The organism is Streptomyces sp. NPDC053665, assembly GCF_055585285.1.
The window spans coordinates 521,437-635,282 of the sequence record NZ_JBVJKK010000004.1; the positions used below are offsets into that span (position 1 = coordinate 521,437).

Annotated in this window: 95 protein-coding genes and 5 pseudogenes (1 of these 100 running past the window's edge); 51 read left to right on the forward strand and 49 right to left on the reverse strand. The window is 70.8% G+C overall.

Annotated features, from left to right (window positions below):
• Nucleotides 1-243 precede the first annotated feature (243 nt).
• Nucleotides 244-822, reverse strand: coding sequence for a hypothetical protein (locus tag ACZ6ZN_RS19340; RefSeq protein ID WP_451878863.1), 579 nt, complete (start codon nt 820-822; stop codon nt 244-246).
• Between the two features lie 372 nt (nt 823-1,194).
• Here ACZ6ZN_RS19340 and ACZ6ZN_RS19345 point away from each other — a divergent pair, with 372 nt between their 5' ends.
• Nucleotides 1,195-2,118, forward strand: a complete 924-nt coding sequence (locus ACZ6ZN_RS19345) for an NADP-dependent oxidoreductase (RefSeq protein ID WP_451878862.1) — start codon at nt 1,195-1,197, stop codon at nt 2,116-2,118.
• A 295-nt stretch (nt 2,119-2,413) separates the two neighbouring features.
• On the opposite strand, the gene ACZ6ZN_RS19350 is transcribed toward ACZ6ZN_RS19345, so the two are convergent.
• A complete protein-coding gene (locus ACZ6ZN_RS19350) occupies nt 2,414-3,346 on the reverse strand; it encodes a ribosome-inactivating family protein (protein WP_451878861.1) in 933 nt (310 codons plus the stop codon).
• 283 nt (nt 3,347-3,629) lie between these two features.
• Between ACZ6ZN_RS19350 and ACZ6ZN_RS19355 the strand changes: the two genes are divergently transcribed.
• Together ACZ6ZN_RS19355 and ACZ6ZN_RS19360 are read left to right on the forward strand one after the other, a co-directional pair.
• Nucleotides 3,630-6,101, forward strand: coding sequence for a helix-turn-helix domain-containing protein (locus ACZ6ZN_RS19355; RefSeq protein WP_469647754.1), 2,472 nt, complete (start codon nt 3,630-3,632; stop codon nt 6,099-6,101).
• A 481-nt stretch (nt 6,102-6,582) separates the two neighbouring features.
• A complete protein-coding gene (locus ACZ6ZN_RS19360) occupies nt 6,583-7,281 on the forward strand; it encodes a DUF4232 domain-containing protein (protein ID WP_469647757.1) in 699 nt (232 codons plus the stop codon).
• Between the two features lie 202 nt (nt 7,282-7,483).
• Here ACZ6ZN_RS19360 and ACZ6ZN_RS19365 read toward each other — a convergent pair whose 3' ends face one another.
• The 3 genes and pseudogenes from ACZ6ZN_RS19365 to ACZ6ZN_RS19375 form a co-directional block, all read right to left on the reverse strand.
• The gene (locus ACZ6ZN_RS19365) at nt 7,484-8,338 is read right to left on the reverse strand and encodes a glycoside hydrolase family 16 protein (RefSeq protein WP_469647758.1); all 855 of its coding nucleotides are present in this window, start codon (nt 8,336-8,338) and stop codon (nt 7,484-7,486) included.
• A 184-nt stretch (nt 8,339-8,522) separates the two neighbouring features.
• Nucleotides 8,523-8,984 carry a hypothetical protein gene (locus ACZ6ZN_RS19370; RefSeq protein ID WP_469647760.1) on the reverse strand — a complete coding sequence of 154 codons (462 nt, stop codon included), beginning with the start codon at nt 8,982-8,984 and terminating at the stop codon, nt 8,523-8,525.
• 393 nt (nt 8,985-9,377) lie between these two features.
• A pseudogene (locus tag ACZ6ZN_RS19375) lies at nt 9,378-10,777 on the reverse strand (MFS transporter).
• A 105-nt stretch (nt 10,778-10,882) separates the two neighbouring features.
• Here ACZ6ZN_RS19375 and ACZ6ZN_RS19380 point away from each other — a divergent pair.
• From ACZ6ZN_RS19380 to ACZ6ZN_RS19405, 6 genes are all read left to right on the forward strand, one after another.
• Nucleotides 10,883-11,491: a TetR/AcrR family transcriptional regulator gene (locus ACZ6ZN_RS19380; RefSeq protein WP_469647762.1), complete on the forward strand. Its 609-nt coding sequence runs from the start codon at nt 10,883-10,885 to the stop codon at nt 11,489-11,491.
• A gap of 77 nt (nt 11,492-11,568) precedes the next feature.
• Nucleotides 11,569-11,973, forward strand: coding sequence for a DUF6153 family protein (locus tag ACZ6ZN_RS19385; protein WP_469647764.1), 405 nt, complete (start codon nt 11,569-11,571; stop codon nt 11,971-11,973).
• Between the two features lie 114 nt (nt 11,974-12,087).
• Nucleotides 12,088-12,726: a DUF305 domain-containing protein gene (locus ACZ6ZN_RS19390; protein WP_451878853.1), complete on the forward strand. Its 639-nt coding sequence runs from the start codon at nt 12,088-12,090 to the stop codon at nt 12,724-12,726.
• Nucleotides 12,727-12,951: 225 nt separating this feature from the next.
• Nucleotides 12,952-13,491, forward strand: a complete 540-nt coding sequence (locus tag ACZ6ZN_RS19395) for a DUF4396 domain-containing protein (RefSeq protein WP_451878852.1) — start codon at nt 12,952-12,954, stop codon at nt 13,489-13,491.
• Nucleotides 13,492-13,731: 240 nt separating this feature from the next.
• The gene (locus ACZ6ZN_RS19400) at nt 13,732-14,778 is read left to right on the forward strand and encodes a glucose 1-dehydrogenase (protein ID WP_451878851.1); all 1,047 of its coding nucleotides are present in this window, start codon (nt 13,732-13,734) and stop codon (nt 14,776-14,778) included.
• 35 nt (nt 14,779-14,813) lie between these two features.
• Entirely contained in the window at nt 14,814-15,323 is a 510-nt protein-coding gene (locus ACZ6ZN_RS19405) for a gluconokinase (RefSeq protein ID WP_451878850.1), read from the forward strand.
• A gap of 199 nt (nt 15,324-15,522) precedes the next feature.
• Here ACZ6ZN_RS19405 and ACZ6ZN_RS19410 read toward each other — a convergent pair whose 3' ends face one another.
• The 3 genes from ACZ6ZN_RS19410 to ACZ6ZN_RS19420 form a co-directional block, all read right to left on the reverse strand.
• Complete coding sequence (locus ACZ6ZN_RS19410) at nt 15,523-17,247, reverse strand: acyl-CoA dehydrogenase family protein (protein WP_469647768.1); 1,725 nt, start codon at nt 17,245-17,247, stop codon at nt 15,523-15,525.
• A gap of 76 nt (nt 17,248-17,323) precedes the next feature.
• Nucleotides 17,324-17,881 (reverse strand): PadR family transcriptional regulator, encoded by a 558-nt coding sequence (locus ACZ6ZN_RS19415; protein WP_469647772.1) that lies wholly within the window; start codon nt 17,879-17,881, stop codon nt 17,324-17,326.
• A gap of 290 nt (nt 17,882-18,171) precedes the next feature.
• Nucleotides 18,172-18,873 (reverse strand): FadR/GntR family transcriptional regulator, encoded by a 702-nt coding sequence (locus ACZ6ZN_RS19420; RefSeq protein ID WP_469647775.1) that lies wholly within the window; start codon nt 18,871-18,873, stop codon nt 18,172-18,174.
• 236 nt (nt 18,874-19,109) lie between these two features.
• On the opposite strand from ACZ6ZN_RS19420, the gene ACZ6ZN_RS19425 reads away from it, so the two are divergent.
• From ACZ6ZN_RS19425 to ACZ6ZN_RS19440, 4 genes are read left to right on the forward strand one after another with little or no spacing between them, the layout of a single operon-like run.
• Nucleotides 19,110-20,351: an aminotransferase class V-fold PLP-dependent enzyme gene (locus tag ACZ6ZN_RS19425; RefSeq protein ID WP_469647777.1), complete on the forward strand. Its 1,242-nt coding sequence runs from the start codon at nt 19,110-19,112 to the stop codon at nt 20,349-20,351.
• On the forward strand, nt 20,348-21,649 hold the full coding sequence (locus ACZ6ZN_RS19430; protein ID WP_469647778.1) for an ABC transporter substrate-binding protein: 1,302 nt from the start codon (nt 20,348-20,350) through the stop codon (nt 21,647-21,649). Before ACZ6ZN_RS19425 ends, ACZ6ZN_RS19430 begins: the two co-directional genes overlap by 4 nt.
• A 2-nt stretch (nt 21,650-21,651) precedes the next feature.
• The gene (locus ACZ6ZN_RS19435; RefSeq protein ID WP_469647781.1) at nt 21,652-22,632 is read left to right on the forward strand and encodes a carbohydrate ABC transporter permease; all 981 of its coding nucleotides are present in this window, start codon (nt 21,652-21,654) and stop codon (nt 22,630-22,632) included.
• Nucleotides 22,629-23,465 (forward strand): carbohydrate ABC transporter permease, encoded by an 837-nt coding sequence (locus tag ACZ6ZN_RS19440; protein ID WP_469647784.1) that lies wholly within the window; start codon nt 22,629-22,631, stop codon nt 23,463-23,465. Before ACZ6ZN_RS19435 ends, ACZ6ZN_RS19440 begins: the two co-directional genes overlap by 4 nt.
• Nucleotides 23,466-23,483: 18 nt before the next feature.
• On the opposite strand, the gene ACZ6ZN_RS19445 is transcribed toward ACZ6ZN_RS19440, so the two are convergent.
• From ACZ6ZN_RS19445 to ACZ6ZN_RS19465, 5 genes are all read right to left on the reverse strand, one after another.
• Complete coding sequence (locus ACZ6ZN_RS19445; RefSeq protein ID WP_451878842.1) at nt 23,484-24,011, reverse strand: SMI1/KNR4 family protein; 528 nt, start codon at nt 24,009-24,011, stop codon at nt 23,484-23,486.
• A 326-nt stretch (nt 24,012-24,337) separates the two neighbouring features.
• Nucleotides 24,338-25,582, reverse strand: coding sequence for a hypothetical protein (locus ACZ6ZN_RS19450; protein WP_451878841.1), 1,245 nt, complete (start codon nt 25,580-25,582; stop codon nt 24,338-24,340).
• Nucleotides 25,583-25,898: 316 nt separating this feature from the next.
• Nucleotides 25,899-26,312, reverse strand: a complete 414-nt coding sequence (locus ACZ6ZN_RS19455) for a VOC family protein (protein WP_469647789.1) — start codon at nt 26,310-26,312, stop codon at nt 25,899-25,901.
• Nucleotides 26,309-26,893 (reverse strand): dihydrofolate reductase family protein, encoded by a 585-nt coding sequence (locus ACZ6ZN_RS19460; protein WP_469647792.1) that lies wholly within the window; start codon nt 26,891-26,893, stop codon nt 26,309-26,311. The genes ACZ6ZN_RS19455 and ACZ6ZN_RS19460 overlap by 4 nt, the downstream gene beginning before the upstream one ends.
• Before the next feature lie 693 nt (nt 26,894-27,586).
• Entirely contained in the window at nt 27,587-27,982 is a 396-nt protein-coding gene (locus tag ACZ6ZN_RS19465) for a DUF302 domain-containing protein (protein ID WP_469647794.1), read from the reverse strand.
• Between the two features lie 179 nt (nt 27,983-28,161).
• Between ACZ6ZN_RS19465 and ACZ6ZN_RS19470 the strand changes: the two genes are divergently transcribed.
• The 4 genes from ACZ6ZN_RS19470 (at nt 28,162) to ACZ6ZN_RS19485 (ending at nt 31,375) form a co-directional block, all read left to right on the forward strand.
• A complete protein-coding gene (locus tag ACZ6ZN_RS19470) occupies nt 28,162-29,526 on the forward strand; it encodes an MBL fold metallo-hydrolase (RefSeq protein ID WP_469647797.1) in 1,365 nt (454 codons plus the stop codon).
• 31 nt (nt 29,527-29,557) lie between these two features.
• A complete protein-coding gene (locus tag ACZ6ZN_RS19475; RefSeq protein ID WP_469647799.1) occupies nt 29,558-29,923 on the forward strand; it encodes a rhodanese-like domain-containing protein in 366 nt (121 codons plus the stop codon).
• Nucleotides 29,920-30,663 (forward strand): sulfite exporter TauE/SafE family protein, encoded by a 744-nt coding sequence (locus tag ACZ6ZN_RS19480; RefSeq protein ID WP_469647800.1) that lies wholly within the window; start codon nt 29,920-29,922, stop codon nt 30,661-30,663. Before ACZ6ZN_RS19475 ends, ACZ6ZN_RS19480 begins: the two co-directional genes overlap by 4 nt.
• Nucleotides 30,664-30,799: 136 nt before the next feature.
• The gene (locus ACZ6ZN_RS19485) at nt 30,800-31,375 is read left to right on the forward strand and encodes a rhodanese-like domain-containing protein (protein ID WP_451878834.1); all 576 of its coding nucleotides are present in this window, start codon (nt 30,800-30,802) and stop codon (nt 31,373-31,375) included.
• A gap of 104 nt (nt 31,376-31,479) precedes the next feature.
• Here ACZ6ZN_RS19485 and ACZ6ZN_RS19490 read toward each other — a convergent pair whose 3' ends face one another.
• The gene (locus ACZ6ZN_RS19490; protein WP_451878833.1) at nt 31,480-31,761 is read right to left on the reverse strand and encodes a metal-sensitive transcriptional regulator; all 282 of its coding nucleotides are present in this window, start codon (nt 31,759-31,761) and stop codon (nt 31,480-31,482) included.
• A gap of 1,053 nt (nt 31,762-32,814) precedes the next feature.
• On the opposite strand from ACZ6ZN_RS19490, the gene ACZ6ZN_RS19495 reads away from it, so the two are divergent.
• Together ACZ6ZN_RS19495 and ACZ6ZN_RS19500 are read left to right on the forward strand one after the other, a co-directional pair.
• A complete protein-coding gene (locus tag ACZ6ZN_RS19495) occupies nt 32,815-33,732 on the forward strand; it encodes a universal stress protein (RefSeq protein WP_451878832.1) in 918 nt (305 codons plus the stop codon).
• Between the two features lie 135 nt (nt 33,733-33,867).
• The gene (locus ACZ6ZN_RS19500) at nt 33,868-36,252 is read left to right on the forward strand and encodes a phosphoketolase family protein (RefSeq protein ID WP_469647805.1); all 2,385 of its coding nucleotides are present in this window, start codon (nt 33,868-33,870) and stop codon (nt 36,250-36,252) included.
• A 528-nt stretch (nt 36,253-36,780) separates the two neighbouring features.
• Here ACZ6ZN_RS19500 and adhE read toward each other — a convergent pair.
• On the reverse strand, nt 36,781-39,423 hold the full coding sequence (gene adhE, locus ACZ6ZN_RS19505; protein ID WP_469647808.1) for a bifunctional acetaldehyde-CoA/alcohol dehydrogenase: 2,643 nt from the start codon (nt 39,421-39,423) through the stop codon (nt 36,781-36,783).
• 637 nt (nt 39,424-40,060) lie between these two features.
• Between adhE and pflB the strand changes: the two genes are divergently transcribed.
• From pflB to ACZ6ZN_RS19555, 10 genes are all read left to right on the forward strand, one after another.
• Nucleotides 40,061-42,319, forward strand: a complete 2,259-nt coding sequence (gene pflB, locus ACZ6ZN_RS19510; protein WP_469647811.1) for a formate C-acetyltransferase — start codon at nt 40,061-40,063, stop codon at nt 42,317-42,319.
• Complete coding sequence (pflA, locus tag ACZ6ZN_RS19515; protein ID WP_469647814.1) at nt 42,316-43,077, forward strand: pyruvate formate-lyase-activating protein; 762 nt, start codon at nt 42,316-42,318, stop codon at nt 43,075-43,077. Before pflB ends, pflA begins: the two co-directional genes overlap by 4 nt.
• A gap of 92 nt (nt 43,078-43,169) precedes the next feature.
• A complete protein-coding gene (locus ACZ6ZN_RS19520; RefSeq protein ID WP_451878411.1) occupies nt 43,170-43,868 on the forward strand; it encodes a response regulator in 699 nt (232 codons plus the stop codon).
• A gap of 170 nt (nt 43,869-44,038) precedes the next feature.
• Entirely contained in the window at nt 44,039-45,796 is a 1,758-nt protein-coding gene (locus ACZ6ZN_RS19525; protein WP_469647816.1) for a sensor histidine kinase, read from the forward strand.
• Between the two features lie 565 nt (nt 45,797-46,361).
• Nucleotides 46,362-46,994, forward strand: coding sequence for a hypothetical protein (locus ACZ6ZN_RS19530; RefSeq protein ID WP_451878413.1), 633 nt, complete (start codon nt 46,362-46,364; stop codon nt 46,992-46,994).
• Between the two features lie 149 nt (nt 46,995-47,143).
• On the forward strand, nt 47,144-48,049 hold the full coding sequence (locus ACZ6ZN_RS19535; RefSeq protein WP_469647820.1) for a universal stress protein: 906 nt from the start codon (nt 47,144-47,146) through the stop codon (nt 48,047-48,049).
• A 36-nt stretch (nt 48,050-48,085) separates the two neighbouring features.
• Nucleotides 48,086-49,108: an alcohol dehydrogenase AdhP gene (gene adhP / locus ACZ6ZN_RS19540; protein ID WP_469647823.1), complete on the forward strand. Its 1,023-nt coding sequence runs from the start codon at nt 48,086-48,088 to the stop codon at nt 49,106-49,108.
• Nucleotides 49,109-49,115: 7 nt separating this feature from the next.
• Nucleotides 49,116-49,979: a universal stress protein gene (locus ACZ6ZN_RS19545; RefSeq protein ID WP_469647825.1), complete on the forward strand. Its 864-nt coding sequence runs from the start codon at nt 49,116-49,118 to the stop codon at nt 49,977-49,979.
• 155 nt (nt 49,980-50,134) lie between these two features.
• Nucleotides 50,135-50,575 carry a pyridoxamine 5'-phosphate oxidase family protein gene (locus ACZ6ZN_RS19550; RefSeq protein ID WP_469647828.1) on the forward strand — a complete coding sequence of 147 codons (441 nt, stop codon included), beginning with the start codon at nt 50,135-50,137 and terminating at the stop codon, nt 50,573-50,575.
• A gap of 35 nt (nt 50,576-50,610) precedes the next feature.
• On the forward strand, nt 50,611-51,510 hold the full coding sequence (locus ACZ6ZN_RS19555; protein WP_469647831.1) for a universal stress protein: 900 nt from the start codon (nt 50,611-50,613) through the stop codon (nt 51,508-51,510).
• Nucleotides 51,511-52,005: 495 nt separating this feature from the next.
• Here ACZ6ZN_RS19555 and ACZ6ZN_RS19560 read toward each other — a convergent pair whose 3' ends face one another.
• The 6 genes and pseudogenes from ACZ6ZN_RS19560 to ACZ6ZN_RS19585 all read right to left on the reverse strand — a co-directional run bounded on the left by ACZ6ZN_RS19560 (nt 52,006) and on the right by ACZ6ZN_RS19585 (nt 57,128).
• Complete coding sequence (locus tag ACZ6ZN_RS19560) at nt 52,006-53,241, reverse strand: PP2C family protein-serine/threonine phosphatase (protein ID WP_469647833.1); 1,236 nt, start codon at nt 53,239-53,241, stop codon at nt 52,006-52,008.
• A gap of 7 nt (nt 53,242-53,248) precedes the next feature.
• Nucleotides 53,249-54,196, reverse strand: a complete 948-nt coding sequence (locus ACZ6ZN_RS19565; RefSeq protein ID WP_469647836.1) for a universal stress protein — start codon at nt 54,194-54,196, stop codon at nt 53,249-53,251.
• A gap of 34 nt (nt 54,197-54,230) precedes the next feature.
• A complete protein-coding gene (locus ACZ6ZN_RS19570; protein WP_469647839.1) occupies nt 54,231-55,070 on the reverse strand; it encodes a universal stress protein in 840 nt (279 codons plus the stop codon).
• A gap of 29 nt (nt 55,071-55,099) precedes the next feature.
• On the reverse strand, nt 55,100-55,684 hold the full coding sequence (locus tag ACZ6ZN_RS19575; RefSeq protein ID WP_451878421.1) for an Rv1733c family protein: 585 nt from the start codon (nt 55,682-55,684) through the stop codon (nt 55,100-55,102).
• Between the two features lie 6 nt (nt 55,685-55,690).
• A pseudogene (locus tag ACZ6ZN_RS19580) lies at nt 55,691-56,278 on the reverse strand (zinc-binding dehydrogenase); the annotation flags it as partial.
• A gap of 175 nt (nt 56,279-56,453) precedes the next feature.
• The gene (locus tag ACZ6ZN_RS19585) at nt 56,454-57,128 is read right to left on the reverse strand and encodes a CBS domain-containing protein (protein ID WP_469647841.1); all 675 of its coding nucleotides are present in this window, start codon (nt 57,126-57,128) and stop codon (nt 56,454-56,456) included.
• Between the two features lie 233 nt (nt 57,129-57,361).
• Between ACZ6ZN_RS19585 and ACZ6ZN_RS19590 the strand changes: the two genes are divergently transcribed.
• Both ACZ6ZN_RS19590 and ACZ6ZN_RS19595 read left to right on the forward strand, forming a co-directional pair.
• Nucleotides 57,362-58,234, forward strand: coding sequence for a pyridoxamine 5'-phosphate oxidase family protein (locus ACZ6ZN_RS19590; RefSeq protein ID WP_469647843.1), 873 nt, complete (start codon nt 57,362-57,364; stop codon nt 58,232-58,234).
• Between the two features lie 118 nt (nt 58,235-58,352).
• Nucleotides 58,353-59,000 carry an OsmC family protein gene (locus ACZ6ZN_RS19595; RefSeq protein WP_469647845.1) on the forward strand — a complete coding sequence of 216 codons (648 nt, stop codon included), beginning with the start codon at nt 58,353-58,355 and terminating at the stop codon, nt 58,998-59,000.
• An 836-nt stretch (nt 59,001-59,836) separates the two neighbouring features.
• On the opposite strand, the gene ACZ6ZN_RS19600 is transcribed toward ACZ6ZN_RS19595, so the two are convergent.
• Nucleotides 59,837-60,289, reverse strand: coding sequence for a universal stress protein (locus ACZ6ZN_RS19600; RefSeq protein ID WP_469647848.1), 453 nt, complete (start codon nt 60,287-60,289; stop codon nt 59,837-59,839).
• Between the two features lie 220 nt (nt 60,290-60,509).
• Here ACZ6ZN_RS19600 and ACZ6ZN_RS19605 point away from each other — a divergent pair.
• Together ACZ6ZN_RS19605 and ACZ6ZN_RS19610 are read left to right on the forward strand one after the other, a co-directional pair.
• Nucleotides 60,510-61,228, forward strand: a pseudogene (locus ACZ6ZN_RS19605) (CBS domain-containing protein).
• Nucleotides 61,229-61,358: 130 nt separating this feature from the next.
• Entirely contained in the window at nt 61,359-61,667 is a 309-nt protein-coding gene (locus tag ACZ6ZN_RS19610; RefSeq protein WP_469647850.1) for an Hsp20/alpha crystallin family protein, read from the forward strand.
• A 98-nt stretch (nt 61,668-61,765) separates the two neighbouring features.
• Here the strand turns inward: ACZ6ZN_RS19610 and hypE are convergent, their stop codons facing one another.
• From hypE to ACZ6ZN_RS19650, 8 genes are read right to left on the reverse strand one after another with little or no spacing between them, the layout of a single operon-like run.
• Nucleotides 61,766-62,800, reverse strand: a complete 1,035-nt coding sequence (gene hypE / locus ACZ6ZN_RS19615; RefSeq protein ID WP_469647853.1) for a hydrogenase expression/formation protein HypE — start codon at nt 62,798-62,800, stop codon at nt 61,766-61,768.
• A complete protein-coding gene (gene hypD, locus ACZ6ZN_RS19620) occupies nt 62,800-63,900 on the reverse strand; it encodes a hydrogenase formation protein HypD (RefSeq protein ID WP_469647856.1) in 1,101 nt (366 codons plus the stop codon). The genes hypE and hypD overlap by 1 nt, the downstream gene beginning before the upstream one ends.
• Nucleotides 63,897-64,562, reverse strand: coding sequence for a CBS domain-containing protein (locus ACZ6ZN_RS19625; protein ID WP_451878429.1), 666 nt, complete (start codon nt 64,560-64,562; stop codon nt 63,897-63,899). Before ACZ6ZN_RS19625 ends, hypD begins: the two co-directional genes overlap by 4 nt.
• A gap of 18 nt (nt 64,563-64,580) precedes the next feature.
• Entirely contained in the window at nt 64,581-65,912 is a 1,332-nt protein-coding gene (locus ACZ6ZN_RS19630; RefSeq protein ID WP_469647858.1) for a Ni/Fe hydrogenase subunit alpha, read from the reverse strand.
• Complete coding sequence (locus ACZ6ZN_RS19635) at nt 65,909-66,667, reverse strand: NADH-quinone oxidoreductase subunit B family protein (protein ID WP_469647860.1); 759 nt, start codon at nt 66,665-66,667, stop codon at nt 65,909-65,911. The genes ACZ6ZN_RS19630 and ACZ6ZN_RS19635 overlap by 4 nt, the downstream gene beginning before the upstream one ends.
• A 1-nt stretch (nt 66,668) precedes the next feature.
• Complete coding sequence (locus ACZ6ZN_RS19640) at nt 66,669-67,487, reverse strand: FAD/NAD(P)-binding protein (protein ID WP_469647864.1); 819 nt, start codon at nt 67,485-67,487, stop codon at nt 66,669-66,671.
• Complete coding sequence (locus tag ACZ6ZN_RS19645; RefSeq protein WP_469647866.1) at nt 67,484-67,942, reverse strand: Crp/Fnr family transcriptional regulator; 459 nt, start codon at nt 67,940-67,942, stop codon at nt 67,484-67,486. Before ACZ6ZN_RS19645 ends, ACZ6ZN_RS19640 begins: the two co-directional genes overlap by 4 nt.
• A complete protein-coding gene (locus ACZ6ZN_RS19650; RefSeq protein ID WP_469647868.1) occupies nt 67,939-69,102 on the reverse strand; it encodes a 4Fe-4S dicluster domain-containing protein in 1,164 nt (387 codons plus the stop codon). The genes ACZ6ZN_RS19645 and ACZ6ZN_RS19650 overlap by 4 nt, the downstream gene beginning before the upstream one ends.
• A 637-nt stretch (nt 69,103-69,739) precedes the next feature.
• Between ACZ6ZN_RS19650 and ACZ6ZN_RS19655 the strand changes: the two genes are divergently transcribed.
• Both ACZ6ZN_RS19655 and ACZ6ZN_RS19660 read left to right on the forward strand, forming a co-directional pair.
• Nucleotides 69,740-70,612 (forward strand): universal stress protein, encoded by an 873-nt coding sequence (locus ACZ6ZN_RS19655; protein ID WP_469647871.1) that lies wholly within the window; start codon nt 69,740-69,742, stop codon nt 70,610-70,612.
• Between the two features lie 171 nt (nt 70,613-70,783).
• Complete coding sequence (locus ACZ6ZN_RS19660; protein ID WP_469647874.1) at nt 70,784-73,159, forward strand: glycoside hydrolase family 65 protein; 2,376 nt, start codon at nt 70,784-70,786, stop codon at nt 73,157-73,159.
• 46 nt (nt 73,160-73,205) lie between these two features.
• On the opposite strand, the gene ACZ6ZN_RS19665 is transcribed toward ACZ6ZN_RS19660, so the two are convergent.
• On the reverse strand, nt 73,206-75,536 hold the full coding sequence (locus ACZ6ZN_RS19665; RefSeq protein ID WP_469647877.1) for a heavy metal translocating P-type ATPase: 2,331 nt from the start codon (nt 75,534-75,536) through the stop codon (nt 73,206-73,208).
• 234 nt (nt 75,537-75,770) lie between these two features.
• Between ACZ6ZN_RS19665 and ACZ6ZN_RS19670 the strand changes: the two genes are divergently transcribed.
• From ACZ6ZN_RS19670 to ACZ6ZN_RS19680, 3 genes are all read left to right on the forward strand, one after another.
• Nucleotides 75,771-76,841 carry a zinc-dependent alcohol dehydrogenase family protein gene (locus tag ACZ6ZN_RS19670; RefSeq protein WP_451878437.1) on the forward strand — a complete coding sequence of 357 codons (1,071 nt, stop codon included), beginning with the start codon at nt 75,771-75,773 and terminating at the stop codon, nt 76,839-76,841.
• A gap of 152 nt (nt 76,842-76,993) precedes the next feature.
• Nucleotides 76,994-78,715: a sensor histidine kinase gene (locus tag ACZ6ZN_RS19675; RefSeq protein WP_469647880.1), complete on the forward strand. Its 1,722-nt coding sequence runs from the start codon at nt 76,994-76,996 to the stop codon at nt 78,713-78,715.
• A 190-nt stretch (nt 78,716-78,905) separates the two neighbouring features.
• The gene (locus tag ACZ6ZN_RS19680) at nt 78,906-79,811 is read left to right on the forward strand and encodes a universal stress protein (protein WP_451878439.1); all 906 of its coding nucleotides are present in this window, start codon (nt 78,906-78,908) and stop codon (nt 79,809-79,811) included.
• A 54-nt stretch (nt 79,812-79,865) separates the two neighbouring features.
• On the opposite strand, the gene ppk2 is transcribed toward ACZ6ZN_RS19680, so the two are convergent.
• From ppk2 to ACZ6ZN_RS19715, 7 genes are all read right to left on the reverse strand, one after another.
• A complete protein-coding gene (gene ppk2 / locus ACZ6ZN_RS19685) occupies nt 79,866-80,669 on the reverse strand; it encodes a polyphosphate kinase 2 (protein ID WP_451878440.1) in 804 nt (267 codons plus the stop codon).
• Nucleotides 80,670-80,759: 90 nt separating this feature from the next.
• Nucleotides 80,760-81,263, reverse strand: coding sequence for a flavodoxin domain-containing protein (locus ACZ6ZN_RS19690; RefSeq protein ID WP_451878441.1), 504 nt, complete (start codon nt 81,261-81,263; stop codon nt 80,760-80,762).
• 15 nt (nt 81,264-81,278) lie between these two features.
• Nucleotides 81,279-82,010: a CBS domain-containing protein gene (locus ACZ6ZN_RS19695; protein WP_451878442.1), complete on the reverse strand. Its 732-nt coding sequence runs from the start codon at nt 82,008-82,010 to the stop codon at nt 81,279-81,281.
• Nucleotides 82,011-82,051: 41 nt separating this feature from the next.
• Complete coding sequence (locus ACZ6ZN_RS19700; protein WP_469647885.1) at nt 82,052-84,748, reverse strand: bifunctional acetate--CoA ligase family protein/GNAT family N-acetyltransferase; 2,697 nt, start codon at nt 84,746-84,748, stop codon at nt 82,052-82,054.
• A gap of 127 nt (nt 84,749-84,875) precedes the next feature.
• Nucleotides 84,876-85,133: a HypC/HybG/HupF family hydrogenase formation chaperone gene (locus ACZ6ZN_RS19705; RefSeq protein WP_451878444.1), complete on the reverse strand. Its 258-nt coding sequence runs from the start codon at nt 85,131-85,133 to the stop codon at nt 84,876-84,878.
• Nucleotides 85,134-85,138: 5 nt separating this feature from the next.
• Nucleotides 85,139-87,412: a carbamoyltransferase HypF gene (gene hypF / locus ACZ6ZN_RS19710; protein WP_469647888.1), complete on the reverse strand. Its 2,274-nt coding sequence runs from the start codon at nt 87,410-87,412 to the stop codon at nt 85,139-85,141.
• Nucleotides 87,409-87,912, reverse strand: coding sequence for a hydrogenase maturation protease (locus tag ACZ6ZN_RS19715; protein WP_451878446.1), 504 nt, complete (start codon nt 87,910-87,912; stop codon nt 87,409-87,411). The genes hypF and ACZ6ZN_RS19715 overlap by 4 nt, the downstream gene beginning before the upstream one ends.
• Nucleotides 87,913-88,217: 305 nt before the next feature.
• Between ACZ6ZN_RS19715 and ppdK the strand changes: the two genes are divergently transcribed.
• Nucleotides 88,218-90,905: a pyruvate, phosphate dikinase gene (ppdK, locus tag ACZ6ZN_RS19720; protein WP_469647892.1), complete on the forward strand. Its 2,688-nt coding sequence runs from the start codon at nt 88,218-88,220 to the stop codon at nt 90,903-90,905.
• A 126-nt stretch (nt 90,906-91,031) separates the two neighbouring features.
• Nucleotides 91,032-92,084 (forward strand): class I fructose-bisphosphate aldolase, encoded by a 1,053-nt coding sequence (locus tag ACZ6ZN_RS19725; protein WP_469647894.1) that lies wholly within the window; start codon nt 91,032-91,034, stop codon nt 92,082-92,084.
• 30 nt (nt 92,085-92,114) lie between these two features.
• Here ACZ6ZN_RS19725 and ACZ6ZN_RS19730 read toward each other — a convergent pair whose 3' ends face one another.
• The gene (locus ACZ6ZN_RS19730) at nt 92,115-92,993 is read right to left on the reverse strand and encodes a universal stress protein (protein WP_451878449.1); all 879 of its coding nucleotides are present in this window, start codon (nt 92,991-92,993) and stop codon (nt 92,115-92,117) included.
• 332 nt (nt 92,994-93,325) lie between these two features.
• Here ACZ6ZN_RS19730 and ACZ6ZN_RS19735 point away from each other — a divergent pair, with 332 nt between their 5' ends.
• Nucleotides 93,326-93,514 (forward strand): hypothetical protein, encoded by a 189-nt coding sequence (locus tag ACZ6ZN_RS19735; protein ID WP_469647897.1) that lies wholly within the window; start codon nt 93,326-93,328, stop codon nt 93,512-93,514.
• Between the two features lie 47 nt (nt 93,515-93,561).
• On the opposite strand, the gene ACZ6ZN_RS19740 is transcribed toward ACZ6ZN_RS19735, so the two are convergent.
• The 3 genes from ACZ6ZN_RS19740 to ACZ6ZN_RS19750 all read right to left on the reverse strand — a co-directional run bounded on the left by ACZ6ZN_RS19740 (nt 93,562) and on the right by ACZ6ZN_RS19750 (nt 96,066).
• Nucleotides 93,562-93,849, reverse strand: a complete 288-nt coding sequence (locus tag ACZ6ZN_RS19740) for an ATP-binding protein (RefSeq protein WP_469647900.1) — start codon at nt 93,847-93,849, stop codon at nt 93,562-93,564.
• A 361-nt stretch (nt 93,850-94,210) separates the two neighbouring features.
• Nucleotides 94,211-94,849 (reverse strand): response regulator, encoded by a 639-nt coding sequence (locus tag ACZ6ZN_RS19745; RefSeq protein ID WP_469647902.1) that lies wholly within the window; start codon nt 94,847-94,849, stop codon nt 94,211-94,213.
• The gene (locus ACZ6ZN_RS19750) at nt 94,846-96,066 is read right to left on the reverse strand and encodes a sensor histidine kinase (protein WP_469647904.1); all 1,221 of its coding nucleotides are present in this window, start codon (nt 96,064-96,066) and stop codon (nt 94,846-94,848) included. Before ACZ6ZN_RS19750 ends, ACZ6ZN_RS19745 begins: the two co-directional genes overlap by 4 nt.
• A gap of 172 nt (nt 96,067-96,238) precedes the next feature.
• Here ACZ6ZN_RS19750 and ACZ6ZN_RS19755 point away from each other — a divergent pair, with 172 nt between their 5' ends.
• The 6 genes and pseudogenes from ACZ6ZN_RS19755 to mscL all read left to right on the forward strand — a co-directional run bounded on the left by ACZ6ZN_RS19755 (nt 96,239) and on the right by mscL (nt 103,971).
• Nucleotides 96,239-97,327 carry an ABC transporter permease gene (locus ACZ6ZN_RS19755; RefSeq protein WP_451878457.1) on the forward strand — a complete coding sequence of 363 codons (1,089 nt, stop codon included), beginning with the start codon at nt 96,239-96,241 and terminating at the stop codon, nt 97,325-97,327.
• Nucleotides 97,324-98,010 carry an ABC transporter ATP-binding protein gene (locus tag ACZ6ZN_RS19760; protein WP_451878458.1) on the forward strand — a complete coding sequence of 229 codons (687 nt, stop codon included), beginning with the start codon at nt 97,324-97,326 and terminating at the stop codon, nt 98,008-98,010. The genes ACZ6ZN_RS19755 and ACZ6ZN_RS19760 overlap by 4 nt, the downstream gene beginning before the upstream one ends.
• Nucleotides 98,011-98,510: 500 nt before the next feature.
• A pseudogene (locus tag ACZ6ZN_RS19765) lies at nt 98,511-100,736 on the forward strand (PAS domain S-box protein); the annotation flags it as partial.
• 816 nt (nt 100,737-101,552) lie between these two features.
• The gene (gene ypfJ / locus ACZ6ZN_RS19770) at nt 101,553-102,440 is read left to right on the forward strand and encodes a KPN_02809 family neutral zinc metallopeptidase (RefSeq protein WP_451878460.1); all 888 of its coding nucleotides are present in this window, start codon (nt 101,553-101,555) and stop codon (nt 102,438-102,440) included.
• Between the two features lie 373 nt (nt 102,441-102,813).
• Nucleotides 102,814-103,329: a hypothetical protein gene (locus ACZ6ZN_RS19775; RefSeq protein WP_451878461.1), complete on the forward strand. Its 516-nt coding sequence runs from the start codon at nt 102,814-102,816 to the stop codon at nt 103,327-103,329.
• A gap of 198 nt (nt 103,330-103,527) precedes the next feature.
• Nucleotides 103,528-103,971, forward strand: coding sequence for a large conductance mechanosensitive channel protein MscL (gene mscL, locus ACZ6ZN_RS19780; protein ID WP_398111532.1), 444 nt, complete (start codon nt 103,528-103,530; stop codon nt 103,969-103,971).
• 65 nt (nt 103,972-104,036) lie between these two features.
• Here the strand turns inward: mscL and ACZ6ZN_RS19785 are convergent.
• Nucleotides 104,037-104,246 (reverse strand): annotated as a pseudogene (locus ACZ6ZN_RS19785) (4-hydroxybenzoate 3-monooxygenase); the annotation flags it as partial.
• 130 nt (nt 104,247-104,376) lie between these two features.
• On the opposite strand from ACZ6ZN_RS19785, the gene ACZ6ZN_RS19790 reads away from it, so the two are divergent.
• Entirely contained in the window at nt 104,377-104,982 is a 606-nt protein-coding gene (locus ACZ6ZN_RS19790) for a hypothetical protein (protein ID WP_451878462.1), read from the forward strand.
• A 390-nt stretch (nt 104,983-105,372) separates the two neighbouring features.
• Here ACZ6ZN_RS19790 and ACZ6ZN_RS19795 read toward each other — a convergent pair whose 3' ends face one another.
• Nucleotides 105,373-105,726 carry a hypothetical protein gene (locus ACZ6ZN_RS19795; RefSeq protein WP_451878463.1) on the reverse strand — a complete coding sequence of 118 codons (354 nt, stop codon included), beginning with the start codon at nt 105,724-105,726 and terminating at the stop codon, nt 105,373-105,375.
• A gap of 307 nt (nt 105,727-106,033) precedes the next feature.
• Between ACZ6ZN_RS19795 and ACZ6ZN_RS19800 the strand changes: the two genes are divergently transcribed.
• On the forward strand, nt 106,034-107,020 hold the full coding sequence (locus ACZ6ZN_RS19800; RefSeq protein WP_469647910.1) for an AraC family transcriptional regulator: 987 nt from the start codon (nt 106,034-106,036) through the stop codon (nt 107,018-107,020).
• A 136-nt stretch (nt 107,021-107,156) separates the two neighbouring features.
• Here the strand turns inward: ACZ6ZN_RS19800 and ACZ6ZN_RS19805 are convergent, their stop codons facing one another.
• Together ACZ6ZN_RS19805 and ACZ6ZN_RS19810 are read right to left on the reverse strand one after the other, a co-directional pair.
• Entirely contained in the window at nt 107,157-107,612 is a 456-nt protein-coding gene (locus ACZ6ZN_RS19805) for a hypothetical protein (RefSeq protein WP_451878465.1), read from the reverse strand.
• Nucleotides 107,613-108,229: 617 nt separating this feature from the next.
• On the reverse strand, nt 108,230-108,664 hold the full coding sequence (locus ACZ6ZN_RS19810; protein ID WP_311685925.1) for an Rrf2 family transcriptional regulator: 435 nt from the start codon (nt 108,662-108,664) through the stop codon (nt 108,230-108,232).
• A 126-nt stretch (nt 108,665-108,790) separates the two neighbouring features.
• Here ACZ6ZN_RS19810 and ACZ6ZN_RS19815 point away from each other — a divergent pair, with 126 nt between their 5' ends.
• The gene (locus ACZ6ZN_RS19815) at nt 108,791-109,540 is read left to right on the forward strand and encodes an SDR family NAD(P)-dependent oxidoreductase (protein WP_469647913.1); all 750 of its coding nucleotides are present in this window, start codon (nt 108,791-108,793) and stop codon (nt 109,538-109,540) included.
• A gap of 195 nt (nt 109,541-109,735) precedes the next feature.
• Here ACZ6ZN_RS19815 and ACZ6ZN_RS19820 read toward each other — a convergent pair whose 3' ends face one another.
• Nucleotides 109,736-109,966, reverse strand: a complete 231-nt coding sequence (locus ACZ6ZN_RS19820) for a transposase (protein ID WP_469647916.1) — start codon at nt 109,964-109,966, stop codon at nt 109,736-109,738.
• A 207-nt stretch (nt 109,967-110,173) separates the two neighbouring features.
• Nucleotides 110,174-110,908, reverse strand: a complete 735-nt coding sequence (locus tag ACZ6ZN_RS19825) for a dienelactone hydrolase family protein (protein ID WP_469647919.1) — start codon at nt 110,906-110,908, stop codon at nt 110,174-110,176.
• Between the two features lie 647 nt (nt 110,909-111,555).
• Here ACZ6ZN_RS19825 and ACZ6ZN_RS19830 point away from each other — a divergent pair.
• Nucleotides 111,556-112,263 (forward strand): CBM20 domain-containing protein, encoded by a 708-nt coding sequence (locus ACZ6ZN_RS19830; protein ID WP_469647920.1) that lies wholly within the window; start codon nt 111,556-111,558, stop codon nt 112,261-112,263.
• A 167-nt stretch (nt 112,264-112,430) separates the two neighbouring features.
• Here ACZ6ZN_RS19830 and ACZ6ZN_RS19835 read toward each other — a convergent pair whose 3' ends face one another.
• Nucleotides 112,431-113,846 carry the 3' portion of an APC family permease gene (locus tag ACZ6ZN_RS19835; protein WP_469647923.1) on the reverse strand. Its footprint extends 567 nt past the window's final position, so only the last 1,416 of its 1,983 coding nucleotides appear in the window; its start codon lies beyond the right edge, outside the window; the stop codon is at nt 112,431-112,433.

Sequence of the window (113,846 nt, forward strand, 5' to 3'; positions counted from 1 at the left end):
CCGTGTCGCCATCGACGCGATCCGGGCCGGCCGCCCCTACAGCGAGCTGGGGTGGCAGCGTTGAGCGGCTTGGCGGCGGTCGGCGCAGCCCAGCTCGCCCAGGTGCGCGGCACGCAATCCGCCTGCTATAGGCGTCTCGGGCCCACTTGCCCGGGTGTGTGCAGCAGTGCCACCGGGTTCAGGGAGCGACGCGACGCGGCGGTGCCGACCAGAGACGGACGGTCGGCCGCCGTCGTGGCCGAGTCAGGAGTAGGTCATCGGGCAGCCGTTGCGCAGGGAGTACTGCGCGGCGCGCAGGTAGAGGGCCACGTAGAAGGCCGCGTCCCGGTCCTCGGCCCACGTTCCCGGCCGCACCCGTGCGGTCCGCTCCGCCCCGCCCTCAAGGAACCACATGGTCAGCGCGAGGTTCCCACCCGCCGGTATCGCGTCCACGGGCAGTCTCACGGCGTCGGCCAGCCGTTCGGCCAGGGCGAGGACCCGAGGGGCCCCGGCGACCGTAGTCTCCTCGCCGGAGTAGGCGGTGCCGACGGGGAGCACGATCTCCTCCTCCAGCGCGAGGGGCACCAGCATGTTCCAGTCGAGGAGGGCCGACGACTCCGCATCCGTCAGCAGTGTCCTGCACAGTGCCACGAAGCCGTCCATGGACGGGCTGACCTTCTCCTCGAACCAGCCCGGAGCCTCCCGTGCAGCCTGCCGCAGCTCGTAAGGGGGCAGGCCGCGCCGCTCCAGTTCGGTGTTCAGCGCGGCGGCGGCGTCCCCGTACCCGTCCTCCCCGGGCTGCGACCAGTCCTGCGCGACGACACTCACCAGATAGACACCCATGGTCGCAACGTACCGGCCGCCACCGACAACGCCCCGGCCCCGCGTGGCAGTCGGGGGGAAACGCGGGCTCAGGACGGGGCGGGCCTCGCCAGCAGGACGCCCGGGCCCTGTTCGTCGGCCGGCCCTCCTGCCGAGGCGGGGAGCCGTCCCTGGTCGGGGTATCTGATGGCGACCCGGATTGCACTCCCGGCGTGCTGATCAGGGCCGAGAGCCGGCACGGGGTGGAGCTGTCCACAGCCCCGAAGCCGTTGGCCCGGTCGGCCTGGCGTTGTGATTCGCGTCTCAGCCGATTGCCCCTCACGTCAACGTCAGAGGTGAGGATGGTGATCACGCCCGGAAGCGCCGGGTCGGTCATATGAGGGGCGGCGGAAGATGGGGCAGGCGTGGGGTTTCGACAGGCATGGCGGACCCGAGGTGCAGGAGTTCTTCGACCGTCCCGATCCGGTCCCCGGTCGCGGCGAGGTGCTGATCCGCGTCGACGTGGCCGGCGTGAATCCCCTTGACCACCTGCTGCGTTCGGGTCTGGTCGACGGGTTGGACGGCGGGCGTCCGTTCCCCCGCGTGCTGGGCATGGAGGCAGCCGGAACCGTTCTCGCCCGGGGCGAGGACGTCAGCGGGCTCGAGGTGGGTGATGCGGTGTTCGGCTTCGCACTGACCGGTGGTGGCACCTACACCGAGACGACGGTGCTGTCCGCGGCGAACACCGCGCGCAGACCCGAGGGTCTGTCCGCGACCGTGGCGGCGACGCTGCCGGTGGCTGGGACGACAGCGGTGGACGTGCTCGATCAGCTCAGCCTCCCGGCCGGTGCCACGGTCCTGGTCAACGGGGTCGGGGGCGGAGTCGGCCTCGCCGTCGCCCGGCTGGCCACCGGGCGCGGGCTGCGTGTGCTCGGCACCGGGAGTACGGCCAAGCGCGAGCACGCCGAGGCCGTCGGGGTGCGGTTCATCGACTACACCGCCGAGGACGTCGCCGCGGCGGCACGCGAACTGGTTCCGGACGGCTTCGACGGGATCATCGACCTGGTCGGAGGCGCCTCGCTGCGGACGGTCGCTCCGCTGGCCCGGGATCCGCGCAATGTCATCGCCGTGGGTGACATGTCCGTGCCCGATCTCGGTGGGCGTTTCGTCGAGCGTCGCGTCGACCGCGAGAACCTGGAGCGATCGGCCCGGCTGGCCCTCCACGGACTCCTTGCCCCCGTCATCACAGCGGTCCATCCGCTCTCCGACGCCCCGGCCGCCCTCGCCGCCGTCGAGCACGGTCACGCCTCGGGCAAGGTTGTCATCAAGGTGGCTTGAAAAGTGCCCGGCCGCTGACGGCTGTCGATCGTCGCTCGCCGTCCGCCTCACCGCCGGGGGGGGGGAGGGCGGATGAGCACGGGCCGCTAGGAGCCCCGGTGCCCCGGTACAGGACGCCGTGGGCGCGAACCGATGGTTCACGACCAAGGTGTCCCCGATACCTGGAATGGGGGAAGGAGCCGCCTCGACTTGTGTCGTCGAGGCGGCTCCTTCCCCCCTGCTTCGGCACCCCTGTACACCAAGCGGGGTCACACCTGTCATCGGCGCTCTCAACCGAACGCCGGCGAAGGGTTCGTCAGAACTGGGAGCCCAGCGCGACCGCAAGGCCGAGGGCCGGCACTCGCCGGCCGTTCCCGAGCTCGATGTCGGTGCTGTTGCGGTACACCCGGTCGTCGATCGTGATGGGCGCAGCGGCACGGTTTCGGAGGTTGGCCGACAGCATCGCGGAGAGCCTGCGCCAGCTCAGTTCGAGCTCAGCGCCGAAACGACCGAGGGTGTCCTGCCGGCCGTTTTCGTCGTGGTCGTAGCCGACCCGGATCGTGTTGCCGATGCGGTTCTGAATCCACCGGAAGCGAGCGGCCTCGGAAACCGCCGCGACCACCGAGGTGAGTGCCCGACCGGCTGCCGTTGCCGGCGGAGTGTTCTGCCCCGGAGCGCGGGCGGGCATGTTGGCCAGATGGTCGATGTCGCCGCGAAGCCCCGTGAAGGGGTCGTTCATCCGCCACTCCTCCCTTGAGAAGCTGTTGTAGTTCTCCCGGAACGGGAGCGACTGGAAGTGGCCCTGCTCCAGGCGGTTCCTGGGAAACACGGCGTTGTAGGCGGTGCGGACCGGAGCCGAGTCCAGCCCGTAGAACATGTAGCGCCCCTGAGGGGTGAAGTAACCCACCACGTACAGGTTGCTCGCCTCGAGGATCAGGGAGAGGCGGTGGCTGTTGGCCTCCGTGTGGTCGATCAGCGCGATCTCGACGTAGGAGCCCGTCTGCCGGGTGGTGGCACTGTGCGGGAAGTTGGCCTGCACCGCGTGGCTGACGGTACGGCGCAGGCTCTCGAGCATGGAGTCGTAGGCCTGGCCGGCCGAGAAGCTGCTGGTGCCCCGCCGCAGATGGGTGATGTCCCAGTCGATGCGGGTCCAAGGCCGTTCGGGGTCGGCATGGGCCTTCGGGGACAACCCTTGTGTCAGGCCGACAGCGGCCAGCAACGCCAGGGTGAGAATCAGGATGCGGCTCATGAGCCTACGAGCGGACAGAGAAAGCCTCATGCGGAAGGTACTCCTTCGGGTGACCAGCGATGAGTCGTGCGACAGAGCTCTCTCGCGAGTGCGAGGACTCCGTGCACAGGACGACGGACCGGGGCCGGGCGGCTGGCCCCCCGGTCCCCAAGCACCTTCAGCCAACCGGAGGGCAGCGGGGCGGCCCAGGCAGTATCACCGGCAGAAGTAACGCCTTGTCATAATTGCGCCGGACGGTTCCGGCGTTGTGCCGGACCACACGGACCAGGGGGACGTTCCGAGGATGAGCACCGGTACACCGGCCACCGGCGGGTTCGGCGAGCGCCTGCACGGTCTACGGAGGAGAGCCGGGCTCAGTCAGGAGGACCTGGCACACGCGTCGGGAGTGAGCGTCAGGGCCCTGTCGGACCTGGAACGCGGCCGCGCGCGGGGACCACAGCGCCGAACCGTCGAGGCCCTGGCCGCCGCGCTGAAACTCGACGCCACCGATGCCCGGGAGCTGGAACGGGCCGCGAGCCTGGGCCGCCCCCGCCCCCGTACTCGCCCCACCACCCCGTCCGCACCCCGGCAAGCCGCCGAAGACACCCCGGGGCAGACCGCCGGGGCGACTACGCAGCCGGCTTCCGGGGGCACGACAGGTCAGGCCGCCAGCACGAATACGGGCCCGATCACGGCACCCGTCGCGCCGAACACCCTCGCACTGCCCCGTGATCTGCGCGACTTCACCGCCCGCGGCCCGGCCCTGGCGCGGCTGCTGAAGCTGGCGGAAGACCTCGACCCGGCCCATCCGCCAGTCGCGGTCATCTGCGGACAGCCCGGACTGGGCAAGACCACCTTCGCCGTCCACGCCGCCCACTCCCTGGCCCCCCATTTCCCCGAAGGGCAGTTCGCCGTCGACCTGCGCGGCATGGACACCACGCCGACACACCCGCGCGACGCCCTCGCCCGGCTGCTGCGGGCACTGGGGGTGGCCGAAGGGACCATACCCACCGGCATGGAGGACCGCTGCGGTCTGCTGCGGTCCGTGCTGCGCGACCGGCGGGTGCTGCTGCTGCTCGACAACGCCGCCGACGAGGAGCAGGTACGCCCGCTGCTGCCCGCCCAGGGCCCTTCGCTCACCCTGGTCACCAGCCGGCACGCTCTGGCCGCTCTGGAAGCGGCCCACCGCACCGAACTGGCCCTGTTGCGCCGCGAGGAAGCGGTCGAGTTGCTCACCCGCATCATCGGCCCCGAGCGCGTACAGCGGGAAAGCCAGGCCGCCCGCGACCTCGCGGACCTGTGTGGGAACCTTCCCCTGGCGGTCCGTATCGCGGGACAGCGCCTGGCCTCCCGGCCCGGCGAGAGCATCGCCAAACTCGTCACCCAACTCGCCGCGCACGAACGCCGCCTGGACACCCTGCGCGCCGGTTCCCTCCAGGTGAGGACCGCCTTCGACCTGTCCTACCGGCAGCTGAGCCCGGCCACCCGAACCGTCTTTCGCCGTGCCACTCTCGCCGCAGGGCCCGATTTCAGCCCCGAGACCCTGGCCCTGTTGGCCGACCTGACGCCGCGCCAGGCCGCCCGCTGCGCACAGGACCTGACCGATGCCGGGCTGTTGCAGCCCCACCCCACGGCCGACCGCTACCGTTTCCACGATCTGCTCGCCCTGTTCGCCGGCGAAAAGGTGATTGAAGAGGACGATCCGGCTCAGGTCGCCGCCGCCCGGGAACGGACCGACAAGTGGACTTTGCGCCGGGCCACCACCGCCGCGCTGCTCTTCGATGCCGAACACCGTCAGCACGCCGACGACGCTGATCCCGACCCCGCCACTGCGCCCGCCAACCGTGAAGAGGCCCACACCTGGTTGGAAGCGGAGCGGGCTCAGTGGCTCGCGGCCCTGGTCCGGGCCCAGGCAGACGGCCGACACCAAGAGGTCGTCCAGGCAGCGGAGGCCATGCACTGGTTCTCCGATCGCACCCTGCACTGGGAGCTGTGGGCGGACGTCTTCCGGCGATCCGTCGACTCCGCCCGCGCGCTGGGCAGCAAGCGGGACGAGGCCGTCCACCTCAACTACCTGGCCTGGGCCTACAACGTCTGCCTCTATGACCACGACTCGGCGCTGGCCACGGCCGAAGCCGCCCTGGACGTGGCGCGCGAGATCGACGACCGGCTTCAGGCCGGCTGGGCGCTGAACTACGCGGCCGAAGCGCTCCACCGGCTCCATCGGGTCGAGGAGTCCATCACCCGACTCCGCGAAGCGGCCGACCAACTGGGCCGGCACAACGACGTACGAAGTCGCCTAGCCGAGCTGTCCACCCTCAACAATCTGGGCCGTTATCTGCGCCAGGCCGGCCGCGCCGAGGAGGCCCTGACCATCCACCGGCGCAGCGAGGCCATGTGCAGCGCCGGCGTACCCGGCAAATCCCCCGACCTCATCGGCCTGTACCTCGCGTCGGCCCGGCAGCACATCGGCAACGACCTCGCAGCGCTGAACCGCTGGGCCGAGGCCGAGGCCCCGCTGCGTTTCGCGGTGGCCCGCTTCGACAAAGGGCGGATGCCCGCCTGGTGCGAATCAGCCCGCCTCGACCTCGGCCGTGTCCTCCGCCGGATCGACCGTTACCAGGAAGCCCGGGAGACCCTGGCGGCTGCCCACGAGGCCCTCACCGAGTTGGATCACCCCCGGCAAGTCGAAGCCGCGGCCGAACTGGCTGAACTGCGGGAGCCGGGAGAACACGCCGAAGACACGAGGCGGGCGAGGCCCGCGCGAGGTAGGTGAGTCCGTACTCCCGCTACGGTCGGTGACGGCCCGGCGCGCCGAGGTGATCCGGTGACTTCGTTGTTGTCGGCCGGCGCCCGCACACTCACCCCGGCCTCGTGGCACAGCGCCTCCGGCTCAGTCCGGCGCTCACCCGTACGACCCGCAACCGCTGCCCGAAGTGTCTGCCCGGACGCATGCCGTGGTGCACCGCGGATGGTGATGATCGTGCGGCCCGTACCGGCGCAAGCTTCCGGCAGAAGTATCGCCGACCGTATTTCTGCCGGGAGAACCGCCTGGGCGAGGACTACCGGAAGTGGTCGACTGAAGGCCGACACGGAGCGCCTGTTCACGGACCTGTACGGGTCCTGCCGTCCCAGCCGACGCAACGTCGGGGCACAGGGGCGCACAGGCCAGGACCCTCCGTCGTCGACCGATCGGTATCACCATCCGGGCCGACGGCACCGCGCTGCGGCTCGTACTACACACGGGGGACATCTCCATGAACACGCTGCACCGCTCCACGCTGCTCGCCGTCGCGGGCACGGCTCTCACCCTGTCGCTCACCGCCTGCCAGAGCGACTCAGGCAGCACGTCGTCGTCCCGGCCGACCGCCGCGGCCACGGTGGCGTCGTCCCCGGCGGCGGGTGCGACGACGGCAGTCGAGGGCACGGGCACGTCCGAGGGGTCCGGGTCGGCCGGCTCCGCGCGTTCGGCGGCGGCACAGGGGTCCACCGACGCCTCTTCGGCCGGCTCCACGGGAGGACGCGGGACGGCTTCCACCTCGGTCTGCACCGCGCGGGACGTCCGCGTCACCGCCGCCACGCAGGACGGCCCGCCCTACACCCACATCGTGCTCACGGCGCGCAACACCTCCGGGCACTCCTGCCGGCTGACGGGCTTCCCGCACATCCAGTTCCTGGAGAGTCACAAGCAGGACGTCCCGGCCGTCGCCAAGAGCAAGCCGGCCACGCCGGTCGTGCTCACGGCCGGGGCCCCGGCCTACGCCCTGGTCAAGCTGTCGGACGGCGGGGTCGACGAGGACAACGAGCCCGTGTCGGCGTTCTCCGTGCAACTGGAGGGCGACTCCACGGTCATCGCCGTCACTGCCCCCGGCAGCGACGGCATCTCCGTCGACCCGGCCAAGGCCCTCACCGGCTACTGGACCCCGGAACTCCGCAACGGCGCGGACGACTTCTGAGTCCGATTCTCCGAGCGAGAGCAGACGAACTCGTTTGAGCCTCCTGCATTCCGCCTCTGAGTCAGGCCGGGCGAACCCGTGTCAACCCAAGCTGGCAACGGCGTGAGTGTGCGTCCCGCCCGGCTGACCCGTACTCGGCCGGGATGCCACGGAGACGGTGGGGGAGTGGGGCAGCACTGCCAGGTGCGGCATGCCCGTGCCGTCACCCGCGACCTTCACCGTACAAGCGAACGTAGTCCACGGTCATCGTGGCGGGGGAGGGCGTGGTGCTGTCGGGAGCGCCTGGCCAGTCGCCTCCGACGGCGATGTTGAGCAGGAGGTGCAGATCTTGTTCGAAGACCCAGTCGCCTGGCCGGTCCAGCTTCGCCGGAGTCAAGGTGAAGTACGGCTTGCCGTCGATGGACCAGGTGATGCGGTGTGGCTGTTTGTCGACGGCGTAGACGTGGAAGTCCTGCGACGCATCACTCGGCAGAGTGGTGGAGCCACCGATCCCGTCCTCGTTGAAGTAGGACGGTCCGTGCGCGGTTGCGTACACCGTTCGCGGCTCTCCGCCGACCACCTCGCAGATGTCGATCTCACCCTGCCCGGGCCACTCGACTCCGTTGTTGCCGAGCATCCAGATCGCCGGCAACAGGCCCGTGCCGGTAGGCAACTTCGCACGGATCTCTGCTCGTCCGCGGGTGAGCGCGACCTTCCCCTCGGTGGTCAGACGGGCGGAGGTCCACGGGCAGAACTCCTGTGTGTAGCACGGAAGCTGCGAGCCGGCGGGGGCCCGCCGTGCCGCGATCACCAGGTGCCCGGCGCCGTCGAGAGCGGAGTTGGCCGCATCGTCGGTGTAGTACTGCAACTCGTTGTTGCCCCACCCCTCGGCTTCCCGGTTTCCCGTTTCGGTGTTCCACGACCGGCTTGGCGGACGGGTGCCGGCCGCACCTGCGAACTCAGCGCTCCAGAACGGCTTTCGAGCGACTTCGGCCCTGTGCATGTCCGGGCTGCTGCCGCATCCACCCAACAGTGCGCTCAACGTCAGTACGAGTGTCAGGCGGAGGGGTCGGTTCATCGTGCTGCTCCTGCGTGCTGGTGGCGAACCCCAGTGTGGCGCAAGCGGGCAAGAGCCTGACTGTCAGGGGGACGGGCGACGTCGCTGCTGAGGAATGGTCAGGATTGTGGATCAGGAAACGCGGAGAGCGCACCGGCGGCATCACCTTCCGGGCCGGGAGCAGCATCAGCCTGAGGACGGCTCTTCAGTCGTAGAAGAAGAGCTCGAGGTCCTCGACGGATCCCGGCCCGGTGAGGAAGCGTTCAGCCTTCGCGATCTCGTCTTCGGGTGGCAGCCGGCCCTGCAGGAGGTGCCGCATCCAGATTTCTCCTTGCTCGCCGACCGCGTAGATGCCGGACAGCAGCTCGGTCATGCCTGCAGGGCGCGGTGGACGGCGTCCGGCGACCGGCTGGAGCACCCATCCGCCTGATCGGGCCGCGAGTCGCAGCACCCCGGCCCAGTTCGCGATCCTCCCGATGCGTACGTGCCACGAGTCCTCGGTGAACGGGGCCATCCGTCCGCCATGCAGAGGGTTCGTGGCGGCGGCGATGTCCTTGGCCACTTGTCGTTCCACGGCGTCACGGACCCAGCGCCCTTCCTGCGCTTCTTCGATGGCGGCCTCCCACCAGTTCCACCCGCCCTCGAGTCGGTCCGCGAACGCATCCATGCGGACAGGCTAGGTCGCGAGGCTGGGAGACGCTGCATGGATCTCTTCGCGCCGTTCCCAGCGAACACGCGGGCGCCGGAAGCCGCGCAGCCAGGCGATGATGTGCTCGACGATCACCGCACGGCTCCGAGCCCTGAGCCGTGCGGGACCTCGCGGCGGGCGATCACTGGTTTCATGCCTCGGGATCAGAGTCGCCGGTGGTATCCGGAGTGGTCGAAGCGACGGTCGCCGGGGCCGCCCCCGGCTGTGGAGTCCTCGCCGGCCGGAGCACCAAGTTGCTGCGATGACGCCTGTGCAGCCGTCGCCCTGGTGCACACCCGCCGGCTCGTCGGGGCACGGGCCTTTTGAGCGTGAACCTTCGCATCAACCCGTAGGCCGCAGTACGTGGTTCGGTCAGCGCGTCGTGGGTGGGATGAGTTTGAGGGTGATGAGGGCGGAGGCTGCGGCGACGCCGGTGGCGAGGAGGAAGGCGTTGTCGAAACCGGTGGTGGGGGCGGTGCCGCTGTGGGTGACGAGGCTGGCGGCTGCGGCGGTGGAGACGGCTGCGGCGCCGGCGGAGGCGCCGAGTTCGTGGAAGGTGCTGACGATGCCGGAGGTGACACCGGCTTCGTGAGGAGCGACGTTGCCCAGCGCGGTGGCGGAGGCGACGACGAAGAGGGCGCCCAGTCCCGCCGCGGCGATGCTGACGCCGGTGACCATGGCGGTGGTGCCGGACCACAGGACGGGGATGAGGAATCCGGCGGCGCTGACGGCGAGGGCAGTGCCTGCCAGTGCCCGGGCCCCGAGGCGTGCGATGACGTGGCCGGCCGCGGTGGCGGCGGCCATGGTCACGAGTGCGACGGGAAGGAACAGGATCCCGGTGGCCATGGCGCTGTGGCCTCGGTGATTCTGCAGGTAGAAGGAGCCGAGGAAGAACACGCCGACCATCAGGGCTGTGGCGACCGCGATGACGAAGGTGCCCGCGATCACCGGGCGCCTGGTGAGCAGCTGAAGGTCCATCAGGGGGGGGCCGCTGCCCGGCGCTGGCGGGCGGCGAAGGCGGCGTAGGCGGCTGCCGCGGCGGTGAGCAGAGTGAGGGTGAGCGCATTGAGCCAGCCGTGGTCGCCGACACGGATCAACGCGTAGATCAGGCAGGCGGTGGCGCCGGCGACCAGGGCCGCGCCGGGCACGTCGAGCGAGCCGGAAGCCACGGGCGGCAGGCTGGGCAGGATCCGGGCGAGAGCGACGGCGACGATCAGGCCGACGGGCACGTTGACGAAGAACACCCACGTCCATCCGGGACCGGCTGTGATCAGGCCACCCAGGAGGACGCCGAGGGCGGCGCCGCCACCGCCGAGCGCGGACCAGAGGCCCAGCGCCTTGGTGCGTTCGTCGCCGTCGAAGAGCCGCACCACCACCGACAGGGCCGCAGGCGAGAGCAGTGCTGCGCCCGCGCCCTGAGCGATGCGCGCACCCAGCAGCATGGGTGCACCGGTGGCGAGCCCGGCGGCCAGCGAGGCGACGGTGAAGACGGCGAGCCCCGTCAGGACGATGCGCTTGGCGCCGAAGAGGTCCGCGGCCCGGCCGCCGAGCAGCATCAGGCTGCCGAATGTGAGGGCGTAGCCGCTGACCACCCAGGTCAAGGTGGCACGGCTCAGGTCGAGTTCGGCGCCCATGTGGGGCAATGCGATGGCGACCACGGTGATGTCGAGGATCAGCATCAACTGGGCCAGGCCGAGCAGGCCGAGGATCGGCCAGCGCAGTGGGTGTGGTGCTCCGGGTGCGCGGGCGCTCGTGGTGTCCGTGTCGCTCATGACGTTGTCCTCTCACCTCTAAGTCGTACAGTACTGTTCAGGTTAGCCCTACGGTGCGCCTAAGCCAAACAGGTATGTACGACTTACTTGGATAGGGTGCGAGGTATGGGGAGCAAGAACACCGTCAAGCGCGCCGACGCCCTGCGGAGCATCGACGCGATCGTCAAGGCCGCCGCCGAGTGCCTCGGCCAGAACCCTGAGGCGAGTCTCAGCGAGATCGCACGTGCCGCGGGTGTGGGCAGGGTGACGCTGTATGCGCACTTCGCCTCCCGGGCGGAGGTCGTCGACGCGGCGATGAGCCACGCGGTGGACCAGGGAAATCAGGCGCTGGACAAGGTCGACCTGGGAGGCGATCCGATGCGGGCGCTGGCGCGCTACGTGGAGGCCGGCTGGCAGCTGGTCGACCAGGCCCGCGCGCTGCTGGTCGCCGCCCAGCGGGAACTGCCTGCCGGGCGCATCCGCGAACTGCACAGCGGCCCGGCCGCCCGAGTGGAGACCCTCATCGCCCGCGGCCGCGCCGAAGGGGTCTTCCGTACGGACCTGCCGATCGCGTGGCTGGTCAATGTCATGCACTCGGTCATGCACAGTGCCGCGGACGAGGTCCGCGCGGGCCGCCTGACCTCCGAGCACGCCGCCGGCCACATCACCGCCACGGTTCAGGCGGCCTTCACCCCGCCGGGAAGCCCGGTGCCGGGTCCCGCCCCTGGAGCGTGACGCCCCCGGGGGTGAAGGGATGCGGCAACTGGCCGACGGGCCGTGCCGCGTGCGGGCTGCCCCGTACGATGAGTCCCGTGACCAGGTGCATCCGCAGCAGCAGCCGCCCCGCCGGGCGGCTGTTCGTGCTGCTGGTGCTGGCGGTGCTCGCCGGGGTGGTGGGCATGCACGGTCTGGTGCCCGGTGCGGCCATGGCGGCGCAGGCGCGAGCCGGCCACGAGATGGCCATGGCCGCCGCCGACGGCGCCGCGTACCTGAGCGCGGGATGCTCGCACACGGACGGCGGGCCGGGACATCTCGACCACGCCGACGCCACCTGTGCGGCCACCGGTACCGGCTCGCCGTACACGCCGCCCGCCCTGGCCGTCGGCCCGGTGCTCCAGGCGCTTGCCGGCACCGGCCTCGTCACCGCGCCCAGCGGCTCGTCGCATGACGGACGTGCGCCGCCCGACCTGTCCGAGCTGCAGCTTCTGCGGATCTAGAGCGGCCCGCCCGGCACCCCGCGCGCCCATCTGCGCGGGTGCCGTGCTCTCGCACGCCCTTCATCCGATCCACCGCGCGCCGTGAACCGCCGCGCATCAAGGAGTTGCAGCACCATGATCCGTACGCGTTCCGTGTTCCGCCGTACCGCTGTCGTCGCCGCCGCGGGTGCGGCAGCGCTCGTCCTGGCCGCCTGCGGCGGCGACGGCGACGACTCGTCCGGGCACGACAGCCACAACAGCAACAGCGCTTCCCCCGCCGCTTCTGCGCCGGCGTCCCGGGGGCAGCACAACGCGGCCGATGTCGCCTTCGCCGCAGGGATGATCCCGCACCACCGCCAGGCCGTCGAGATGGCCGACCTCGCGCCCGAGCGGGCTCAGTCGGCCGAGGTGAAGAAGCTCGCCGCCGACATCAAGAAGGCCCAGGACCCTGAGATCAAGACCCTGTCGGGCTGGCTCACCTCCTGGGGCGAGCAAGTGCCCGCCGAGGGGGCCATGGGCCACTCCATGCACGGCGGTGCATCCGGCGGGATGATGACCATGCAGGAGATGGAGCGGCTGGAGAAGGCCTCCGGCAAGGCGTTCGACACCGCCTTCATGGACCTGATGATCAAGCACCATGAAGGCGCGGTCGCGATGGCCGAGACCGAGCAGGCCGACGGTGCCTACGGCCCGGCCAAGAAGATGGCGGGGCAGATCGTCACCTCGCAGAGCGCGGAGATCGAGCAGATGAACAAGCTGCTCGGCAACGCCTGACGCCCCTCCGCGAGCACGGGGCGGGCACCACCGTCCACCGGACGGGCACCACCGGTGCCTGCCCCGTCTCGCGCCGGCGGTACAACCACCGGTGCCTGCGCTACCCAGCCCCGGCAGCACACGCGGGCAACCTCGCTAGCCACATACCCCCAGGGGGTATAAAGTCTGGGTTGTGGGACCACCTCCGGTCAACCACGCTGGAAGCCGAACAGGGGATGACAGGTCATGGACCACAGCACCCACCACACCGGTACCGCGCACGGCCACACGGCCCCTGCACCTGGCCACGGCCACGGGGGCCATCAGGAACACGGCGGCGGCCACGGCAAGGGCGCGGCCTGGTCGACGGCGGTGAAGGCGACCCTGCACTGCCTGACCGGCTGCGCCATCGGCGAGATCCTCGGCATGGTCATCGGCACCGCCCTGGTGTGGGGCAACGTGCCCACCATGATCCTTGCGATCTCCCTCGCCTTCGTCTTCGGCTACTCCTTCACCCTCTTCGCCGTCGTGCGCGCCGGCCTGCCCCTGAAGGCCGCCCTCAAGGTGGCCCTGGCCGCCGACACCGTCTCCATCGCGGTGATGGAACTGGTCGACAACGCGATCATCGCCCTGACGCCGGGCGCGATGGACGCCCAACTGTCCGACGGCCTGTTCTGGTCGGCGCTGCTCGGCGGCTTCGCCGTCGCCTTCCTGATCACCACCCCGGTCAACAAGTGGATGATCGGCCGAGGCAAGGGCCACGCCGTCGTCCACGCCTACCACTGACGCGACGGGCGGTGCCGCCGTCGAACGGCCGCCCCACATCTGCGGCCCGCGCCCGCAGCGAGTCGTCGGACTGCTCCTGGCGCAGCCGCGGCGCCTTGATCACACGGAACGATTACCGCCCTCCGCCCGCCCCCCGGTCGTCCTACCGGCGCCGACTGGTGCTGAAGGACTCCGGACGGGACATACGTCAGGAAGCGGTGCGCACGAACGGCGCCCATGACAGGAGGGACGAGGTTGGCGATGCGTGCATTGACCGTGCGGCCCGGTGAGAAGGGGTCCCTCGAGGTGCGGGATGTGCCCGATCCCGTTCCGGCAGCCGGAGAGCTGCTGGTGCAGGGGCTGGCCGTGGGGGTGTGCGGAACGGACAAGGAGATCGTGCAGGGCGAGTACGGCTGGGCTCCCGCGGATCGTGAGTGGCTGGTGCTGGGGCACGAATCCCTCGGGAGAGTCCTGCAGGCGCCGCCCGGCAGTGACTTCACGGCCGGGGACCTGGTGGCCGGGGTGGTGCGGCGGCCGGACCCGGAGCCCTGCGGGGCGTGCGCGCAGGGCGAGTTCGACATGTGCCGCAACGGCCGCTACACCGAACGCGGCATCAAGAGCATCGACGGCTTCGGCGCGCAGATGTGGTGCGTGGAGGCCGACTACGCGGTGAAGCTCGCGCCGCATCTGGAGCGCGTAGGTGTGCTGCTGGAGCCTACTTCCGTGGTGGCCAAGGCATGGGAACAGGTCGAGCGTGTCGGTGCCCGCTCGTGGTTCGACCCGCGCCGGGTCCTGGTGACGGGTGCTGGGCCCATCGGTCTGCTGGCCGCTCTTCTGGGCGCACAGCGCGGTCTGGAGGTGCATGTGCTCGACCGGATGACCGAAGGGACCAAGCCATCCCTGGTACGGGACCTGGGTGCCACGTACCACGCGGGGGACGTCGAGCAGGTCATCACCAGTGTCCGCCCGGACGTCGTCATCGAGGCCACGGGCGCGAACGAGGTGGTCCTCACCTCCCTGACGGGCACCGCGCCCTACGGAGTCGTGTGCCTGACCGGGGTGTCTCCCACGGGCCGCAGGACCACCGTGGACGGTGGTGCCATCAACAGGGAGATCGTCTTGCAGAACGACGCGGTGGTGGGATCGGTCAACGCCAACCTGCGCCACTGTCGCCAGGCTGCCGACGCCCTGGCGCAGGCGGACCTGTCATGGCTGGAGCGCATGATCACTCGGCGGGTGCCGCTGGAGCGGGCAGGGGAAGCGTTCAGCCCCCAACAGGACGACGTCAAGGTGGTCATCGAACTCTGATCGACCGGTGACATCCACTCGAAGGAAGGACCTGAATGTCTCACCAATCCGTTCCCTTGGTTGTCGTCATGGGCGTTTCGGGCTCGGGGAAGACCACAGTGGGCCGACTGCTGGCAGAGCGCCTCGGTGTCGGTTATGCCGAGGGGGACGACTTCCACCCTGCGTCGAACGTGGCGAAGATGCGAGCGGGCCGCCCCCTCGACGACACGGACCGCGGGCCCTGGCTCGACAAGGTCGCACAGTGGCTGGTCGACCATGCCGACAGCGGCGGAGTGGTGACATGCTCGGCGCTCAAACGGCGCTACCGTGACCGGCTGGCCTCTGCCGCGCCACATGTCTTCTTCCTCCACCTCGACGGCTCGCCGGAGCTCATCGCCGCACGCATCACCGCCCGGCGGGGCCATTTCATGCCGCCCGAACTGCTCCGTTCGCAAGTGGCCGACCTCGAACCGCTGGGTGAGGAGGAAAGGGGCGCGGCCGTCCCGATCGACGGAACGCCACAGCAGACCGCTGCCCTCGCTCACGCCGCCGTCCTGTCCGCATGAGCGGCACACGCGCTGACGAGCACCCGCGTACGGTGCACAGCTGTCGGTCTCGCTCCCCTTGCCGCCGCCGGGAAGCCGAGTCCGCACACCCTCGCCGAGCACGACCTGCTCGAGTATCCGGACGCGGCTCCCGAGCGGCATGAGGCCCGCCTCGCGCGTGGTCTGCGAGGTGCGTCCCGGGGCGTGCCGAGGGTTCGGGTCAGGGCATCATCTCGTACGCCCCGGACAGTGCCTCGACGCGCTTCCAGACCCGCTCGGAACGGCCGCCGTCGACGACCGGGCGCCGCACCGCGCCGTGCGCCCAGCGCTGCTGCTCCTCGGTGGCGGAGTCCTTGCCGTGCAGCTCGACGGCGTGCGCCGAGAAGTCCCGTACGAGGACGGCGAACAGCTCGTCGAGCACCTCCTCGTGGAGTCCCGACAGGGCTGCCTGCTCCAGGACCAGCTGCCCGTGGACGACGAGCGCGAACAGCTGACCGACCGCGAGGAGCAGGTCGAGGTCACGGCGCTGCTCCTCGTCGGGAGCCATCGTGCGGACGAACTCGCACAGAGCATCGGCCTGTTCCCGGAACCGGGCGACGTTGGGGAGGTGGGCGTAGGTGTCGAAGGCCGGCCGCCAGTCGTGGAAGCGCACTGAGCCGAGGCCGCGGGCCGGGCCCTGGCGGAAGAGGAAGTCGTCGTCGGCCGCGGCGAGGCGGGACGGGACCGGCTCGTAGGCGACCGGGTCGAGGAGGTGGTTGCGCATGAACTTCAGGATCAGCGCCAGATTGACGTGGACGGTGCCCTCCAGCTTCGGCAGACTGCGGATCTCGACGGCGGCCTGGGAGAAGTAGGTGTCCTTCTCGAAGCCCTTGGCGGCGATGACGTCCCACATCAGGTCGATGACCTTCTCGCCCTCGGTGGTCACCTTCATCTTCGTCATGGGGTTGAAGAGGAGGTAACGGCGATCGTCGGGGCCGGCCGTGCGGAAGTAGTCGACGGCGCGGTCGCTGAACAGCTTCATCCCGACGAGCCGGACGTACGCGTCGGTCAACTCCCGCCGCACGTGCGGGAAGGCCGTGACGGGGCGGCCGTACAGAATGCGGTTCTGCGCGTGGGTGACGGCCTCGTACATCGCGTGCTCGCAGATGCCTATCGAGGCGGTGCACAGGTTGAACTTGCCCACGTTGACGGTGTTGAGGGCGGCGTCGAAGGCGGCGCGACCGGTGTGCAGGACGTCGTCCGGGGTGACGGGGTAGTCCTCCAGACGGAACTCGCTGACGAACTTCGAGGAGTCGACGACGTTCTTGACCAGGTGGTAGGCGGGGTGACGGCTGTCCGCGGCGAAGAAGACGTAGCCGTCGGGGCCCTCGACGTCGGTGCGGCGGCCGAACACCGAGACGAGCCCGGCGGCGTTGCCGTTGCCGATGTAGTACTTGGAACCACTGGCCCGGAAACCGCCTGTGCCGTCGGGCTCCAGGAGCATGTCCGTGGAGTAGATGTCGGCGCCGTGCGCCTTCTCGGACAGGCCGAAGGCGAACACCTCACCCTGGGTGAGAAGTTCGGCGGCGCGGGCACGAGCGGCGGCGTTGTCGCTCTGCCACACCGGGCCGAGTCCGAGGATGGTGACCTGCCAGGCGTACCAGTAGTCGAGGCCGTAGAAGCCGAGGATCTCGTTGAGGGCGGCGATGCGGGCGGTGTCCCACCGTCGGTCGCCACCGTCCTCCGCTGCGGCGGAGGCGGGGGTGAGGAAGGTCGCGAAGAGGCCCTCCTTGGCGGCGAAGGTGAGGAAGTCACCGAGCCAGGCGCGGGTGCGGTAGTCCTCGATCAGCCGGCGCTTGCCCCGCTCTTCGAACCAGTCGACGGTGGCGCGCAGCAGCCTGCGGGTCTCCGGATCGAAGTGTGCGGGGTCGTAGGTGCGCGGGTTGAAGAGCAGCGCGTCGGTCACGTGTGCCGCCTTTCGGCTGGGAGGGGTGGGAGGGGTGAGGGTGGGCCCGGGTGTGAGTCCCGGGGGGCTCGGCCGGTCAGCGACCGGTCTCGAACCGGGCGAGTGTGGCTCGGACGTCGTCGAGCCAGGCGATCATCATGCGTTCGTACGCGATGCCGCCGCGCAGTACGGCGTGCTGGAGTTCCCGTTCGGCGTCGAGCGAACCGTCCGTCGGTGGGCCCCCGAAGTCGCGGGACTCGCCCGCGAGGTAGTGAGCGAGGCGGTCGGTGTGCGTCTGCTGGTGCCGCTCGACTTCGCTGATCAGGGCGGCCGGGTCAGCGAAGGCGGCGCCCCGGATCTTCACCGCCAGATCGTGGCGCACGCTCTCGGGCTCGGTCGGTTCGCTCAGCCATGCGGAGAGCGCTTCCCGTCCGGGCCGGGCGACGGAGTACTCCTTCTTGTCCGGACGTCCGTACTGCGGGACATCGCGGACGTCGACCCAGCGGTCGCTCTCCATGCGCTTGAGAACGCGGTAGATCTGCTGGTGGGTGGCGGTCCAGAAGTACCCGATGGACCGCTCGAACCGCCGGGCGAGCTCATAGCCGGAGCCCGGCTTCTCCAGCAGGGAGACGAGGATCGCGTGTTCGAGCGCCATGGTGGGATCTTGCTATGCGCCTAGTTGCATAGCAACGCCTCCGCGGTGAGACACCGCTCACCCGGGGCAGTTCGCGCGCGGAGCATCCCTGGCGGCGGCGTGTGGGGGAGGGGGAAGCCCGGCCGGGTGTGCTCGGCGGCCGCGGTGTCCTCGCTGAGCAACGCCTGCCTCACCCGGCGGGCTGAGCAGGAAGCCCGCCGGCCGATGGTCCCGGTTCGCGACCGTTGCGCAGATCGGTACCGGTGCTCACTCCGGTATCTGTGCTCACTCCCGTCCCGGCGCCCATGACCTCAGCCGGCGTCGTCGATCTCCTCGACCGGCGGCATGAACGCCCGCAGCCACCGCTCCGTCTGGGCGACGTGCGCCTGCGCCGCGCCGGCCGCCGCGACCGGGTCGCGATCGGCGATGGCGGTGGCCAGGACGCGGTGGTCCTCGTCGCTCTTCCTACGCAGTTCGGGGCCTTCGGGCAGGGTGAAGACCTGGTATTTGCGGGACCGGGAGCGGAAGACCGCGAGGAGCGTGGCCAGAGTCGGGTTGCCGCCCAGGCGAGCGATCTCGGCGTGGAAACGGTGGTCCAGTTCCGACGCCTTGGCGGGGTCGCTCGTGGCCTCCATGTCCTCGATGAGAGCGAAGAGCGTGTCCACCGACTCCGGGGTGCAGCGCGCCGCCGCCTGGGCCGCGACGTGCGCCTCGAGGACCCGCCGGATCTCATAGACCTCCAACAGGCCCGACAGCGGCAGAAGTTCGAGGGTCAGGGAGAGGCTTCCGATCACGTCCTGTGGCCTCAACTGCGAGACGTACGTGCCCGAGCCGTGCCGCGGTTCGATGACACCCAGGGCGGCGAGCATCCGCACCGCCTCGCGCAGCGACCCCCGTGACACGCCCAGTTCCTCGCAGAGATCCCCTTCGGGCGGGATGCGCTCGCCCGGGCCGAGACGCCCGGTCCCGATCATGTGCCGCAGGCCGTGGAAGGCCTTCTCGACTGCGGACATCCGTTTCCCTCTTCCTCCCCGGGCGAGCCGCGATCAGGCCGCGTCCCTCGGAGAACTGTAGCGAGGCCCGGCGGGCCCTCAGATGTGCCGGGTACGTTTCCCCGGCAAGTCATCTGATGACTTTCACTGTACGACCCTTGTTTCCGCTCGGGAAGGTGGGCAGGATGCCGAGTCATCAGATGTGTCCGGCGGAGGGTGAACCTCCGCAGGACCGCCCTGCCCAGATGTGGAGTCCCGTGAGTGAGACCGAGGTGACCACCGCACCGCGCCCCCTGCTCCTGGCGGACGGCCGGCCCGCCGACCGGGCCTGGTCGCTCGACCCTGCCCTCAAGCATCTGAACCACGGCTCCTTCGGTGCCGTTCCGCTGGTGGCACAGGAGCACCAGGCCCTGCTGCGTGCCGAGATGGAACGCTCACCCGTCGTGTGGTTCCCGGCGCTGCCCCAGCGCCTCGCCGCGACACGGGTCGAGCTCGCCGGCTTCCTGCGGGCCGACGCCGGCGATCTCGCCCTCGTACCGAACGCCAGCGCGGGCGCGAGCGTCGTCTACTCCGCCCTCGACCTGCCTCCCCGCTCCGAGATCGTCGTCACCGACCACGGCTACGGTGCCGTGACGATGGGCGCCGAGCGGCTGGCCCGCCGCAGCGGCGGCCGGGTCCGCACCGCCCGGGTGCCGCTGGACGCGGACGAGGACCAGGCGTACGAGGCGGTCACCGCCGAGCTCGGCGACGCCACCGGCCTCGTCGTCGTCGACCAGATCACCTCGGCGACCGCACGACGACTTCCGGTGGAACGCATCGGGGCGGAGGCCCGCCGTCGCGGCATCCCCGTCCTCGTCGACGGTGCACACGCGCCCGGCCTGCTGGAAGAGCCCCTGGCCGGCGCCACGTACGACTTCTGGACCGGCAACCTGCACAAGTGGGGCTGCGCCCCGCGCGGCACCGCGGCGCTCATCGCCCGTGGGCCGCTGCGCGAGCGCCTGCACCCGCTGATCGACTCCTGGGCCGCGGCCGATCCCTTCCCCGACCGCTTCGACCAGCAGGGCACCGTCGACGCCACCGCCTACCTGGCCGCGCCGACGTCCCTCTCCTTCGTCGAGCACACCTGGGGCTGGGCGACCGCCCGCCGCTACATGGACGACCTGGTCGACTACGGCGCCCGTGTCATCGGCGCGGCGCTCGCCGGTCCGTCCGGCGCTGACTCCCCGGTCGACGTCGGCATGCCCGTCCCGGGCATGCGTCTGGTGCGCCTGCCGGACGGGCTCGCCGCCGACCGGATCGAGGCGGACGCCCTGCGGGACCGGGTGGCCCGGGAGCTGGGCGTGGAGGCGGCCTTCACCAGCTTCGCAGGCGCCGGGTACATGCGCCTGTCCGCGCACGTCTACAACACCGCCGCCGACTACGAGTACTTCGCCGAGGAATGCGTCCCCGTCCTCGGCACGTGGGCACGACAGAGCACAGGAAAGAGGTCAGCACCATGAGAAGAAGGACGGTGGCCCTCGCGCTCGGCACCGCCGTGGCGACCCTCCTCACCGGCTGTTCCACCATGAGCCCCCAGGCGAGCGGAACGGTCACCCTCGACATGGTCGAGAGCCTGACGAACCCGACCCGCACCGCCCTGCTCAAGGACCTCATAGCCGACTTCGAGCGGCAGAACCCCAAGATCAAGGTCAATCTGGTCTCCCCGCCCACCGAGCAGGCCGACCAGAAGCTTCAGCAGATGCTCCAGTCCGGCAGCGGGGTGGACGTCCTGGAGGTCCGCGACATCACCGTCGGGCCCTGGTCGAACAACGGCTGGCTGTACGACATGAAGAAGGATCTGGAGGGCTGGAAGGGCTGGCAGGCCATGACGGAGAACGCCGTCAACGCCTCCAAGGACGCCGAGGGCCGGACGTACTTCGTCCCGTACGGCTTCTACGGCCTGAGCCTGTTCTACCGAACCGACCTGATCGAGAAGGCGGGCTTCGACAAGCCGCCGGCCACCTGGAAGGAACTGCTGGAGCAGGCGTCCGCCATTCACGATCCGGCCCAGCGCCGGTACGGCTACGCATTCCGGGGCGGCGCCAACTCCCACAGCAACGCCACCGCCGCCATCGAGGCCTACCTCGCCGAGCAGGTGGACCCGGCCGACGGCTTCAAGCTGAAGGACGGTCGCACGATCTTCTCCGCTCCCGCGGCCGAGGACGCCATCGAGAACTACCTCGAGCTCTTCAAGAAGGCGTCCCCGAAATCCTCCGTCTCCTGGGGCTATCCGGAGATGGTCGAGGCGTTCTCCAACGGCTCCACGGCGTTCCTGCTTCAGGACCCCGAAGTGATCGCCACGGTCTCGGAGTCGAAGTCCATCTCCAAGGACCAGTGGGCCACCGCGCCGCTGTTGGCCGGGCCCGAAGGCAAGACCGTGCAGCCGCTGGCCACCGCCGGCTGGGGCGTCGCCAAGGGAAGCGATCACAAGGCCGAGGCGGTGAAGCTGGTCGAGTTCCTGTCCCAGGGCGACGCCTCGACCTCGTTCACGCAGAAGAACAGCCTGGTGCCCATCCTCAAGTCCGCGGCCGACGAACCCTTCTACCGGACCGGCCCCTGGTCGAGCTACGTCACCATGACCGAGCAGCCGGACAAGTACCTGGTCGTCGCCCAGCCGCGCGGCGTCAGTTGGTGGGCCGAGTGGCAGCAGAAGGCGGACACCGACGTGCAGAAGCTGATCCTCGGCAAGACGACGCCGAAGAAGCTGCTCGCGGGCTGGGACGCGTACTGGACCGAGAAGCGGCGGCAGGAGCAGTAGACATGCCCGTCACCTCCACCAGGACGCCGAAGACAGCGCCGGGCACGGGGGAGGCCGTCCGCAAGGGTGGCGTCCCCCGCGGGGGCGGGCGCAGGCGCGAGTTCACCACCCGGCGCGGCCTCAGCATCGCCGCCTTCATGGCACCGGCCGCGGTCTTCGTGACGATCTTCACCTACTACCCCGTGATCGCGGGCGGTCAGATGGCCTTCCGCAACTGGAAGTTGACCGACCTGACCGACACCTCGTGGGTCGGGCTGCACAACTTCGGCGACGTGTTCAGCGACCCCGCCTGGGGGACCGTGCTGAGCAACACCGCCCTGTGGGTGGTCGGTTCGATCGTCCCGCAGCTGGTCATCGGCTTCGCGCTCGCCCTCTGGCTGCGCCGGCGTTTCCGCTTCCGGGGGCTGTACCAGGCGCTGATCTTCTTCCCCTGGGCGATCTCCGGCTTCCTCATCGGCATCCTCTTCCGCTGGCTGTTCAACAGCGAGTTCGGCGTCGTGAACGACCTGTTGCAGAAGGCCGGACTGATCGACGAACCGATCGCCTGGCTGGCGGATCCGGACACGGCGATGGCGGCCGTGATCGTCGCCAACATCTGGTACGGCGTCACCTTCTTCACGATCATGATCCTGGCCGCGCTCCAGTCGATCCCGGACGAGCTCTACGAGGCGGCGGCCCTGGACGGCGCGGGCAGGACTCGCACGCTCTTCCAGATCACCATCCCGTACATCCGCACCACGCTGGCCCTGACCGTGCTCCTCCGCGTGATCTGGATCTTCAACTTCCCCGACCTGATCTTCGGCATGACCGGAGGCGGGCCGAACGACGAGACGCACATCGTGACCACCTGGATGATCAAGATCACTCAGCAGGGCGACTACGGCAGGGCGTCCGCGCTCGGCCTTCTCGTGGTGGCCGCGCTGCTGGTGTTCGCGGTGTTCTTCCTCCTGGCCACGCGTGAGAAGAAGGGGGTGAGGTCGTGACCGGCAAGGGGTCGGCGGCCGGCCGGGCCGTCAAGTTCACCTTCCTCGGGGTGTGGCTGCTCTTCACGGTCTTTCCGCTCTACTGGATCGCCGTCACCTCGCTGAAGGCACCGGGCGACATCTTCCACTTCCCCATCGCGTACTGGCCCGAGCGCTTCTCCCTGGAGAATTACCGCGGTCTGTTCGGCACCGCCGACTTCGGCACCTACCTCACCAACAGCCTCATCGTGTCGACCGTGGCCGGCGTGACGGCCACGGCGATCTCGATGCTCTCGGCGTACGTGCTGGCCCGTTTCGAGTTCCGCACGAAGTCGGCGCTGCTGATGGCCGCGCTGGTCACCCAGATGATCCCCTCGTTCATCGCGCTGGGCCCGCTCTACCTGCTGATGACCGACCTGAGACTGGTCGACAACCGCCTGGGCCTGATCCTCGTGTACATCGCGATGTGCATCCCCTTCTGCACGGTCATGCTCCGCGGCTTCTTCGAGAACATCCCGGACGCGTTGGAGGAGGCCGCCATGATCGACGGCCTGTCCCGCTTCGCGGCGCTGTTCCGGGTCCTCCTGCCGGTGATGCGCCCCGGCATCATCGCCGCTTTCATCTTCAATTTCGTCAACTGCTGGAACGAGCTGTTCCTGTCGGTGACCCTCATGAACAGCGACAGCAACAAGACCGTCCCCACCGCCCTGAACGGCTTCATCTCCAGCTTCAACATCGACTGGGGCTCGATGTCGGCGGCGGCCGTGTTGACGATCGTGCCCACGATGCTGCTGTTCGCCTTCGCCAGCCGTCACATCGTCGAGGGACTGACCTCCGGTTCGGTGAAGGGCTGACAGCCACCCGGCAGGCCCTCAGCGGCAGAGGGCCGCGATGTCGTCGCCGTACGAGGGGAACTCCGCCCGGGCGGCAGCGACGATCTCGCGTGCCGTCCGGCGTGGCCTGCTCGCGTGCCGCTCGGCCAGCGACACGAGGGCCGGGTCCGCACGGCCGGTCACGGCGCCGAACTCCACCGCCTCCATCGGTCCGACGCCGTCCGCCAGCAGCCACAGGAAGTCCGACAGGTCACCGGCCACGACACCGACGGCGCCCTCGGAACCCAGGAACACCACGGGTTGTTCCGCCAGCGGTCGCCCGGGCCGCACGCACCACAGCGCGGCGAGCCCGCCCGTGCCGTCCTGACCGAACACGCGATACCGGCTCCCGTCGAGATCGTCGTTGCCCGTCCAGCTCCGCAGCCAGCCGGTGGTCTCCTCCGCCGAGTCGAAGGCGGAGTAGGGCTCGAAGTCGATGCCCCGGCCGTCGGCGTAGTCGATGTCCACGTCGGCCAGGTCGGCCAGCGCGGGCGGGAAACGGCGGTCCTCACCAGTCATGTCGCTCACCGGTGCACCATAATCACCGGCCTGGGCAGCGGCGGCAGCGGACCCCGGCACTCGGACGACCGTGTCGCAGACCCGGCGGTATTCGCCGAGGGCACTGTCTGGGTCGGACTGGAGGCGGACGCGAGCGATGACGAGCGCCGCGAGGGAGGGCGACTGACGCAGCTGTCCGCGCGGGCGGAGAGCGGTGACTCGCTTCGTGTGATCAAGGCGCCGCAGCTACGTCAGGAGCAGTGCGACGGCTCGCTGGGTTCTCACGCCCACGGGAGTCCTCCACTACACGCTCCACGCCCCGCGACACCGAAGGGGCGCTTACCGGACGTCGGCCTTCACCGCCACTCCAGGACGTCCCCCGCGCTCAGCGCCCGGTCCGCGCCCTCTGCCGTGATCTTCTTCGGGGTCGCGCCGGGAGCGATGGGGGAGGCATAGTAATCGAGCCGGGTGCCCTGCAGCGATGCGAAAATCATCTGCTTTCCGTCCGGCGCAATAGCCCGCACCGTGTTCTTGCGATCCGTCGCCGGGATGATCGGACCGCCCAGGGCACCCTTCACCAGATCCGCCGTGCCGTCGAGTCGAGAGACATCCAACGTCCAGAAGGAATTCTTCCGCTTCGGGTCTTTGGCCTCGCCGTTTCGTGGGCCACATAGCACGGTCTTGTCGTCGACCCAGCCGTTGGGGTGGCAGTCGGCGCCGACCGGAATACTGGCGGCCTTGACACCCTTGGCCTTGAGCAGCGCACTGCGCTGTGGCGTGTCGACCACGTTGTAACCCTGCCAGGTGATGAAGGCCGTCGCCCTGCGCCCGTCGGGGCTGATCCGGACTTCCTTGCCGAAGAGCCCGCGCGCAGGGTCACCCGCGAGCGCCAGGCCGGCCCCGTCCATGTACTCACCTTCACCGCCCGCTTGTTGGATCACGGCGTGATCCCCAGTGACGGAACGGCTGGCAATGCGTACATGATCCGAGGAGTCGGTCTCGGTGAACCAGAGAGCAGTTCCGTTACGGGCGAAGACGGCGTTCTCCTCTCTGGGCGTGTCGCCGAAGTCGTCGCCCTGTTCGGCGGACAGCTTGGTCAGCTTGCCGCTGGTGTCGACGTAGCCCACCCCTGTCGCCTCGGTCTGTCGATCGATGAGGACGACGGCCATCCGGGAGAAGTCCTCGTCGAAGAGTTGCCGCAGCCGGGTGGCCGGGAGGGTGCGCGGCCCGTCGTCCGATGTGCCGACATCGGGGAAGTTGTCAGCGCACAGCTCCACGAGCGGGGAGGCTACGTCGTCGGCCTCCGCAACAACGGCCTCCGCCGGGACGGTGAAGGTCCGCGAGACGGTCCGTTCCCACGTCGTGGGATCCCAACCCGTGACCGTCACGCTGGCCGGCTTGCTCGCGGGTACGGAACACAAGGCGGTGATGATGACACCCCTGTCCGGGAAGGCTCCCTTCCCCTTGCCTGCGTTCTCGCTCCCGCCCTGCTGCCCGGCAGTCGCCTCGGTGCCGTTGACGCGGGGACCGGAGTCGTCATGGCCCCCGCCGCACCCCGCTACCAGCGGAAGCAGCGCCGTGACGACAGCCGACGCAGCCACACCCCAGCCCCGCCGACCGCCTCCGTGGCTCCCTGTTTTCCACACAACCGTGTCCCCTCGCGATGTCCTGCCCAGCAGCGGCCAGGTGATCGTAATGCAACTGGTGCGACGGTCCGCGGAGTTGGTCGACGACCGTGGATCCGTTGGACGCGAAATGGCGGAGGAGCCCGGGATCGTCTATCGATTTCTCGGCGGCGGCGGCTCTCTTGGCGGTCCTCCAAGACGGACTGACCAGAGCGGAGACGGCCGTAGGCGATCCAGCGACGGACCCGGTCGCGACGGCCGCCACCAGGGGCCGGGCAGGACCGTCCGCCGCTCAGGAGAAGTGCGCCGCGGTCATGCCTGCGGAGTGTCCGGCCGGCCACTCCACCAGTTCGATCCGGTACCCGTCCGGGTCTGTGAGCCACGAGGTCCTCGGGCCCGCGGGACCGCCCGGACGCAGGACGGGCCCCGGGTCCAGACCGGCTACGGCGAGCGCCTCCAGGGTGCCGGCCAAACCGTCCACCTGGACCGCGAGGTGGTCGAACCCGCTGCCCACATCGACGGGTCCGTGAGCGGGACGGTGAACCAGCTCAAGCGAAGCCGCCGTCTCCTCGGGGAACTTCAGGATCACCAGGCGGCTGCCGTCGCCCACCTCGACCCTGCCCAGCACGCCGTAGCCGAGGGCGGTGTAGAAGCGCAGCGAGCGTTCCAGATCGGTGACGCGGTACGACACGAAAAGCGTCTTCACGCCGCCTCCCCGGCCCGGCGCACCCGGTAGCGGAGGTGCGTGACGTCCCGGGCTTCGAGCCGCCGGACCAGTTCGAGCTCGGTGTGCTCACCACCGAGGTGCTCGAACAGCCGCCGGCCGCCCCCGAGGAGGACCGGCACCAGATGGATCTCCATCTCGTCCAGCTGCCCGGCTCGCAGCAGCGCCTGCGCCGCGCCGGCACCGTGCACCATCACGGGCCGGTCCCCAGCGGCTTCGCGCGCCAGCCGGGCACACTCGTCCACGTCGGTGATGAACCGCGCGTGACCGGGCGGCTCGTCTCCCTCGTCTACGTGGTGGGTGAGCACCAAGATGGGCACGCCTTCGTGGTGGTCACCCTGCCAGCGCCGGGCGAGCTCGAAGGTCCGCCGACCGGAGATCAGCGCGCCGGTCGCCAGCGCTTCCCGGTAGACCTGGCCGCTCGGCCCGTCGGACTCCCGGTCGTCGAGCCAGTCGAAGAGCCGTCCGCCGTCCCGCCCCAGCTCCTGACCTGGCCGGTCGTCCGGCCCGGCGATGAACCCGTCGAGCGACATCGACATGTACAGCCGAATCGGGTGGGACATCGTGGACTCCTTCGCTCCGCCACGCCACCGGCCCCGCGGCCTCTGCTCGGCCGACGGAGGTGCGTATAGAGGGGAGACTGCCGACGACCGGCGAACTCATCGCACCGGCACGCCGAGGAGGGTGTCACCGAAGATCGCGACGACCAGCTCAGCGCTCGAATGCCGCCGTCGCCACGGGTACCGCCGCAGCAAGGGCCGGGTCACGGGTCGACGGGCACAACGTCAGCGGCCCGGCAATGGGCGTGCTCGGTGAACAGCGACTCAAGGGCTGCGCGCCGGCGCCGATAGGGCAGCCGGTCAGGTCGGTGTCGCCCTGGTGCAGCAGGTCGAAGGTGGAACGGAACGAGTTCGCGGATTCCTAAAGGGGGCAACTGGCGAACCCGCGCGTGGGCTGCCGGATTACAGGTGGGAAGGTGGGCGGCTTCGTTTATGCCTGCCGTGGCTGTGATGGTTGTCAGAGTCACGAGGGTCGGTAGAGCACGGCGTAGGTGGCTGGCTTCGGTGCGATGAGCGCGGCGGCTGCGGAGACGGTGGCCAGGATGAAGAAGAGCGGGCGGTGGCCGTCGGGCGGCATGGCTACGGCGGCGCCGGCGCATAGGGCGCGAGGGCTGCCGCTGGGTGGGCGGCACCGGCCGGGAGGTAAGACTGCGGCATCGTGTGCCGGGGTCGGCCAGATGCCGAACCGGGGAGAGGTCAGGTGGCGGTCAGGGCGCTGAGCGCCGCGTCGAGTCGGGCGGTGGCTTCGTCGGCGATGGGCTTGAGGGCGTCCAGGCCGGTGAGGCTGACCATGGTGCCCGGGTCGAGGGCCTGGACGAGCGTGTGGTCGCCGTCGCGGCGGACGACGACGTTGCAGGGCAGGAGCAGGCCGATGGAGCGGTCGGCCTCCAGGGCCTGGTGGGCGAGCGGCGGGTTGCAGGCGCCCAGGATCAGGTAGTCCTCCATGTCGTGGCCGAGCTTGGCCTTCAGTGTGGCCTGGACGTCGATCTCGGTGAGGACGCCGAACCCCTGGTCGGCCAGGGCCTGGCGGACGGCGGCGGTGGCGGCGTCGAAGTCGGTGACGGCCAGGCGGATGGTGCGGTCGTAGGACACGGGCACTCCCGAGTAGGTGCGGAATGACTGGTTCCTCTATACCCCACCGGGTACCCGAAGCGTGCCGAGTAAAGCCTTGAGGCGCGCTCCTTGACCCCTGGAATACCCCCCTGGGTATAACTGTTAGGGTGAGTGTCAGATACCCCCCGGGGTACATCGCTCGAGAGGAGTCGTAAGCCGTGTTCTTCGTCGACACCCTGGAATTCGAGGGCCTGGGCAACCGCACCTACCTGGCTGGCGGACCCAGTGCTGCGGTGGTCGTAGACCCGCCGCGGGACATCGACCGGGTCGTTGCCGCGGCGGCCCGCCGCGGGGTGCGTATCGCGTTCGTGGCCGAGACCCACGTACACAACGACTACGTCACCGGCGGCCTGGAGCTGGCCCGCGTCACCGGCGCGCACTACCTGGTGCCGGCCGGAGCGCACGTGTCGTTCCCCCGTACCCCCATTGCCGACGGCGACACGGTGACGGTCGACGAGGGGCTGGTGCTACGCGCGATCGCCACTCCCGGGCACACCCCGCACCACACCTCCTACGCCCTTACCGAGGACGGGCGGGGTGTTGCGGCGTTCACCGGCGGATCCCTGCTGATCGGCACCGTCGGCCGCCCCGATCTGGTCGAGCCGCGGCTGACCGAGCAGCTGGCCCGGGCCCAGCACGCCTCTGCCCACCGGCTGGCCGACGAGCTGGACGACGAGGTGCCGGTGCTGCCCACCCACGGGTTCGGCAGCTTCTGCTCCTCCTCCCAGGCCGAGGGGGACGCGACCACGATCGGCAAGGAACGCGAGATCAACGACGCGCTGACCCTGGACGTGGACACCTTCGTCGCCCGGATGCTCGACGGCCTGGACGACGTGCCCGCCTACTACGCGCACATGGGCCCGGCCAACGCCGCGGGCCCGGCGCCGGTCGATCTCACCCCGCCGAGGCGCGCGGACGCCGAAGAGATCGCCTCCCGGCTGGCCGCGGGTGAGTGGGCGGTGGACCTGCGCAGCCGCATGGCCTTCGCCGAGGGGCACGTGGCCGGGTCGTTCAACTTCGAGGGCGAGGGCAAGCTCGCCACCTACCTGGCCTGGCTGATCCCGTGGGGCAAGCCCGTCACCCTGCTCGCCGACACCCCGGAGCAGATCGCCGATGCGCAGCGGGAGCTGGCGCGGGTGGGCATCGACCGCCCGGCTGCCGCCGCCACCGGCGACCCGGCCGGCTGGATCCGCGAGGGGGAGCAGCTCGCCTCCTTCCCCCGCGCCCGCTTCGCCGACCTCGCTGACATCCGTAAGCGCGGCGACGACGTCGTCGTTCTGGACGTGCGACGGGACGCAGAGCGCGCGGGCGGCCACATCGAGGGCTCGGTTCACATCCCGATCCACGAGCTGCACGGCCGTATCGGCGAGGTGCCGGACGGGACGGTGTGGGTGCACTGCGCCGGCGGGATGCGCGCGGCGATCGCCGCCTCCCTGCTCGATGCCGCCGGCCGCGACGTGGTCGCCGTCGACGACGGCTTCGACGCCGCGACGGAAGCCGGGTTGCCCCTGGCCTCCGCCTGAGTTCGCCCACTCGCAAGGAAGGAAGCGTGTGATGTTCCTCTTTCGCCGAAACGGGCCTCGTGTCACGGTCGCCGAGGCACGCAGCCTCACCAGCGGCGACCGGCCTGACGCGGTCCTGCTGGACGTACGTGAGAAGCCCGAATTCGCCGCGGGCCATGCCCCGGGCGCCCTCCACGTACCGCTGACGAAACTGGTCGTCGGCGACACCCTGCCCGCTGATGCGGAGGGGTACCCGCTGGTGGTGATCTGCCGCAGCGGACACCGTTCCCAGCAGGCAGCGAAGCTCCTCACCGAACGCGGAGTGCACGCGGTGGACGTCGAGGGCGGGATGAACGCGTGGGCCGCCGCTGGGCACCCGGTCGTCGACGAACGCGGGAACAGCGGCCGTATAGCGTGACCGTACTCGTTCTCGCCCTCATCGCCGGGGCCGTCATCGGTCTCGCCCTCGGAGCCCTCGGCGGCGGTGGCAGCGTCCTTGCCGTACCGGCACTGATCTATCTGCTCGGCTTCACTGCAGCCGCCGCCACCACCGCCAGCCTGATCATCGTCACTGCCACCTCCGCCACCGCCCTGTACGCCCATACCCGCGACGGGAACGTGGCATGGAAGACAGGGGCGCTGTTCGCCGCGGCGGGCATCGTCCCCGCCTTCCTCGCCGGAGCCGTCGCCGGGAGCCTGCCCGACGCGGTACTGACGTCGGCGTTCGCCGTCATCGCCGCGCTGGCGGCCCTGCGCATGCTCCGCCCGTCCGCCTCCGAGCCGCCGGACCGGATCCGTCCCGGCAAGGCGGCCGGCGCCGGTGCCGGACTCGGTGCCGTGACGGGCTTCCTGGGCGTCGGCGGGGGATTCCTCGCCGTGCCCGCCCTGGTGAGCGTCCTGGGACTGGCCATGCGGCGGGCAGTGGGCACCAGCCTGCTCGTCATCACGGTCAACTCACTCGCCGCGCTCGCCGCTCGCACCGGCAGCACTGGCGGGCTCCACTGGGAGATCATCGGCCCCTTCACCGGAGCCGCGATCCTCGGCGCCTGGGACGGCAAACGCCTCGCGACGAAGATCTCCGGCACCACCCTTCAGAAAATCTTCGCCGGCGTACTGCTGGCGGTGGCGGCTTTCATGCTCGTCGACGTGATCGCCTGAACACGAAGGCCGTCAACAGCCCAGAAACAGGGACCGGGAGAACCTTTCCGGTCGGCGCGCATCTCAGGACCGCCTGCTGCCCGGCTCCCCTCAGATCAAGTTCCACCACGACTTCCGCACCCATAGGACATCTGCCATGACCACACCCACGGCTCTCGCCACCGACGAGGCGCGCACCCGCCTGCACGAACTGACCATCATCGACGTGCGTACCCCGGGCGAATACGCCGGCGGTCACCTCCCCGGCGCGCTCAACATCCCCCTCGACCAGATCCAACGCGCACTGCCCGACATCCGGCACGCCGCCGACCGCGGTGACGTCCTGGTCGTCTGCGCCTCGGGCGCCCGCTCCGAGAACGCCGGCCGGATCCTCGCGGAGGAGGGCGTCAGGGCCGCCATCCTGTCGGGGGGCACCGGCGCCTGGGCGGCCGACGGCCACGAGCTGCACCGCCCGCAGGGCGCCTCACGCGCCACCTGGGGCATGGAACGGCAGGTGAGGCTCACGGCAGGAGTGATCGTGCTGCTCGGCCTGCTGCTCGGGCTCGTCGTTCACCCGGCCTTCCAGCTCATCTCCGCCGGCATCGCAGGTGGTCTGGTCTTCTCCGCCCTGACCAACACCTGCGGCATGGCCGCCCTGCTCGCCAAGCTCCCCCACAACCGCCCCCGCGCCGCCGACCTCGACAACACCCTGGCCGCACTGCGCAACCGCTGAACCACAAAGGGGAGGGACCCGGTGCTCCAGATCCCTCCCCTTTTCGCAGCCAACCCAGGTGGCCAACCGACCCGGCGGGTGATCCGGCGTCGCGGCACCACAGCTCAGGCCAGAGAAAGAAACAGCTTTTCCAGCCGGGTGCGCATCTGCTCCCGGTCGCCGGAAGCGGCTATGTCCGCATCGGTCAGACAGTGCTGCAACCCAGTGGCGATGATCGCAAAACCGGCCTTGTCCAGAGCTCGGGACGCCGCGGCGAGCTGAGTGACGACGTCCTCGCAGTCCCGCCCCTCCTCGATCATCTTGATCACACCGGCGATCTGGCCCTGTGCCCGGCGCAGCCGGTTGACCACCGTCTTCAGTTCCTCAGCCGCCATCGCCAGTTCCACAACCCACACTCCTTCGAGATACCCCCTTGGGTATCCTACCGAAGAGGTAACCCCGACCAGGCCAAGGAAATTCCCCTTCTCCGGAGCCGACGAAGCAGCGGCCACCCCTTGGTCGGCGGTCTGCCGGACCCGGGGTGGTGCGCTGAATGCGTCGTAACCAGCAGGTGTGGATTGGGGCCAGAACCGGAAGAACGACGTTCAGGTCGCGCCGAATGCGTGTGTAGTCGGCAGGCGGGTGGGGTCGGCGGCCTTCTCTGCGGCGGGCGGCGACTTACGTCCGCACCTGGTCGGCTGTGGCGTCGGGGAGCCGTTGGAGCTCGTCTTCAATGGCCTGGCGGTGGCGGGCGTCCGTGCGGGCCGTGTCCAGGACACCCTCGGCATAGGCTCTCTTTCGGGTGCACGGGCAGGCCGTCGCGGGCGCAGCGGGAGCACCGGCCCGTCGGGCGGTGCTCACATGGTTTGCCCCACCGCCGACGAGGGCGACTGTTCCTGTGTCTCCTCGAGTGCCGTGGCCACAGCGGTTGCCCGCACTGAACGGGCAGCCGTCGTTGACGACCCGACGGGTGTGTGACCGTGCAGGTGTCCATCGGGGGATGTTCGACCGGGTCGCGGCTGAGCTCGGTCGACGGTCTTCCGGCGAGCGAACCAAATGCCCGCGCGACAGCCCGCTCCATCAACGCTGGGAGCCGCACGGGAGCACGGGACGTGGCTGTGCGCGGCAGCCCGGCGGTCGTCCGGGAAGCCCTGCATCCGGGGTCACCGCTGACCCGAACCCGCGCCAGTGCGCCCGGCCCCGCGGGGAACGAGGCCGAGCACTGATGCCAGGGCCGGACCGAGGCAACGCCGGACACCCTGTGTTGTGCGTGTCCGCAACGGCACGTCGTGGTTGTCCGCCAGAACGCCGCGGGCAGCATTTCGCCCGGCGGCGCAGGCACCAGCACAAAGCCTTCGGTCTCTGCGTCGGGACCGTCGGCTCCCGATGGAGGGCCAGTGGGCCCTGCTGCCGTCGCCCGGCGCAACGAACACTCGAGGCACCCCTGAAGGAGGATCGTCATGACCCGCACCATCACCGTAGGACTGGACGGCACGCCTGCGAGTCTGGCTGCCGCCGACTGGGCTGCCGACGAGGCACAGCTCAGGGACCTGCCGCTGCGGCTCGTGACTGCGTGGGAGTGGCAGCCCTCCACCCGCGCACCGTACGTCGGCCTCGGGGTTCAGGTTCCCCCGAGCGACCTCCAACGCGCATCGGCTCAACGCCTGCTGGACAAGACGTGCATGCGTCTGACTGAGCGCCGCCCCGGGTTGCGGGTCGACACGCGAGAGCTTCCCGGCCTGCCCGTCCCGGCCCTGCTGAAGGCAGCAGAGGAGGCCGAGCTGCTGGCACTGGGGTCCCATGGGCTGGGCAAGGCGCTCGGCTACCTGCTCGGTTCCGTTTCCCTCCCCGTCCTGGCCACGTGCGAGCGGCCCGTTGTGCTCGTCCGTGCCGGCGGACACGCTCGGGAAGAAGTGCCGCAGCAGTCGTTGCCGCAGACCGGCTCCGCCACCGCACGACGTGACGTCGTCCTCGGGCTCGACCTGGCCAAGCCCGACGACGCGGTGATCGGGTTCGCGTTCGACGCGGCCTCACGGCGCACCCTGTGGCTACGGGTCGTCCACGGGTGGACGCCGCCGCCCTACTACTACGGCGGCCAGCTGACGCCCGACCTCAACGACGGCCTGACCACCCAGGTGCGGCGACGGCTGTCCGACGTCCTGCGTCCGTGGCAGGAGAAGTTCCCCACTGTGGAGGTCGCGGCGCACGCCGTCGTAGGGCACCCGGCTCGTCACCTGGTCGACGCCTCGCATGAAGCCGCTCTCGTGGTGGTGGGCCGACGCCACCGCACGGCGGCGGTCGGCTCCCGGATCGGACCCGTGACCCAGGCGCTGCTGCATCACGCCACCGCACCTCTGGCAGTGATCTCCCACAGCTGAGTCGAGGAAGCCCAGCCCCACACGACCACCGTTCGGTACCGCGGCGGCCCCCATGACGCGGTGAACGGGGGAGGCCGCTGCAGCCGGCCGTGCACAAACGTCCATCAACCACACCTACGAACCGAAGGAATGAGCATGGTCGTCGCTTCTCAGCTGGACTCCACTTCACTGACAGACGAGGAACTGAGGACGCTGGACGCCCATTGGCGTGCCGCGAACTACCTGTCCGTCGGCCAGATCTACCTGATGGCGAACCCCCTGCTCACCGAGCCGTTGCACCCCGAGCACATCAAGCCGCGGCTGCTCGGTCACTGGGGCACCTCACCTGGCCTGAATCTCGTGTACACCCACCTCAACCGGCTGATCGGCTCCCGGGGACTGGAGGCCCTGTGCATCTGGGGCCCCGGCCACGGCGGCCCCGCGGTGGTGGCCAACTCCTGGCTGGAAGGGTCGTACACGGAGACCTACCCGGACATCACCCGGGACGCCGCCGGGATGGCCCGCCTGTTCCGGCAGTTCTCGTTCCCTGGAGGTGTGCCCAGTCACGTGGCGCCGGAGACGCCCGGTTCCATCCACGAGGGCGGCGAGCTGGGGTACGCGCTCTCGCACGCCTACGGCGCGGCCTTCGACAACCCCGGCCTGCTGGTCGCCTGTGTGATCGGCGACGGTGAGGCGGAGACCGGTCCACTGGCCGCCTCCTGGCACGCCAACAAGTTCCTGGACCCGGTGCACGACGGCGCGGTCCTGCCGATCCTGCATCTCAACGGCTACAAGATCGCCAATCCCACGGTGCTGTCCCGGCTGCCCGAGTCCGAGCTCGATGACCTCCTCAAGGGGTACGGCCACGAGCCGATCCACGTCACCGGCGACGAGCCGGCGGTCGTCCACCGCGCGATGGCCCGAGCCATGGACGCCGCAGCGGACCGCATCGCCGCTCTTCAGCGCTCCGCCCGCGAGGACGGGGCGACCGAGCGGCCCCGTTGGCCGATGATCGTGCTGCGCACGCCCAAGGGTTGGACGGGTCCAGCCACGGTCGACGGCTCTCCCATCGAGGGCACCTGGCGGGCGCACCAGGTGCCGCTGTCCGCCGTCCGGGACAACCCCGACCACCTGCGTCAACTGGAGGAGTGGCTGCGCTCCTACCGGCCGCAGGAACTGTTCGACGAACACGGAGCACCCCGCCCCGATGTCCTGGCGTGCGTCCCCGACGGCGCCCGCCGGCTGGGGTCCATCCCGCACGCCAACGGCGGCCTGCTGACGCGCGAGCTTCCTCTGCCGCCGCTGGAGCGCCACGCCGTCCCGGTCGACAAGCCGGGTGCCACCTTGCATGAACCCACACGCATTCTGGGTGACTTGCTGGAGTACGTGATGCGGGAGACCGCCGCCCGCCGGGACTTCCGTCTGGTCGGCCCGGACGAGACCGCCTCCAACCGGCTCCAGGGCGTCTACGCCGCCAGCGGCAAGGCCTGGCAGGCCGGCACCTCTGATGTCGACGAGCACCTGGACCGGCACGGCCGGGTGATGGAGGTCCTGTCCGAGCACCTGTGCCAGGGCTGGCTGGAGGGGTACCTGCTCACCGGCCGGCACGGGTTGTTCTCCTGCTACGAGGCGTTCGTGCACATCGTGGACTCGATGGTCAACCAGCACATCAAGTGGCTGCGCACCTCCCGCCGCCTGCCGTGGCGCGCCCCCATCGCCTCTCTCAACTACCTGCTGACCTCGCACGTCTGGCGGCAGGACCACAACGGCTTCTCCCACCAGGACCCCGGCTTCGTCGACCACGTCCTCAACAAGAGCCCCGAGGCCGTCCGGGTCTACCTGCCGCCGGACGCCAACACCCTGCTGTCGGTCGCCGACCACGCGCTGCGCAGCCGGGACTACGTCAACGTGATCGTGGCCGGCAAACAGCCCTGCTTCGACTGGCTGACGATGGAGCAGGCGAAGGCGCACTGCGCCCGCGGCGCCGGCATCTGGGAGTGGGCCGGTACCGAGGACGGCGACCGGGAGCCGGACGTGGTGCTCGCGGCGGCAGGGGACGTCCCCACGCAGGAAGTGCTGGCCGCCGCCCAGTTGCTGCGCCACCTCCTGCCGGAGTTGTCCGTGAGGGTCGTGAACGTCGTCGACATCGCCCGGCTGCTGCCGAGCGAGGAACACCCCCACGGGATGAGCGACTTCGAGTACGACGGGCTGTTCACCACCGACAAGCCGGTGATCTTCGCCTACCACGGCTACCCCTGGCTGATCCACCGCCTCGCCTACCGCCGCACCGGCCATCGGAACCTGCATGTACGCGGCTACAAGGAAGTGGGAACCACCACCACACCGTTCGACATGGTGGTGCGCAACGACCTCGACCGCTACCGCCTGGTCATGGACGTCATCGACCGGGTCCCCGGCCTCGCCGTGCGCGCCGCGGCCGTACGCCAGCGGATGGGGGACTCCCGGCTGCGCCACCACGCGTACATCCGCGAGCACGGTGTCGACCTGCCCGAGGTCGCCGACTGGTCGTGGGACGGCTGACACGAGCGCGACAGGCCCGGGCGGCGGATGTCACATCCGTGGCCCGGGCCCGGTTCGTTCGCTGAGCAGGGCCGAGGCATCGGTCTGCATGCCTGCGGCGCATACATGCCTACCCGGAGGGTCGTCATGGACGGACGGCCGTGCCGAACACCGCGCATCAGGATTCGCAGGGCTCCCTACGCGAGGCTCCCGTCGGCGACCTGTGGAGCGGGGAGCCGTCCTCACGTCCGTTCGGTACAGGATGCCGGGCAAGGGGTCACTGCCGGACGGGAGCCGCAGCCCGCCGTGCCGCTCCGGCTGCGGCTCTGGCGTGAGGGCGTCCAGCCGTGCCGTGACGACCGGAGCGGCAGCGATGTCGACGTCCTCCGTGCAGTTCCACGACGGTTGTGTCGCCTGCGGTGGACCGTACACGGACCGGACCGGGCGTGCTCGTGCGACGACGTACGACCTGGGTGAGGCCCCCGGACACGGAGAAGCCGCCGTACGGAAGCCTGAGGCCCCGGCACGGCGGATTCCGCCGCAGGCGGGTCAGCCCTGGTACGCCCTGCGCATGAGCTCCTGCATGTCGTCCAGCATCGGCATGCGGGGGTTGGCCGGCGCGCACTGGTCCTCGTAGGCGTTGAGGGCCTGCTGAGGCAGTGCGGCGAGAAATGCGGATTCGTCGACGCCCAGCGCTCGGAACGTCGGCTCGATGTCGACGGTGTCACGCAGCCGTTCCACGGCCGCAGCGAGGGACTCCACGCCCTCCGCCGGTGTGGCCGCGGGCAGGCCGAGGGCGCGGGCGATGTCCTGGAAGCGCTCGGGGGCCCGGTAGGTCTCGTACTTCGGCCAGCCGGTCAGCTTCGAGGGGGTGGTGCCGTTGTAGCGGATGACGTGGGGCAGCAGCACCGCGTTGGTGCGGCCGTGGGCGATGTGGAAGGTGGCCCCGAGGGTGTGCGACATGGCATGGACGATGCCGAGGAAGGCGTTGCCGAAGGCCATGCCCGCGATGGTGCCGGCGTTGTGCATCTTCTCGCGGGCTTCGGCCGCTCCGGCTCGATCTTTCACGGCGGCCTCGAGGTGGCCGAAGATCAGGCGGATGGCGTGCAGGGCCAGGCCGTCGGTGAAGTCGTTGGCGTAGACGGAGACGTACGCCTCGATGGCGTGGGTCAGGGCGTCGAAGCCGCTGTCGGCGGCGAGCGCCGGGGGCAGGGCGGAGGTGAGGAGGGGGTCGATGATCGCGATGCTGGGGGTGAGGGCGTAGTCGGCGAGCGGATACTTCTTTCCGGTCACGGGGTCGGAGATGACGGCGAACGGGGTGACCTCGGCACCGGTGCCGGAGGTGGTGGGCACGCACACCAGGCGGGCCAGGCTGCCGAGGGCGGGGAAGCGGAACGCCCGCTTGCGGATGTCGGAGAACTTCTGCCGCATGTCGGCGAAGTCGATGCCGGGCTGCTCGTACAGCAGCCACATGACCTTGGCGGCGTCCATGGGGGAACCGCCGCCCAGCGCGATGATCGTGTCGGGTCGGAAGTCCCGCATCAGATCGGCGCCGCGCTGGACGGAGTCGATGCTGGGCTCGGGCTGGACGCTGTCGATGATCTGCAGGGTGACCGGCTCCTGGCGCCGTTGCAGTACGCGGCTGATCCGGTCGACAAAGCCGAGGCGGGTCATGGTGGTGTCGGTGACGATGGTGACGCGGTGGACGCCGGGCATCGAGGCGAGGTAGCGCACGGCCTGCGGTTCGAAGTAGATCTTCGGTGGGACCTTGAACCACTGGAGGTTGTTGCGGCGGGCCGAGACCCGCTTGATGTTCAGCAGCTGGGCTGCGGAGACGTTGTCGGACACCGAGGTGCTGCCCCAGGAGCCGCAGCCGAGGGTGAGCGAGGGCAGCAGGCCGTTGTAGATGCCGCCGATCGCGCCTTGGGAGGAGGGGGAGTTGACGATGATCCGCACGGTCTTCATCCGCATGGCGTACGCCGCCGCCACGGCCGGGTCCTCGGCGTGGAGGACGGCGCTGTGGCCCTGGCCGTGGAAGGCGACCATGTCGGCCGCGAGTTCGAACCCGCGGCGCTCGTCCTCGGCGCGCAGTACGGCGAGTACGGGGCAGAGCTTCTCACGGGTCAACGGCTCGTCGGGGCCGACCCGTTCGGCTTCGACCAGGATGATCGAGGTGTCCGCCGGCACCGAGAATCCGGCCTGTTCGGCGATCCACGTCGGGCTCTGTCCCACGGCGGCGGCGTTGACCTTCGGTTCGCAGCCGGTGCCCGAACCGCCGGCGGTCGGGAACAGGAAGGTTTCCAGCTGCGCCTTCTCGTGCGGAGTGGCCAGATGTGCGTGCAGGGCGCGGAAGTCGTTGATCGCCGCGTCGTAGATCTCGGTGTCCAGGATGACGGCCTGCTCCGAGGCGCAGATCATGCCGTTGTCGAAGGCTTTGGACAGCACCAGGTCGTGGACGGCCCGGCGCACCGTGGCGCTGCGGTGGACATAGGCGGGGACGTTGCCGGCACCGACGCCGAGGGCGGGTTTGCCCGCCGAGTAGGCGGCCTTGACCATGGCGTTGCCGCCGGTGGCGAGGATCAGCGAGACGCCGGGGTGATGCATGAGCGCGCGGGTGGCCTCGACGGACGGAGCCTCGACCCACTGGATGCAGTCCTCCGGCGCTCCCGCCGAGACCGCCGCGTCCCGTACGACACGGGCCGCTTCGGCGCTGCACCGCTGGGCGGAGGGATGGAACGCGAAGACCACCGGGTTGCGGGTCTTGAGCGCCATCAGCGCCTTGAAGACGGTGGTCGAGGTCGGATTGGTGACAGGGATGATCGCTGCCACGACACCGACCGGTTCGGCGATCTCGATCACGTCGTCGATCTCGTCCCGGGCGATGACCCCGACGGTCTTCATGGGACCCATGCTGTGTGTGACGTGCTCGCACGCGAACATGTTCTTGGCGGCCTTGTCCTCGAACACCCCTCGCCCGGTCTCCTGCACGGCCAGGCGGGCCAGTGCGGTGTGCTGGTCCAGGGCGGCGACCGACGCCTTCTTGACGATGTGATCGATCTGTTCCTGGGAGAAGCCGTCGTAGTCGGCGAGGGCCTTGAGGCTGGCTGTGACCAGACGGTCCACTGCAACGGCTGTGTCCGACGGGGCGTCGGTCCTGATGCGATCCTCGGTCCGCACGTGCTGTCGGGTCATGTCGGTCTGCCTCCGTTGTCGGGGTCTGCCGCGGTGCACGGCGGAGCCGGGAGGAGCAGTACGACGGTGTCCGGCGCCGCTCCCGGTCTTCACCTTCCTCGCCTCCGGGCGGCCGCAGCAGGCGCCGAAGGACCTCTCCCTCGTCCGTCCGACCCGGCCGGGCCGGGACCATCGGTCCCGGAGGGGTGACGCCGCGGCTCGCGTTCGATCGCCGCTCCGCCGCGGCGAGGGACGGCACACGCAGCGGCGCGACGACGTCGAAGTCAGGAATCCTGTCGTCGGCGTCAAGCACCGGCAGCCGGCTGAGCCGGGCGCCTACCTCCGAGGCCGCGCGCCACGGGGGTTGCTCGGGCGTCCGGTAGGCACTGTCGCGGGGTGGACGGCGCGTTCGGTTTCCAAGGGCGGGAGGCCGGGCCGGTTCGAAGGCGGCAGTGACCTCCAGCCGCGCTGCCGGGACGCGAAACGGCGAGCAGGAGACGTAGTCCAGCCCGACGTGTGGCAGAAGTGCACGACCGGGGCCGATGGTCCCGGCCTGCCGGGACGGACGGACCGCCCGGTGCCCTGTTCGGCACTACTGGCCGGAGTCCCGTACGACGAGCATCGACACCGACCGGAACGTACGAGGAGAGGACCTGTGATGATCGCGACGGTGACAGCCGGACCTCGGACCACCGACGCCTGGCGGCAGTTCGCCGGCGACGGATGGCGTGCCCGCATCGACGTGCGCGACTTCATCCAGGCCACCTACACGCCCTACGAGGGCGACGCCTCCTTCCTGACCGGTCCGACGGACCGCACCGTCACGGTCTGGGGGAAGGTCAGCGAGCTGTTCCCCGAGGAGCGGCGCAGGGGGATCCTGGACGTGGACACCGCCACGCCTTCCACGATCACCTCGCACGCCCCTGGCTTCATCGACCGCGACCGGGAACTCATCGTGGGCCTGCAGACCGACGCTCCCCTCAAACGCGCGATCATGCCCAACGGGGGACTGCGCATGGTGGAGAACGGCCTCAGGGCGTACGGCTACGAGGCGGACGCGTTCGTGTCGAAGGTCTTCGGGACCTACCGCAAGACCCACAACGACGGCGTTTTCGACGCCTACACGCCGGCCATGCGGGCCGCCCGCAAGGTCGGCATCATCACCGGCCTGCCGGACTCCTACGGGCGCGGACGCATCATCGGGGACTACCGCCGCGTCGCGCTGTACGGCACCGGCCGGCTCGTCGAGGCCAAGCGCGCCGAGCGCGCCCTGCTCGACGCCCGGCCCTCCACGGCCGAGGTCATCCGCGACCGCGAGGAGCTGGCCGAGCAGATCCGGGCGCTGGGGGAGCTGACCGAGATGGCCGCGACCTACGGTTGCGACGTCACCCGCCCCGCCGCCACCGCGCACGAGGCGATCCAGTGGCTCTACCTCGGTTTCCTCGCCGCGGTGAAGGAGCAGAACGGCGCGGCGATGTCGCTGGGCCGCACATCCACCTTCCTGGACGTGTACCTGCAGCGCGACCTCGACGAGGGAACCCTCGACGAGATGCACGCCCAGGAGCTGATCGACGACTTCGTGATCAAACTGCGCATCGTCCGGTTCCTGCGCACCCCGGAGTACGACGCGCTGTTCTCCGGCGACCCGACCTGGGTGACGGAGTCCATCGGCGGCATGGGCGCCGACGGCCGGCCCCTGGTCACCCGCACCTCGTTCCGCTTCCTGCAGACGTTGTACAACCTGGGCCCCGCGCCGGAGCCGAACCTGACGGTGCTGTGGTCGCCCAGGCTGCCCCTCGGCTTCAAGGCCTTCTGCGCCCGGGTGTCCATCGACACCAGCGCCGTCCAGTACGAGTCGGACGACCTGATGTGCCCGCGCACCGGGGACGACACCGCCATCGCCTGCTGCGTGTCCGCGATGGCGGTGGGCAAGCAGATGCAGTTCTTCGGCGCTCGCGTCAACCTCGCCAAGGCGCTGCTCTACGCCGTCAACGGCGGCCGCGACGAGATGACGGGTGACCAGATCACCCCCGTGATGGAGCCGCTGACCGGCGATCACCTGGACTACGAGGAGCTGACGGTCGCCTACGACCGTGTGCTGGACTGGCTGGCCGAGACCTACGTCGACGCGCTCAACGTCATCCACTACATGCACGACAAGTACGCCTACGAGCGCGTCGAGATGGCCCTCCACGACCACCCGGTCCACCGCTTCATGGCCTGCGGCATCGCCGGACTCTCGGTCGCCGTGGACAGCCTGTCCGCCGTCAAGCACGCCCAGGTGAGGATCATCCGCGACGCGACGGGACTCGCGGTGGACTTCCACACCGATGGTGACTTCCCCGCGTACGGCAACAACGACGACCGGGCCGACGCCCTCGCCGTCGACCTGGTGGAGTCCTTCATGGCGAAGGTGCGCAAGCACCCCACCTACCGCGATGCCGAGCACACCCAGTCCGTGCTGACCATCACTTCCAACGTCGTCTACGGCAAGCACACCGGCAACACCCCCGACGGCCGGCGCGCCGGACAACCCTTCGCCCCCGGAGCCAACCCGATGAACGGCCGCGACAAGCGCGGCGTGGCCGCCTCCGCCCTCTCGGTCGCCAAGCTGCCCTACGAGTCGGCACGTGACGGCATCTCCCTGACCACCACCATCACCCCGGAAGGACTCGGCCACGTCCCCGACGAGCGGCCAGGTCACCTCGTCGGCATCCTCGACGCCTACATGTCCGCGGGCGGCTTCCACATGAACGTCAACGTCCTCGACCGTGCCGTCCTGGAGGACGCCATGGAGCACCCGGAGAAGTACCCCGAGCTGACGATCAGGGTCTCCGGCTACGCCGTCAACTTCGTCCGCCTGACCCGCGAGCAGCAGCTCGACGTGATCAGCCGCACCTTCCACGGCTCGCTGTGACCCCCGTGCCCCCGACCGTGGCGCCGGGATCGATCACCGGCCGCATCCACTCCTGGGACCTGTCCACCGGCGTGGACGGTCCCGGGACCCGGTTCGTCCTGTTCACCAGCGGGTGCCCGCTGCGCTGCCTCTACTGTGCCAACCCCGACACCTGGCACATGCGCGACGGCCGGGAGGCCACCGTCGACGAGGTGATGGCGGAGATCGACACGTACCGGAGCTTCGTCAGTACGGCCGGCGGCGGTGTGACCCTCACGGGTGGTGAGCCGCTGCTCCAGCCGGCTTTCACCGCAGCGGTGCTGCGCAGGTGCCAGGGGGCCGGCCTGCACACGGCCCTCGACACCTCGGGCTTCCTCGGTGCGCGCGCCACGGACGCGCTGCTGGCCGACACCGATCTGGTGCTGCTGGACATCAAGTCCTTCGACGCCCCGACCTACCGGAAGCTGACCGGGGGCGGCCTCGCCCCGACCCTGAACTTCGCCGCCCGGCTCGACCGGCTGGGCAAGCGCGTGTGGATCAGGTACGTCCTGGTGCCCGGCTGGACCGACGACGCAGACGCCGTCGACGGACTCGCCCGGTTCCTCTCCGGTCTGCCCTGCGTGGAACGCGTCGACATCCTGCCGTTCCACAAGCTCGGCGCCCCCAAATATGACGCCCTGGGCGTCCCGTTCCCCCTCCGCGACGTGCCGGTCCCCGACGCCGCTCTGGTGGACCGGGTGCGGGGCCGGTTCCGCCGCCTCGGGCTCGTGGTTCACTGACGCAGGTGAAACAGGGCCGACCGGCCCTGGTCCTCGGCCATCCTGGGAAGAAAGGATTCCGACACAGGCCGAGGCATCACGAGGAGTACCAGATGGCGTACGGAGAGCAGGACGAGAGTGCGGGAGGCCCGATCAAGGTCTTCCTCCTGGACGACCACGAAGTGGTGCGGCGCGGGGTGCACGACCTGCTGGACGACGAACCGGACATCACCGTGGTCGGAGACGCGGCGACGGTGGAGCAGGCACTGGTGCGGGTCCCCGCCCTGCGGCCCGACGTGGCCGTCCTCGACGTGCGCCTGCCCGACGGGGACGGCGTGACCGTCTGTCGTGAGCTGCGGTCGAGGATGCCGGATCTGGCCTGCCTCATGCTCACGTCCTTCGACGACGAGGAGGCGCTGCTGGACTCGATCATGGCGGGTGCGGCCGGATATGTCCTGAAGCAGATCCAGGGCTCCGACCTGGTCTCGGCGGTACGGACGGTGGCCCGCGGGCAGTCCCTGCTGGACGCCAGCGCCACCACCAAGCTGATGGCACGCCTGCGGGGCGGCGGACAGCAGCCCGCCGAAGAGCCGGATACGCTGCCCGGCCTTACCGAGCGCGAACGCGAGATCTTGGACCTGATCGGCGAGGGGCTGACCAACCGGCAGATCGGTCAGCGGCTCTACCTCGCCGAGAAGACGGTCAAGAACCACATCTCCCGGCTGCTCGCCAAGCTCGGCGTCGAGCGCCGCATCCAGGCCGCCGTCATCGCCACCCAGGCACGCGACCGTACGCGGTCGGAGGACCGGTAGGAGTTCGCCCCCGCTCGGTTCCGTGGCTGTGGACGGCCACCGCGTCACGGTGACCGCCGTGTGTGCGGGGTCGCCGGTGCTCATCTTCCATCGTCTTCCTGCTCGAACCGCTACCGTGGCAAGGGAACGGGTCGGTCGCCGTGTGGCCGTGAGGCGATGGAGGAGCACGGGTGAAGAAGGCCGGGGAAGCCACTGAGGCACGGGTACGGCTGCCGCAGTTGCGGTTGGACGAGCTGCTGGAGGAACTGCAGGCCCGTCTGGACGCGGCACGCGGCACCCGGGATCGGGTCCACAGCCTCCTCGAAGCCGTGCTGTCGGTCGGCCGGGAGCTGGACCTGGAACAGGCACTGCGCAGCATCGTCGAGGCCGCGGCGGCCCTGGTCGACGCGGAGTACGCGGCGCTCGGGGTGATCGGCCCGGACGGCAAGCGGCTGTCGGCCTTCCACACGGTGGGCGTCGGCGCGGAGCAGATCGCGCGCATCGGCCCGTACCCGGAAGGCCACGGCATCCTCGGGGAACTGATTCGTCACCCCGAGCCGTTGCGCCTCGCGAAGCTGTCCGACCACCCCGCGTCCTACGGGTTCCCGGCCCACCACCCACCCATGAACACCTTCCTCGGCGTTCCCATCCGGGTGCGTGATCACATCTTCGGCAACCTGTATCTGACGGAGAAGCGCGGAGGGCAGCAGTTCGACGAGGACGACGAGTCGGTGCTGGCGACACTGGCCGTTGCGGCCGGCGTGGCGATCGACAACGCCCGGCTCTACGAGGAGTCCCGGCTGCGTGAACGCTGGCTGCAGGTGAACGCGGAGATCACCCATACCCTGATGTCCGGCGCGGACCAGGGCGGGGTGCTGCCGCTGATCGCCGACCGGGCCCGGGAGATCACCTCTTCCGCGCTGAGCGTGGTGGCCATGCCGGTGAGCGGAACCGACACGCTGGCCGTGGAACTCGCCCTGGGCCGGCAGGCCGACGCATGGCGCGGGATCGTACTTCCCGTCGAGGGCACCCTCATCGGTCAGGCGTTCATTCAGCGGTCGCCCGTCAGCAGCACGGACGTCACGTCCGACTCCCGGGTCTCGGCCGGCCCGCCGCGCTTCGAAGGGCTCGGGCCGGCCGTCGCCGTGCCGATCGGTTCGGGTGACGAGGCCCGCGGCGTGGTGCTGCTGGTCCGGCAGTCGGGTGGCCAGGAGTTCTCGGAGAAGGAGACCGAGCCACTCCAGGTTTTCGCAGCACAGGCCGCCGTCGCGATGGAACTGGCGGAGCGTCGCCAGGACGCCGAACAGATCGCCGTGCTGGAGGACCGTGACCGGATCGCGCGCGATCTGCACGACCTGGCGATCCAGCGGCTCTTCGCCACCGGCATGACCCTGCAGAGCGCCGGTCGTCGGGTCCAGGACGAAGCGGCCTCCGAGCGGATCCTGCGGGCGGTGGACGACCTCGACGAGACCATCAAGATCATCAGGTCGACGATCTTCGGCCTGCGCTCCCGGGACGACGACGGGGCGCCCGGCCTGCGCTCCCGCGCGGTGCGTGCCATCGGCGAGGTCGCCCCACTCCTGGGCTTCGCTCCCAGCGTCCGCATGGAGGGACTGCTCGACACCCACGTACCCGGCCAGATCGCGGACCACGTCATCGCCGTCCTCACCGAGTCCCTGACCAATGTCGCCCGGCACGCTGCCGCGGACCGTGCGGACATCGTGCTGGAGACGGACGGCCGGCAGGTGCGCCTGACGGTCACCGACAACGGCGTCGGCATCCTGGACGGTGGCCGCCGCAGCGGCCTGACGAACATGGCCGAACGAGCACGGAAGCTCGGCGGCGACATGGAGCTCGAAAGTGGCGGGGGGCAAGGGACACGCCTGGTGTGGCACGTGCCGCTGGCCCTCTCCTCGGACACCGCGACGGGCGAGCAGCCCGACACGTGACGCAGGCCGCCGGAAGACGAGCGGCACTGCGACGACCTCACCCACCGCTACGCGAAGCCGCCCCGCTGCGAAGCGAAGCCATCGACTGGAGCGCTCACGGGGCAACGCGGCATCTGATCACCCGTGGGCCGGAACCACCTCCTCGATGGGACGGCGCGGCCAGACGAATCCCTCGGGGCCGTACCCGAGAAATGACCCGGCGCAGATCGGGCGGTTCCATGGCCCGGTGAAGAAGCGACGCGCGCACTTTGCGCCAGGTGGCCAGCAGGAGCACGTGCGGCAGGGCCTGGCCGGCCCCCAGCCAGTCGGTCCGCCGGTCGTGTGCCGCGGACGGCAACGCCCGGGCCTGCCGGACTTCGAAGGTCACACGGGTCCGAGGGACCGTGCGGGGACTGCGGTGCGGCGTTCGGTGCTGACCTTCTCCCGGGCCGAACGTCCCTACAGAAGAGGGCTGTTGAGCCCTCGGTAGCGGACCTTCGGCGCCGGGTGCGGAGGGTGGAGGGCCGCCAGAGTGGGCGGTGCCGGATCCAACCGGATCCGGCTCTCCCATGAAGGGATCACCACCATGGCCGTGCACCAGAGCACACACCGCAGTTCCGGTCGTCTCCACCTGCCTTCGTTCCGCGGCCATCACGCCGCCTCCGTTCCCGGGCCGGCCGCATCGGCGGATGCGGACACGCTCACCGCGCGGGCCGGCGTCCTGGCCTCGGCCCGGGTGCTGATGGGGTTCGTCTTCCTCTGGGCGTTCCTCGACAAGACCTTCGGGTTCGGCTACGCCACACCCTCGGGCAAGGGATGGATCGACGAGGGCTCACCGACCCAGGGCTTCCTCGGGCACGTCGCGGTCGGCCCGATGGAATCCGCGTTCCACGCATGGGCCGGTGCGGCATGGGCGGACTGGCTGTTCATGCTGGGTCTGCTGGGAGTCGGGCTCGCGTTGACGGCCGGGGTGGCGCTGCGTCCGGCCGCCGTGGCGGGCACGGTGATGATGGCGTTGATGTGGGTGGCGGAGTGGCCGCCGGCCACCCACCTGTCGGACGGGTCCGCGAGCATGTCGACCAACCCGTTCGCCGACTACCACGTGGTGTACGCGGTGCTGCTGATCGCCCTGGCCGTGACATCGGCCGGTGACTCCATCGGTCTGGGCCGGGTGTGGGCGCGGTTGCCGATCGTTCGCGACCACACGTGGCTGCGCTGAGCGCGGCTGGCCGGGCGGGTGCCACCGGGGACCCGCCCCCACCAGCCGCCAGGGACCATCGGCCCCGTCCCGGGACCCCAGGCCCCTGCCGTGGGAGATCACCGCAAGCGACGCTGAGTACAGAACCGATGACACAGGAGGTGGGCGGCATGGACCGCACGATCACCGTTGGACTCGACGGCTCGCTCGAGAGCCGCGCTGCCGCGGAGTGGGCGGCGCGCGAGGCGAGGCTGCGCCAGGTGCCGGTGAGGCTGGTACACGTCTGGCAGCCGGTCCCCGAGCCCATGGTCCAGGCCCCGCTCCTGGGCGCCGAGACACACCAGCACTGGACCGAGCGGATCCCCCGTGAGGCCGCCGAGGGTCTTGCGCTGCGACACCCCGGCGTCGACGTGACCACCGAACAGCGCACGGGAGCTCCGGCGGACGTGCTGCTCGACGCCGCCGGTGACGCGGATCTGTTGGTGCTGGGCTCACGTGCCCTGGGCGGACTCGCCGGTTTCCTCGTCGGGTCCGTCGGCCAGTCGGTGGTCGCCCGAGCCGAGGTGCCGGTCATCCTCGTCCGAGCGGGGGAACAAGCCGCCTACGAACACGTCAAGGACCCCACCGGCATACCGTCCGCCGCCACCGGCTTCCGCCCCGTCGTCCTCGGCCTGGACATCGACAGCCCCGACGGCACGGTGATCACCTTCGCCTTCGAGGAGGCGCGGCGGCGCAGGACGACGCTGAGCGTCGTCACGGCCTGGAACCTGCCGCCCTACTTCGTCTACGGCCTGGTCGCCGGCCTGGACCCCCGCGAGGACTTCGTCCGGGAGCAGACCGCCGCTCTCAGCGAGGTGCTCCTGCCCTGGCGGGAGAAGTACCCGGACGTGGAGGTGACCGAGGCCGTCCGGCTCGGCAGCCCGGCGAACCATCTCATCGACGCAGCCCGCGACGCCTCGCTGGTGATCGTCGGCCGCCGGATCCGCCGCAGCCCGTTCGGTGTGCACATCGGTGCCGTCGCCCATGCGGTCATGCACCACGCCACCGTCCCCGTAGCGGTCGTCGCGCACGACTGACGTGCCGGGCCGAACACCTCAGAAGGAGCAGACACCATGAAGGCAGCGGTCGTCAGGGAGTTCGGCGAACCCCTGGTCATCGAGGACCGGCCCGACCCCGAACCCGGCCCTGGGCAGGTGCGCGTACGCGTCGAGGCGTCCGGCCTGTGCCACACCGACATCCACGCCGCCCACGGCGACTGGCCGGTCAAGCCCGCCCCGCCGTTCGTTCCCGGCCACGAGGGCGTCGGAGTAGTGGAGAAGCTGGGCGACGGCGTGACCCACCTCGCTCTCGGGCAACGGGTCGCCGTTCCCTGGCTCGGCAGGGCATGTGGACGGTGCGAGCACTGCCGGTCGGGCTGGGAGACCTTGTGCGAGAGTCAGATCAACACCGGGTACGGCTGTGACGGCGGATACGCCGAGAAGATGCTGGCCTGGGCCGACTTCGCGCAGCCGGTGCCCGAGGGAGTCCACGCCCTGGACGCCGCTCCTCTCACCTGCGCAGGGGTCACCACCTACAAGGCCCTGAAGGTGGCGGACGTCAGGCCCACCCAGCTGGTGGCGATCTCGGGCGTGGGCGGACTGGGCCACCTCGCCGTGCAGTACGCGAAGATCGCCGGGGCTCGGGTCGCAGCGATCGACGTGACCGACGACAAGCTGCAGCTCGCCCGGGAACTCGGCGCGGACATCGTGATCGACGCCCGCACCCAGGACGTCGCCGCCGAGTTGCAACGGCACGGCGGTGCGCACGCGGCCCTCGCCCTCGCGGTGCATCCGGCGGCCTTCGCCGCGGTCAACTCGGGCCTGCGGCGCGGTGGGAAGCTCGTCATGGTGGCGCTACCGGCACACGGCACCCTCGAGGTGCCGATCTTCGACACCGTCCTCAACGGCACCTCGGTCATCGGCTCCATCGTCGGCACACGCCAGGACCTCGCCGAGGTCTTCCAGCTCCACGCCGAGGGCCGCACGAAGGTCATCCGGGAGAGCCGCCCGCTCACCGCCGTCAACGACTGCATCGACGAGGTCCTGCGTGGCCAGGTCAAGGCCCGCATCGTCTTCGATGTCGACCAGGAAGGCTGAGAAGCCGATGAACCTGCCCGTCGTCGTGGGCGTCGACGGTTCGGAGTCGAGTCTGCGGGCCGTCGACTGGGCCGCCGACGAGGCCGCCCAGCGCGGACTGCCCCTGCGGATCGTCCACGCCTACCGCTGGGACCGCTACGAGGGCGCGTCACTCTCCCGGGAACTCCGCACGTCGTCGGCGAGCGTGACTCCGGATGAGATCCTCGTCGTCGCCGGCCATCGAGCCCGTCGGCACCACGGGAACCTCGCCGTCACCTCCGAAGCGGTGGCCGAGGAACCGGAATACGTCCTCTTGCGCGAGGCCCGCAACGCCTCCGCCGTGATCGTGGGCTGCCGTGGACGCGGCGAGCTCGCCGACCTCCTGCTCGGCTCCGTCAGCCTGTCCGTCGCGACCGCGGCGACCTGTCCGGTCGTCGTGATCCGCGCAAACCACGACAACCGGGCCGCCGGGGGCCGCCACGGCCGCGTTGTCGTCGGCGTGGCCCAGGCTTCTACGGCGGCCGTCCGCTTCGCCTACGAGGAGGCCCGCCGTCGCGGCGCCGTCCTGGACGCCCTGCGGGCATGGCGATGCCCCACCCACAGCACGGGCGCCCACCCCCTCCTCACCGGCACACCCGAGCGCCTGCACGAGGAGCAGGCGGCCGAGGAACTCGAGGCCGCGCTCGCCGACGCGCCGCCGGAAGTGAAGGTACGCCGGCACACGGTCGAGGGCCCCGCCCGCCGGGTCCTGCTCACCGCCTCGCAGGACGCGGATCTGCTGGTGGTGGGGCGGCATCGTCCTGGGCAGTACGGGCATCGCCTCGGGCGGGTCACGCACACGCTCCTGCACCAATCCGCCTGCCCTGTTGCGATCGTGCCCGACACGCCGTGACGAGGCCGAACGGTTCCCTCCGGGTGGGGCCGCCCCCCCCGTCGGAACGAAGGCCGGACAGCGACAAGCCGAGGACCATCGGCCCTCCCCGGCCGTCGGCGCACGCGTCGACGATGGGAGGCAGACCGGACGACACACGGAAAGACGACCGGCTGATGTACCGCAATGACGGATTCCGCGAACTGAACCGGCAGGAGAGCCTGCGCCGTCTGGCCCGGGCGACCGTGGGCCGCGTCGTGCACACGCGCGACGCCCTGCCCGCCGTCCTGCCGGTGAACTTCCTCCTGGAGGAAAGCGGTGCCGTGCTGCTGCGCACGTCGGCCTCCTCGGAGCTGGTCCGTGCGGTCGACGGTGCCGTGGTCGCCTTCGAGGCCGATGAGGTGGACGTCGCGGCGCACTCGGGCTGGAGTGTCGTCGTCACAGGCCCCGCCTCGGTGGTGACCGATCCCGCGGAGCACGAGGAACTGGTCCATACCGGACCCCAGTCCTGGGTCCCCTGGCCCGCGGAGGTCTTCGTCCGGATCGAGCCGGAACTGGTCACCGGCCGAGAACTGGTCGGGGGACGCACCCTCTACGGCGTCAACCTGCCGTCGTGAGCCGGGGCGTGCCTGGCGGGATGCAAGGGATGAGGATGATGGACCGACCGCTCGTCGTCGGCGTGGACGGCTCCGAAGGCAGTCTGCAAGCCGTGGACTGGGCTGCCGACGAGGCGGCGCTGCACAAGGTTCCTCTGCACCTGGTGTACGCCTCGCTCTGGCAACGGTACGAGCAAGCGGTGTTTCCCGGGCCCCCGGAACGGTCGGAGCAGATACTCACCGACGTCCTCGTGGTGGCTGCTGCCGAGCGAGCCCGGCAACGTGTCTCCGGCATCGAGGTTGTTACCCGGGTCGTGTCCGAGGCACCGGTGCCGGTCCTTTGCCGTGCGGCGCGCGAGTCCTCCGCTCTGGTCCTGGGGTCACGCGGCCGGGGCAGAGCCGCCGAGTTGCTGATGGGCTCGGTCAGCCTGGCCGTGGCCGGGCGCGCCGAGGGCCCGGTGATCGTCGTACGCGGCGATCACGATGGCCGGCCCCGGCCCGGGGCCCCGGGGCGGCACGTCGTCGTAGGGGTCCCCGGCAGGCCCGCGCCTTCACAGGCGGTGCGATTCGCCTTCCAGGAGGCGGCTTGCCGCGGCGTACCGCTGGAGGCGGTGCGGGCTTGGCGCGTCCCGGCGTACGAGGCGATCGACCACGCTTGGTTCACGGGCGAACCCGCTCATGCGCATCGGCGGCAGGCCGTCGAGGTACTGCAGACCGAGCTGTGCGCACCGGCCGACGAGCATCCGGAAGTCGACGTTCGCCGGCGGATCGTCGAGGGTCCTGCCACCGCCGCGCTGCTCGACGCCTCGTCCGGCGCCGCGCTCCTGGTGGTCGGTGACCGATACCCACGGGAACGCTTGGGCCTCCCACACGGACGTGTTGCGCATGCCGTACTGCACCAGACGGCCTGCCCTGTGGCTGTCGTACCTGAGCTGGGGCGGTCCCCGGCCGGTTGACGTGGGCTCCGCCAGGATGGGGCGGCCGGTCGTGCGACTGAGGCTGACAGGGCGCTGCAACTGCGCCAGGCGGACCGGGAACGCAGGGAATGTCACCGCACGGAGGTGGACCGGTCATGGCGGCGTCCAGAGCGCGACCCGTACCAGCAGCAGGTGTCTACGAGATCGACCCCACGGCATCGACGGTTCGTTTCGACACTCGCGCCGTGTTCGGTATGGTCCCCGTCCGGGGTGCGTTCGCCATGACGCAGGGGCGACCGCCCTCACACTCGGCCCCGTTGTCCAGGAGGACGACCGGATGGCCGCGACTGCCACCACGACGGTCGACCGGTACGCCTTCGGCCTCACCAGGGCCCGGGGCATGACGGGGCGTCACCTCAAGGTGCTGGTTGAAGTCGTCGCGCACCGCTGAGCCGGTAGCGGTGCGGGGCGGTCGTGCTCGCACCGCAACTGCCGTTCGAAGACCCACGGGCAGCCGTCCGGACGACGCCGGAGTCACAGGCGGATGACGATCAGGGCGATGTCGTCGGGGGCGCCCTCGGTGACGTCGAGGCGGTTCAGGACAGCGTCGGCCAGCGGAGCCGGGGGGAGAGCACGTTCGCTTCGCAGAACGGTCGTCAGACGGTCCAGTCCGGTGTCGATGTCCTCACCACGGCGTTCGACGAGTCCGTCCGTGTACAGCACGAGGGTGTCTCGCGGTGTGTAGGCGAGACCCGCCTGAGGACGAGGGACGTGGTGTTCGCGTGTGCCGAGCGGCGGATCCGTGGCCCGGTCGAGGAGGTCGAAGGTTCCGTCCCGGTGCAGCAGTACGGGCGGTGGATGCCCGGCGTTGCTGTAGATGAGGAGTCTGCTGCGGGTGTCGATGAGCACCTTGACCGCCGTGGCGGCCATCGCGCCGTCCACGGACCGCGCGTACAGGCCGAGGACCTCGAGTGCCTGCGCCGGGCTGGGGATGGCGCGGATGACGGCGCTCAGCGCGCTGCGCAGCATCCCCATGACGGCTGCGGCGTGCAGGCCGTGGCCGACGACGTCCCCCACGGCTGCGGCGTAGCGGTCGGGTGGCAGGTCGACGACGTCGTACCAGTCGCCGCAGACGTTCAAGGAGGTGGTCGCGGGCAGATACCGCACGGCGATGTTGTCATGGTGACTCAGATCGGGCACGGAGAGCATGGCCTCCTGCAGCGCGACCGCGACCTGTTGCTCACGGGCGTGTGCTTGGAGGAGTTCCCGGTTCAACCGGTGCAGTTCTTCCGTCCGTGCGTACAGCTCGGCGGCCAGCCCTTTCTCGCGTTGGGTGAGCTCCTGGCCGAGTTCCTGTGACCGGCCCGAACGGAAGAGGGCGGTGACGTCCTCGGCGCGTTGCACGATCCACTTCACCGCGCCGTCGGGTCCGGGCAGCGGGGTGTGGATCTTCGACCACCATCGTTCCTCGAACTGGTCCTTCCGTCCCGGGACAAGCAGGTCATAGCGCTCGAGGACCAGGATGTCCGGTTCTCCGGTGGTCAGGACCCGCGACAAGGAGCGCCGCATGTTCCGCAGCGGCTCGTCGGGCACGCCGGGGGGCTGCGGAAGAGCGTCGAAGTACGCCTTGCCGACCAGTTCGTCTCTGGTCCGGCCGGTCGCCTGCAGATATGCGGCGTTCACGTAACGGATCACCAGGTCCCTGTCCAGGACCAGATAGGGGCTCGGAGTGGCGTCGAAGAAGGCCGCGAAGTCGATGTCCACCGTCATCACGCGCTCAGGGGCGCGGCCTTCGGGTCGCGGTTCGGGTGGGGTCCGGTGGTGGCTGCCTTCCTGCCTCCGAGGCGCAGCTTCGGTGCCGTACCACGACCACGGGGCAGTGAGCATGGTGCAGGACCGCCTGGCTGACCGAGCCGAGCAACTGGCCGGTGAGGTTTCCATGGCCTCGCGCTCCGACGACGACGAGCTGCGCCCGCGCGCTCGCTTCGACGACGCTGTGCCGGACCCGGCCGACGACGGGTTGCCGCCTGACCTCGACGTTGGGGTACCTCTCCGTCTGGCCGGCCAGCACCGCGTCGATGAGGTGCTCGGCCTTGTGGCGAAGGCGCGTTCCGTCGTAGGTGACGAAGGGGGGATCAGCCGGTCCGTCATAGGCTCCCGGGTCCCCGGCGCGGCATACGTGGAGCACGGTGAGGCCGGTGCCCCGTAGGGAAGCCTCGGTGAAGGCGAAGCGGACGGCATCCGCGGATGCGGGTGCTTCGTCGACCGCCAGCAGAAGAGGATCCGCCGGGTTCGGCCGCCCCCGCACCACCAGCAAGGGGCAGCTGCTGTGAGCGGCCAGGTGCGCGGAGGTCGACCCGAGCAGCAGGCCACCGACGGCACCGAGTCCACGGCTGCCCACCACGACGAGGGACGCCGTGCGGGAGGCGATCTCCAGCACCTCCATGGGATGTCCCAGGGTCACGTCGCGAGTGATGTCCGCGTGGGGTGCGACGTCACGAGCTCGCCGTTCGGCCATGGCCATCGTGCCGTCGAGCAGCTCGCGCACCCCCGTCCCGGCGGGACTCCACGGGGGAGCGCCGGCCGGCAGGTGGGCGGACGACCGTCCGAACGCGTGAACCAGACGCAGTTCCGCTCCCCGGATCCGGCCTTCCCCCGCTGCTGTCTGAACCGCATCCAGGCTCGGGGGTGAACCGTCCACGCCTACCACCACCGGCTTCGTCATGGCGGCGCTCCCTCCTCGTGTCGGGCCCGCGCTCTCAGTGTTGCCGCGGCCGCGGGACGATCAGGACCGGACAGCGCGCGTGATGGAGGACGCCCTGGCTGACGGAACCGAGCAGCATGCCGCTGAAGCCTCCGTGCCCACGCGTGCCCACCACCAGGCCGAGGGCGTGTGCGGAAGCCTCGACCAGTTCGTGCACCGGATGGCCCTTGACGACCTCGGGACGCAGTTCCACCTCCGGGCGGGCGTCGGTGCGTCCGGCGACCGTCTCGGACAGGAGCCTGCGGCACTCCTGGAGGGCCGCGTTCTCGTCCAGCACGCCGAGCACAGGCGTATGCCAGACGTACAGCGCCCGCACCACTGCACCTCCGCGCAAGGACGCCTCCTCGAAAGCGAGGTCGATGGCGGCTGCCGAATGCGGGCTGCCGTCGACACCGACCACGAAGCAGGCCGGCTCCTGCGTGCTGTGCTCCGGATCGCGCAGGACGACCACCGGGCAGGCTGCCTGTGCGGTCAAGGGCAGGGCGACCGCGGCCGAGCCGAACGCCTCACGCACCGCGCCCAGGTGGTGGGATCCCAGGACCACTTGTGTGGCGTGGCGAGACTGCCCGGCCAGCAGCGTGACCGGGTCCTCCTCGGCCGCCAGTGCGGCGACGTCCAGCCCGGGACGGCGGGTCTCCACGAACGCGCTTGCCTGCCTCAGGACGTCGTCGGTCCACGTCTGCGGGTCACCGTTCCCCCTGGCGTACACCAGCCGCAGGGGAAGACGGCGCCGGTGCGCCGCATCAGCGGCCCAGGCCAGGGCCGTCTGCCGGCCCGGCTCGGGGTCGACACCCACCACGATCGGCCGTGGTCCTTCAGGTCCCTCGATGGGCATCACGAACACCTCCGTCGTTGTGCGTCGGCTCAGCCGCTGGTTCGCCCCCACTCGGCGCCGTGCGCGCGCCACTCGGCTTCCCAGGCGCGGTTGCGGCGCCGGTCGAGGAGGAGTCGCGCACCCCAGGCACCGGCCGCGGCCGAGGCGGCGACGGCGGCGAAGGAAGCGGCACCCATGAATGCCGCCTCGACGTCCGCCTCGCCGGGGCTCTGCGGCACCAGTGCGGGCCGGTCGCTGCGGTCCAGCCACACGACGACGCGCTCGCCGGCCTCGTGACCGGCGTCCACCTGCGCCCGGCCCGTGTGGGACGTGCCGTCGGCGGTGGTCCAGCGCACCGACGCGAAGACGCGGTCGACCGCGGCCCCGTCGCCGGAGACCGCGGGCGGCGCGTCGCGCAGCAGGGTGGCGGTGACCGGATGCCGTTCCGCGCGCCGTTGCGCGAGGCTGTCCACCGTGGCCCGTCCGCTGAGGAGCGCAGCCAAGGGGCCGAGCACGGCGACGACGAGCCAGGCCGCCAGCAGGATCCATGCCTCCCAGACGTCCTCGCGGCGGCGCAGCGGGTTGCGGCGCCAGCGCCACAGGATCGAACGCCGGACGGTCGCGCTCGTCTGCATCCTGCTTCACCTCCCACTTCCGCTTCCAGGCTCCCTCCTCGCGGCATGGTTGGGCATAGGCCGTTCGGGCACGCCGGCTCTGCCGGCTGGGCCTACCGGCCCCGGCAGGGCGGGGGTGCCGTCGAGTGCGTGCGCGGAGCGCGGTCGCCGGTGCTCGGCCGGCTTGGCCCGCCGCACGGCGACCAGCTTCAGGTCGCCGGTTTCAGGACCACGGGCGAAGGCGTCGTGGAGGTCGGGCAGCCGTGTCATCGGCCGGGTACCGGTGACCAGTCCGGCGACGTCCAGGCGTCCGGAGGCCAGGAGGTCCAGCAGCCACGGCACGGAGCAGGTGTCCACCTGACCCGTGTGGATCGTGAGGTTCCTGTCCCACAGTGATTCCAGGTGCAAGGGGGTCGCTGTCCGATGCGCTGCCACGACGGCTAGGGTGCCGCCCCGACGTGCCAGCCGCGTGCCGAGCAGGAAGCTCTCGGGCGTGCCGGCGGCTTCGATGACCACATCGGCACCCGGTCCTTCGGCGATCTCGGCGATGACCGCCCCGGGCGGCTGCGCTTCATCGGCGCCCACTCGCAGCGCGGCGCCGCGCCGCGGACGGGAGAGATCGACGACGAGCTGCCGACGGTGGTCGCGTCCACGCGCAGGATCGCGTCCGTCGGCCGCTCGATCCGCGGGTCAGGCACGTTGTCCCAGGAGACGAGCCCCGGGGCCTGGTAGACGAGCGCGCGCATCGCCAGCACCTCTTCCGCTCCCGGCCCCGGCCGAGCCGGAGCGCTCAGCCGGAGGAACCGGTTCCCGCCGGGCCGTCGTCGTGGCAGGTCAGGTGCGTCTCCACGGACACCACACCGTCGACACCGCGGCACAGCCGTTCGATGACGGGGACGAGCCGTCCGGTCTCCACATGGCCTTTGAGGACCACTCGGCCGTCGCGCACGTCGACCGCCACGTCGTTCGGGGCGAGCCGGAGCGTGCGGTCGAGTACCTCGCGGGTGATCTCGTCGCGCAGTGCCTCGTCGCGCCGCAGGAACACCCGCAGGAGGTCACCACGGCTGACGATGCCGACCAGCGTGCCCGCCTCGTCGATGACCGGCAGTCGCTTGACGCCCCCGTCCTCCATCCGGCGCGCGCCCTCCACGACGGTCCACTCCGGACGGGCGCAGACAGCGGGCGCGGTCATGAGTTCCCCGGCCGTGGCGCCGTCGTCCGCGGGGACGGCACCGTTCACCTGTCCCGTCGCCGGTGGTACCCCGCCGGGGTCGGGGCGTGACGCGACGGTGCGGAGCAGGTCGGCCTCCGACACCACTCCCACCGGCTGATCGAGATCGTCGACCACGGGCAGCGCGGTCACGTCGTGGTCGGCCAGCAGTTCGACGAGCCTCTTGAACGGGGTGTCCGGTCGTACCCGTACGACGCCCCGGGTCATGAGCTCTCCGATCGTGCGGTGCTGCATGACGCGCCTCCCTCCGGTCCGCGGCCGACCGCGCCGCGCCGTGCCCGGCGGCCCTCCGCATGTGGGTTCTCACTGTCAGCGTGCTCCGTGGACGCCCGAGCGGTCTGGGGGCTTGCGTGCAGACCGAGGGGGCCATACGTCCCGCAGCGGTGGGGACCTCCGGTCCCTGGTGCGGACGGGGGGTGCCGGCGTGATGCTGGAGGAAGACAGCTGCCGACGGAGAGGGCACGGCCATGCACGCCCACCTTGGCGACCGGCTGATCGTGGAGAGCCCCACCACCGGCGTCGTCCGGCGCGACGGAGAGATCATCGGCCTGCATCATGACGACGGGACACCGCCGTACGACGTGCGCTGGTCCGATACCGGCGACGTCACCCTGGTCTTCCCGGGTCCCGACGCCCACCTCCAGCAAGGTGCGAACGCGCAGGACACCGCCGCCGGGGAGATGGGCGGCGCCGCCGCGTCCAGCGACCTCGGCCGGCGCCTCGCCCGGGCCCGGAAGAGGAGTGGCCTCGCCCTCGAGGAGGCCGCCCGCCGCGCGCGTATGTCGCCCCAGTACCTCGACTACCTCGAAACGCACGCCTCGGACCCCGGCCTCGGCACCCTGCTGCGCCTGGCCGACGCTCTCGGGACGACGCTCCTCGAACTGCAGGGCGGCGATCAGGATCGGCCCCCCGGACAGGGGCAGGCGCTTCTCCATCCCCACATGCACCACCTCGACGAGCGGGAGTGCCGGACGCTGCTGTCCACGCACGGGGTGGGGCGGATCTCGCTGACCACCGCCGACGGGCCGGCCGTCCTCCCCGTCAACTACGACGTCGTCGACGACGCCGTCGTCTTCCGCACCGCACCCGGGACGGCGCCGGCCGGTGCGGTGGGCCGGCACGTGGCGTTCGAAGTCGACCACGTCGACGATGCGATGAGCCAGGGCTGGAGTGTGCTGCTGACGGGTCGTGCCCGGGCCGTCGGCGACCCGGACGAGATCCACCGGCTCGACGAGCTGGCACACACACCTCCCTGGGCCGGAGGCGGACGCACGCTGTGGGTGGCGATCGGCATCGACCGGCTGTCCGGGCGGCGCATCGCCCCCGCCGACGAAACCTGAGCGAAGGCCGTTCGGCTTCCAGGTGAGGCCGTTCGGCCCGCGCGGTCGCCGGTGCACGTGAGGCGCACTGGGAGGCGCCCGGCCGGTGCGGCGGGCGCAGGGCGACAGGGGAGCCGACATGAACCTGAGAACACGGTGCGGACGCACCATCAACGTCACACGTTTCGCTCCGCACGGTCTGCCCGCCTCGATGGGGCGCGTCGTTCTGGACACCTCCTTCGCGGCACACGACGAAGGCGAGCTGTGGGCGTCCCTGACGGCGGAGGAGGCCCGGCGACTGGCCGGGCTGCTGCTGTTCCAGGCCGAGGCGGTGGATCCGAGGCCCATCGGCCTTCCCGACGTGGTGGAGGTGGTGCCGATCGCCGGTGACGCCTTCGAGATACGGGCCCGCGGTCATGTGCTGACGGTGGATCAGCCGCTGGGAGAGGGGGGCAAGGACACGGCCCCCACACCGGTGGAACTCTTCGTCGCCGCGGTCGCCTCCTGTGCCGCCCATTACGCGGGGCGTTTCCTCGACCGCCACGGCGCGGACCGGCACGGGCTCGCCGTCCGCGCGGAGTACCGCATGGCCGAGGACCGGCCGGCGCGCGTGAGCGCCCTCACACTGACCGTGCGTGCCCCCGCTCTGGAACCCCCGCGGGCAGCGGCACTGCGGGCGGTGGTCTCGCACTGCACCGTGACCAACACACTGGCCCGGGCCCCGGAGGTCGAACTGGACGTACGTTGCGGACCCGAACCCTCCGACACCGGGGACCGAACCCCGTGAGCCCGCTCGCCGCGAGGCGCGCCGACCGGCCATGAGGATGCTCCGCCCACCCCAGACCCGCGAAGGCCGAGGGCCCGGGCCGCCCGGGTCACGGGCGCCGCTGGCCGGCCGGCGCATCCGGCAACCGCCCGGGAGGTGCAGGAGCTGTCTGCCGGCGCCGTCCCAGCTGCTCTGGGGCAGCTCGGTCGCCGGTCCGGCAGGGGGGCGCTGTGCGCCGGCTCCGAGCGGCGCACGGCCGCAACGAGCTGCCCGTCGCGTACCGCCGCCCGGCCGGGCGCCAACCTGGCCTCCCGGTTCTCCGACCTGTTCGCGGTCGTCCTGCTCGTGGCGTCCGGCGTCACCTTCCTCGCGTACGGCCTGGAGGAGCCCCGCCGGCCCGGCACATTGCAGCTTGCCGTGGCCATCGCCTGCATGGTCCTGCTCGACGCGGCCATCGGCTTCGCCCAGGAGTACTCCGCCGAGCGCACACGCCGTTCTGCCGGGTCGTCCTCGAGGCGGGGGACACGGTTCCGGCCGACTGCCGCAGGGGAGCGGCGGGCACCGTGGCGCTCCCTGCGGCTCGGCAGCGCCGGAGTCGGCATCGTGGAGACCGCCATCACGGCGGGGTCGAAGGCCGCCGGGCGCCGGCTGGGTGACATCGCGCTCCCGGAGGGGACCCTGATGGCGACCGTGGTGCGCGAGGGGAGCCCACGCCACCGGCCCCCGGGATGCTGCGGCGGCCCGGGGACGAACTGCGGCTCGTCTCACACGACGTGGGCGAGCGCGAGCTCCACGCGGCCTTCCCATGACACCGCAGGTGCGCACTGCCGCGATCGCGCCGCGCATCGTCCCCGGCTTCAGTGCGCGGGATCCGCCTGCTGGCCGACCACGACGACGGGGCAAGGCGCGTGCTGGGCGCAGCGCTGGCTGACGGAACCGAGCATCGCCCGGGCGAACGCACCACGGCCCCGGCGGCCCACGACGAGCAGCTCCGCCCCGTCTGAAGCCTGGATCAGAACCTCCGAGGGGTCTCCTTCGGCCAGGTGGCCCCTCAGCCGAGCCGGGCGCGTGCCGGGGAAGACGGCGTCCAGCTCCTTCGCGAGACGCTCCCGCGCCTGCTGGAGATCGAAGTCGGGGTCCATCGCCGGTCCGGTGTAGCCCCGGCTCGACGGCGTGTCCCAGACATGGACGGCGTCCACCACTCCCCCCGTCATCCGGGCGTAGTGCTCTGCCCACCGCAGTGCCGCATGGGACGAAGGAGATCCGTCCACACCCACAACCAGCCGGGGTACCGGCTCCGAGGATTCCATGGTCGCCTCACTCAGTCGTCTCCCCCCACCAGACGCCCCCCGGGTCATCTCCAGCTTCGAGCCTCCGGGCACGTCGGGAACAGGGCCGACCGGCCCGGAGGAGTCCCCTTCGGCCGAGGCGTCGCGACCCGAGGGCCGGGCCGTTCGGCCCATGCAGGCAGGGGGGTCATGCGGGAGGCTGTAGGCGTCGCAAGCCTCGCTGCGCGCCTGGGAGGACGTCATGCACGGCACCGTGTACACCGTGAGCGACGTGATGACGCGAACCGTCGTCGCTCTGGCCGCGGGGGCGGCCTTCAAGGAGATCGTGCGGACGATGGAAGGACGGCGCATCAGCGCCCTGCCTGTCGTCGACACCGGGAACCGCTTGATCGGAGTCGTGTCCGAAGCCGATCTGCTGCGCAAGGAGGAGTTCCGTGACAGTACCCCGGACCGGGGCCCACGGGCTCGCCCCCGGCGGGTCTCGACAAGGCGCGGGCCGTCACGGCGGCGGACCTCATGACCGCGCCGGCCGTCACCGTCCACCCGGACGCGACGCTCGGCACCGCCGCCCGCGTGATGGCCCGGCGCAAGGTCAAGCGGCTGCCGGTCGTCGACGACGACGGCGTGCTGCGCGGCATCGTCAGCCGTTCCGACCTCCTCCGGGTGTTCCTCCGTCCCGACGAGGCCATCGAGGAGGAGATCCGCAGGGACGTACTGGCCGGCCGGCTGCCCGACGGCCTCGAGGACGTCGACGTCGCCGTCCGCGAGGGAGTCGTCGGGCTCACCGGACGCGTCCGCGACACCTCCGTCGTCCCCCTGGCCCTGCGCCTGGTGCGATCCGTCGAAGGCGTCGTGGACGTCCGCAGCGAGCTCACCGGGCCGCCGCACCGGCCGGCGCTCGAACCGGACCTCGCGCAACAGGAGGACGCCGGGCGGCCGGCGCCCCGAACCAGTGCGTGACCTGCGGAGACTCCGGAAGCGGGGAGCGTCGGCCCGGCGACGAGGTACCTCCGGCCCCCCCGCGAGAGCCGGGCGCCGGAGGATCCTGGAACCCGGGACGCACGTCGCCCCCGGGCTGCACGGCATCCGCATGGAGGAGCACCTAGGGGACGGCACGTACGTCGTGCACGCCGAACTGCCGGGTGTGGACCCCGACAAGGACGTCGAGATCACCGTCGACGACGGACTGCTCACGCTGCGCGCCGAGCGCATCGAGCAGACCAACGAGATGCACCGCACCGAGTTCCGCTACGGCACGCTCGTCCGCGCCGTCCGGCTGCCCGCCGGAGCCCAGGACGAAGAGGCGGCCGCCGCATACAAGGACGGTGTCCTGACCCTTGCGGTCCCGGTCCCGGAGGCGAAGACGGGAACGCGGGCCATCCCGGTGCAGCACGTCTGAGAGCGGCGGACGTGCGCGCGCCACACCCTGTGCGCGGCCGGCGGACACCGTTCGCGCACACGACTGCGCCGCCACCTGCGGGCCACCCGAGGGCCGGCTCAGCAGATACGCGGCAGTTGCTCGCCCAGCGGCATCTCCAGCACCCTGCGCGCACCGACGAGGGTGCGCAGGGTGACCCGGCCCTCGGTGCCTGTTGCGGGAACCCGCCCGATGCGCGCCGCCTGCCGGCCCTCCGGCAGCGAACGCAGGGCATCGAGCGCTCCGCCGGCGGCGGGCGCGGCGACGAAGGCCACCAGGCAGCCCTCGTTGGCGACGACGAACGGGTCCAGTCCCAGCAGATCGCAGGCCGCGGCGACGGCACGGGGGACCGGAACGGCCTCTTCGTCGACCTCGACCGGGACGGACGCGTCACGGGCGATCTCGTTGAGCGCAGCGGCGAGTCCGCCCCTGGTCGGGTCGCGCAGGGTGTGCACCTGCTCCCCGAAGGGCGCCAAGGCGTCCACCAGACGGTGCAGCGGGCGGCTGTCGGAGACGATGTCGCTTTCGAAACCGAGCCCCTCGCGGGTGGACAGCACCGTGGTGCCGTGGAGCCCTATCGGACCGGACAGCAGCACGGCGTCCCCCGGCCGGGCGAGGGCCGCGGACGGACGCAGGGCCAGATGCCGCTGGCCGATACCCGTGGTGTTCACGAAGATCTTGTCCACGGCGCCGCGGCCCACCACCTTCGTGTCACCGGTGACGACCGGCACGCCGGCTTCACGAGCCGCCTTGCCCAGGGAATGCAGCACGTCGCGCAACTGCCCGAGCGGCAGCCCCTCTTCGATGATCAGGGCGACGGACAGGGCGACGGGGCGCGCTCCCCGCATCGCCAGGTCGTTGACCGTGCCGTGCACGGACAGGGAACCGATGTCGCCGCCGGGGAAGAACAACGGGCTGACGACGAAGCTGTCGGTGCTGATCACCAGGTCCGGGTGCCCGGGCAGCAGGGCCGCGTCCTCCAGGGGGCCGTGCTGCCCGTCGAGGGAGGGCAGGACCAGTGCGTCGAGGAGTTCGGCGGTCATCCGGCCCCCGGCCCCGTGCGCGAGCAGGACGACGTCGTCCTCGTGATGTGGAGAAGGACAGGAGAGAGTCATCACGCAGGCACCTCCCTGGTGCGGCCGGCGGCGTGGAAGGCGGCGCAGGTGCCCTCGGCCGAGACCATCGGCGCGCCGAGCGGGTGACGGGGCGTGCAGCGGGTGCCGTAGGCGGGGCAGTCCGTGGGCAGCCGGGCGCCCTTGAGCACGGCACCGGCGATGCATTCCGCGTCCTCTGCCACGTGCAGCCGGCCGACGTCGAACCGGCGCGCCGCGTCGAACCGCGCGAACTCCTCCGCCAGTTCCAGGCCGCTGTCGGGCAGCTTCCCGATGCCCCGCCAGGCGCGGTCCGTCACGCGGAACACGGTACGCACGGCGTGCTGCGCCTCGGAGTTGCCCGCACGCCGTACGGCTCGCACGTACTGGTTCTCCACCTCGTGCCGGCCCTCTTCCAGCTGCCGGGCCGCCATGAGGATGCCCTCCAGCAGATCGAGCGGTTCGAAGCCGGTCACGACGATCGGCACGCGGTGGTGGCCGGCGATCGGTTCCAGCTCGCGCCAGCCCATGACCGCGCACACGTGCCCCGCCGCGAGGAAGGCCTGCACCTCGCAGTCGGGGTCCTCCAGCAGCGCGGTCATGGCCGGAGGGACCAGGACGTGGCTGACGAGCATCGAGAAGTTGGCCAGGCCGAGGCGCGCGGCGAGCAGGACGGCCATGGCGTTGGCGGGGGCCGTCGTCTCGAACCCGACCGCCAGGAAGACGACGTGGCGGTCCGGGTGGGCGCGGGCCAGACGCACCGCGTCCATCGGCGTGTAGACGACCTGTATGTCGGCTCCGCGGGCCCGCAGCGACAGCAGATCGGTGTCCGTGCCGGGCACTCTGAGCATGTCGCCGAAGCTTGCGAGAGTCACCCCGGGACGGGCGGCGACGGCCATGGCGCGGTCCAGCGTCTGCAGCGGTGTCACGCACACCGGGCAGCCGGGACCGTGGATCATGCGCATCCCGGCCGGCAGCAGTTCGTCGATGCCCTGGCGGACCAGGGTGTGTGTCTGGCCGCCGCAGACCTCCATGATCCGCCAGGGTGCCGTCGCGGTGCGCCGCAGCTCGTCGAGCAGCCGCCGGGCGAGCGCCGGGTCACGGTACTCGTCGAGGTACTTCATCCCGCGTCCCTCACACGTGTCCCGCCCGACAGTGCCACGTCGACGTCGACGACACCCTCGACGGACCGCACGAGACGGGCGACGATCGGTACCAGCGACGGGTCCCGGACGCGACCGGTGAGGGTGACGACGCCGTCGGCCACATCCACCCTGAAGGGCTCCGCCGTGGCGGGGAAGAGCGGAGCGAGGATCTCCTGGCGGATCTCCTCGGCGATGTCGTCGTCGGTGCGCAGGAAGACCTTGAGCAGATCCGCCCGGCTCACCACGCCTTCGAGGAGACCCTCGTCGTTGACGACGGGCAGCCGTTTGACCTTCCGCTGGGCCATGATGCGAGCCGCCTGGGCGAGCGTGGCGGAGGGGTGCACGGTGACGGCGGGAGTGCTCATCACATCCGCGGCCGTCATGCCCCCCGCCTTGGCCAGGTCCGACAACCGGCGCATCTGGGTGAGCCGGTCGGGGTCGCTGTCGCGGAACTCCTCCTTGAGCAGCAGGTCCGCCTCGGACACGACACCGATCACCCGCCCCTCGCCCGCGAGGACGGGCACGGCGCTCACCTTCCATTCCTGCATCAGCGTGACGACATCCTTGAACGGGGCGTCACGGCCCACCGCCACGACGGTGTGGGTCATGACGTCACTGACGATGTGGGGACTGGTACGCATGGCGTCCTCCTCGGAGCGTCAGGTGCGTTGGATGGTCAGGTCGAGGAAGTGCGCGGAGCACGAGATGCACGGGTCGTGATTGCGGACCGCCCGTTCGCACAGACGCGTCAGTTCCTCGTCGGTGGGCTCGCCCTCCGCGAGCGCACGGTCGGCGGTCCGGGCCAGGTCGTCCTCGATGGCGCCTTGGTTCTGCGCCGTGGGCGGCACCAGCACCGCGTCGACGACGGTGCCTTCGGCGTCCAGCCGGTAACGGTGGTAGAGCAGGCCGCGCGGTGCTTCCGTGGCCCCGTGCCCCGTGCCCGCGCGGGCCGGTACGTCCACGTGAGGACGGGCCGGCGGCTCGCACGCGGCGATGAGCCGCAGCGCCTCGTCGACGGCGTAGACCACCTCGACGGCCCTGACCAGCACCGAACGGTAGGGGTTGCGGCACACTATGCCCAGGGCGGGATCGCCCAGGCCGGCCTCGCGGGCCGCCTCCCGGGCCGCGCCCGACAGCAGACGGCCGCTGACCGCGAACCGGGCGAGAGGACCGGTGAGGTGGCGCCGCCCGTCCAGGCGGGAGTGCAGGGCGGTCGAGCGAGGCACCTGCTCCTCGCGCACATGGCCGGGGAATTCACTGACGGGGAAGTGGCGCCGGCTGCCGTCCGTGCTCACCACGCAGGGCGTGCCGTCCTCGATCGCGTACGTCGTGGCTGCGTCGAGAGCCAGGAAGTCGGCGTCGAGGGACGCGTCCGGGAAATCGAAGCCCGCCACCAGGCCGACCGTCTCGCGGGCGTCGTCGGCGGCCCTGCGCAACCGCTCCCGCAGGGGGCGCAGTTCCCCCCGTGTCGGTGTCTGGTGGAAGCCGCCGAGCCGTACGTTCACCGGGTGGATCGCACGCCCCCCGAGCTGTTCGACGATGGTGTTCCCGGCCTGCTTCAGCCGCAGTCCCCGCTCCACGTCGGCGCGTCGGCTGCGGGCGAGTTCGACCGCGCTGTCGCAGCCCAGGAAGTCGGGGGCGTGCAGGAGGTAGATGTGCAGGGCGTGGCTCTCGATCCATTCGCCGCAGTACAGCAGCCGACGCAGGGCACGAACGGCTGGGTCGATGGTGACACCGCAGGCGTCCTCGATCGCCCGGCACGCACTCATCTGGTAGGCCACGGGGCAGATCCCGCACACGCGGGCGGTGATGTCGGGTGGCTCGGTATGGGCCCGGCCCCGCAGGAACGCCTCGAAGAAGCGAGGCGGTTCGTAGATCCGCAGGTGCGCCTCCTCGACATGGCGGCCTGCCACGCGCAGGTGGAGCGCACCTTCGCCCTCGACGCGGGAGAGCGAACCGACGCGCAGGACGCGAGTGCCGCGGTGGGTCACGACCGCACCTCCTCGTCGAAGGCGGAGGCGTTGAAGGTGCGCAGCAGGCGTTCGACCGCCCTGTCGTCCAGGCCGTCGCGGTGCAGCAGCGGGATCAGCGCACGCAGGTTGGGCGATCCGGACGGGCCGAAGCAGCCGTAGCAGCCACGACCGTATGCCGGGCAGAGGGCGCCGCACCCGGCGTGCGTGACGGGCCCCAGGCAGGGCGTGCCGCGGGCCACGGTCACACAGACGATCCCCCGGCGCTTGCAGGCGAAGCACACGCTGTGATCAGGGATGTCCGGCTTGCGTCCGGCCAGGTGGGCGGTGATCACCTCGAGGAGCTGCGCACGGTCGACGGGGCAGCCTCGCAGCTCGAAGTCGACGTCCACGTGGTCCGAGACGGGGGTCGAGGTGGCGAGGGTGTCGATGTAGTCGGGCCGGGCGTACACGGCGCGGGTGAACTCCTCGACGTCTGCGAAGTTGCGCAGCGCCTGGATGCCGCCGGCGGTCGCGCAGGCCCCGATGGTCACCAGGCGGCGGGACTGCGCACGGATCTGCCTGACCCGCTCCGCGTCCGCGGCGGTGGTCACCGACCCCTCCACGAGAGCGAGGTCGTAGGGTCCGGGGGTGACCGCACTCGACGCCTCCAGGAAGTGGGAGATGCGCACCTGCCCGGCGAGGGCCAGCAGTTCGTCCTCGCAGTCGAGAAGCGTCAGTTGGCAGCCGTCGCACGACGCGAGCTTGAAGACGGCGAGTGTGGGCACGGAGGACATCTCACAACTCCCTGACCGTCAAGAGGGGTTCCGCCCGGTTCCAGGTGATCACAGGACCGTCGCGGCAGATCAGTACGCCGCCGAGCTGACAGTGTCCGCACGTCCCGGTTGCGCAGCGCATGTTGCGCTCCAGGGAGACGTGAATGCGGTCCGCCCGTATTCCCCGGTGCTCCAGATCGCGGGCAGCGGCACGGATCATGACCTCCGGACCGCACACGAACGCCGTGGTGTTGCCCGGGGTGAAATGCGCGGCGCTCAGCAAGGTGGTGACGACCCCGACGTGCCCTCGCCAGCCGGGGGAGGGGCGGTCTACGGTGACGTGGCAGTCCACGGGGCCCTGCGGGTCTCTCCAGAAGCGGAGGTCGTCGGCGAACAGCAGGTCTTCGGGCGCACGCGATCCGATCAGAAGGTTCAACCGCCCGTAAGCAGTCCGCGCCCGGGACGCTGCCAGGACGAGGGGCCGCAGCGGGGCCAGGCCGATGCCCCCGGTGATCACCACGAGGTCCTGGCCGGTCGCCTGCTCCAGCTCCCAGCCGGTGCCGAAGGGACCGCGCACACCCACCTGGACGCCCGGCCGGAGCGCGCACAGTGCGGCCGAGACGGCTCCCACGGACCGGATGGTGTGGACGAGCGTCCCGTGCCCGATTCGGGACACCGAGACGGGTATCTCGCCCACCCCGAAGGCGTACACCATGGCGAACTGTCCCGGGACGAAGGGCCGTAGCCGCTCCTCGCCCGCGGGAACCAGCGTGAGGCTGACGGTGTCGGCCGTCTCGCGCCGCACGCCGGTCACCAGGTGGGGGACAGGAGCGAGGCTCATGTCCACCGCCCACTCCCGTAGGGGCCGTACAGGTCGAGCAGACGGATCCGGGACGCCTGGAGCCGGTGTGCCACGACCCGGCCCACCCAAGTCGCGATCGACCGCCCGAACTCCGGGTCCTGGGCGCAGGCGGCCCGCACGGCCGTGGCGTCGAACTCCCAGGCGCGCACGGGGCTCAGGGCCTCGGCGCCCAGCTGCCATGCGTACGGTGCGAAGTGCCAGGACCAGCCGAGCAGTTCGCCGTGGGTCAAGGACTCGATCACGGCGGCGCGACGGCCGGGGACGTGCAGATCGAGCAGGACGGTTCCGGTCCGGATGACCCAGAACCGGTCCGCGCGGCGGCCTTCTTCGAAGATGCGTGTCCCGGCATCGAAGGAGACCTCACGGGCGACGCCCATCAACCGGTCACGGTGCTCGGCCGGCAGAGCCATGGAGAGAGTGGTCGTGGAGGTCATCGTCCCGTCCCCTTCTGCTTCTGGCGCCGAGGTCGGCCGGCCCGTTCGTCGTCCAGCGCCGCGGCTTCCTCGGTGATGTCGATGCCGACCGGGCACCAGGTGACGCAGCGCCCGCATCCCACGCAGCCGGAGCTGTCGAACTGCTCGTGCCAGGTGGAGAGTTTGTGGGTGAGCCACTGCCGGTAGCGGCTGCGCGCCGAGGCCCGCACAGGCCCACCGTGGAGTCGTGAGAAGTCCAGGTCGAAGCAGGAGTCCCAGCGCAGCCACCGCTCCGCGTGGTCACCGGTGAGGTCCGTGATCTCCTCGGTGCTGGTGCAGAAGCAAGTAGGGCACACCATGGTGCAGTTGGCGCAGGTCAGGCAGCGGGCGGCCACGTCGTCCCAGCGCTCCGCGTCCAGACTCTCGCCCATGAGCGTGCGCAGGTCCACCGGTGGCATGGCCCGGCCCATACGGTCCCGGGCGGCATCGACGGCGGCCCGGGCCGCATGCTGCGTCTGCGGATCGGCAGGGCGATGGGGGAGGCCGGAGAGAACCTCCAGCCCCGCTTCACTGCCGGCGCGGACGAGGAAGCGGTGACCGTCGTGGTCCAGGATCTCCGTCAGCGCGAGGTCGAACCCCTGACCCGCTGCCGGCCCGTCGCCCATGGAGACACAGAAGCAGGTGGCGCCCGGTTCCGTGCACTCGGCGGCGATCAGGAAGGCTCCGGTGCGCCGTTGCCGGTACCCGCGGTCGGGGAAGCGACCGCCACCCAGTACGCGGTCCTGGACCGCGATGGCCCGCAGATCGCAGGGGCGCACGCCCAGGAACGCATAGGACGGTTGCTCCGACTTCTCCACCGTGACCGACAGGGCGCCGTCCGGTGCCCGCTCGGCGCTCCACACCTTCTGCCGCTGCGGATGCAGGAAGGTCTTCCACGACTGAGGGCCCGCCGTGTGGGCGAAGACGGCACCGTCGGCGCGCGGCACGAGGCGGTAGCGGCCGGCCTCGACCTCGGTGCCCCAGCCGAACGGGAGATCGTCGGCGGAATCGATCTCGGCCAGCGTGATCGCACAGTCCCTGACCGTCGGGCCGACGACCGTGTGGCCCCGCGCGGCGAGGGCCTGCACCAGGGCGCTGAGACCGCCCCTGTCCAGGACGCCGGCCACCGGACTGTTCGTCATGACGCCCTCCGCATACCGTTTCCGTCCTCCTGCTGCCAGCCTGTTCCACCAGGGGCGTGCGACACCACGGGCCGCTCGGGCACGGACATGGGGCCCTTCGGCCTCTTGGGGACGGTGCGTGCGGTTCGTGCCGGGGGAAGTCGTGCAGGACGGGAAGGACATCCGCTTCTCGCGGATCCGGATTGCGCGGTGCGCGGTTCGAGGCCGCTGCCCCGCGTCTGTTCTCGTCCTTCCCGCCACTTCCAGCACACCACTCCGGCCGAGTCGCCGGAAGGGCCGTTAGGCCTCGACCGGCCCGGCATCCGACCGGCGGGCCGGATCAGTAAGGCATGGGGCGCCCCGACGGCGTACGCAGGTCGGGAGGATCCGGCCGACGCGGCAGCCGGGGCTTCGTCACCTGAATCCTGAGCATGTTGATCGCCTTCGTCTCACGGCACCCCCGGGTGTCCAGGCTGCTCGTGCATCACTGGGCGCAACAGGGCCGGGCGGCCCTCATGGCAGCGGCGGCCGGCCCAGTGGGCCGAACGTCCCCGGCCAGGGCCGAACCGCCCCTGCCACCCGAGGCGCCGAGGTGCGACGGTGACAGTAATGCCCCTGCTGCACGAGGTGGCAGCGCGAAAGATTGGTGGTGGGGATCATGGAACTGCCCCTGGTCGTGGGTGTCGACGGGTCGGACGGCAGCATCCTGGCCGTCGACTGGGCGGTGGACGAGGCCGTGCGTCACGGCCTGCCGTTGCGCCTGGTGTACGGATCCCTGTGGGAGCGGTACGAGGGCGCGCTGCCCTCGGTGACGCTGCAACGGCCCTCGGAGCGGGTCCTGGCGCAGCACATCGTGGCCTCGGCCGAGGAACGCGTCCGGCGTCTCGATCCGGATGTCAAGCTCTCGGCCGAGGCGGTGGCCGCGGAAGCGGTGTCCGCTCTCCTCGGCGAGGGGGACAACGCCACTGCTCTCGTGACGGGCTCGCGCGGCCGGGGAGAGCTCAAGGGAGCGTTGCTGGGTTCCGTGGGGCTCGCTGTCGCGGCCCGCGCGTACTGCCCGGTCATCGTGGTCCGCGGTGACAAGGCGGGCCTGGCCGGCACCCATGAGCGGATCCTGCTCGGTGCCGGTGACCCCGACTCCAGCCACGAAGCCGTCCGGTTCGCCTTCCGGGAGGCCGAGGTGCGCGGCTGCGTGCTCGACATCGTGCGTGCCTGGCGCAGCCCCGCGCACGAGAACGTCGACCACCCGGCCGGCACCGACGAGGCAGCCGAGCAGGAGGCGCAGGCATCGCGGCTGATCGACGCCCTGGTCACCGACGTGGCGACCGATCACCCTGCCGTCCGGGTGAACCGGGTGCCGGTCGAGGGGCCGGCCCGCAAGGTCCTCGTGCATCGGTCGCAGGCCGCCGACCTGGTGATCGTCGGAGCACGGCGCCGGTCCGGTCACTTCGGGCTCCAGCTCGGCCGCGTGGGCCACACGTTGCTGCACCACGCGGCGTGCCCGGTGGCTGTCGTCCCGCAGCACGCCTGAGGCGGCGGCGGGGCCCGCGTCGCCGACGAAGCGTCCAGGTGTCCGGCGACACGAACGACGGCGTGTCGCCGGACACCGGGACGTCGTGCGTTCCGGGTGACACTGGCTGCACGGGGTCACCACCCGGTGAGCCCGCCCTCTCGACCTCTCAGCCGCGAAGGGGGCAGCCCAATGACGGCCTGGACCTGGGAGTACGAGGGGTACGACCCCGCGCAGGAGCGCCTGAGGGAGTCCTTGTGCACGCTGGGCAACGGCTGCTTCGCCACGCGGGGGGCGCTGCCCGAGTGCACCGCCGACGACGTGCACTACCCCGGCACCTACGCGGCCGGCTGCTACAACCGGCTCACCTCGTCCGTCGCAGGCCGGCGGGTCGAGAACGAGGACATGGTCAACCTGCCGAACTGGCTGCCGCTCCGCTTTCGCCGCCCGGGTGGTGCCTGGCTCACGCCGGACACCGCGCCCGTGCTCGCCCATCGGCAGGCCCTGAACCTGGACGCGGGGCTTCTGGTACGCACCACCCACTACGGCCTGGACGAGGGGCGGGTCCTCTCCGTCCGCCAGGAGCGGCTGGTGCACATGGCGGATCCGCACCTGGCGGCCCTGCGCACCGAGTTCACCGTGCAGGGCGAGCCCACGGACCTCGAGGTGGAGGCGGCGCTGGACGGCGGGGTGACCAACAGCGGCGTGCGCCGCTACCGCGGTCTGGACGGACGTCATCTGACCCATGTCCACACGGGCAGTGCCGATCCCAACACGGTGTGGCTGCGCTGTCGTACGCGCACCTCGGACATCCGGATCGGCATGGCCGCCCGCCTGACCTGCGACGCACCCGTGACCGCGACACACGAGCAACCGCGTGCCGTACAGCGGCTGCGGCTGGTCCTGCGACCGGGCCACGCCGTCACCGTCGACAAGACGGTGGCCCTGCACACCTCACGCGACCTCGCGATCAGCGACCCCCTGCAGACGGCCGTGGACCGGGTCAGCGCCGCCCCCGGGTTCGAGGCGCTGTCGCGATCCCACCTGACCGCGTGGGGCCGGCTGTGGCGGAGGGCGGAGATCGACGTCCCGGGGGAAGCCGGTGCCATCCTGCGGCTGCACCTGTTCCACGTGCTGCAGACCCTGTCCCCGCACACCGCGGACCTCGACGTGGGGGTGCCCGCGCGCGGCCTGCACGGCGAGGCCTACCGGGGACACGTCTTCTGGGACGAACTCTTCGTCCTGCCCTACATGAACCTGCACTTCCCCGAAGTGTCCCGGGCGCTCCTCCACTACCGGCACCGCCGCCTGGACCGGGCCCGGGCAGCCGCCCGGGCCCTGGGCCGGCGCGGGGCGCTGTACCCGTGGCAGAGCGGCAGCGACGGCCGGGAGGAGACCCAGCGACTGCACCTCAACCCGCGCTCGGGCCGCTGGCTGCCCGACCACACCCACCTCCAGCACCACGTCGGTTCGGCGATCGCCTACAACGTGTGGCAGTACTGCGAGGCCAGCGGTGACGCGGAGTTCCTGCACACCAAGGGATCCGAGATGATGGTGCAGATCGCGCGCTTCTGGGCCGACTCGGCCACCTGGGACGGCGGACTGGGCCGGTACCGCATCCGGGGTGTGGTCGGCCCCGACGAGTACCACGAGGCGTACCCGGACGCCGAGCGGCCCGGTCTGGACGACAACGCGTACACCAATGTGACGGCGGCCTGGGTGCTCGCCCGCACGCTCGAGGTGCTGCGGGGCCTGCCGGAACCGCGCCGGCGCGAACTCGTCGAACGCGCCGAGTTGGACGACGGCGAACTGGAGCGCTGGGAGGAGGTGTCCCGCGCGCTCCACGTGCCCTTCCACGACAAGGTCATCAGCCAGTTCGACGGATACGGCGAGCTGGCCGAACTCGACTGGGAGGGCTACCGGAAGCAGTACGACGACATCCGGCGGCTCGACAGGATCCTGGAGGCCGAGGACGACAGCGTCAACCGGTACAAGGCGTCCAAGCAGGCCGACGTGCTGATGCTCGGGTACCTCTTCTCGCCGGACGAACTCCGGGGCCTGTTCCGGCGCCTGGGCCTGCGCCTGGACGGAGAGACCTGGTCGCGGACCGTCGACTACTACCTGGCCCGTACCAGCCACGGCTCCACTCTCAGCGGGCTGGTCCACGGCTGGATCCTCGCCCGGGCCCGGCGCGACGAGGCATGGTCGTTCTGCCAGGAGGCGCTCAAAGGTGACGTCGCCGACCTGCAGGGCGGCACCACGGGCGAGGGCATCCACCTCGGGGCCATGGCCGGCACCCTCGATCTGGTCCAGCGTGGCCTCACCGGGCTGGAGACGCGACGGGGGGCGCTGTGGCTGGACCCGGTGCCACTGCCGGAGCTGTCGTCGTACGGCTTCTCGCTGCAGTACCAGCAGCACTGGGGGGTGAGACTGCGCCTGGAGAGCGGACGGCTGGAGATTACCGTCCCGGCGTCCGACGCCCCGCCCGTGGACGTGCGTCTGCCCGACCGGGCCGTCGGCGTCGGCCCCGGGGAAACGAGCCACTTGCTGCTTGCCGACGGGGCGTGAGGAGGCCCGCCAGAGACGAACGGCCCAGCCGGCGGGCACCGGAGCGTCACGGGGCGAGGGAGAAGTAGCTCTCCTCCTCCTGCGCGAAATGCAGGCGCAGCACGGTGTTCAGGCCGTACAGGCAGGCGCGGAGGTCGTCGAGCTGCTCTGCGGCCAGGCCACCGGAGGCCCGGGCGAGGCTCAGGTGGGTGCCGATCCGCCGTGCGAGGCGTTCGATCTCGGCGTGAGCGCGGCTCATGGTGGCGGTCGCCTCGGGGCCGCCCAGAGCTGGGGCCAGCGCAGGGTAGAGATGGTGTTCCTCGGCGGCCTCGTGCGGCAGCAGCCGCTGCGTGAGCAGCCGTTGCGCCTCCTCGACCGCCGCGAGGGCCCTCGGCCCGCAATCCCCGGACAACTGGTCGGCGGCGTCGCGCACGGCGGCCAGGACGTCCTGGAGGTCGTCGTGCTCCGCGGCGAAGCGGTGGATCAGTGCTTCGGTACCAGGGGTCACGGTGGGCCGTTCCGTCCCACCGCCACGCAGCGCGCGCAGCGCGTTGAGGATGACGGCGACATCGATGGCCTCCTGCAGCAGAGCCCCGGCAACCGGCGGCAGCAGCCCCGCGGCGGCGGCGGCCATCGCCGCCAGGGACAGCAGCATGCCGCCGAGAGCGCTCTGCACGGCGATGCGACGAGCACGGACCGCGATGAAGACGGCGTCGGCCAGCCGGTCCACCCGGTCGGTGGTCAGGACGACGTCGGCGGCCTCGGACGATGCCGTGGACCCTCGGGCGCCCATCGCCACGCCTACATCCGCTGCGGCCAGAGCGGGAGCGTCGTTGACGCCGTCGCCGACCATCACGGTCACCGCGCGCTCCTTCTCCGCACGCACGCACGCGACCTTGTCCGGGGGGCCGAGACCGGCGCGCACGTCGTCCAGACCCAGCAGAGCACCGACCTCGCGGGCGGGTGCGTTCCGGTCCCCGGTGAGCATCACCACGCGCTCGATGCCCGCAGTTCGCAGGCAGCGCACGGTGCGTGGGGCGTCATGACGCAGCGGATCCCGCAGGAGGACGGCGCCGGCCGGTTCGCCGCCGACGGTGAGCCAGGCGACGGCCGCTCCTTCGAGGAGGGCGCGATGGTCGACGGTGCCCGCCCAGGACGGCTGGGCGCCCGCCCAAGACCGGCGGCCGAGGGAGACCCGCAGGCCCGCCACGGTGCCGGTGACGCCTCGACCCGGTTGCTCGGTGACGTCCATGGGAGGCGTCAGCTCCAGTCCGCGCTCCCGCGCGGCCTCGACGACGGCCCGGGCGAGCACGTGCGGCGAGTACTGGTCGACCGAGGCGGCGAGCCGGAGCACCTCCGCCGGGGTCCGGCCCGCGGCGGCGGTCACGTCGAGGACGCGAGGGCGCCCGCGGGTGAGGGTCCCGGTCTTGTCCAGCAGCAGGGTGCGGGCCCGGCCCAGGTTCTCCAGCGCCCCGCCGTCCCGGACGACCACGCCCAGCCGCGACGCACGGGACAGGCCGGAGACGATGGCCACCGGCGCCGCCAGCAGCAGGGGGCACGGGGTGGCCACCACCAGGACGGCGACCGCCCGCACCGCGGAGCCGCTGATCAGCCACGCCAGGCCCGCGACCGCCACCGACAGGGGCAGGAACCACGCGGCATAGCGGTCGGCGAGCCGGACGACCGGTGCCGACTCCGCCCCCGCCTGCCGCGCGAGCCGCACGATCCCCGCGTACGTGCTGTCCCGTGCGCTCGCCTCGGCCCGCAGGTCGAAGGCCGCACCGGAGTTCACCACCCCGCTGCGCACCCCCTCACCGCGCGCCCGATCGACGTGCAGCGGCTCCCCGGTGAGCACCGATTCGTCGAGCACGGCCGCGGCGCTCTCCACCGTGCCGTCCACCGGGACCACCTCGCCCGGGCCGACCACCAGCAGATCGCCGACCACGATGTCGTCCAGCGCCACGGTGTCCACCTGGCTACCCGTGCGGCGGCGTGCCGACTTGGGTGTGTGCTCCAGCAGGACGCGCAGATCGCGGGCGGCTCGCCGCTGAGCGGTCCTCTCCAGGGAGCGGCCGGTGGCGAGCATCAACCCGATCAGCGCGCCGGCCAGGTACTCGCCCACGGCGAGCGTGCCTCCCAGTGCCAGGACGGCGATCAGGTCCACGCCTGCGTGCCCGTGCCGCAGCGCTGCGAGCACCCACGCCGACGCGGGTGCGACCGCGGCCACGGTGCCGACGGCCCACAGCAGGTCGGCCAGATCGGCTGAGCCGGCGAGCCGCGCGAAGGCGCCGGCGGCCACAGTGCTCGCAGTGACGAGCAGCAGGGCGAACTCCAGCCGCGGCGTCAAGTCCGATGAGACGGAGCGGCGCAGCCGGGCCGCGAAGAGTGGGGTGTCCATGATCCACCTCGGTCGGTCCGGGGCGTACGCCCTGCACCGGTGTACGACCATCAGAGCCCGGCACGGCATGCCGGGGGCAGGGGTCGGACAGCCCCGCCCCGGGGCCACCCGGCCCAAGCGGGAGCCCTCGTTCTGGCCGAGTATGGGTTCATGGGGCATCTCCCATGTGCTCCGTGCCCGCCACAGCGGTTCGCCGACGATGAACGAAGGGCCGGAGACGGAGGAGGAACGGACATGAAGGGCTTCGTTTTCCACGGCCCCGGGAGGTCCGCCTGGGAGGACGTGCCGGACCCGGGAATCAAGGACCCCACCGACGCCATCGTGCGGGTCGACGCCGTCACGATCTGCGGAACCGATCTGCACATCCTGAAGGGCGACGTTCCGGAGGTACCCCCCGGGACGGTGCTGGGCCACGAGGCTGTCGGCGAGATCGTCGAGACCGGCAGCGACGTGCGCACGGTCCGGCCCGGAGACCGGGTCCTCGTCTCCTGCATCACGGCCTGCGGCCGCTGCCGCTTCTGCAAGGACGGCGTCTACGGCCAGTGCCAGGGCGGAGGGGGCTGGATCCTCGGCCATCTGATCGACGGCACGCAGGCCGAGTACGTCCGCGTGCCGCACGCAGACCTGTCCGTGCACCCGCTGCCGGGCGCACTCGAGAGCAAGGACGCGGTGCTGTTCGCGGACATCTTCCCCACCGCGTACGAGGTGGGCGTGCTCAACGGCGGCGTGCGCCCGGGTGACACGGTCGCCGTCGTGGGCGCGGGTCCGATCGGGCTGGCCGCGATCATCACCGCCCGTCTGTACTCTCCCGAACGGATCATCGCGGTGGACCTCGCCGACTCCCGGCTGGAGGCCGCCAGACGGTTCGGTGCCGACGCCGCTGCCCCGGTGCGCGACGAGCCCGAGCAACTCGTCGCCGATCTCACCGGGGGTACCGGTGCCGACGTGGTGATCGAGGCGGTGGGAGTGCCCGAGAGCTTCGAGATGTGCACGCGTATGGTCCGGCCCGGCGGGCGTGTGGCCAACGTCGGCGTCCACGGCAAGCCCGCGACCCTGCACCTCGAGGATCTGTGGATCAGGAACGTGACCATCACCACCGGCCTCGTGGACACGTCCTCCACCCCGACGCTTCTGAGGATGGCGGCCTCCGGACGGGTACCGACCTCCGACCTGGTCACCCACTCCTTCGCCCTCGACCAGATGGAGGAGGCCTACGAGGTCTTCGCGCGTGCCGCCGACACCGGCGCGCTGAAGGTCGTCCTCGGCGGACAGCCGCACGACGAACTGGCCGTCCCGGCCGGCTGAGCGTCCCACGGGGCTGCCTCACCGGGTGGGCACGTCCTCGCCCGGCGAGCTGGCCAAGGTGTGTTGCCGGTACGACAATGGACGGGGCGCCGCCCCCGCGCGGCACCTGACCGGACAGGTGGCCGCGAACGGCACCTGGAGGATCGGCAGTGGTGAGCTACCCGGAGTCCGGCCAGGCACGTGTACGGCTGCCGCATCTGAGGCTGGACGAGCTGCTGGAGGAGTTGCAGGCCCGTCTGGATGCCGCGCGCGGTACCCGTGACCGGGTGCGCAGCCTCCTGGAGGCCGTGCTGTCGGTGGGCCGCGAACTCGACCTCGACCACGCCCTGCGCCGCATCGTCCAGGCGGCCGCAGTGCTGGTCGACGCCGAGTACGCGGCGCTGGGTGTGATCACCCCGGACGGCAAGCGGCTGTCCCGGTTCCTCACCGAGGGTGTCAGCGAGGAGCGGATAGCCGAGATCGGTCACTACCCGGAGGGGCACGGCATCCTGGGCGAACTGATCCGTCACCCCGAACCGCTGCGACTGACGAAGATCTCCGACCACCCCGCGTCGTACGGCTTTCCGGCCCACCACCCGCCCATGGACACCTTCCTGGGTGTCCCGATCCGGCTGCGTGAGCAGGTCTTCGGCAACCTCTACCTGACGGAGAAGCGGGGCGGAGCGGCCTTCGACGAGGAGGACGAGGCGGTCCTGGCGACATTGGCGGTGGCAGCCGGCGTCGCGATCGACAACGCGCGGCTGTACGAGGAGTCCCGGCTGCATGAGCGCTGGCTGGAGGCCAGCGCGGAGATCACGCACAGCCTGATGTCCGGCGGCGAGCGTGGCGAGGTGCTCGGCCTGATCGCCGAGCGGGCCCGGGAGATCACCTCGGCGTCCCTGGCGGTGGTCGCCGTGCCGGTGGACGACATCGGCGCTCTCTCCGTCGAGCTGGCGATCGGAGAGGGAGCCGAAGCTCATCGTGGCCGTGTGCTTCCCGTGGAAGGAAGCCTCATCGGTCGCGCCTTCTCCGATCGGGCCCCCGTCATCAGTGCCGACCTCTCGAGCGACGAGCGGCTGTCCGCCGACCCCGCGCGTGCCGTCGGCCACGGACCGGCCGTCGCCGTCCCCATCGGCACGGGCGAGGGCGTACGGGGCGTCGCCCTGCTCGTGCGCGAGACCGGCGGGCCGGCCTTCGCGGAGGCGGAGATCGACCCGTTGCAGGCGTTCGCCGCCCAGGCGGCCGTTGCCATGGAACTGGCCGAGCACCGCCGGGACGCCGAACAGATCGCGATGCTCGAGGACCGCGACCGTATCGCCCGCGACCTCCACGACCTCGCCATCCAGAGACTTTTCGCCACGGGCATGACCCTGCAGAGCGCCGGCCGCCTCATCGACCACCCAGAAGCGTCTGAGCGGGTCATGCGCGCGGTGGACGATCTCGACGAGACCATCAAGATCATCCGGACGACGATCTTCGGATTGCATGCACGGGAGGACAACGACCGGTCCGGCCTGCGATCCCGTGTGGTACGCGTCGTGGGGGAGAAGGCCGCCGCACTGGGTTTCGCGCCCGGTGTACGGATGGAAGGGCTGCTGGACACCCAGGTCCCGGCCGCGATCGCCGACCACGTGATCGCCGTGCTCTCGGAGGCCCTGACCAACGTCGCCAGGCACGCGCACGCCGGACGCACCGAGGTGGTGCTGGCGACGGACGGCCGTGACGTACGCCTGTACGTCACCGACGACGGTGTCGGCATCACGCCCGGCGGTCGCCGCAGCGGCCTGCGCAACATGACCGATCGCGCCGAGCAGCTCGGCGGGTCGCTGGAGGTGTCGAGCCCGGCCGGCGGAGGCGTGTCACTGGTGTGGTGCGTGCCGATGAAGCAGGTCTGAGCGCGCGGCCGGTACACCCGCCGACGCCCCCGTCCCCCGCGTCCGGACGACAGGCGAGCCCACCCCCTGCGCCGCGACCGGCCCTCGCCGATGGGGCCGAACGGTCCCGGGGCGGGACCTGCGACCCCTGCACCGGGACGGCTCCCCGGCGCGAACCTGAGGGTGGGAAGCGAATCAGGAGGTGGACAGCATGTTGCGCTACATCATGGTGGGCCTCGACGGCTCCTCCGAGAGCCGGGCAGCCGCCGAATGGGCGGCCCGCGAGGCCGGTCTGCGTGGGCTGTCCCTGCGGTTGGTGCACGTCTGGGAGCCTGTCGCGCAGCCGCTGGCGCAGGCACCGCTGCTCGGGACGGAGACCCTGAAGCACTGGAGCGAGCGGATTCCGCGCGGAACCGCCGAGGGGCTGCGGGCGCGCCACCCGGGAGTGGACGTGAGCGCGATCCAACTGAACGGGGCACCCGGCGACGTGCTGGTGGATCTGGCCAGGGATGCCGAACTGCTGGCCCTTGGATCCCGGGGCCTGAGCGGGATCGGCGGGTTCATCGTCGGTTCCGTCGGACAGGCCGTCATCGCGCGGACCGAGACACCGGTGGTGCTGGTGCGGTCCGGGGAACAGGCGGCGGACGAGCACGTCATGGATCCCGCCGGCATACCGTCCGCGGCGACGGGGTTCCGTCCCGTGCTGCTGGGGCTCGACACCCGCAGTCCGGACGACACGGTCCTCGCGTTCGCTTTCGAGGAAGCCGCCCGCCGCGGCACGTCCTTGCGCGTCCTGCACGCCTGGACGCCGCCGCCGTACAACATCTACGGCCTGTCCGATCACGTGAGTGTGCGCGACGAACTCGCCCGGGAGTACGCGGCCGAGCTCACCGAGGCACTGCGTCCCTGGCGGGACAAGTACCCGGCGGTCGAGGTCATCGAGGCCTCCCGTGCCGGCAGTGCGGCCGACCAGCTCGTGAGCTCCTCCCGCTACGCCTCGCTCGTCGTGGTGGGGCGGCGGACACGGCGCAACCGCTTCGGGGTGCACATCGGCCCCGTGGCCCACGCCGTGCTGCACCACGCCGTCGTCCCCGTCGTCGTGGTGGCCCACGGCTGACAGGCGCGCGCAGCGGAGTGACACCGGCAGGGGGCGGCCCGGGAGGCCGCCCCCTCACAGGTGTGCCGTGTGGTCGGGGACGTAGGTCTGCAGATCGCGCGGGGGACGCCGGTATCCGGTCGAGGCCGGCCGGTCGGGCAGGTGCAGCACCGGCGGGGGCACCTCGTGGTACGGCACGGTCCCCAGCAGGTGGGCGATCATGTTGAGCCTGGCGCGCCGCTTGTCGTCGCTCTCGACGACGTACCACGGCGCCTCCGCGATGTCGGTGTGCACCATCATCACGTCCTTGGCGCGTGAGTACGCCTCCCACCGGGTGATCGACTCGAGGTCCATCGGTGACAGTTTCCAGCGGCGCAGAGGGTCCTCGAGACGCTTGCGGAAGCGCTCCTGCTGCTCGGTGTCGCTGACCGAGAACCAGTACTTGCGCAGCAGGATCCCGTCCTCCACCAGCATGCGCTCGAAGACCGGGCACTGGCGCAGGAAGAGCCGGTGCTCCTCCGGCGTGCAGAAGCCCATGACGTGCTCCACCCCGGCCCGGTTGTACCAGGACCGGTCGAACAGGACGATCTCCCCGCCGGCGGGGAGGTGCTCGACGTAGCGCTGGAAGTACCACTGGCTGCGCTGGCGCTCGGTGGGCTTCGGCAGCGCCGCGATCCGCGCGACGCGCGGGTTGAGGTGCTCGGTGACCCGCTGGATCGTGCCGCCCTTGCCGGCCGCGTCACGCCCCTCGAAGACGACGACGAGCCGCGCGCCCTGCGCGCGCACCCATTCTTGGAGCTTCACCAGCTCCGTCTGCAACCGGGTCAGTTCCTTCTCGTACGCCTTACGGGGCATTCTCGCCGGCTTGCGCTCCGTCATGCCGTCTCCCGCTGCGGGGCTCGATCGGGACACCGTGCTGGCACCGTACTGCCGGTCGGGCGGGCGCGCACGACAGGCGCTCGCCCCGGGTCACTCCCCGGGGACGGCCAGCTCCCGGGCGACCCCGGCTGCCCAGGCGCTGATCCGCGTGAAGTCCCGGTAGTCGCCGCCCCTGCCCGAGTTCACGATCATCCGGGCGAGGCGGCCCTTGACCTCACCTTCCAGGCAGCCGCCGAACGTCACGTGGCCCCGGGGGTCGATGCGGTGGGCCAGCTGCTGCACCCCGGGGGCGGGAGGAATGTCCCGCTCTGACGCCGACGGGTCCAGGGGGCCACTGCTGAACAGCCACACCGGCCGTGCGGCGAGGGCTTTGCGCCGGCGCCGGGCGAAGCGCCGGGCGTCGCGTTGCCACCGGCCCGCGTACAGGCCGGCGCCGAGGACGACCGCGTCGTAGGCGCTGATGTCGGTGACCTCCGCCGCGGACCGCACGTGGACGTCCAGTCCATGATCGGCCAGGATCTCACCGACGCGGCGGGCGATCTCGGCGGTCGACCCGTTGGTCGAGCCGTAGGCCACCAATACCTTCTTGTCCATGGCCATCACGTCTCCTCACGGCCTGTGCTGCCAGTAGTAGGGCATTCCGTGCAGGGCCGGTTCGCCGTGCGGGGGCCGGTGGTCGTCGAAACGGTGGGTGAGGTGGTCGACGACCGCGATCACCCCGTCCGTCCGACGGCACATCTCCACGGCCGTGGTGGTCTCGACCCGGCGTTCGAGCTGCCCGCTCAGGGTCACGACGCCTTGGTGCACGTCCACGGCGACGGCATCGGGCGGCAGCCGCAGCACCCGGCCCAGCACCTCGTGCCTGATCGTGTCCCGGATCTCCGGGTCGGGGCGCAGGAACACCTGCAGGAGGTCGCGGCGGGTGACGATCCCGACGAGTCGTTCCTCGTCATCGACGACCGGCAGCCGTTCGACGTGGTGCTGGGCCATGACTCTGGCCGCCTCCGCCACAGTCACGTCGCTGCGGACCGTGATGGCGGGCCGGGACATGAGCTGCCCGGCCGTACGGGCTCGGGCCCGGCTCCGGCGGGTGTGCGCCCCCGGTGCCCAGCGCCTCGGATGGAACCACGCACCGGCGCTCGACGCGCCCGGGCCGTCGGCCTGACGGAGCAGCAGATCCGATGCGGACACGACACCGACGACCTTCTCGTCGTCGTCCACCACCGGCAGGCCGCTGATCCCGTTCCGGGCGAGCCGCCGCGCGACCTCCTTGAACGGTGTGCCGTACTCGGCGCGCACGACATCGGCCGTCATCAGCGCGCCGACCTTGCTGTGCTTCATCGTCCTGCGCCTCCTTCAGTGGCACGCACGAACCCGCGGGTTCACCGGAGCCTGCGCAGATAGGGGTCGTGGGCGCGGCGCGGCAGGAGCCGGATCCGCGCGTCGAGGGCCATGACGCGTTCGGGCCGCGCGAGGACCGGGTTGAGGTCCAGCTCGGCGAGGGTGGGCAGATCGCCTGCCATGCGCGAGAGCCGCAGCAGCACCTGTTCCAGCCCGGTCGTGTCGACGGGCCGGGCACCGTCGTACCCGAACAGCAGAGGTGCGCAGCGTGGTGAGGTGATCAGCTCGCGGGCGTCCAGATCGGTGAGGGGGGCAAGACGCGCCGCGTGGTCGGCCAGGACCTCCGTCGCCGTACCACCGAGCCCGAACAGCACGAGCGGTCCGAACACCTCGTCCTGCACCACTCCCGCGACCAGTTCGATGCCGCGTGCGGCGAGCGGCTGGACGACCGCCCCGGTCAGGACGTGACCGAAGCGGGCGGCGAAATCCCGGAAGGCGGCGCGCACCTGCGCCTCGCCGCGTACATCTAGATGGATCGCGTGCTGGGCCGTCTTGTGCAGGAGTCCGGGCCAGTGAGCCTTCAGGACGACCCGTCCGTCCGGGCCTCCGAGCCGGTTGGCGGCCCAGACCGCTTCGTCCTCGGTCTCGGCCCAGGCCCACGGTGCCTGCGGGATGCCGTAGCAGCCGAGGAGTTCCGCGCACAGGCGGGGTTCGGGCCATCCACCCTCGGGATGACGGCGCAGGAACTCCTCCACCAGGCTCTGCGCCCGCGGCGTGTCGATGCCCGGAAGTACGGGGAAGGCACCGGGCGGCCGGGCCAGCCGGTGGGCACGCTCGACGGCGTGGGCGAGGGCGCGGGCCGCCGCCTGGGGGTCGGCGTACGCCGGCACCCGGCCCGTGCCGGCGGTCAGCAATCGTACCGGGACCTCCTGGTCCAGCAGGACGACCGCGGTCGTGCGCGAACGGCGCGCCGGCGCACGGGTGACCGCGCCGACCAGATCGTCGCCGGTGGCCGCCGCGACGGCGGTGGGAACCAGCGCGACGACGATCGCGTCGAGGCCGTCGTGCGTGGCCAGCAGGTCGACGCAGGCGCGCAGCTGCTCCTCCGAGACGGCGGCCGTCGCGTCGACGGGGTTGGCGGTGCTCGCACCGGGCGGGAGCACGCTCCGCAGGCCGTCCGTTAGCGCGGGCGGCAGCGGGGGCAGGACCAGTCCGGCCTCCGCGCAGGCGTCGGCGGCCAGCACACCGGCGCCGCCCGCGTTGGTGACCACGACGACCCGGCCGTCGGCGGGCAGGGGCTGGGTGTGCAGCAGAGCTGCGGTCTCGAGCAGTTCGGGCACGGTGCGGGTGGCGGTGATGCCGGCCTGGAGGAACAAGGCGCGCCGGGTCATGGTCGTCGTGGCGGCGGCGGCCGTGTGGGAGGCGGCGGCTCGGCGACCCGCCTCGGTGCGGCCGGCGTCGACGGTCAGCAGGGGCATGCGGCGCGTGACACGGCGCGCGGTACGGGAGAAGGCCCGCGGGTTCCCGAAGGACTCCAGGTGCAGCAGGGCCAGTTCGGTCCGCCCGTCGGACTCCCACCACTGCAGCAGGTCGTTGCCGCTGACGTCGTACTTGTCCCCGAGCGAGACGAAGCTGGACACGCCGATGCCGAGCCGTGCCAGACCGCCCAGCAGGGCGATGCCGACCCCACCGGACTGCACGGCCACACCGGCGCTGCCGGGCGCGGGATGGGCGGCGGCGAAGGTGGCGTCGAGACGCATGGGCTCCTCGGTGTTGGCCACGCCCAGGCAGTTGGGGCCCACGAGACGCATGTCGTGGTCACGGCACGCCGAGAGCAGGTCCCGGGCCTGCCGGGCGTCGAGACCGGAGGAAACCACCAGCAGCGCACGCACACCAAACCGCCCGCACTCCTCCGCCACCGGCGCACAAGCCGCGGCCGGTACGGCGACCACCACCAGGTCGGGTACCTGTGGAAGGGCACCCACCGACGGGTAGGAGCGGATGCCGTGCACGGACGTCGCCGTCGGGTTGACGGCATACAGGTCTCCTGCGAAGCGGCCGGTTGACAGGTTGTGGAGCACGGCCCGGCCCACCGATCCCGGCCTGCGTCCCGCCCCGACGACCGCGACGCACCGGGGCCTCAGCAGTGGTACGAGGCTGGCCACATCGGCAGCACGCCCGCGAAGCTCGACATGCCGGAGGTAGTCCTCGGTCTCCTCCAGGGGGATCACACAATGCACCTCGGGTCCCTCGAATCGCCGCTCGGTGCGCAGACCCAGGTCGGTGAAGACCTTGAGCACCTCGTGGTTCTCGGAGAGCGCGTCCGCGGTGAAGGTCGTCACCCCGTGTGTGCGAGCGGCGGAGACCAGGTGCTCGAGCAGGAGCGTGCCCACTCCGCGATGGTGGCGTCCGTCGCGGACCGCCAGCGAGATCTCGGCGTGCTGCGCCGGCTCCCTGGGTGCGGTCTGGTACTCGGCGATCCCGATGACCTGGCCCGCGTGCTCGGCGACCAGCGCGTGATAGCCCGAATCGGCGGTCTGGGCGACTCGCGCGGCGGCCTGCTCGGCGGAGCGGCGACTCACGGAGAAGAAGCGCAGTCGCAGGTTCGACTGGGACATGTCCGAGTACAGACGCAGGACGGCCTCCTGGTCGTCCGGTCGCGCAGGTCGCAGGCAGATCGTCGTGCCGTCGGTGAGCAGAGCGTGCACCCGTTCACCGGATGCTGGGGTGACGGTCATGACAGGCCCTTTCGTCGGCAGGTCCGCACGTTCAGCGTCGCTCTCGTGCGGCGGGGGAACGATGGGCCGGTCGGGCACGGAGGCGGGTCGTCCGGCCCGGGCCGGTGCCCGTCCGGCCCGCGACGGCTCAGGGCAGGGGTTCGCCGAGTTCCGTCTCGACGGCGTCGGCCATGGCGCGCAGGACGTCGAGGGTGCGCCGCGCCTCGGCCTCGTCGATCTCGGTGATGGCGAAGCCGACGTGTACGACGACGTAGGAGCCGACGTCCGCGTGGGGTGTGTAGGCGAGGCAGACCTCGCGCCGTACGCCACCGAAGTCCACCGTCGCCATACGCAGTCCGGTCTCCTCCCGTACCCGCAGGACCTGTCCGGGGATGCCGAGGCACATCGCCCTCACCTCTCCTTTCCGAGCCGGGCTGCGGCCACGGCCACCTGGCCGTAACTGATGCCGCCGTCACCGACCGGAACCTCGTGGCCGACCAGGACCCGCAGCCCCTGGGAGCGCAGCAGTCGCCGCACGTCGCTCAGCAGACGGCCGTTGGCGAAGCAGCCCCCTCCCAGGCAGACGGTGCGGGGTGCGCCGGCTTCGACGGCCCGGGCCACGAGGTCGGCCGTGACACGGGCGAGCGTCACGTGGAACGCGGCAGCCAGGTACGGTGCCGCCTCACCGTCGGCTCGCCGCTCCAGCAACTCGGCGAGCGTCGAGGTCGAGTCGTACACCCACAGGCCGTCCGCGCGGACGATCCGATGGGCCAGCGGCACGGCGTGCGCCGACCCGGCCATGGCCTCCAGCCGGACGGCCGCTTCGCCCTCGTAGCTGACGGGACCGGCCCTGCCCAGCAGTGCCGCCGCTGTATCGAACAGGCGTCCCGCGCTCGACGCCCGGGGACAGTTGACCCGCCGGGCGACCATCGCGCGTACCGCGGCGACCTCGCCCCGGTCGAGCCGCTCGGTGAAGCGGCGGACGAGCGCGGGGGAGGGGAGGGGCGTGCCCAGGGGCTCGGCGTCCAGGAGGTGCCCCAGGGCGGCGCGCGAGGGATGGCGCACGGCCGCGTCGCCACCGGGCAGCGGCGCGGTCGCGAACCTGCCCACGCGGCGGTAGCCGCTCAGCTCGGCGAGGAGGATCTCGCCGCCCCACAGCGTGCCGTCGTCGCCGAGGCCGAGACCGTCGTAGGCGACGCCCAGGAAGGGACCGCGCACCCCGTGTTCGGCTGCGACGGCGGCCACGTGTGCGTGGTGGTGCTGGACCCCGACGCGCGGCAGGTTCTGTTCGCACGCCCACCGAGTGGACAGGTAGCCGGGATGCAGGTCGTGTGCCAGCGCGGCCGGTTCGATGCCGGTCAGCCGTTTCAGGTCGGCGTAGGACCTCAGGAACGCCCCGTACGTCGCTGCGTCGGACAGGTCGCCGGTGTGCGGACCCAGGTACGCCCGGCCGTCGCCCGCGAGCGTGAACGTGTGCTTGAGCTGGGCACCCACCCCGGCCAGAGGCGTCCGCACCGTGAGGGGAAGGGGCGCGGGTGCCAGGCCGCGGGCCCGGCGGACGGTGATGCGCTGCCGGCCCTCGAACCGCACGACCGAATCGTCGTAGCGGGCCCGGATGGGCCGGTCGTGGGTGAGGAAGGCGTCCGCGACGCGGGTGAGCGCGGCGAACGCCCCGGCCTCCTCGACGGCGATCGGCTCGTCCGAGAGGTTCCCGCTCGTCACCACGAGCGGGCGGTTCACCTCGTCGAGCAGGAGATCGTGCAGGCCGGTCGTGGGAAGGAACAGGCCGCTGCGCGGGACTCCGGGGGCGACCTCCGGTGCAATCGGATGCCCGCGCCGGGCGGCCAGCAGAACCACCGGACGTGCCGGCGAGGTGAGCGCCGCACGCTCGGCACTGCCGACACGGGCCAGCCGGACGGCCGTGCCGATGTCGCGGACCATGACCGCGAACGGTTTGGACGGACGGTGTTTGCGCCGGCGCAGCGCAGCAACGGCCTCGCTGTCCGTCGCGTCGCACACCAGTTGGTACCCACCGAGCCCTTTCACCGCGACCACGGCTCCCTCGGAGATCGCCTTCGCCGCGGCCGACAGCGCTGTCGCACCCCGCAGTGGGCCGTAGGCCGCCCGAGGCCCGCAGGCGGGACAGGCCACGGGCTCGGCGTGGAAGCGCCGGTTCCCAGGGTCGGCGTACTCCGCGGCGCAGTCCCGGCACAGCGGGAAGTGCCGCATCGTGGTGCGGGCCCGGTCGTAGGGGAGCTCCTCGATGATCGTCGCCCGGGGGCCGCAGTCGGTGCAGTTGATGAACGGGTAGCGATACCGCCGGTCGGCGGGGTCGTACAGCTCCCGCAGACAAGCGTCGCAGATCGCCGCGTCGGGCGGGATCTCACGCACGGGGCTTCGGGCGCGGCCGGACGTGCTCTCCCGTACCCGGAACCCCTGGTCCGCACTGTCTCCGGCGCTGGTCAGCTCGACCCGCCGTACCCGCGCCAGGGGCGGCGCCCTCGTTGCGAGGCGGGCGGCGAACTCTTCGATCGTGCGGGAGTCGCCGGCCACCTCACCCTCCACGTGGCCGTCCACGTTCGCCACCCACCCGTCGAGTCCGAGGGCATCGGCGGTGCGGTACACGAAGGGCCGGAAGCCGACGCCCTGCACCACTCCGAAGACGCGGAAGCCGCGCACGCTCATGGCCGTCTCCCCTGCTGTGCGGCACGGTGACGCACCACTTCGTCCTCGACCGCGTCCGCGAGCGCTTCCACGGCCTGCGCAACGGCAGGCGTAAGCCCGGTGCCGGGGGACGAGTCGGAGCCCTCCACCGCGTACACGACGAGACGCCCCGGCAACTGTCCCAGGGCACGGGCGAGGTCGACGGCCTCACCGAGACCGAGCCCGTGCGAGCTGGTCGTCGCCGGTTGCCCCAGCCACACGGCGTCCAGGGCGACCCGGTGGATCCGGCCCGGGCTGGCGGGTCGTGCGTGGGCGGCGTCCACGACCACGGCCAGCCCGGCACCCGCCCACAACCCGATGAGCCGGGCCGGATCCCCGTCACAGACCGACACTACGGTGTCGGGGAGGCTGCCCCTGGAGTCGGTCCGCTCCCGAAGAAGCGAGGCCACCGCCGGGCCCACACCGTCGTCGCGCCGGAACTCGTTCCCGACGCCGATCACGACGATCCCTCCGCGGTCCATGACTCCACGCTGAGCCCCGTCCGCGCAGCGATCCAGGGCCGAAAGGCCCCGATCGGTGGAGCGGAGCGCCTCCGTCCAGGGCCACGGCCCGGCCGAGGACGCAGCAGAGGGCCCTTCGGCCCACCTGTGAGTACCTGATGACCCCTGACAGCCCCGGCGCGCAGCCGTGAGGCTGGGACGAGGAGCCGTCGGAAATCAGCTCGCCGACAGGCAGGAAGTGCCTCGGCGAGTTCCGCCATCGACGCGGCGGGCGACCGGGCTGCACCGCCGCCGCCTCGCGGCACGAACGAGGGATGCGATCCGAGATGAACGAACCGATCCGGTACGTGTACGCATTCGCGGAGGGCACCCGGGAGATGGCCGACCTCCTCGGCGGCAAGGGAGCGGGTCTCGCGGAGATGACCCGGCTCGGTCTGCCCGTGCCGCCCGGCTTCACCGTCACCACCGAGGCCTGTCGCACATTCTTGGTGACGGGGCAGGAGCCGCCCGAACTCGGCGTGGAGGTGGCCCGTGCGCTGGCGGGCCTGGAGCGTGCCCTGGGGCGTGATCTGGGCCGGGCCGACGATCCGCTGCTGGTGTCCGTACGTTCCGGCGCGCGGTTCTCGATGCCCGGCATGATGGAGACCATCCTCGACATCGGACTCAACGACGACTCGGTGACCGGACTCGCCAAAGCCTCGGGCCAGGAGCGGTTCGCCTGGGACTCCTACCGGCGTCTGCTGCAGATGTTCGGTCACACGGTGCTGGGCGTGGACGCCGGCCTGTTCGAACGAGTCATGGCAGCGCACTGGAGCAAGCCCTCCGCGGCGGGCGACCATGCCGCCCTCGACGCGGAGGAACTGCGAAACGTGGTGGAGGAGTTCAAAGCCCTCATCCGCCACGAAACAGGTGAGGACTTCCCGCAGGACCCCTTCGAACAGCTCTACCGTGCCGTCCTCGCTGTCTTCGGCTCCTGGAACAGTGAACGCGCCCGCGTCTACCGGCGCCGTGAACACATCGCCGACGACCTCGGCACGGCGGTGACGATCCAGGCGATGGTCTTCGGCAACCTCGGCCCGGACTCCGGCACCGGCGTCGCCTTCACCCGTGACCCCGCGACCGGCGCGTCCGGCATGTACGGCGACTACCTGCCCGACGCACAGGGTGAGGACGTCGTCTCGGGTGTACGCAACGCCGTGCCCCTGGCCGAGTTGGAGAACCTCGACCCCTCGTCCTACCGCCGGCTCGGCGATCACCTGCGCACTCTGGAGGCCCACTACCGTGACCTGTGCGACGTCGAGTTCACCGTCGAGCGCGGGCGCCTGTGGATCCTGCAGACACGGATAGGCAAGCGCACCGCCGCGGCGGCCTTCCGCATCGCCCACGAGTTGGGTGAGGCGGGCGTCATCACACCCGACGAGGCCCTGGCCCGGGTGGGCGGCGCGGAACTCACACGGCTGATGTTCCCCCGGTTCGCCACCCGTACCCGTGACGTGCGGCTCGCCCGCGGCGTTCCGGCCTCGCCCGGCGCGGCGGTGGGGGCCGTGGTGTTCGACTCCGACGCCGCGGTGCGCCGCGCGGCCGAGGGGCAGCAGACCGTCCTGGTCCGCCGGGAGACCACCCCCGAGGACCTGCCCGGCATGATCGCCGCCCAGGCGGTGCTGACCAGCCGCGGAGGCAAGACCAGCCATGCCGCCGTGGTGGCCCGGGGCATGGGCAAGGTCTGCGTCTGCGGCGCCGACGCGCTGGTCATCGACCCTGCTGCCCGGCGGTTCACCACGCCCTCGGGTGTCACGGTGCGGGAGGGTGACACCCTGTCCGTCGACGGCACGACCGGCGCGGTGTACCCGGGCACCCTGCCCCTGACCGCTTCGGACGTGAGCGGATGCCTGGACACGGGCCGGGCGACGAGTCCGCTGACACGGGCCGTCCTGAGCCTGCTCGACCACGCCGACTCGGTGCGGCGCCTGGAGGTGCGGGCTAACGCGGACACACCCGAGGACGCCGCGCGTGCCCGGAGGCTGGGCGCCCAGGGTCTCGGGCTGTGCCGTACCGAGCACATGTTCCTCGGAGAGCGCAGGGCCCTCGTCGAGGCGATGATCCTGGCCGACGGCGACGACGCCCGCCGGCACGCCCTTGCCGCTCTCCTGCCCCTGCAGCGTGCGGAGTTCACCGGCATCCTGGCGGCGATGGACGGGCTTCCGGTGACCATCCGGCTGCTCGACCCTCCGCTGCACGAGTTCCTTCCCGACCGCACGGAGCTGGCGGTCCGTGTGGCCCGGGCCGCCCGTCCCACCGAGCGCGACCGCGCCCTGCTCGCCGCAGTGGAGCGGATGACCGAACAGAACCCGATGCTCGGCCTGCGGGGGGTGCGTCTGGGGCTCGCGGTGCCGGGTCTGATGGCGATGCAGGTCCGGGCGATCGCCGAGGCCGTCGTCCGCCGGCTGCGGGACCACGGGGAGCCCCGTGCCGAGATCATGATTCCGCTGGTGGGGACGGTGGAGGAACTGCGGCTGGCGCGCGCGGAGGCGGAGAACGTACTCGCCGACGTCGCGGCGGAGACGGGAACCTCCCTGCACTGCCCCGTCGGAACCATGATCGAACTGCCGCGGGCGGCACTCACCGCCGGCCGGATCGCGGAAGTCGCCGACTTCTTCTCCTTCGGCACCAACGACCTCACCCAGACCACCTGGGGGCTGTCCCGGGACGACGCCGAGGCCTCCTTCTTCCCTCTCTACCTGGACAAGGGCGTCTTCGTGGTGTCCCCCTTCGAGACCCTCGACCAGGAGGGCGTGGGGCGCCTGATGGAGCTCGCCGTCACCGCCGGCCGTGCGGTCGACGCACACCTGGAGGCCGGCGTGTGCGGCGAGCACGGCGGTGATCCGCAGTCCATCCACTTCTTCCACCGCATCGGGCTGGACTACGTCTCCTGCTCGCCCTTCAGGATTCCGGCGGCGAGGCTGGAGGCGGGGCGGGCGGCGTCCGCCCACGTCGCCGGCACTGACAGCAGGTGACGGGGGAGGGCCGCGGCCCACGCGGCGGCACCCCCGATGCCTTCCGTCGACGAGTTCGAGGTCCTCGACGGCTGACCCGTCACCATCCGTTCCGCACTCGCAAGCACGACCGAAAGAGGCGAGCCGATGATCGACATACCGGGCTTGCTGGGCGACGAGGCCGACTACCTGCTGACCCACACCGCACGGGGAATCCGCAAGGAGGACTTGATGCTGCCGGGGCCCGACTTCGACGACCGGGCCCCGGCCGGCTCCGACCGCCCGCCCCGGGTGCTGCGCAGTCTGCAGTCCCTGTTCGATCATGGCCGTCTGGGCGGCACCGGTCACCTGTCGATCCTGCCGGTCGATCAGGGGATCGAACACTCCGCGGCTGCTGCCTTCGCGGCCAATCCCCGATACCTCGACCCCGCGCACATCGTCGAACTGGCCGTCGAAGGCGGGTGCAACGCGGTCGCGAGCACACTGGGCGTACTGGGAGCCGTCTCGCGGCGCTACGCGCACCGGATCCCCTTCATCGTCAAGCTCAATCACAATGAGCTGCTGACCTACCCGAACCACTATGACCAGGTCATGTTTGGGGATGTCGAACAGTGCTTAGACCTGGGCGCGGTGGGCGTCGGCGCCACCGTCTACTTCGGCTCGCAAGAGTCCGACCGCCAGTTGCGTGAGGCACGTGAGGCGTTCGCACTGGCCCACCGACTGGGCATGTTCACTGTGCTGTGGTGCTACCTGCGCAACGCGGCCTTCAGGAAGGACGGCGTGGACTACGCGGTGTCGGCCGATCTCACCGGTCAGGAGAACCACCTCGGTGCCACCGTCGAGGCCGACATCGTCAAACAGAAGCAGCCGGAGAACAACGGCGGCTACCTCGCGCTCGGCTTCGGCAGGACCGACCGGCGTCTGTACGACGTCCTCACCACCGATCACCCGATCGACCTCACGCGCTGGCAGGTCGCCTCCTGCTACATGGGGCGTGTCGGCCTCATCAACAGCGGTGGCGCGTCAGCCGGCCAGGGTGACCTCACGCAGGCGGTCCGGACTGCGGTGATCAACAAGCGGGCGGGCGGCACGGGACTCATCACCGGCCGGAAGGCCTTCCAGCGACCTGTGAGTGAAGGCGTGGATCTGCTGCACGCCGTCCAGGACGTCTACCTCGACGACACCGTCACCGTGGCGTGAGCGGACCAAGCGCATCGAGGTGTGCTCCTCTCACCGGTGCTCGCCCCGGACCACCGCGACCGGGCAGTGGGCGTGGTGCAGCACGGCCTGGCTCACCGAACCCACCACCAGCCCGGCGAAGCCGCCGCGCCCGCGTGCGCCGACCACCACGAGCTGGGCCGACCGGCTCGCCCCGATGAGGGCCTCCCTCGGCCCGCCGTGCACCACCTCGCGCCGCACCGCCACATCCGGATACCGTTCGCGGGCGTCGGCCAGCGCCTCTGCGACCAGGTGTTCCGCTCTCTCGGCGAGGGCGTTCGACGGATCAACGGACGGCACCCGGCGGTCCGGCGACGCCGGCCCCGTGGGACTCCACACGGTCCAGCTGTGCAGGGCCACCAGCGGCGCCCGGCGCAGGGCGGCCTCCGCGAAGGCGAAGTCGACGGCCTTCGCCCCGGCGGCCGAGCCGTCGACTCCGAGGACGACCGGTCCGTCGCCGTGTGACGGTTCACGCAGGACCAGCACTGGGCACGAACCGTGCGCGGCCAGGTGCACCGCCTTCGAGCCCGTCAGGAGGCCGACGAGACCGCCTCGTCCCCGGGAGCCGACGACCATGAGGTCCGCGGCGCGTGACTGCGCCTCCAGAACGGTCAACGGCTCCGCGTCGATCACCACGTCATGCACGGCGACATCGGGTGCGGCCGCCCGTGCCCGCTCGACTGCCTCGTTCACGAGCACCTCGGCCGCGTCCCGCAGCCCGGACCGCAGTGCCACCGCGGCTGACGGCGCCGATGGTGCAACCGGCGGCGGAACGAAGGCGTGGACGATCCGCAGCTCGGCACGGCGCCACCGTGCTTCCCGGGCTGCCACCTCGGTCGCGGCCAGCCCCGCGGCTGTACCGTCCACGCCCACGATCACGAGACCAGGCACCCTGTACCCCTCACCGCCGACGCCGATGGCACCTCTCCTCCAGCTTCACCCCGGAGAGGCCCTCGTGCCTCCAGGAGCGGGCACAGCCGGGGGGACCCGACCACCCGGATGTGGCGACTCTGGTGGCGGAGCTCCTGGGCTCTGCTGGTGCCGATTGATTCCTGCGGCCATCGGAACCACCGGTGGCCGCAGGGACGCCCCCTCGACACGCGATGAGGCTTACGCGAAAAGTCGTTCGCGTGTGTAGGGACCTCGTCACGGCTGCGCGGCGACGCTGGAAGTGCTCCCCCGGTCGTCACCGGAAGGAACGACGGTCATGAAATCCCGTCTTCGTGCTCATCGCCTCCTGCACGGTCCTCGGTTTCGTCGTCATCCACCTGGCAGGGGGCCGACGGGCCGCGGCGCCCCCGGACGGTGTCCGGCGGTTCATGGTCGCCAACAGCACCGTGATCACGGGCGTGGTGCTGATCCTTCTGGGCTTCAGCATCCTCGGTGATGGTGTGTCAGGTCTGGCGCGCTGAGCCGGGGAGCGGTGTCGGGGCGGGGCCCTCACACAGCCGTTGGGGGTCTACGAAGGGGCAGCCCCTTCCCGCACTGCGTCGGACAGGCGCAGTTCGGCGACGACCGCCTTCCCACCGGTGACCGGGATGGTGGCAAACGTCGCACACAGGCGGGTGACGAGGTGTACACCGTGCCGTCCGACGCGCAACGGGTCGGGCGGACACACGCTCGGCCCGGTCGGTGACGTGTCGCGCACGGTGATCCGGAGAAGATCTCGCTCACCGGTGAGTAGTTCCAGGAGGAGGCCGCCGGGCCCTGGTGCGTGGCGCAATGCGTTGGTGACGAGTTCGCTCACGACGATCTGGGCGTCCTGGCAGGCACGGCCGTGCGGGGGGTGCCCGGCGTACGCCAGGAGAGCGCGTGTGGCACTGCGGGTGTCGGCAAGGGGGACCCCTGCTGTGCCCCACACGGCGCCGTAAGACAGGGCTGCCGCGGGACGGTGTCCATCCTCCGCCTGCTGCATAAGCGGGGTGACCATAGTGGTTCCTGTCCGGTGAGGTCCGTTGTGCGGATAGTGGCCTTTTCGTGTCGGCCTGTCCGCGCTTACCCGCTGTGGCCGTTCCCAGCGCTCAACTGCCCCGCCTGTTATGGACGGATGAGGGTCGGTCCTCCTGGACGTTCCTTGCCGCCCTTCCGGCTGCCGGTGGGTGCTCGGCTCAGCGCCGAATGAGGCCGAGTCCGGTGGCTGTGGCCACGGCCGCGGTGCGGGAGTCGACGCCGAGCTTGGTGTACACACGTGCGAGGTGGGACTTGACCGTGCCCTCGGTCAGGTGCAGGCGGGCAGCGATGGCCTGGTTCGACAAGCCGGCAGCGACGAGGGAGAGGACCTCGGTCTCGCGCGGGGTGAGAGCCGTGCGGGGTGCACGGAGTCGGTTCATCAGCCGGTCCGCCACGGTGGGCGCCAGCGTCGTGCCTCCCGTTGCCGCGGCGCGTACGGCAGCGGCCAGGTCCTCCGGCGGGGCATCCTTGAGCAAGTAGCCGGTGGCGCCGGCTTCGATGGCTGGCAGCGTGTCGGCATCGCTGTCGTAGGTGGTGACGATCAGCACGCGCGGGGCTGCCGGCCGGGCGGTGATCAGGGCGGTGGCCTCGGCGCCGCCCATGCCCTTGCCGAACTGCAGGTCCATCAGCACGACGTCGACGTCACCCTCGGCGGCGCGGGCGACGGCGTCCTCCGCGGTGGCGGCCTCGGCCACGACGACCAGGTCCGGCTCGGTCTCCAGCACGGCGCGCAGTCCGGCACGGACGACGGGGTGGTCGTCGGCCAGGAGCAGGCGCACGGGGGCGTCGTCGGTCACGGGCGGGCCTCGGTTCGGGGCCGGTCCGGCGCGGTGAGGGGCAGGCGGGCGCTCACCGTGGTGCCGCCGCCGGGGGACGAGACGAGGGTGAGGGTGCCGCCGAGGGTGTCAACGCGTGCCCGCATGGCGGCCAGCCCGAATCCCCCGGCTCCGGGGTCCGGGGCGGGAAGCCGGGCGGGGTCGAAGCCGCACCCGTCGTCGGCGACCTCGAGACGGACGTGGTCGCCGTGGTGGTCGAGGGTGACGTCCGCGGTGCCGGCTCCGGCGTGCTGGACGGTGTTGGCCAGGGCAGATTGGGCGACGCGTAGCAGTGCGACCTCCTGGGCGGTGGACAGAGCGACGGGATCGCCTGTGAGGTGGAACCGAACGGTGAGCCCGTGCCGGGCGGACGTGGTGTCGCACAGGCGGGTCAGGGAGCCGGCCAGGGTGGTGTCGTCCAGCGCGGGCGGGGTGAGCGCCGCGATGAAGCGCCGGGCCTCCGCGAGGTTGTCGACGGCGGCCTGCCGCGCCTGGCCGACATGGCGAGCTGCGTGATCCGGGGACCCGGGCAGGGCTCGCTCGGCGGCCCGCAGCAGCAGCTGGATGCTGGTCAGGCCCTGGGCGAGGGTGTCGTGGATCTCGCGGGCCAGACGGTCGCGTTCGGCGAGCATGCCGGCGGTGTGCTGGGCAGCGGCCAGGTCGGCACGAGCGCGAGTGAGTTCCTCGATCAGCCGGCGGCGCTGTTCGCTCTCCCGGTACAGGGCCTGGTACCCCCACACGACCGCGACGGCGACAGCAGCGCCGAGTGCCGGGCCGATGGCCATGGCGGGGCTGAAGGCGCGCTGGTGGGCGGCGAAGCCCGCGACGGCCGCGGCGGTGGTGACGACCACCGCCGCAAGTCCGGTGCTGCGCGGCAGCAGGTGCACCTGCAGGAAGTAGAGGGGGAAGGCCAGCCATACAGCCTCGGGGGACAGGGCCAGCAGCATCAGCCAGCACGTGCCCACAGCCGCCAGCCACACGGTGGCCGCCTGCTGCGACCGGCGTACGGAAGGCAGCACGGGCCCGACCGCGTACGCCAGGCCGCACGCCGACGAGACGGCGACGATCCATGCCACGTCGGGCCGCCCGCCGGTCACGGCGCGGCCGGCGGCCAGAGCGAGCAGCCCGATGACCAACAGGTGCAGACACCAGGCCAGGGCCCGGGTGGTCGGGGTGAGGGTGGGAGGAGCGCTGTTCACAGTACGTCCCAGGTTACGGAGACCGGTGGCCTGTGGCCTCTGTCGAAAGGTGCAATCCGTGTTCCGACTTCCGATACCTCGAATGCGGTCTTCTGCCGGACGCGCGAGGACGGGGCCAACAGTGACAGTGGGGCCCGTATCGCTTCGACGCCGGAAAGGACAGGCCCACGCCGTGTTCGTCGCCTGGAGAGACGTGAAGTTCGCCAAGGGGCGCTTCGCCCTGATGGGAGCCGTCATCGTGCTGATCACCCTGCTGGTGGGATTGCTGTCCGGACTCACAGCCGGACTCAGCCGTCAGAACACCTCCGCGATCACGGGGCTGCCCGCCGACATGATCGCATTCCAGGCTCCGGGCGGCGGTCGGGATCTGTCGTACTCCCGTTCCACCGTGACCGCACGCCAGTGGCAGCAATGGGCCGGGGCGAACGGTGTCCGCAGCGCCGAACCGCTGGGAATCACCACCACCGTGGCCACCGCCGGGGACAGGAGCGCCGGGGTCTCGGTCTTCGGCGTCCGGCCCGGCTCCACCCTCGCCCCGGACGGTGAACGGATCACCGAGAGCGCTGTGGTGCTGTCCGTCGCAGCCGCCGGCGATTTGGGCGTTCGAACCGGTGACTACGTCCGGCTGGCGGGCCGCCGCCTCAAGGTGGCCGCCGTGAAGGGCGACGCCCACTTCAGTCACACCCCGGTGCTCTGGTCCAGTCTGGACTCCTGGCGGAGGACCGCACCTCCTGTCGGCGGCCGAGAGGGCCCGAGGGCGACCGTCGTCGCCGTGAGCACCACCGCCGAAGCGGACACGGCCGCCATCGACCGCAAGGCCGGCACGAAGTCGGTCGCCACGCGGGAGTCGCTGTCGGCGATCGGTTCCTACACCTCCGAGAACGGATCCCTGCAGCTGATGCGCGGTTTTCTGTTCGCCATCTCCGCCCTGGTCATCGGGGCCTTCTTCACGGTGTGGACCATCCAGCGCAGCGGTGACGTCGCCGTCCTCAAGGCCCTCGGAGCGCCCACGGCATACCTCCTCAAAGACGCTCTCGGTCAGGCACTCCTCCTGCTCTCCGGCGGCACCATCATCGGCACCGGCATTGCGGCCGCCATCGGCGCGCGGCTGGCCGACAGCGCGGTGCCCTTCCTCCTCACTCCGGCTTCGACCCTGACGCCGGCCGCTGTGATCACCCTTCTTGGTGCCGCGGGCGCCGCCCTGTCCATCCGGCGCATCACGTCCGTGGAACCGCTGACCGCCCTCGGGAGTGCCCGATGAGCCTCACGCTGACCGGCGTCACTCTCACGTACCCCGACGGCGACACCCGTCTGACGGCCCTCGACCGGGTCCACCTGGACGTTCCCCGCGGGAACCTGACGGCGGTGGTGGGTCCCTCCGGATCCGGCAAGTCCAGCCTTCTCGCCGTGGCCGCCACGTTGGTCGGCCCGGATTCCGGCACCGTCACGGTCGACGGCCGCTCCACCACCGGTCTCACCCCCGGCGAACTCACCGCACTGCGCCGCCACAAGATCGGAATCGTCTTCCAGCAACCCAACCTGCTGCCCTCTCTCACCGCAGTCGAACAACTGGAGGTGATGGCTCGGATCGACGGCCGCACACCCCGCACCACCCGGACCCGCGCGATGAAACTCCTCGACGCCGTCGGACTCGCCGATCTGGCCGGCCGCCGACCGCACCAGCTCTCCGGCGGCCAGCGCCAGCGCATCAACATCGCCCGGGCCCTGATGAACGACCCCGCCGTGCTTCTGATCGACGAGCCCACCAGCGCTCTCGACCATGCGCGGGGCACCGCCGTCGTCGACCTCATCTCCCGCCTCACCCACGAGCGGGGGACCGCGACCGTGGTGGTCACCCACGACCGTGCCCACCTCGAAGCCGCGGACCAGGTCGCCGAGGTCCACGACGGACGCCTGCGCGCGGCGCCGAGAAGCCGGCCGTGATCTCCGTGAAGGAGGAGGACGTGGCCGGTGGGGCGGACAAGGCGTAGGCGGGGGACCCGGGGACCGGACGGCGCGGGGCGCGGGCCCGTGGGGTTTCGTATCCCGTGTAGCCGCCGGGGCGACCGTCGCCCGGTCGAGAACGACGACAGGGGCTGAGCGGTCGCGCGGGAACGGGAGTCGGCCAGGGTGACCGTCCCGGCCCTTCCCGTACTTGGCCGGAGAAGTGCTTCGGGAATCGATGGTTTGCCGAAGCCAAGCGGACAGACTCGGCCACCGAGCGGCCAGTAGACGCCATACGAGGGTGCGACGGACGTCGATGCGCTGTGATGGCCCGATTCCTGTAGATATGCCAGCCGGGTGGGGCCACCATGGACGACGAGGACAGCACAATGCCGACGCGCGGGGCCACGCAGACGGGACCGCCGTCCTGTCGCTGCGGCACCGGGTCGGCGGGATCAGGGCCCGCAACCGTTTCGGCGGGGGAGGGCCCGGCGACGGGCGAGGAGCGGTTCCGGGGGCTGTTGGAGGCGGCGCCGGACGCGATGGTGATCGTGGACGACGCGGGGCTGATCCGGTTGGTGAACGCGCAGACGGAGTCGCTGTTCGGGTACGGGCGGGCGGAACTGCTGGGTCAGTCGGTGGAGTTGCTGATCCCGGGGCGATTCCGTGCTCAGCATTCGGGGCATCGTGAGGCGTACGCCGAGAGCCGGCAGGTGCGGCCGATGGGGGCAGGGCTGGAGCTGCACGGGTTGCGCAAGGACGGCACCGAGTTCCCCGTGGAGATCAGCCTCAGTCCGCTGGAGACCGCGGACGGCCTCCTGGTCTCCGCGGCCGTCCGCGACGTCAGCGACCGCAAGGCCGCTGAGGAGCGGTTTCGGGGCCTGCTGGAGGCGGCGCCGGACGCGATGGTGATCGTGGACGACGCGGGGCTGATCCGGTTGGTGAACGCGCAGACGGAGTCGCTGTTCGGGTACGGGCGGGCGGAACTGCTGGGTCAGTCGGTGGAGTTGCTGATCCCGGGGCGATTCCGTGCTCAGCATTCGGGGCATCGTGAGGCGTACGCCGAGAGCCGGCAGGTGCGGCCGATGGGGGCAGGGCTGGAGCTGCACGGGTTGCGCAAGGACGGCACCGAGTTCCCCGTGGAGATCAGCCTCAGTCCGCTGGAGACCGCGGACGGCCTCCTGGTCTCCGCGGCCGTCCGCGACGTCAGCGACCGCAAGGCCGCCGAACAGCACATCAACCAGCTCGCCGCGCTCGTGGAGTCCTCGCAGGACGCGATCCTGGCCAAGACCCTCGACGGGCACATCACCTACTGGAACGCCGCCGCCCAGCGCCTGTACGGCTACAGCGCCGAGGAGGCGATCGGCCGCCACGTGGCGATGCTGGCCCTACCCGACCACACCCACGAGATCACCGCCCTCCTCGAACGGCTGGCCCGCGGCGAGAAGATCGAGCACTTCGAGACCCTCCGCGTCACCCGGGGCGGGCACCTGCTCGACGTCGACGTCACTCTGTGGCCCACCCGCGCCGCCGACGGAACGGTGCAGGGCGCATGCGCCATCGTCCGCGACATCAGCGACCGCAAGCGGGCCGAGGCCGAACTCCACGCCCTGTACGAGCAGCAGCGCCACATCGCCCTCACCCTGCAGCGCAGTCTGATGGGCACCCCGCCGGCCATCCCCGGCCTCGCCGCCGCCCACCGCTACCTGCCCGCCACCCAGGGTGCCGGGGTAGGCGGCGACTGGTTCGACCTCATCCCCCTCGGCGCGGGCCGGGTCGGCATTCTCATAGGCGACGTGATGGGGCGCGGCCTGGACGCGGCCGCCGTCATGGGCCAACTGCGGGCCGCCGCCCACGCCCTGGCCAAGACCGGCATGGAGCCCAGCCGGCTGATGCAGGCCCTCGACGCCATCGTCGCCGACCTCGACCTGCCCGACCAGCTGGTCACTTGCTGCTACCTGATCCTCGCCCCCGACACCGGCGAGATCACCGTCTGCTCGGCCGGTCACCTCCCCGCCCTCCTCGCCGACCCGGGCGGGGTCCGGACCCTCGACGCCCCCATCAGCGCGCCGCTCGGCGTGGGCGGCATGCTCCACCAGCAGACCCGCACCGCCGTACCCCCCGGGGCCACGCTCGTCCTCTACACCGACGGTCTGATCGAAACCCCCGGCAGCGACATCGAACACCGCCTCGCCGACCTGACTCGCGCCCTCGAGGCGGCTTTCAGCGCCACCGATGCCCTGGAGTCCGTCGCCGACCGCGTCCTGACCGCCCTGCTGCCCGGGACCGACGGTCACGACGACGACGTCACCCTGCTCCTGGCCCGATTGCCTGCCGCACCGCTGGCCGCCGCCTCCACCGACCTGCCCGCCCACGCCTCCTCCGTCGGCGACGGACGCAGCTTCCTCACCAAGACCCTCACCGCCTGGAACTGCGCCCATCTCGCCGACGACGCCCGCCTCCTGGTCTCCGAAGTGCTCACCAACGCCCTCCAGCACGCCCAGGGCCCTCTCGGGCTCCACCTGCGCCGTACCGCCACCGAAGTGATCGTCGAGATCAGCGACCACAGCCCTCACCTTCCCCAGCCCCGCCTGGCCGCCCCCGACGACGAATCCGGCCGCGGCCTTCTCCTCGTCGACGCCCTCGCCCACAGTTGGGGTGTGCGCCCCACCGACGACGGCAAGACCACCTGGTTCACCCTCCCTGCGGGCAACACGACGCGGTGAGCATCGGACACGCCTTCAGCGGTGCGCGACCGCCTTCACGCCGATCTTCAGACGGCGGGCCCGGTCACAGTGCCCCCGACGGTACGCACCACGTACGCCGGCAGAACGGAGGAGCTCTACCGCTGGGGCGAAAAGGTCAGGACGAGTCCGGTGACGAGAGCCGTAGGACCGAGGGCAAGCACGGGAAGGCCCGGTCCTGGCACGACGTGCATCGCCGCACCAGCCGCTGTGAGAGGCGAGGAGCCGACGACCAGCGTCCTGCCGATGCGTTGCGGCGACTCGTGGTGCTCCCTACCCGGGTCGGCTGCGCGTCTCGGGGCTTCGCGGCCGGTGAGCGAGGCAACCAGCGCTCTGATCGACACGGCCCGCGCAGCAGCCACCCAGCTCCGCCTCGTACAGGCGCCGGTGGACGGCATTGCGCCGACGCAACAGGAGCCCCCGAGGATCGCCCCGGCCCTCCCCCTCCGGCCTGCCCCCGGGCCCGGACACCCGCTTCAGGACGAGGACTCTGATGGTGATCACAAGCACCAGCAGCGCCGAGCAAGCGTGATGTCAGCGGACTTGGTGGTGACGTAGAGCGTACCCAGGCCGCCCAGCACCGTGTTGATGAGCAGGCCAGGCCTGCCATCTCGCTCTGTGCACCACCCCCTGACATGACCCCTTCATGAAAGGTGACTTGCGTCACTGTACGCGTAGTGGCTGCAATGCCTGCGCCTTGACCGCAGGAAGAGGAGGGGATGGGGAGGTCCTCGTACGGGGTAGGCGAGCGGGACGACGCGGGGCGGTCCAGCGCGCTGCTTGAGGGAGGGTCACCGTATGCAATTCGACGACGATGCTGCTCTGGACACGTCCGAGGTCGTGGACGGGCGGGGAGGTGCGCTGGCCGGGATCCCGGGCGGCGGGAAGACCATCGGCGGGGGACTGGTCGGGCTCGTGGTGCTGGTCGTGTCCGTGCTCCTGGGTGTCGACCCCGGGATGTTCGACTCGGGCAGCGGTGACGCGTCCTCGTCCGGCAAGCCAGCCGCAGACCTCTCGTCGGACTGCCGGACCGGTGCCGACGCCAACCGCAAGGAGGAGTGCCGGATCGTCGCTGTGGTCGACAGCGTGCAGGCATTCTGGAAGCAGACGGAGACAGCCGTTGGCAAGCCCTACCAGCAGTCCCAGACTTTCCTGTTCACCGGCAGTGTGAACACCGGTTGCGGGAACGCGACCTCCGACGTCGGCCCGTTCTACTGCTCAGCCGATGACAGGGTCTATCTCGACCTCGACTTCTTCAACGACCTGAGCAGCAAGTTCGGCGCCAAGGGTGGCCCGTTCGCCGAGGCCTACGTCATCGCGCACGAATATGGTCACCACGTCCAGGACCTCAGCGGAACGATCTCCCGCGGCAGCGGAACGGGCCAGAACAGCGGCTCGGTGAAACTCGAGTTGCAGGCGGATTGCTACGCCGGAGTGTGGGCCCACCACGCCACCATCACCCCCGACCCCAGGAGCGGTAAGCCACTGATCACCGACTTGACGAAGGACGACATCAACCGCGGGCTGGACGCAGCCGCCGCCGTGGGAGACGACCGTATCCAGCAGCGCTACCAAGGCAGGGTCACACCGGACACCTGGACGCACGGCTCCGCGCGTCAGCGCCAGCAGTGGTTCTCCACCGGCTACCGCTCCGGCCGCGTCTCCAGCTGCAACACGTTCAGCTGATTACGTTGACAGCCCCGGCACGAGGCCCGGATGGGGGCCGCCGCTGGTGGACAGATCGCGTATTGCGCCGTGCCGTGCCGTGCCACGTTCGGCGGTAACAGCCTGCACCACGTGGGAGTTCTGCCTCCACAGGCTGACCGCTTCCAATAGCTTGCCGTCGCCGCGCAGCTAGTGACCTGAGTCAGACATTCTGGCCACATCGGCGATCAAGCCGGGTGCCGGGCGGCTCGTGAGAATCACCCGAGAATCTCTGACTCACGTCACGAGTAGTGCTTGGTTGGGTTGCGGGCTGTCTGCGGGTTCGTCGAGTGCTGGAAGCGGCTCGCCCGGCTCTGCACGGGTATCCGTCGGCTCTTCGGGCACCCGAGACATCATGCACGGACACCAAGCGCGTCCCACCAGCAGCACTCTCAGCGCCCAGGCCTCCACCGCCGAGACATCGACGCCCGGTCACAACGGCGCCAAGCACTCACGCCGAGGCCGACGCACCGGCCGCCTGCGCCGCCGCGTCCTCGCCTACCGGGCAATCGATTTCCTGTCGACGCACATCCCGGACGACCCCGGACCGGGCCACGAATGCCTGCTCCTGGTGCACATCCGCCAAGTCGTCGGCCAGGTCCGCTACCAGATCTGCACTGACTGCGCCCAGGGCGTCATCACCACCGTCACCATCGACGAGCGCTTCCACAGCACCGGTCTGGGCACCCGTGCGCTGTCACACCTACGGTCCCGCCACCCGGGACTGACCTGGCGCAGCACGCTGCGCAGGCGTACCACCCGTGATCTCCTGCGCCGGATGCGCATTGCCGCAACCACTTCTGCCACGCCCTGCCCCCACGCTCATCAGACACTCGCTGCCCCGGCCGGCCCGATACTCGCCAACAGCTGACCCCATCACTCACCGGTCACAACACACGGTGGAGAAGGCGTCCCCCTCAGGCCGCGATGGGTGCTTGACGTACATCACCGCGACGCACGGCCGGACCGGCATGGAGGACGGGCGGCAGGGCATCCGAGGCGAAGGGAAGGGGCTGACCGTGCTTTCGGTGCCGCCCATTGACGTCAAGAGCTCCCGAGGGGTGAGAAGGTGAAGGGCTTCCGCAGCTTCATCCTGCGCGGCAACGTGGTCGACCTGGCCGTCGGTATCGTCATCGGGGCAGCGTTCACCGCCGTGGTGAACGGCTTCGTCAGCGCCTTCCTGACCCCACTCGTCGGACTGGCCACCGGCGTCACCGGCGACATGAGCCACAAGACCTTCACCCTGGGCGCCACCAAGTTCCCCTACGGCGCCTTCATCAACGCGGCGATCAGCTTCCTCCTCCTCGCCAGCGCCCTCTACTTCCTGGTCGTGCTCCCGATCAACAAGCTCCACGAGCGCCTCGCCCCGCACCATGACGTCCAGGCCCCGAAACGGGACTGCCCCGAATGCCTCAGCCCCGTACCGGCCCAAGCCCGACGCTGCGCCTCCTGCACCGTCGCCCTGCCCGCCGTACCCGCTCAGGCCGGGGAGACCACCCAGCGCGCCGGGTAACCCCGCCTCCATGGCCCGGTCTGCGGTGCCGTGCCCCTCGCGGGCCCCTGACGACCGTAATTGGCGACGCCGTCCGATGCCGAACCGCTCCCCATGCCCAGGCGCTCGGCAGCGTCGCACGCCCGCAGTGCGTCGACGGTGCCCTGCCCGAGGATGCCGGCGCGCTGGCGCTGCTCGACGTAGGTGCGGTCCCGGTGCTCCAAGACCACGCAGTCGATGCCCGTGTCGGCCGGTCGGTGGAGGGCGTGACCGGTCCTGAGCGCGCGTACCCCCATATCGTCCGTGCGTCCCATGTACCGTCAAGCCATCCGCCGATCCTCGCCGTCACCCCCGCAGGCGCGAGCTCCGTGCCACCGGTTCGGAGTTGGCTTTCCTCGATGTCGCCGTCGGAACAGGAGCACGTCCATGCGTCTCTACGCCCAGAGCCCAGCGCGCCGGGGTCGTCAGCTGATCGCGGATCTGATCGCTCTGCTCCTGATCGCGAGCACAGTGAAGTTCGCTCTGGTCGTCCGTGACGCGATCCTGACGTTGGCCGAGCCCGGGCAGAAAGCCGAGAGCGCGGGCGACAGTCTTGCCTCCAGTCTCGACGATGCCGGCAACGCGGCCTCGAAGGTCCCGTTCGTCGGTGACTCGTTGAAGAAGCCACTCAGGTCCGCGGCCGAGGCCGGCACGAGTCTTTCCGATGCCGGACAGTCGTTGCAGGACACCGTGGGCCATGTCGCCACGCTCACGACGATCGCCCTGATCGTCCTTCCGACCGCCGTGATCCTGGTGTTGTGGCTCGTTCCACGACTGCGGTGGATCCGGCGGAGCGCCACGACTCGACGCCTCCTCGATGCCCCCGGTGGCGCCGACCTCCTTGCGCTGCGAGCGCTGACCGGGCCGCAGCGGCCGCTGGCCGCGCTTGCCACGCCGCCGGGCGGCCTGGCCGACGCCTGGCGTCGCGGAGACCCTGACGTCATCGCCGACCTGGCGGCGCTGACGCTGCGACGCGCGGGTCTCCGACCCTGACCCGGGACAGCGAGCAAGCGGCGAAGCCGGTCGCACCCGTGCACCTGCTCCCTGGAACATCATCGGATGGCGAGGACGGCCAGGCCTGCGCGTCGTGCAGTCCAACGCGGCGCCCCACCTGCAGGCGATGACCAACACGTACGACGTGCTGTACAGCGTCTTCGGCACCGTGGACTTTCACCAACCCACGTGAGGTACTGCCCGCGGCGGCCGCCGCTCGAGAGCCGGGCGCAACTGGTATTCGCACCCCTCGCCTACTATCAGCACGGGGTGCCCACCGGCGGGCCGCGCACCGCCGACACCCTACTGGTGAGCGCGTACCACCCGTCCTGGAACGGATCCCAATTCCGCCAGCGGCCTGCGGAAGCCGCGCGCGGCGCGGTGAGGGGTTCACGTCCGCGAGGCACTGAACCGGGCATATTCGAGCAGTTCGGGCGCAGCGTCGGGCGGCCAGGCACCCGATGCCGGTGCCTGACCGGAAGCCGCCTGCAGCGGGAAGGCAAGACCGTCGTGGCCCGCTTCGAGCGTGCCTTGGCCCGACTGGTCCACAACGCCGAACCGGGAGAGGACTTCGACCGGTACTACAAGGACGGCGGCTTCGTGATAGTCGACAACCCTGCCTGATCCGTGTGTGGGCGGTGCCGCGATGCGGCGGCACCGTCCGAACCGCTGCGAGCCGGGCCCCCGCGCCAAGGCGGCGGCCACCGTCTCCAGTACGGTGCGCTGGTGGGTGTCGGTGGACACGTCGGCCGGGCGCAGCGAGCGAAGCGTGGATCTCTCGGCGCACAGTCGGCAACGCCCCATCAGCGGGAGCGGACTGGCCCGATCAGGGCGCCTACCGCTGGTGTGCGGGCTGGCTCGCAAAGGCGGGCGACTGGCACCTGGCGAACCGGCTGGCGCCGGCCTTCGAGCCCGGTCGAACGCGGATCACGGCGTCCTCGTGGCTCATCAGGCCCCGAAACATCAGGGCTGCCCGATGCCGCAGACAGGATGGTGCCTAAACTGGTCGGCAAAGGAGTCGAGGCGTGTAACCGAAAGGGGGGTAGGCCAGGTGATAGGGACTGTGTTCATCACCGAGGACGTCCCGGCTAAGGACCGGTTCGACTACTGGCGTGAACTGGTTTGCCGAACCCGTGCCAGCGAGGTGATAAGTGACCACGCAGCCGATTTCCACGCGGAGCACCGGATCATGGAACTCGGACCGGTGACTGTCTGGTCCTCGTCCTTCCTGCCCACACGTTTCCGACGCAATGCCAACATGGTGCGGCAATCCGACCCCGAACTGCTGCACCTGACCCTGCTCCTGCACGGAGAGCTCGCCCTCGTCCACTCCGGCGAGGTCCAGGCATTCGAAGCCGGCGACGTTCACCTGGCCAGCAGCTCACAGCCGTACGATTTGCAATCCGCAGGCACCGGTCACCGCCACGCCGTTCAGGGAATCGGCGTGGATATACCGGCCAAGGTGTTGCCCCTGCCGGCACACCGAATCGCCGCAACGCTGGGCCGCAGCCTCCCCGCGCGCAGCGGCCTCGGCACCCTGGTGACACAGTTCCTCACCGGCATGAAGGAGCAGGTCGGCCATCTGCAGCCCTCTGATGCCCCACGACTGGGTACCGTCGTGGTCGACCTGGTATCCGCATGGCTGGCTCACGTGGTGGAAGCAGAAGCAGCGCTGCCCCCGGAGACCCGCCGACGGACCCTGGCACGCCGCATTCAATCGTTCATTCAGCACAACCTGCACGACCCCGAACTGACGCCCCCGGTGATAGCCGCCGCTCACCACATCTCCCTCAGCTACCTTCACAGACTCGCCCAGGAGGAAATGGGAGGCGAACCGATAGCAGCATCGATACGCCGCCGACGCCTTGAGGCAATCCACCGAGACCTTGCCGATCCCACGCAGCGAAGCACGCCCATCCACGTGATCACCGCCCGCTGGGGAATCGTTCGGGCATCGAACTTCACCCGTAGCTTCCGTACCAGGTACGGCCTCTCCCCAAAGGACCACCGCGCACTCGCGCTGTCGGAACGACCGTAAGGGCCGCAGCCCCTACGGTCGATGACTCAAGGTGGGACGCACCGCATCGAAAGCCTGCGGAGGCCGGGTTCCATTCCGCTCGCTCAGAGTAACTTTTGATTCACGACACAGAACGAACCACACTCTTCGTTCAGCTTCAGCCGCGGCCGATGCTCGGCGCAGGCGCGATCTTGGTCGAGCCGTTCACCGTGAGGTGCACCGAGTTGTTGTAATTGACACCGCTCTCGGGAAGATGAACGGTCGGGCCGAAGCAGGCACGCACAATATTCGGGTTCAGCACGGAATTGGCACAAGTTACATTGCTGCCGAACTGAGACGAGGTCCAACCACCGATGTTGACGGCCTTCGGCCCCTCATTCACGACCACCATGATGACCTGCGCATCGTCGTTCGCGTTGGCCACCAGGCACCCCTGAAACCGGACCCCGGGGTAGGTAGCGTGCGATATGGCCGGCATGCAGACCATGGGGATGTCCGGGTCGACGGCCTTCCAGTTCACGGTGGCAGCGCTCGCGGGAGCGGCGGCCGCCGCCACCCCCAGCAGTCCAGCAGCCACTACACCGGCGGCGCGAACGCCCTGACGAAACCTCATGTGTGCTCCCCTTGTACACGTGTGAATGGTGCGCTCCGCGAGGTGAGGCCCGCCAAGCGCCGGACATCTGTCTCTGGTCCTGGCGGCATGACACCAGTACCGTGCCCGCCCCCGCAGCTGAGCCGGACGACTGTCATCGTCACGGCGACCGGGCGCAACCAAGACTGCCCGGCCCTGCGCGACAGACGTTGCTGCTCAGTCTCCGATTGCTTGCCATTGCGTCCACATCGAGAAGCAGCGCTCGGCAGCGTAAGTACGCCTAGATCGTCTTCTCCTGCGATCTCCCTCCTTGGGTCCAGAGGTCCTCGGTCTGGAGCAACCCGGCTTGGTAGTAAGGCTCGTCATGAGCGCAGGCAGCGGGAGTGGGGGAGGGTGAAGGTGCCGCGCCGGCCGAGGCCGCTTGTCCCGTCTACTGGTTGCCACCGCAACCGGCGAGAAGCAGGGCCACGCCGACGAGGGCCGCTGCCTTTCCGAACTCCGGGCTGGTGGCTCCGCCGGGCGGCCGTCTTCGTAGGCTCCTGCTGAACGTCAGGGCAGTCCTTCCTCGAGAAGCACTTATGTGCCTGATCAAGGAGCTGCGAGATCCACAGGGGTGCCTCGCACCTGCTGACGGAGGGCTATCGGGGTGTCGCGAGGACGTCCTGGAGTACGTCTTCGAGCGTGACCCGGGCCAGTTCGTGTCTCAGGGTCTGCTCGATGCCGTCGTAGACCCGCTGCATCGCCGGTTGGATGCCGTGGCCCACCACGCAATTCTGGTCCGGCGTGGTGCGGTGCATCGCGAACAGGGGGCCGGATTCCACCGCCTCGTACACGTCGAGCAGGGTCATCGATCCGAGGTCGCGCGCCAGTGACCAGCCCGCTCCCACGCCCCGCCGTGATTCCACGAGCCCCGCCCTGCGCAGATCGCCCAGGAGCCGTCTGATCACCACGGGGTTGGTGTTCGCACTGGACGCGATCTGCTCGGAGGTGGCGACCTCATGGCCCTGACGCTGATAGAGGCCGATCCAGGCCAGGGCGTGCGAGGCGATGGTGAGCCTGCTGTTGGCGCTCATGACCCTCCTCTACGGACGCAACGCCTCATGTTATGACAGCGCAGTCGTAACAGGTAAGGTTGCAACCGCCCGTCGTAACAATTAACGTTGCGACAGCAGGACGGATCGATCACCGAGGTGAGAAGAATGAGCAAGCCACTCACGGGCAAGGTCGCCCTGGTCACCGGGGGGTCTCGAGGGCTGGGGGCCGCGACTGTGCGACTGCTGGCCGAGCAGGGCGCCGATGTCGCCTTCACCTATGTCAGCTCCGAGGAGAAGGCGCAGGCCGTCGTCGACGAGGTGCGCGGCAAGGGAGCGAACGCCCTCGCCCTCCGGTCCGATCAGGCGGACACCAGCCGGGCGCCGGCCCTGATCGGCGACGTGGTCGCACACTTCGGCGGCCTGGACATCCTCGTCAACAACGCCGCGATCTCCGTGGCCGGCGCGGTGGACGATCCGGACGCCGACACCGCTGCCCTGGATCGCATGCACGCCACGAACTACCTCGGCGTGATCGCGGTCATCCGCGCCGCCGCCCGAGTGCTGCGCACGGGCGGTCGCATCATCACGGTGAGCTCCGGCCTGGGTTCCCGGGTCGGCGCCCCCGGCCTTGCCGACTACGCGGCGACCAAGTCCGGGATAGAGAGGTACACCATGGGTGTCGCACGCGACCTCGGGTCCCGGGACATCACGGCCAACGTCGTGGAGGCCGGACTGATGGACGGTGGCATGCAGCCGCCGGACCCCGACACCCTCAAGACCCTGCTCGGCTCGCTGTCCCTGCAGCGCATGGGGCACCCCGACGAGATCGCCGCGGCGATCGCCTTCCTGGCGAGTCCGGCTGCGTCGTACGTCACTGGCGCGGTGCTGGACGCCCACGGTGGCTACAACGCCTGAGCCGCCGATTCCCGCCGCTTGATCCGCCGGGAGCTTGCCTCCGTCGAAGCCGCGGCTCTCCGTGCCGACGACGGCGTCCGCTTTGACGGACTGCGAGTCGAGCACTGCGGCCGTCGGCTCCGCATCCCTCCCCAGCTCCTCGCGGGCCCTCGCGCGCAACCGGTCGTGGAACTCCTTGACCAAGGCGTTGTCGCGCTATCGGCGGAAGAATGCGTAGATGCGGTCCCACGGCGGGAAGTCGGCGGGCATCGCCCGCCACTTGATCCCCTTGTCCACGAGATACCGGATTGCATCGAGCATGGCCGCCCGGTGGCAGTACGCCTCCGGCCGGCCGCCCCGGCCGCACATCCAACCTGGTACCGGCAGCAGCGGCAGGACCCTCACACGCCAGAGTGACCGAAGGGGACTCCGTCTCTGCAGTGGCATTCAACGGCGGCAAAAGGGCCTCTTAGAGGACGAGTTGCGGTAGTAGCCCTCTGAGCTTCCAAGAGGCCCTGCTCGGATCTCTCAAGCGACCCTTTACGGAAGTTCCGTTCACGAGAGAGGCGGGCCACGGCCATGGAGACATCGGTGTGGCTCGCTACGCCGTCTGCTGGTCGCGGCCGTTTCAGGGTTGGTTTGCAGGCTGAGGTCTCAACTGTTGGCCAGGGTGCGGTCCAGAAGGGGGAGCAGGCGATCCCAGTGACGCTTCAGCCCAGAGGCGCTATAGGCGTCGGTGTCGGACATGGTGAAGCCGTGGATGGTGTCGGGGTAGATCTCGGAGGTGTAGCCGACACCTGCTGCATCCAGGGCCTGGTTGAGCTCGCCGAGGGCCTCAGGTGTCATGTCGCCTTCGGCGTGGCCGAGGTGGACCTGGGCGGTGAGCTTGGAGAAGAGGTCGGGCCCGTCGGCGCCCACGGGACCGTGGAACGCGGCGACGGCCGCCACCTGGTCGGGATGGGCCGCAGCGGTGCGCATCGCGTAGAGGCCGCCTATGCAGTAGCCGGTCACCGCGACGGGACCGGCGCCGACCTCGGGCTGAGTCGTGAGGAACCTGAGGTAGGCGTCGGCGTCGCTCAGGACACGTTCAGCGGTGTGCGCCTCGATCAGGGGCATCAGCTGGGCGAAGACCGCGGACCGGACCTCCTCTCCGATGTAATCGGGAAGCTCGACCAGCGGTGCAGGGCCATGTCGGTAGAAGGAGTTGGGGACGAGCACGTAGTAGCCGTGCCCGGCCAGTTCGCGGGCCATCTCCCGCAGCACGGGCCGGATGCCGAAGCCGTCCGCGTACATCAGCACCCCTGGGTGCCGCTCGCCTTGGTCCGGGAAGGCGGCGAAGGCGTCGGCCTGACCGTCCGCGGTGGGAATCCGCAGTGTCTTGGTGGGCATGCATACTCCTGTCGTGGTTGATGTGCAGAGCCTGTGATCAACCCGACGGAGGCGGAGCACGCGCAGCAACGCAAGAGCCTCGATCGAACAGCGGGCCCAAACCGGCCCGTACGGCGCTCAGAAGAGCACCGGGTCACCAATCCGTGTGTGGCGCAAGGCCGTCCCGGTATTCATAGCCGGACAGCGTAGCCCACCGACAGGGCACCGAGACTCCCGTCAGACGAAGCCCAGATGCCGGAGGACGGTCTGCCCGCCCTGTGGGAACTGACGGAAGGTCGGCCCGAGCCGCATCGCCAGGCGGCGAAACCCGGGGATGGCGGCGTGAAAGCTTTTGCGTCATCTTGCGCAAGGCCGTCAGGGTGCTCGTGGCAGCCGGAACGCCGACGGAACGTGGCCTTCAGGTGTACTCCGGCGACCTCGACCGACTCCCTGTCCGCTGCGACCAGTTCGAGTGGCTTCCTGCATCCGGTCACGGGCTCTTCGTTCAGGACTTAGACGAAGGAGCAAGACGATTCGGCATTCACGGCCGAATCGCATGCCTGATTGAACGCAGAGAGCGCATACCGTCGCTCTCTGTCTTCAATCTGTGTTGAATGTGCGTGGACGGCGGGCAGGAATCCGCCGTCCACGAGTCAGAAGGGAATGACATGCTCTCGACATACCAGCGGGTGCCGGCCGTCTGGCGGCCGGCGCTCGTGCTCGCCGTGCTCCTCGCCAGCCTCTTTGCCGGTACGGTCCCTCACGCCCGTGCGGCCACGACGCAGGACACCTCCGTCACCTTCCGAGTGGAGGCCGCCACGCAAGGGGAAACCCTGCTCGTCACCGGCAGCGCTCCGCAGTTGGGCTCCTGGGATCCGGCCAGAGCCGTCCCACTGGGCACCACCGCAAGCGCCTACCCGCACTGGTCGGCCGGCGTCCAGCTGCCCGTCGGCGCCACCGTGCAGTACAAGTACCTCAGGCGCTCACCCACCGGCGCGGTGACCTGGGAAAGCACCCCCAACCGCACACTGACGGTCGCCCCGAACACGCCGGCCAACCACGACCGCTGGGACGTCAGCCCGGTCTCCGCAACCTTCCGCGCCACCGCGACCACCAGCTGGGGCCAGAACCTCTACGTCACCGGCAACCTGCCCGACCTGGGCAGCTGGGACCCGGCCAAGGCCGTCCCCCTGATCACCGGCGCCCCCACGTACCCGCTCTGGTCCGGAGCCCACCAGCTCCCGCCGAACACCACCGTGCAGTACAAGTACTTCAGGAAGAACCCCGATGGCACGGTCACCTGGGAGAACGGCGACAACCGCACCGTCGTCACGCCGCCCACCGGCACGCTGACCGTCAACGACACCTGGCGCTGACGTCCGGCACCGGGGCCGGGGGATATGTGATGGATACCCCTCGGTCCCGGCACCTGCCAGTATCCCCGCCCTCGACCCCGGTCATACGCGCGAAGCGATGCACAGCCCTGTTCGGTAAGCGGCCGAGTGCGCAGTCGCCCCGCCGAAGCGGGCGGTGGTCAGGCGCTTCAGCTGCCGACGTGGATACCGGGGCGGCGGTCGGGGTCGGGTTCGTTGCTGCGGATGATCTCGCGGGTGACGGGGGCGGTGTCGCCGCGGCCGAGGAGGAAGTAGCGGAACATGTGCTTGAGCGGGCTCCCCTCGGCCCAGGCGAAGTAGCAGTGCGGCCGCACCCCCGTGGCATCACGCAACGCGAGCAGGATCGCGGCGATGGCGTTGGGCGCGGCCGGGGCCTGCGCACGCAGGATGCGGTAGCCGCCGACGTCCAGGCCGTGGACGGTGAGGGTCTCGCTGAAGTCGGACGGATCGACCACGTCGATCTCGAGGAAGAGCACGTCCGCGAAGCCGGGGACCGGGTTGGTGCCGCGCTGCTCGCGCTCCTTGGCGGCGTACTCGGCTTCGTCGCCGGCCTGTCGGCGATTGGCGATGATGTTGATGGACTGGTCGTGGGCGAGGGTTTCGGCGATGAACCGGCGTGCGCTCTCGTCGAAGACGAGACGGTCGGCGCGCAGCTCGGTGGTCCGCGCGACGCGGGAGATCAGCGAGACGGTGATGATGCCGAGGATGAAGAAGCCGGAGATGGCGATGCCGTCCGGTTTGTCGATGATGTTGGCGCCCAGGGCGTACAGGAGCACCGCGGTGAGCAGTCCGAAGCCGACGGTGGCCACGCGGCGGCGGCCGCGGGCGACGAAGACGGTCACGGCGAAGGCCCCGGAGACCATCATGGCCAGGATCCCGGTGGCGTAGGCACCGGCCTGGGCGTCGACGTCGGCGTCGAACGCGATGGTGATCACCACGCACAGCGCGGTGTAGACGAGGACGACCGGACGCACCGCGCGGCCCCATTCCGGCGCCATGCCGTAGCCCGGCAGGTAGCGCGGGACGATGTTGATCAGCCCGGCCATCGCGGACGCACCGGCGAACCACAGGATGAGGATCGTGCTGATGTCGTAGACCGTGCCGAACGCCTCTCCGACGTGCTCGTGGGCCAGCCAGGCCAGCGCGCGGCCGTTGGCCGCGCCACCGGGCTCGAACTCGTCGTGCGGGATGAGCACGGTGGTGACGAAACTGGCGGACAGCAGGTAGACGCTCATGGTCACCGCCGCCGTGGTCAGCAGCCGGCGGGCGTTGCGGATGCGCGCCCGCAGGCGCTGCTCGTCGTCGGCGCCTTCGGCCGCGATCAGCGGGATCATGGACACACCGGTCTCGAATCCGGACAGGCCCAGCACGAGCAGAGGGAAGGCCAGCAGCGCCGGGCCGGCGACGTCACCGAAGCCGCCCCCGCCGTCGGTGAGTGCGTCGGTCCACGCCGACAGCGCGCCATCGGTGGTGAACACCTGGACCAGGCCGACGGCGATGACGACCGCGTTGAGGACCAGGAACACGGCGACGAGCGGGATGGCGACACTGACCGCCTCGCTGAA

What these genes read in the sequence shown, in the direction of transcription:
- ACZ6ZN_RS19340 (WP_451878863.1), bottom strand. Translation starts at nt 822, where the DNA reads ATGGGTGTCTATCTGGTGAGTGTCGTCGCGCAGGACTGGTCGCAGCCC.
- ACZ6ZN_RS19345 (WP_451878862.1), top strand. Translation starts at nt 1,195, where the DNA reads ATGGGGCAGGCGTGGGGTTTCGACAGGCATGGCGGACCCGAGGTGCAG.
- ACZ6ZN_RS19350 (WP_451878861.1), bottom strand. Translation starts at nt 3,346, where the DNA reads ATGAGCCGCATCCTGATTCTCACCCTGGCGTTGCTGGCCGCTGTCGGC.
- ACZ6ZN_RS19355 (WP_469647754.1), top strand. Translation starts at nt 3,630, where the DNA reads ATGAGCACCGGTACACCGGCCACCGGCGGGTTCGGCGAGCGCCTGCAC.
- ACZ6ZN_RS19360 (WP_469647757.1), top strand. Translation starts at nt 6,583, where the DNA reads ATGAACACGCTGCACCGCTCCACGCTGCTCGCCGTCGCGGGCACGGCT.
- ACZ6ZN_RS19365 (WP_469647758.1), bottom strand. Translation starts at nt 8,338, where the DNA reads ATGAACCGACCCCTCCGCCTGACACTCGTACTGACGTTGAGCGCACTG.
- ACZ6ZN_RS19370 (WP_469647760.1), bottom strand. Translation starts at nt 8,984, where the DNA reads ATGGATGCGTTCGCGGACCGACTCGAGGGCGGGTGGAACTGGTGGGAG.
- ACZ6ZN_RS19380 (WP_469647762.1), top strand. Translation starts at nt 10,883, where the DNA reads ATGGGGAGCAAGAACACCGTCAAGCGCGCCGACGCCCTGCGGAGCATC.
- ACZ6ZN_RS19390 (WP_451878853.1), top strand. Translation starts at nt 12,088, where the DNA reads ATGATCCGTACGCGTTCCGTGTTCCGCCGTACCGCTGTCGTCGCCGCC.
- ACZ6ZN_RS19395 (WP_451878852.1), top strand. Translation starts at nt 12,952, where the DNA reads ATGGACCACAGCACCCACCACACCGGTACCGCGCACGGCCACACGGCC.
- ACZ6ZN_RS19400 (WP_451878851.1), top strand. Translation starts at nt 13,732, where the DNA reads ATGCGTGCATTGACCGTGCGGCCCGGTGAGAAGGGGTCCCTCGAGGTG.
- ACZ6ZN_RS19405 (WP_451878850.1), top strand. Translation starts at nt 14,814, where the DNA reads ATGTCTCACCAATCCGTTCCCTTGGTTGTCGTCATGGGCGTTTCGGGC.
- ACZ6ZN_RS19415 (WP_469647772.1), bottom strand. Translation starts at nt 17,881, where the DNA reads ATGGCGCTCGAACACGCGATCCTCGTCTCCCTGCTGGAGAAGCCGGGC.
- ACZ6ZN_RS19420 (WP_469647775.1), bottom strand. Translation starts at nt 18,873, where the DNA reads ATGTCCGCAGTCGAGAAGGCCTTCCACGGCCTGCGGCACATGATCGGG.
- ACZ6ZN_RS19430 (WP_469647778.1), top strand. Translation starts at nt 20,348, where the DNA reads ATGAGAAGAAGGACGGTGGCCCTCGCGCTCGGCACCGCCGTGGCGACC.
- ACZ6ZN_RS19435 (WP_469647781.1), top strand. Translation starts at nt 21,652, where the DNA reads ATGCCCGTCACCTCCACCAGGACGCCGAAGACAGCGCCGGGCACGGGG.
- ACZ6ZN_RS19460 (WP_469647792.1), bottom strand. Translation starts at nt 26,893, where the DNA reads ATGTCCCACCCGATTCGGCTGTACATGTCGATGTCGCTCGACGGGTTC.
- ACZ6ZN_RS19475 (WP_469647799.1), top strand. Translation starts at nt 29,558, where the DNA reads ATGTTCCTCTTTCGCCGAAACGGGCCTCGTGTCACGGTCGCCGAGGCA.
- ACZ6ZN_RS19485 (WP_451878834.1), top strand. Translation starts at nt 30,800, where the DNA reads ATGACCACACCCACGGCTCTCGCCACCGACGAGGCGCGCACCCGCCTG.
- ACZ6ZN_RS19495 (WP_451878832.1), top strand. Translation starts at nt 32,815, where the DNA reads ATGACCCGCACCATCACCGTAGGACTGGACGGCACGCCTGCGAGTCTG.
- ACZ6ZN_RS19500 (WP_469647805.1), top strand. Translation starts at nt 33,868, where the DNA reads ATGGTCGTCGCTTCTCAGCTGGACTCCACTTCACTGACAGACGAGGAA.
- adhE (WP_469647808.1), bottom strand. Translation starts at nt 39,423, where the DNA reads ATGACCCGACAGCACGTGCGGACCGAGGATCGCATCAGGACCGACGCC.
- pflB (WP_469647811.1), top strand. Translation starts at nt 40,061, where the DNA reads ATGATCGCGACGGTGACAGCCGGACCTCGGACCACCGACGCCTGGCGG.
- ACZ6ZN_RS19520 (WP_451878411.1), top strand. Translation starts at nt 43,170, where the DNA reads ATGGCGTACGGAGAGCAGGACGAGAGTGCGGGAGGCCCGATCAAGGTC.
- ACZ6ZN_RS19530 (WP_451878413.1), top strand. Translation starts at nt 46,362, where the DNA reads ATGGCCGTGCACCAGAGCACACACCGCAGTTCCGGTCGTCTCCACCTG.
- ACZ6ZN_RS19535 (WP_469647820.1), top strand. Translation starts at nt 47,144, where the DNA reads ATGGACCGCACGATCACCGTTGGACTCGACGGCTCGCTCGAGAGCCGC.
- adhP (WP_469647823.1), top strand. Translation starts at nt 48,086, where the DNA reads ATGAAGGCAGCGGTCGTCAGGGAGTTCGGCGAACCCCTGGTCATCGAG.
- ACZ6ZN_RS19545 (WP_469647825.1), top strand. Translation starts at nt 49,116, where the DNA reads ATGAACCTGCCCGTCGTCGTGGGCGTCGACGGTTCGGAGTCGAGTCTG.
- ACZ6ZN_RS19550 (WP_469647828.1), top strand. Translation starts at nt 50,135, where the DNA reads ATGTACCGCAATGACGGATTCCGCGAACTGAACCGGCAGGAGAGCCTG.
- ACZ6ZN_RS19555 (WP_469647831.1), top strand. Translation starts at nt 50,611, where the DNA reads ATGATGGACCGACCGCTCGTCGTCGGCGTGGACGGCTCCGAAGGCAGT.
- ACZ6ZN_RS19560 (WP_469647833.1), bottom strand. Translation starts at nt 53,241, where the DNA reads ATGACGGTGGACATCGACTTCGCGGCCTTCTTCGACGCCACTCCGAGC.
- ACZ6ZN_RS19565 (WP_469647836.1), bottom strand. Translation starts at nt 54,196, where the DNA reads ATGACGAAGCCGGTGGTGGTAGGCGTGGACGGTTCACCCCCGAGCCTG.
- ACZ6ZN_RS19570 (WP_469647839.1), bottom strand. Translation starts at nt 55,070, where the DNA reads ATGCCCATCGAGGGACCTGAAGGACCACGGCCGATCGTGGTGGGTGTC.
- ACZ6ZN_RS19575 (WP_451878421.1), bottom strand. Translation starts at nt 55,684, where the DNA reads ATGCAGACGAGCGCGACCGTCCGGCGTTCGATCCTGTGGCGCTGGCGC.
- ACZ6ZN_RS19585 (WP_469647841.1), bottom strand. Translation starts at nt 57,128, where the DNA reads ATGCAGCACCGCACGATCGGAGAGCTCATGACCCGGGGCGTCGTACGG.
- ACZ6ZN_RS19590 (WP_469647843.1), top strand. Translation starts at nt 57,362, where the DNA reads ATGCACGCCCACCTTGGCGACCGGCTGATCGTGGAGAGCCCCACCACC.
- ACZ6ZN_RS19595 (WP_469647845.1), top strand. Translation starts at nt 58,353, where the DNA reads ATGAACCTGAGAACACGGTGCGGACGCACCATCAACGTCACACGTTTC.
- ACZ6ZN_RS19600 (WP_469647848.1), bottom strand. Translation starts at nt 60,289, where the DNA reads ATGGAATCCTCGGAGCCGGTACCCCGGCTGGTTGTGGGTGTGGACGGA.
- ACZ6ZN_RS19610 (WP_469647850.1), top strand. Translation starts at nt 61,359, where the DNA reads ATGGAGGAGCACCTAGGGGACGGCACGTACGTCGTGCACGCCGAACTG.
- hypE (WP_469647853.1), bottom strand. Translation starts at nt 62,800, where the DNA reads ATGACTCTCTCCTGTCCTTCTCCACATCACGAGGACGACGTCGTCCTG.
- hypD (WP_469647856.1), bottom strand. Translation starts at nt 63,900, where the DNA reads ATGAAGTACCTCGACGAGTACCGTGACCCGGCGCTCGCCCGGCGGCTG.
- ACZ6ZN_RS19625 (WP_451878429.1), bottom strand. Translation starts at nt 64,562, where the DNA reads ATGCGTACCAGTCCCCACATCGTCAGTGACGTCATGACCCACACCGTC.
- ACZ6ZN_RS19635 (WP_469647860.1), bottom strand. Translation starts at nt 66,667, where the DNA reads ATGTCCTCCGTGCCCACACTCGCCGTCTTCAAGCTCGCGTCGTGCGAC.
- ACZ6ZN_RS19640 (WP_469647864.1), bottom strand. Translation starts at nt 67,487, where the DNA reads ATGAGCCTCGCTCCTGTCCCCCACCTGGTGACCGGCGTGCGGCGCGAG.
- ACZ6ZN_RS19645 (WP_469647866.1), bottom strand. Translation starts at nt 67,942, where the DNA reads ATGACCTCCACGACCACTCTCTCCATGGCTCTGCCGGCCGAGCACCGT.
- ACZ6ZN_RS19650 (WP_469647868.1), bottom strand. Translation starts at nt 69,102, where the DNA reads ATGACGAACAGTCCGGTGGCCGGCGTCCTGGACAGGGGCGGTCTCAGC.
- ACZ6ZN_RS19655 (WP_469647871.1), top strand. Translation starts at nt 69,740, where the DNA reads ATGGAACTGCCCCTGGTCGTGGGTGTCGACGGGTCGGACGGCAGCATC.
- ACZ6ZN_RS19660 (WP_469647874.1), top strand. Translation starts at nt 70,784, where the DNA reads ATGACGGCCTGGACCTGGGAGTACGAGGGGTACGACCCCGCGCAGGAG.
- ACZ6ZN_RS19665 (WP_469647877.1), bottom strand. Translation starts at nt 75,536, where the DNA reads ATGGACACCCCACTCTTCGCGGCCCGGCTGCGCCGCTCCGTCTCATCG.
- ACZ6ZN_RS19670 (WP_451878437.1), top strand. Translation starts at nt 75,771, where the DNA reads ATGAAGGGCTTCGTTTTCCACGGCCCCGGGAGGTCCGCCTGGGAGGAC.
- ACZ6ZN_RS19680 (WP_451878439.1), top strand. Translation starts at nt 78,906, where the DNA reads ATGTTGCGCTACATCATGGTGGGCCTCGACGGCTCCTCCGAGAGCCGG.
- ppk2 (WP_451878440.1), bottom strand. Translation starts at nt 80,669, where the DNA reads ATGACGGAGCGCAAGCCGGCGAGAATGCCCCGTAAGGCGTACGAGAAG.
- ACZ6ZN_RS19690 (WP_451878441.1), bottom strand. Translation starts at nt 81,263, where the DNA reads ATGGACAAGAAGGTATTGGTGGCCTACGGCTCGACCAACGGGTCGACC.
- ACZ6ZN_RS19695 (WP_451878442.1), bottom strand. Translation starts at nt 82,010, where the DNA reads ATGAAGCACAGCAAGGTCGGCGCGCTGATGACGGCCGATGTCGTGCGC.
- ACZ6ZN_RS19700 (WP_469647885.1), bottom strand. Translation starts at nt 84,748, where the DNA reads ATGACCGTCACCCCAGCATCCGGTGAACGGGTGCACGCTCTGCTCACC.
- ACZ6ZN_RS19705 (WP_451878444.1), bottom strand. Translation starts at nt 85,133, where the DNA reads ATGTGCCTCGGCATCCCCGGACAGGTCCTGCGGGTACGGGAGGAGACC.
- hypF (WP_469647888.1), bottom strand. Translation starts at nt 87,412, where the DNA reads ATGAGCGTGCGCGGCTTCCGCGTCTTCGGAGTGGTGCAGGGCGTCGGC.
- ACZ6ZN_RS19715 (WP_451878446.1), bottom strand. Translation starts at nt 87,912, where the DNA reads ATGGACCGCGGAGGGATCGTCGTGATCGGCGTCGGGAACGAGTTCCGG.
- ppdK (WP_469647892.1), top strand. Translation starts at nt 88,218, where the DNA reads ATGAACGAACCGATCCGGTACGTGTACGCATTCGCGGAGGGCACCCGG.
- ACZ6ZN_RS19725 (WP_469647894.1), top strand. Translation starts at nt 91,032, where the DNA reads ATGATCGACATACCGGGCTTGCTGGGCGACGAGGCCGACTACCTGCTG.
- ACZ6ZN_RS19760 (WP_451878458.1), top strand. Translation starts at nt 97,324, where the DNA reads ATGAGCCTCACGCTGACCGGCGTCACTCTCACGTACCCCGACGGCGAC.
- ypfJ (WP_451878460.1), top strand. Translation starts at nt 101,553, where the DNA reads ATGCAATTCGACGACGATGCTGCTCTGGACACGTCCGAGGTCGTGGAC.
- ACZ6ZN_RS19775 (WP_451878461.1), top strand. Translation starts at nt 102,814, where the DNA reads ATGCACGGACACCAAGCGCGTCCCACCAGCAGCACTCTCAGCGCCCAG.
- ACZ6ZN_RS19790 (WP_451878462.1), top strand. Translation starts at nt 104,377, where the DNA reads ATGCGTCTCTACGCCCAGAGCCCAGCGCGCCGGGGTCGTCAGCTGATC.
- ACZ6ZN_RS19805 (WP_451878465.1), bottom strand. Translation starts at nt 107,612, where the DNA reads ATGAGGTTTCGTCAGGGCGTTCGCGCCGCCGGTGTAGTGGCTGCTGGA.
- ACZ6ZN_RS19810 (WP_311685925.1), bottom strand. Translation starts at nt 108,664, where the DNA reads ATGAGCGCCAACAGCAGGCTCACCATCGCCTCGCACGCCCTGGCCTGG.
- ACZ6ZN_RS19815 (WP_469647913.1), top strand. Translation starts at nt 108,791, where the DNA reads ATGAGCAAGCCACTCACGGGCAAGGTCGCCCTGGTCACCGGGGGGTCT.
- ACZ6ZN_RS19820 (WP_469647916.1), bottom strand. Translation starts at nt 109,966, where the DNA reads ATGCCACTGCAGAGACGGAGTCCCCTTCGGTCACTCTGGCGTGTGAGG.
- ACZ6ZN_RS19825 (WP_469647919.1), bottom strand. Translation starts at nt 110,908, where the DNA reads ATGCCCACCAAGACACTGCGGATTCCCACCGCGGACGGTCAGGCCGAC.
- ACZ6ZN_RS19830 (WP_469647920.1), top strand. Translation starts at nt 111,556, where the DNA reads ATGCTCTCGACATACCAGCGGGTGCCGGCCGTCTGGCGGCCGGCGCTC.